The sequence below is a fragment of the Citrobacter sp. Cpo074 genome (genome assembly GCF_030332745.1).
GTDB lineage: Bacteria > Pseudomonadota > Gammaproteobacteria > Enterobacterales > Enterobacteriaceae > Citrobacter > Citrobacter portucalensis.
In genome coordinates, this window is record NZ_JAOWHG010000032.1 from 1 (window position 1) to 115,343 (window position 115,343).

Consider the following 115,343-nt stretch of genomic DNA (forward strand, 5'->3'; position numbering starts at 1 on the left):
CTGAACCTGTCCTTCAGTCCCACATAAGCCAGCAGCACCGCCGACGTCTTTTCCCCGATACCCGGGATACTTTCCAGCAGCTTCCTGCGGTGTTTCATGTCCGGGTCGTCATCCGTCAGGTCCTTTATCTGCTTTTCGATGCGTTTAATTTCGGCATGAAGCCACAGCAGATGAGCGTCGATACTCGGACGCTGTACCTCACGTGCTGTCTCAAGGCGATTCAGTTCCTGCGTACGCATATCCGTCAGTGACTGATGGCGCAGCACCAGTGCCCGTAACGCCCGTTCAACCGGATGCGGAGCTTCCCAGACTGCCGGGCGCTTCTGACGGCAAAACTCTGCCAGCATGCGGGCATCAACGGCATCGGTTTTGCTGCGCAGCCCCTCGCTCTGTGCGAAGGCTTTGCCGAGGGCAGGATTGATGATGGAGACGGTGAATCCGGCATCACTGAGATGGGCGGCCACGTCTTCCATATACGTACTGGTGGCTTCCATACAGATATGCGCCGGCGCCACGTTATGGCTGTTGAGCCAGTGGAGGAGTTCATTGTGGCCCTTCAGGGTGTTCGCAAATTTTTTACTGCGGTGACGGCCATCGGGACGCAGCACATCGACATCCAGCTTGGCTTTAGAGACGTCAATACCGATAAAATGAAGTTCCTGTTCCATAGTGAGACCAACCTTGTGAATGCGGATTACCGGGAAAACCGGTCCATGATACTGTCCGGTTTGTCACTTGTGGAGAACGGCAGTCCGCTGCATAAATCTACAATACAGGTTGTTAACCTAAGGCCGGATACGGCATGCGGACGGCATGGCAGGGAGAACTGGCCGGCCCTCTCTGCACAGAGAGGATAATACAAGGCCGGATAAGGCGCTTGCGCCGCCATCCGGCAATGCCTGATGCGCTGCGCTTATCAGGCCTACAGTGAACAATGTAGGCCGGATAAGGCGCTTGCGCCGCCATCCGGCAACGCCTGATGCGCTGCGCTTATCAGGCCTACAATGAACGATGTAGACCCGATAAAACTCTCAGCTGCGCGCTTTTAGCGCGGCAATATCCGCAGGCGTGGTGCGACAGCACCCGCCAATTAACCGTGCGCCAGCGGCCTGCCACTGCGGCATATAATCCGCCAGCTGCGCGCAATGCTCACCGTGATGATGCCAGGTTTTGCTCACCGCATCGTACTGCTCGCCCGAGTTCGGATACACCACCAGCGGCAGCGCCGTTAAGCCGTGTAAATGCTGCAACGCAGCGGTGGTGTTTTCCAGTGCAATACAGTTAATGCCTAGCGCCACCACCTGCGGATAACCCGCCAGCAACGCAACCACGTCACGCAGCGGCGTACCGTCGCTCAGGTGCTCGCTGTCGCGCAGGGTAAATGAGAACCACGCCCGCGCACGCGGATATGCGGTCAACAGCTCAGCCAACGCCTCAATCTCAGCAAAATTCGGCAGGGTTTCGCAGGCCAGCAGATCGGCCCCGGCATCCAGCAAGGCTTCCACGCGCGGGCGATGAAACGCCTGAAATGCCTCAACGCTACAATGATAATCGCCACGGTATTCAGAGCCATCCGCCAGATACGCGCCGTAAGGCCCGACGGATCCCGCCACCAGCAGCGTTCCCGCCTGCGGGTTCTCTGCCAGATACGCTTCACGGGCTTTACGCGCCAGCTCCACGCTTTTGCCAATCAGCGCTTTCGACTGCGCTTCATCCAGACCTCGCGCGGCGAAGCCCGCCGGCGTCGCCTGATAGCTGGCAGTGATCGCGCATTGCGCCCCCGCCCGGTAGTAATCAAGATGCACTTCGCGGATAAGCTCCGGGTTTTCTACCAGCACTTTGGCTGACCACAGGCTGTCGGCTAAGTTACACCCTCGCGCTTCCAGCTCCGTCGCCATCGCGCCATCCAGCAGCAGGATATCCTGTTTATCAAGGAGAGCGCGTAACGGATTATTCTGCGACATGTTCTGGCTCCTGTTTTGCGTTTCGGGGTTGAGTAAGGAAATAAGCACCATAGCACAACGCAACAAACGGTAACCCGCACCACAACGCAATTCTCTGCGCTGGATCGAATGCCAGCCCTACACAGGCCACCAGGCACAGCACAAAACCTAATACCGGCACCAGCGGATACCACGGCGCGCGATAATGTAATTCACTCAATGCCTTACCTTGTTGCAGATGACGGCGACGAAAAACAAAATGCGAGGCGCAGATACTCAGCCACACCGCCACCACCGCAAACCCGGAGATTGCCGACAGCGCAACAAATACCGTGTCCGGGGCCACCACGCTGGAAAACAGCGCCAGCACACCACCGAGCATACTGACCGACAGCGCCGTCAGTGGAACGCCGTTTTTCGTTACTCGCGCAAAACAGGCCGGTAGCGTACGTTCATTCGACAGCGACCACAGCATGCGCCCGGAGGCATATAACCCGGAGTTCGCTGCAGAAAGAATAGCCGTCAGGATCACGAAGTTAAAAATATCAGCGGCGTACGGGATCCCTACTTTCTCAAACACCAGCACAAACGGGCTTTTCTCCACGCCCGCCTGCTGCATCGGGATCAGCGCCGCCAGCACAAACACGGTGCCGATAAAGAAAATAATCAGTCGCGCGATGGTAGTACGAATCGCTACCGGGATAACTTTGCGCGGGTTTTCCGTTTCACCGGCGGCAATGCCGATAAGCTCGGTACCCGAAAAAGCAAAGTTCACTGCCACCATAGTCATCAGAATCGGTAAGCCACCGTGCGGGAACCAGCCTTCCGCCGTGATATTACTCAGCCCCGGCGCGGGCGAGCCATCCTGCATCGGAATAAAGCCGAAAATCGCCGCCCCGCCGAGGATGATAAAAGCGATGATAGTGACCACTTTGACCAGCGAGAACCAGAACTCCCCTTCGGCAAAAAAGCGCGTAGAGATAACATTCAGACCAAAAATAATCGCGCAGAACACCACGCACCAGACCCATACTGGCACCTGTGGAAACCAGTACTGCATACAGAATCCGGCGGCGGTAAAGCTCGAACCCAGCGCCACGGTCCAGGTCAGCCAATAGAGCCAGGCCACGGTATACCCGGTAGCCGGACCTAGATAGCGCGCGGCATAAACGTGAAACGCCCCGGTCTCCGGCATCGCGACCGACAGCTCGCCCAGACACTGCATAACCAGCCAGACCACCAGCGCGCCAATCAGATAGGCCAGCAGCGTTCCCGCCGCTCCAGTGGTGGAGATGATGTACCCGGTATTGAAGAATAATCCTGTGCCAATCACGCCGCCCAAGGAAAGCATAATCAGGTGACGCGTTTTCATTGTGCGCTTCAATGGCGCATTTTGTTGTGTTGTTTGCATATAACCTTCTAAACGTATGGACATCTAAACATCCAAAGAAGGTTTGTTATACCGCGTTTGTTAACAGAATGCAAAGTCAACCCTGCACCAGACGCAGATGCCCGCGCCGGGCGCTTAATAGCGGGTGGGGATTAATAATCAGATACAAAAAGGGCCGCCAGCTCATAACGCCTCCGTTGCCATGTTTTATCTAAACTTTGGCAACACAGTTGACTGACGGCGCTCACCCGGAAGTAGGAACCAAATCTCCCCACTCCCACAACCGGATGAATGCTTAAGCACCGCTGGCCGGGATCGGCATCTGCGATTTGCGGCTCATCAGAATAAATACCGCCAGGCCTGCCAGCAAAATGCCCGGCGCAGAAGCCGCCATCACCCCTACCGTTCCGGTACCGAGCGCTAACATTTTCCCTGCCAGCAGCGGACCGCTCATCGCCCCCAGACGCCCGACTGCGACGGCGGTTCCCACGCCTGTGGCGCGGATCTGCGTGCTGTAAAACAGCGGCGCCAGCGCATACAACACGCTTTGCCCGCCGGTGGCGAACATCCCCGCCACAAATCCCGCCATTAGCATGCCGCTCAATGACGACACCGTACCCAGCGCCAGCAGTGAAGCCAACATCCCGGTGTAGATCAGCAGCGACATCACCACCGGGCGCAGTTTATCCATTAACGCCCCGAGAATTAACGTGCCGCTGGCCGCGCCAATTTGCAGAGCAAACATTACGCCTGCCGCCTGCGATGGCCGAAAGCCCTGCTCCACCAGCAGCATCGGCAGCCAGTTGATCAGCATATACACCACCAGCAGGGTGAAGAAATAGCACAACCACAGCAGCAGCGTGGCACTCGCCGTCGCTGGCGCAAACAGGGCACGCAGCGGTGCGGCGGCCACTTGCGTTTGTTGGGTATAAACCTGTGATTCCGGCAGCCAGCGCATCAACAGCGGCACGAGCAGCAGCGGGATCACCCCGCCAACCCAGAACACAGTTTGCCAGGCGGAGGCCAGGCCGCTAAACCCGAGCGCTGCCGCCAGCGCCGCGCCAATCGGCACACCGCAGTACATCAGGCTCACCGCCGTACCGCGAAAACGCGGGCCCGCCGCCTCGGAGGTCAGCGCGATCAGATTCGGCAACGCCGCGCCCAGCCCGACACCGGTCATCAGACGGGCAAAAACCAGTGATGAGAAATCCCAGGAAATCGCCGTCGCCAGCGAGAACAGGCCGAACAGCGCCACAGAGGCAATGAGAATGCGCTTGCGCCCATAGCGGTCAGCCAGCATGCCGCCCACCAGCGCGCCGGGCAGCAGTCCGAGAATGCCCGCACTGAAGATCCAACCCATCTGCATTTTATCCAGCGCAAACGCGTGGGCGATACCGACGGCAGCGATACCGGCGGCCTGTAAATCCAGCCCTTCCATCAGGGCAACTAAAAAGCAAAGCCCAACGGTCAACGTCAGGCGGTAAGATGCGGGGGTACGGGTCGTCATAAGATGTCCCTCTGAGGTCACGATGCAGGTGAATCGCGGCTGATACGTTGCCAGCCGCGTAATCATTTTTTATTTGCGGTTGCGCAGGTCCAGCGCTACGTCGACGATCATATCTTCCTGGCCGCCCACCATCCGACGTTTGCCCAGTTCCACCAGAATATCTACTGCGCTCAGGTCATAACGTGCTGCCGCCACTTCGCAATGACGCAGGAAGCTGGAGTACACCCCGGCATAGCCCAGCGCCAGCGTTTCACGATCCACCCGCACCGGGCGGTCTTGTAGTGGACGCACTAAATCGTCGGCGGCGTCCATCAGTGCGTAGAGATCGGTGCCGTGCTGCCAACCAAGCTTATCCGCAGCGGCGATAAATACCTCCAATGGCGCGTTGCCCGCGCCTGCGCCCATCCCGGCCAGGCTGGCGTCGATACGGTCACACCCCTCTTCTACCGCGGCAATGGAGTTCGCCACCCCAAGACTCAGGTTGTGATGCGCATGCATTCCGGTTTCTGTTTCCGGCTTCAGCACCGCTTTCAGTGCGCGGAAGCGGGCGCGAATATCGCTCATGTTCATTGCGCCGCCGGAATCGACCACATAAATACAGGTCGCGCCGTAGTTTTCCATCAGCTTCGCCTGCTGCGCCAGGTTCTCCGGTGTGGTCATATGGCTCATCATCAGAAAACCGACGGTATCCATGCCAAGCTCACGCGCATACTGAATATGCTGGGCCGACACATCAGCTTCAGTGCAGTGGGTCGCCACGCGCACTACCCGTGCGCCGGCCTGATATGCATTTTTCAGGTCATGAATAGTGCCGATACCCGGCAGCAACAGCGTGGCAATTTTGGCATGCTTCACCACGTCCGCCGCCGCTTCAATCCACTCCAGGTCGCTGTGCGCACCAAAGCCGTAGTTGAAGCTGGAACCTTGTAAACCGTCGCCGTGGGCCACTTCAATAGAATCAACCCGTGCGTCGTCCAGCGCTTTGGCTATCTGGCGCACATTTTCCAGCGAATATTGATGACGAATAGCGTGCATACCGTCGCGCAGGGTCACGTCAGAGATATAGATTTTTTTACCGTTCATGCTGCTTCTCCTGCCTGACGAGCGAGGGACTGCGCCATCTTCTCAGCGGTCGCCAGCGCGCTGGAGGTCATAATGTCGAGGTTGCCCGCGTAGGCTGGTAAATAGTGCGCCGCGCCTTCCACTTCCAGATACACCGCGGTTTTCAGCCCAGAGAACTGGCCGATACCCGGCAGATTCACCGGTTTATCCTCCGGGATGACTTCAAACTGGACACGCTGTTTCAGGCGATAGCCCGGCACGTAGGCCTGCACCGCCACCGCCATCTCATTAATCGACGCTTCAACTTCAACCTCAGAGGCCGCTTCGCTCAGCACATACACCGTGTCACGCATCATCAGCGGCGGCTCGGCCGGGTTAAGGACAATAATGGCTTTGCCTTTTGCCGCGCCGCCGACCACTTCAATCGCCTTCGAGGTAGTTTCGGTAAACTCGTCGATATTGGCACGGGTACCCGGTCCTGCCGATTTACTGGCGATCGAGGCGATAATCTCGGCGTAATGGACTTTTGCCACGCGAGAAACTGCCGCCACCATTGGGATGGTCGCCTGTCCGCCGCAGGTCACCATATTGACGTTCTGCTGATCAACGTTGGCTGCCAGATTCACCACCGGCACGCAGTAAGGACCGATTGCCGCGGGCGTCAGGTCGATCAGGCGGATGCCAGGTTTAACGGCACGTAGCGCGGCGTCGTTCTTCACATGCGCGCCTGCACTGGTGGCGTCAAACACGATGTCGATATCGGCGAATTCCGGCATGGCGATAAGCCCTGTCACCCCTTCATGGGTGGTGGCAACGCCCATGCGTCGAGCACGCGCCAGGCCATCAGATTCTGGATCGATACCGACCATCACCGCCATTTCCAGATGCACGCCGTGACGCAGAATTTTTATCATCAAATCGGTACCGATGTTGCCGGAGCCGATAATGGCGACTTTACGCTTACTCATGACTGACTTCCTTTTGTAACCGCCGCTGAAAAGGTGGCGGCGACTGAACCAATACCGTCGATATAGGCTTCGAAACGATCGCCCGCATTCACCGCCACCATCGGGCCTAACGCTCCGGTGAGAATAATGTCTCCCGCACGCAGCGGCTCGCCGAGGCTGGCCATTTTGCGCGCCAGCCAGACGGCGGCGTTGATCGGATGTCCCAGGCATTCGCTGCCGCGTCCGCTGGAGACCTCTTCGTTGTTGCGCGTCATTTTCATCGCGCAGTTTTTCAGATCTAATCCTGCCGGACGCTGTGCCGGACCGCCGACCACATACACGCCACAGGAGGCGTTATCCGCCACGGTATCAACAAATTTGATCGACCAGTCGCGGATACGGCTGCCGACCACTTCCAGCGCGGGAAGTACCCACTCTATGGCGTTGTAAAGCTCGTCAAAAGTGGTGTCGGTATTGGGCAGATCGCGGTTCAGCACCAGCGCAATTTCGGCTTCAATACGCGGTTGCAGAACACGGGAAAACGGGATGGTTTCGTTATCGCCATAACACATATCAGCAAACAGCGTACCGAAGTCCGGTTGATCGACACCCAGCTGCTGCTGCACTTTCGGGTGCGTCAGCCCCACTTTGCGCCCGACCACGCGACGCCCGCGCGCTACGTCGTACTGTACGTTGATGCGCTGAATGGCGTAGGCCGCTTCGGCGTTATCCACACCAATCAATTCACGCAGCGGGGCGATGGCTTCCCCTTTTTCTTCAGCCTGACGTAAATCGGCGGCTAGCTGCTCAAGATTACGATTCGTCATGTCCGTTCCTTAAGGGCGTGCGAGGAAGTTCAGCACCAGTTGGTTAAAGGCATCCGCATGTTCCCACTGCGCCCAGTGCCCGCAGTCGCGGTAGATATGCAGCTCGGAACCGGCAATTCCTGAGAGCAGGCGCAGACCGGCATCCATCGGTACAAAGCGGTCATTGCGTCCCCAGACAATCAGAGTCTGAGCTTTGATTTCACCCAGACGCGGGCTGAAATCCGGGAACTGTTTCGGGTTGGCCTCCAGACTCTGGACAAAGTTTTCCAGGTGATCGCGACGCGACAGCATGTTATTCAGGCGCGCCTCAAACAACGCCTCGGTCAGGTCGCTGGTGTCGAAGACAAAGATCTCCATCATCAGCTTCAGGTTCTCGATGGTCGGCTCACGATACAGCTGATTCAGGCGCTTGATACCTTCGGTCGGCATCGGGGTAAACAGGCTCATGCCGCCCGTTCCGCCGCCCATTAATACCAGTTTGCCCACGCGCTCCGGCCAGCTCAGGGTAAACGCCACAGCACTGTGACCGCCCATCGAGTTACCCAGCAGGTGGACTGTTTGAATATCCAACTGATCGACCACGCTTTTCAGGATGCGGGCGTTGAGATCGGATCGCGAACCGCGGTTAACGATCCCATCGCTTTTGCCCCAGCCAGGACAATCCAACAGGATCACCCGGTATCCGGCCTGCACCAACGGATCGATATTACGGCTGAAGTTTGCCCAGCCCGTCGCGCCAGGACCAGAGCCATGCAACAGCACGACGGTCTCATCGCCCTGCCCACAGTCATTGAAATGCACGCGTAGGGTTTCGCCTGCTTCCTGCACCTCCAGAAAACGACTGGTAGCGGCTTCGGTTTGCGGTTGGTAAGTCATGATGTTCTCCTGCATATTCAGTTCTGTTTTAGTTCTGTGTAGTGGCGCTCAGGGAGCCGAATCCGGCGATCCACTCCGGGATCGGGCGGTAATAACGGCCTTCGCTGCGCCAGTTGCCAAAAGCAGAAATGGCGGCAAAGGCGGCAACCCAGGTTTTAACTTCGTGCGTTGATTTGCCCGCCATCGCGGACAGCTCTTCGTTACTGACCGCGTCCAGCTCCTGCAAACGCCCCTGCTCAAGCAGGGACATAAAACGGTTATCCCAGACAGGGTTAAGCGGGTGTAGCGTGTTTTGATCGACCACAAACTTCTCGGCGGCGCTGATCACCCGCTGCTGGCGCAGCTCGCGCTCGTTTTCAGGTAACTGTTTGCCGCTGCCGAGCAGGCGGTCACGCATATGGGCATCAGCCTTCGCCAGCTCCGGTACCGGCGGCTGATGCGACAGACCACCGGAGCCTAAAAACAGCACGCGCTTATTCAGCGAGCTGGCGAAACGGCCAATCGCTTCACCGAGCATGCGGGTACGCTGAAAGCCCGGTAGCGGCGTGGCGACGCCGTTAATAAACACTGGCAGCACCGGCACCTTATCCAGGCCGCCGAGCAAAAACTCCAGCGGCTGCGCGAAGCCATGATCGACCTGCATGTTGTAGGACACGGCGAGATCGATACCGCTTTTCATTACCGCGTGGGCGCAGGCTTCAGCCAGATCTGTCGGCACCGGTAATTCCCCCGCCGCACTACCAAAATCGCCGATCGCTGTAGCTCCAACGCCTAAACAGAACGGCGGCATCACGTCGTAGAAAAATCCGTTGTAGTGATCGGGGGCAAACAGCACGACCAGTTCAGGTTCGAACGCCGCAATACGTGCCCGAGCGCTGGCGATCACGCCGTTAACCTCGTCGAGCACAGCCTGTGCCGGGTCGACATAGCCCACCAGCGGCGAGTGGGAAAGACAGTGAAGATAAGCGTGCATATCAGGCAACCTTTTCAACAGGAATGTCGGCAGTAGCGCGAGTGAGCGTCATCACCGACGCCAGTTTATTCAGGGTGCTGCCCAGGGTTTGCGGAATGGCGATGGCGGCCACGAAGCGGTCCGGGCGCATTACCACCAGCGCGGCGTTGTGCTGGGCAAACCACGCGCGCAGGCGGTTTTGCGTATCGCCAATGCGGGTAACGCCGTCGTGGTTATCCTGATCGGTATGTATCTGCGTATCCGGCACGACCTGGATAAAACGCGTCCCCAGCGCCTGCCACTGTTGGATCTGCGCCTCGCTCATGCCCCATAGTGGGTTACAGCCCCAGCCAATCACCGCGAAATTCGGTCCGATGACGTTGTCGAGCAACGTCACTTCGCCCGATTCCAGCGTCACCTTCGGCTGGATAAACATCTTGCCGACCGGTGAAGTTTTCGCGTCGCCTTCACGCACCAGCGCCCCGGCGTGGTACTGCGGCATCGGCTTAAACCGCATTTCAAGGAAGTAACGTTTGACCGGCGGAATATAGTTCAACAGCCAGGAAACCCCGTCGCGTACCGCGCCGTGCCAGCGTTTGGGCGGCGCTAGTACGTTGCCAGCGGTCACGGAGAGGTCGATCATCGCTTTGGCGTGGTCGCGGCGTTCCTGCTGGTAGGTATCCAACAGCGCATCGCCGGCTTTACCGTTAATCACCAGCGCCAGTTTCCATGCCAGATTGAAAGCATCGCGCATGCCGCTGTTGTATCCCTGACCCTGCCAGACCGGCATAATGTGCGCCGCATCGCCCGCCAGCAGCACGCGGTCAATACGAAAACGTTCGGCCAGACGAGCATTATGGGTATACACGCGCTGGCGGATTAGCTCGACGTTGTCCGGGTTCGGCAGCACTTTGCTCAGCAACTGGCGCATATTCTGCGGCTCGCTAAGCTGCGCTTCGGTTTCCCCCGGCATAACCATAAACTCAAAACGGCGCACCGCGTGCGGCAGCGCGGCGGAGACATACGGGCGCACCGGATCGCAGCACAAATACACATGCGGCGTGCTGAGCGGATCGTTGGCAATATCCACCACAATCCACTGATTCGGTGCGGTTTTACCTTCAAACGGCACGTTCAGCGAGCGTCTGACGTTGCTGCCGCCGCCGTCGCAGGCCACCAGCCACTGAGCCTTCACCGTTTCACGTTGACCGTCTGGCGCTTTCAGATTTAGCGTCACTTCGCCGTTTTGCTGGCTGAAGGCCTCCAGTTCGCGGGAGAACAGGCAGCGCACGTTGGGAAAACGCGACAACCCTTCCAACATCACCGCGTCCACCTGCGGCTGAATAAAAGCATTGCGGCGCGACCAGCCAAATTCGTCGGTCATCGGCTGGATATCAGCAAAACAGCGGCCTTTCGGGGTGAGAAAGCGCATCGCGTGCCACGGCGTGGTGTGCGGCAAAACGTTCTCGACCAGCCCCACAGACTGCATAGTGCGCAGCGCTTCATCATCAATGCCGATGGCGCGAGGATAGTCGATCAGCGTGTCGAGCTTCTCCACTACCAACACCTCAATGCCCATCTGGCCAAGATAGTTGGCCATCATCAGCCCTACCGGACCAGCACCGGCAATCGCCACCTGCGCGGTATGCTGCACAGCGGGTTGGATATCCGGGTTTTTTGTTGTCATTTCAGAACCTCACGACTCGGACAAAACGCAATTGCGGACCCTGGTGAGGCGCAATCTGTTTTGTTAAAAATATGTGAATAATTTTTTGTTGTGCGGTCAGTATAGAAGCGAGTTTTTGCGCTACAATCAAAACATGCCAGGATGTGCACTAAGTGCACAACATTGTTTTACCTGTAGATTTGTCAATGAATATGAAAAATGACGAGAGCACTGAGTACAAAACCGTACGCGGATTAACGCGCGGATTAATGTTATTAAATATGTTAAACCGGCTCGATGGTGGGGCCAGTGTTGGCTTACTTGCTGAGTTAAGCGGCCTGCATCGCACCACGGTCAGACGGCTACTGGAAACCCTGCAGGATGAGGGTTACGTCCGGCGCAGCCTGTCCGATGACAGCTTTCGCTTAACCATTAAAGTCCGCCAGCTCAGCGAGGGGTTTCGTGACGAGCAGTGGATTTCTGCACTCGCCGCCCCGCTGCTGGGAGATTTGCTGCGCGAGGTCATCTGGCCGACCGACGTTTCCACGCTGGATGTGGACGCGATGGTGGTACGTGAAACCACCCACCGTTTCAGCCGTCTGTCGTTTCACCGGGCGATGGTAGGGCGTCGTTTGCCACTGCTGAAAACCGCATCCGGCCTGACCTGGCTGGCATTTTGCCCGGAGAATGAACGGCAGGAACTGATTGAAATGCTTGCCTCCCGATCGGGAGAAGAGTTCCAGCTTGCGCGCGAGCCGCTGAAGCTCAATGCCATTTTGACCCGCGCGCGAAAAGACGGTTTTGGGCAGAACTTTCGCGGTTGGGATCAGGAAGAGAAAATCGCTTCTATCGCCGTCCCCATCCGCAGCGAACAGCGGGTGATCGGCAGCCTGAATTTGGTGTATATGGCCAGCGCCATGACCATCGAACAGGCCGCGGAAAAGCATCTTCCGGCCTTACAAAAGGTGGCGAAACAGATAGAGGACGGCGTCGAATCGCAGGAGATTTTGGTTGCCGGGAGGTGAGATGGATCACAGTTATGCGGATCATCTGATTGATAGCTGGCATAACTCACTATCCGGCCGATAAAACTCTGTGACCTCTTGCCCAAAAAATATCTTCATTACATAGTGTGCATTCGTTTTCTGCCAGGAGGCTGCATGTTAAAGGTCATTGCTGAGGATTTCATCAAACCTGAGTATATTGAAACTGTTCTCCCGTTGTATCGTGAGCTAATAGCGGCAACGAAGAAAGAACCGCACTGCATTGCTTACGACCTCTATATTGATGAAAAAGATCCGGGGCATTTTATTTTTATCGAAGAATGGCCAAACCACGCGGCTCTCGATGAACATTGTGCCAGCGAGCATTTCCAGCGACTTGTACCATTAATCGATCAATACACGCGCCAGGAAGCACGTTACATACTGATGGATGACGTGGTAAATCCGGCAGTCTCGTGATAATGAAGAAAGTAGTTGGAATACTGTTAATTATGTTTTTGGCAGAATGCTCAACACCAGGAAAGACAGTCTTTTACTTCCCTGGTCGCTGAGGGCTTAAAGCCTCTTCAAAAGAGGCTTTAAGCTTTGCAACAATGCATCCCACGGATTACAAAACGGAATCATCACTGTTCCAGCTGTATTGTTATTTAGAGTTTACACTCCATTATTACTGTTCCAGATATTAAGCGCATTTTTACGAGGCCATTTTCATCGCGGCACCAATAACTGCCATACACATACTGCTCGCAAGTAAAACAATAAACCAATATATATAATTATTAAACTTTGTAAATAACCAGATAAATCTAAGCAATGACAATGCAGCAATAGAAATAGAAGACACAAACATTGTAAATATATAAATACCAGAAATTATCCATCCTGCTTCTTCGTAAATACTCTTCATTGTAAAAATAAGGATAGATAAGTAAAATGCTGATAAAGCAAGCCCGCTCAGAAAATCATAATAATCGATGTATGTGATGTTTTTATCTTTCTGCGGAAGAGCTATAAACTTTTCAAGTTTCTCATTGTCTACTCGTGACAAAAACCGATTAATTAGCGGAGTAAACATCACTAAAATCATCACCAAATGAATGAATAGTAAAGAAAGTTTAATTCTGTCATCAACCGATTCATTCTGTGGCCAGATAGATATTATTTCATAATCCATTTTTGCAAGGAGAAAAAAGCAAATGGCCGATGGTATATATTCAGAAGATATAGCTTTCCATATTTTTTTAAAAATCACTTATATTACCCCATTAGTTATACCGGTGAATCACTATTAGTTAACCGCGCTACTAATCTGCAAATAGTTGGCGATCATATTTATTTAATACGGATAATATATACCTATTCAGAAACGGATTGCTACCTACTAATTTTATCACTACATACCTGAATCACGTAAATTACACATATCAAAAAAAAACCGAAACCCGCTCCTGAAAAGAGCAGCGTTCCGGTTTTTATTCAGTCTGAAGGGTTTCAGACTTTAAGCAGTTTCACCGTCGCGTCGATGTCAATTTCATCTTCCGAGAAGATCAGCGTCGTGCCCTGGAAGGTAGTGATGGCCAGCTTTTTCAGCGTGCGCATTTCACCAGGCTTGACGTCTGATTTCGGTCGGATGCTGTTCATCAGCACGCCGACAGACAGCACAGCATTTTCTTTGTCGATACGGGTCTCTACAGGGACTTCTTCGCTGTAGACCAGGAATGACTTGATCGAGGTGAGCTTCAGACGCTCGCCTGCAATATAGATGTACTTGCTGTCTGGTATGACTTTTACCGCGTAGGCAGACAAGCCTTTGTTGTTGGTGGTGGGCTCAAAAGTCACCGCCGCGTCTTTCTTGATCAGCTCAGGATTAGCAACCTTAATCACATGAAAATAGCGGTTGTCGCCGTTTTCATCTTTGATAAATCCAAAGCCTTTATCTTTAAACCACGTTGTGATTGTTCCGTTCATTGCTGTTTCCGCCTGATTAAACCTATTACTTGTAGAGTATACCTACTCAATTTGCGCGCAGTGTAAAACACAGGCCATGTCTTTGGCTACTCGTTACCCCAACGATTGAGGAACTCCGCAATATCATCGATACGCTGAGCGTCGACACCTGCCACGGTAGCCATCTCCTGCTGCGCTTCTTCGCTGATCTCTTCGTTGTTCATCAAACGGGTGATCAGCTGCTGGAAGTAGTGCGCCAGCGCGTCACGTTCTGTGTCGCTCACCGGCTTTGCGGCCTCGGTCGCGTACTCGTCGGCGATATCATAATATTTTAGCGGAATGTCGTTGTTCATCAGTTGCTCCGGGGTAAATGCGTGTGCCAGCAGTTGCCTGCCGCGTCTGGTGTGAATGATAGCATTCTTATTTCATGGTTCGCGATCTGTTTTATTGGTCACTATGCATTACATATATCAATAATGTTTTCCGGCACAACTTCGCATTTAATAAACCTTTCCGTATTTAAATAACAGCATTCTTATTCAGCTCGATAAAAACAACTGCGTATTAAATAACGAGTCACAAAGGAAATAGTAAATTACTTTAATTCTAATTACATTATCGACATCTGTAATCTGTAGTTGGCCCAATCCCATCGCTAGTCGCCCATTTGCCCACATCCATCTTCTGGACAACACTCTACGATGACACCACTGACCCAACACGTGGAGCAAACACCATGAACATCACGCAAATCCGTAACGCTACGCAGCACATCACTTTTGGTGGCAAAACCTTTCTGATCGACCCTATGCTGGCGGCAAAAGGTACTTATCCGGGCTTTGCCGGTACGGCACGCGCCGAGATCCGCAACCCGACCGTTGATCTGCCTGTCGATATCGACACCCTGCTCAACGTTGATGCGCTGATCGTGACCCATCTGCATGAAGACCACTGGGATGAAGCCGCGGCTCGTGTCGTACCGAAAGACAAACCGATTTATGTGCAAAACGATCGCGATGCGCAGGTACTGCGGGAACAAGGTTTCACGCAACTGACCGTACTGACGCAAAACACCGCGCTTGGTGATATCACCCTGCGTAAAACCGGCGGCCAGCACGGTTCGGATCGTGCTTACGCCATCCCGCAAATGGCTGAGCGTCTGGGTGATGCCTGCGGGGTTATCTTCCAGCATCCGGCGGAAAAAACACTGTATCTGGTCGGGGACACCATCTGGCGCGACGAGGTGGAAACCAACATGCGAACTTTCCAGCCAGGCGTGGTCATTCTGAACGCAGGCTTTGCCCACGTTATCGGTTTTGGCCCAATTATCATGGGCGCGGAAGATGTGCTAAAAACCCACTTCAAGCTGCCCGAAGCACAAATTGTGGCGACCCACATGGAGGCGATTAACCACTGTCTGCTGACTCGCTCAGCCTTGAAAGAGTACGCCCGCGACAACCAGCTTGCGCAATTCGTTAACGTGCCGGAAGATGGCGAAACCCTGACGTTTTAAACTCCACAAAGGAATCCTATGCAACCGCTTAACGTCGCCATTGTTGCCGTGGAAGATTTCAGCCCGTTTCACTTCTCGGTGCCGTGCATTATTTTTAGCGACAAAGTAGCGGCGAAAAAGCGCTTTGAGGTGCAACTGTGCGCCGAACAACCGGGTATCGTTTCCTCGCAGGATGGCTTCTCCATTAACGCAGCCTACGGCTATGAAGCGGTGGAGGCCGCCGACATTGTGGTGATCCCCTGGTGGGGTACCACGGCACATCGGCCACCACAAAGCCTGCTTGATGCGCTTAATCGTGCGCGACAAAACGGCGCGCAGATTGTTGGGTTATGCCTTGGTGCGTTTGTGCTCGGCTACGCCGGTCTGCTGGATGGCAAACGGGCGGCTACGCACTGGGAGTTCGAGCAGGATTTTCAGGCCCGCTTTCCGGCAGCTCATCTGGATATCAACGCGCTGTACGTGGATGACGACGGTATTATTACCTCGGCAGGCACCGCCGCTGCGCTGGATTGCTGCCTGTACGTCATCCGCCAGCGTTTTGGCAGCACGGTGGCGAATCAGATTGCCCGACGGATGATTGTGCCGCCACATCGCGAGGGCGGCCAGGCACAGTTTATCGAGCAACCGGTGGCGAAAAATACCAAAGATCAGCGCATCAACGTCCTGCTCGACTATTTGCGCCAGCATCTCCATGAACCGCATAATCTTGACGAGCTGGCGCAACGGGTGATGATGAGCCGTCGCACCCTCACCCGTCATTTTATGAAGGCCACAGGGTCAAGCGTGGCCGAATGGTTGATTGCCGAGCGCCTGCGCCGTAGCCAGACGTTGCTGGAGTCCAGCCAGTTACCCGTTGAACGCATCGCAGAACAGGTTGGTTTTCAGTCGCCCGTCACCTGGCGCCAGCATTTTAAATCCCACTTTGGCGTTAGCCCGGCTGAATGGCGTAAAACCTTTCGCGGCGATTAGCCTCTTTTTTGCGCCAGCCAGATGGTGTGCCCGGTGCAGTGCGGATCTTCCATCACCATCTCGACCACCGCAAAACCGTGTGCTGACAGCAGTGCGCGGTATTCATCCGGCGCGAGGCTGGCGTGAAACAGCGGCTCACCTTCAAATTGCCCCATCGCGATGCCGTTGTCCGTACCGCTGGTAAACATCAGCGCGCTGCCGGGATGGCTGAGGCGGTCAAAAATCGGGAACATCTTTTGCTGGTCCTGCTGAGTTAAATGGAAAAAGCTGTCCCAGGCGATCAGACCATCGAAAGTCTCATTGAGTGCCAACTCGCGCATATCCTGTTCCAGCCAGCGCTGTGCGGGAAAAGTGTTTCGGGCCCGCGCCAGCATCGCCGGGGAACCATCAACGCCGGTAAGCTGAAAACCTTGCTGGATAAAATAACCGGCGATCGGCTGACCGTTGCCGCAGCCAATATCCACAATGCTGCCCTGCCCGCCCATCACGGAAATAAATTTATCGAGCCAGCTTTTCTCGAACAAGGTGCGCGAGCGCTGGCTGGCAAAAGCATCCGCATGGCGTCGGTAGATGGACAGAATATTATTTGCCGCAGATTCGCTCACAATGCCCTCGCTTTTTTCTTCTGTTAGGTATAACGACGATAAATCCTTCAGCACACTATCCTCAAACCCTGGAATGCGCCTCGCAGAACCCATGCGCAAATACCCCAAAACCGTCCCGCTGTGGCATCATAGCGCACAGATAACGTCATGACAGGGGTGATAAACGTGAAACCGGTAACGCTATACGATGTGGCAGACCATGCAGGCGTCTCTTACCAGACCGTCTCTCGCGTCGTGAACCAGGCCAGCCACGTTTCCGCAAAAACCCGACAGAAAGTTGAGGCCGCGATGGCGGAACTCAATTACATTCCTAACCGCGTTGCACAGCAGCTGGCTGGCAAACAGACGCCACTGATTGGCGTTGTGACGGCAAACCTAGCTCTGCATGCCCCCTCACAAATCGTTGCTGCCATAAAATCCCGCGCCGACCAGTCCGGTGCCAGCGTGGTGATCGCCATGGTCGAGCGCAGCGGCGTTGAGTCCTGTAAAGCCGCGGTCCACAATCTGCTTTCTCAACGCGTAACCGGGCTTATCATCAACTATCCGCTGGATGAAGAAGATGCCATTGCCGTGGCCGCTGCCTGCGGTACGGTGCCGGTGCTGTTTCTCGATGTCTCTGACCTGACGCCAATTAACAGCGTGATTTTCTCTCATGACGACGGCGCGCGCCTTGGCGTTGAACATCTGGTGCAGCACGGACATCAACGGATCGCCCTGCTGAGTGGGCCGCACACTTCCGTTTCGGCAAGGCTTCGGCATGCGGGCTGGCACAAGTATCTGGCACATTACCAGCTACAACCCGTTGTGGAGCTGGAAGGCGACTGGAGCGCGATGTCTGGTTTTCAGCAAACGATGCACATGCTGAATAACGGTAACCTCCCTACCGCCATGCTGGTCGCTAACGATCAAATGGCGCTGGGCGCGATGCGGGCAATCAGCGAGTTCGGTCTGCGGGTCGCCGTAGATATATCGGTAATTGGCTACGATGACACCGAAGACAGCGCCTGTTACATCCCACCGCTGACCACCATCAGGCAGGATTTTCCGTTGCTGGGTGAAACCAGCGTCGACAGGCTATTGCAACTCCCCCGTGGCGGCTCCAGCGTGGGTAACCAACTGCTTCCCGTCACCCTGGTCAAGCGCAAAACGGTTCTGCCTCCCGATACGCAAACCACCACTCCCCAGGCGCTGGCTGATTCACTGATCCAGCTGGCGCGGCAAGTTTCTCAGCTCACCCCCAAATTGTGAACGCATAACAATTGTGTGAGTCAGTTCACTTATTGAACGCCCTATCCTTTACAGCAAGGAGCGCTTGTTCGTATTTTGATTGAAATTGTGAGCGAGTAACAAATTCAAACAGGATACCGTTATGAACCTGAACACAGATTCACTCTCCGCTGTTCTGGCCCGCCGCGACTGGGAAAATCCCGGCGTCACGCAGCTCAACCGGCTGGAAGCACATCCGCCGTTCTGTAGCTGGCGCTCAGCGGATGATGCACGTACCAATCAGCGTTCGAGTCAGTTACGCTCGCTGAATGGCCAGTGGCAATTTGCCTGGTTTGCCGCGCCGGAGGCTGTCCCAGAAAGCTGGCTGACAAGCGATCTGCCACAGGCAGACATCATCAACGTCCCCTCTAACTGGCAGATTGCCGGTTATGATGCGCCAATTTATACCAACGTCACCTACCCAATCCCGGTGAATCCCCCGTACGTTCCGGCACAGAACCCGACAGGATGTTACTCGCTCACATTTAATGTTGAAGACGCGTGGTTAGAGGAAGGCCAGACGCGCATTATTTTTGACGGCGTCAATTCCGCGTTTCATCTGTGGTGCAACGGTCGCTGGGTCGGCTACGGTCAGGATAGCCGTCTGCCGTCTGAGTTTGATCTTAGCGATTATCTGCTGCGCGGCGAAAACCGTCTGGCTGTGATGGTGCTGCGCTGGAGCGACGGCAGCTATCTGGAAGACCAGGACATGTGGCGCATGAGCGGTATTTTTCGCGATGTCTCCCTGCTGCATAAGCCCACTACGCAAATCCGCGACCTGCGCATTAATACCCGTTTTAATGACGACTTCAGCCGCGCCACGCTGGAAGCGGAAGTCAGAGTGGGTGGCAACGAGAGCGAAGATTTACGCGTCACCCTGCAATTGTGGGAAGGTGAAACGCTCACCCGCGAAACGACCTCACCGCTCGGCAGTGAGATCATTGATGAGCGCGGCGCTTATCATGACCGGGTGACTCTGCGTCTGAACGTCGAAAAACCGGCGCTATGGAGTGCCGAAACGCCCAATCTGTACCGCGCCGTTGTGCAGTTACACACCGCAGGCGGAGTACTGATTGAAGCGGAAGCCTGTGACGTTGGTTTTCGTCAGGTTTGTATCGAAAACGGCCTGTTGCTGTTAAACGGCAAGCCGCTGTTGATTCGCGGTACCAACCGCCATGAGCACCATCCGGTCAACGGCCAGGTGATGGATGAGGCGACGATGGTGCAGGACATCATCCTGATGAAGCAGAATAACTTCAACGCCGTGCGCTGTTCCCATTACCCGAACCATCCGCTGTGGTACACCCTGTGCGATCGTTACGGCCTGTATGTGGTCGACGAAGCCAACATTGAAACCCACGGCATGGTGCCGATGAATCGCCTCACCGACGATCCCGCATGGTTGCCTGCCATGAGCCAGCGAGTCACGCGCATGGTGCAGCGCGATCGCAACCACCCGAGCATTATTATCTGGTCACTGGGCAATGAATCCGGCCATGGCGTCAATCACGACGCGCTCTACCGCTGGATAAAATCAGAAGACCCGTCACGTCCGGTGCAGTACGAGGGCGGTGGAGCTGATACTGCCGCCACCGACATTATTTGCCCGATGTACGCCCGCGTCGATCAGGATCAGCCCTTCCCCGCAGTACCCAAATGGTCGATTAAAAAGTGGCTGTCGATGCCCGGCGAACAGCGTCCGCTGATCCTTTGTGAATACGCCCACGCTATGGGCAACAGCTTTGGCGGCTTCGCCAAATACTGGCAAGCGTTCCGTCAGTATCCGCGCCTGCAGGGCGGATTTGTCTGGGACTGGGTGGATCAGTCGCTGACCAAATATGATGAGAACGGCAAAGCATGGTCAGCCTACGGTGGCGATTTTGGCGACACGCCTAACGATCGTCAGTTTTGCATGAACGGGCTGGTGTTCGCCGATCGCACTCCGCATCCGGCGTTATATGAGGCCAAACATGAACAGCAGTTTTTCCAGTTCACGTTACTGCCGGGCGCTGAACGCCAGATTGAAGTGACCAGCGAATATATGTTCCGCCGCAGCGATAACGAAGTTCTGCACTGGTCGATTGCCCTTGACGGCAACCCTCTGGCGGCCGGAGAAATCGTTCTGGATATCGCCCCACAGGGCCGCCAGGTGATTACCCTGCCGAACGTTCCGATGCCGGACACCGCAGGCGAACTGTGGTTGACGGTGCGCGTAGAGCAGCCTCAGGCGACCGCATGGTCAGAAGCCGGGCATATCAGCGCCTGGCAACAGTGGAAGCTGGAAGAGAAGCTCAGCCTGGTACGTCCATCACGCGTCAGCAGCGCACCACAGCTGGATGTTAGTGAGAGCAATTTTACCGTGGTGGCCAACAACACACGCTGGCAATTCGATCGTCATTCCGGCCTGCTAACACAATACTGGATTAGCGATGAAGCCCAGTTGGTAAGCCCGCTTACTGACCAGTTCACCCGCGCGCCGCTGGACAACGACATCGGCGTGAGCGAGTCAACCCGCATCGACCCTAACGCCTGGGTTGAACGCTGGAAGGCCGCCGGTCACTATCAGGCTGAAGCAACGTTACTGCACTGTGCTGCCGATACGCTGAGCAATGCGGTACTGATCACCACCGAACATGCGTGGCAGTATCAGGGCGAAACGCTGTTCGTCAGCCGAAAAAGCTACCGTATTGACGGCAATGGTGAAATGCAGGTAACGGTGGATGTCGACGTTGCCAGCAGTACGCCACATCCGGCCCGCATCGGCCTGAGATGCCAGCTGGCGCAGGTTGCGGAGCGAGTGAACTGGTTAGGTCTCGGCCCGCATGAGAACTACCCGGACCGTCTGGGCGCCGCCTGTTTCGATCGCTGGGATCTGTCGCTTGATGAGATGTACACCCCGTATGTTTTCCCGAGCGAAAACGGTCTGCGCTGCGGTACGCGCGAACTGTACTACGGTGCGCACCAGTGGCGCGGAGACTTCCTGTTCAACATCAGCCGCTTTAGCCAGCAGCAACTGATGGAAACCAGCCACCGCCATCTGCTGCAACCTGAGGCGGGCACCTGGCTCAATATTGATGGCTTCCATATGGGCGTCGGCGGCGATGATTCGTGGACTCCTTCCGTATCGCCGGAATTCCAGCTGAGCGCCGGACGCTACCACTTCCAGTTCGTCTGGGGCCAAAAATAATAATATAAGCAGGGCAGGTTGATACCTGCCCGCATTTATAGGAAGTCTGTTATGTATTATTTAAAAAACACTAACTTTTGGATGTTTGGCTTTTTCTTCTTCTTTTACTTTTTTATTATGGGTGCGTATTTCCCCTTCTTCCCTATCTGGTTACACGATGTAAACCATATCAGCAAAGGCGATACCGGCATCATCTTCGCCTGCATCTCACTGTTTTCTTTGTTATTCCAGCCAATTTTCGGGCTACTGTCCGATAAGCTCGGCCTGCGTAAACATCTGCTGTGGGTAATTACCGGCATGCTGGTAATGTTTGCCCCGTTCTTTATTTACGTATTTGGTCCATTATTGCAGGTTAATATTTTACTGGGTTCAATTGTCGGCGGGATTTACCTTGGCTTTATTTACAATGCCGGTGCCCCAGCGATTGAAGCCTACATTGAAAAAGCCAGCCGCAGAAGCAACTTTGAATTTGGTCGCGCGCGCATGTTTGGCTGCGTGGGCTGGGCGCTGTGCGCCTCGATTGCCGGAATTATGTTCACCATCAATAACCAATTCGTCTTCTGGTTAGGCTCTGGCTGTGCGGTCATTCTGGCATTACTGCTATTATTTTCAAAAACAGATGCCCCCTCTTCTGCAAAAGTCGCGGATGCGGTAGGCGCCAATAACTCGGCATTCAGCCTGAAGCTGGCGCTGGAGTTATTTAAACAGCCGAAACTTTGGTTCCTCTCCCTGTATGTGGTCGGCGTTTCCTGTACTTACGATGTGTTTGACCAGCAGTTCGCCAACTTCTTTACCTCATTCTTTGCCACCGGCGAACAGGGTACCCGCGTGTTTGGCTACGTCACGACGATGGGAGAATTACTCAACGCCTCGATCATGTTCTTTGCACCGCTGATTGTGAACCGAATTGGCGGAAAGAACGCCCTGCTGCTGGCCGGTACGATTATGTCGGTAAGGATTATTGGCTCGTCATTCGCCACCACTGCACTGGAGGTCGTTATTCTCAAAACGCTGCATATGTTTGAGATACCGTTCCTGATCGTCGGCTGCTTCAAGTACATCACCAGCCAGTTCGAAGTACGTTTCTCGGCCACGATTTATCTGGTGTGTTTCTGTTTCTTCAAACAGTTAGCCATGATTTTCATGTCAGTTCTGGCCGGGAAAATGTATGAGAGTATTGGTTTCCAGGGAGCTTATCTGGTGCTGGGGATTATTGCGCTGAGCTTCACGCTGATTTCCGTATTTACCCTTAGCGGTCCGGGGCCGTTTTCCCTGCTGCGTCGTCGCGAAAGCGTCGCGCTGTAAAAGCCTCTTTGCCGGATGCACCACTCACGTGGTTTATCCGGCCTACGATACTAAAAGGCCCGGTAAGCATTGCGCCACCGGGCATCACACGATGTTACTCTTCGATCGCCTGACGGATTTGCTGCAACGACGCGGGATCGTCAATGGTCGTTAGATCGCCAGGATCGCGGCCTTCACAGATCGCCTGGATCGTCCGTCTAAGCATTTTGCCAGAGCGCGTTTTCGGCAACTGCGACACAAACCAGACATGCGCCGGACGGCCAAAATTACCAATCTGACTGTCCACCAGCGCCATAATCGCCTTCTCTTCCGAATGTGCGATGTCGCGATCTTCAAGGCTGTCGCTCTGTTTCGGAATGACAAACGCGACCGCTACCTGCCCCTTCAGTGCGTCCTTCACGCCGACCACAGCCACTTCGGCAACGTTCGGATAGCTGGAAATACTCTCCTCTATCTCACGCGTCCCCAACCGATGCCCGGCCACGTTGATGACATCATCCGTACGACCAAGGATAAAGTAATAGCCGTCCGCATCGCGAATACCCCAGTCAAAGGTGGCGTACACCTGACGAGAAAACAGCGACCAGTAGGTATTCACAAACCGCGCGTCATCACCCCAGATAGTCTGGATACAGCCCGGCGGCAGCGGCCCTTCAATCACCAGCATGCCCTTTTCATTCGCTTCGCAGGGCTCGCCGGTCACCTCATTGAGCAACTGCACGTTATATCCGTACATCGGCACGCCTGGGCTACCCAGCCGCGACGGGCGGTCGTCCAGCCCGCGAGCGATCGCCATAATCGGCCAACCGGATTCAGTCTGCCAGTAGTTGTCGATAACCGGGACGCCCAGCGTTTCCGTTACCCAACTGGCGGTCGGTTCATCCAGCGGCTCACCCGCCAGATACAGCACCTCCAGCGAGGAGAGATCGTGATTGCGGATTTGCGCGGTCGGGAATTTCTTCAGCACGCGGATGGCGGTTGGGGCGGAGAACATCCGGCTGACCTGATACTTCTCAACAATTTTCCACCATACGCCACAGTCTGGATACGTTGGCAACCCTTCGTAAACCACTGTCGCCATCCCCGCCAGTAGTGGGGCATACACGATATACGAATGCCCAACTACCCAGCCGATATCCGACGCGCAGAAGAACACGCCGCCTGCCTTGCCGCCGAAAATAGTGTCCATCGAGGTCGCCAGCGCGACCGCGTAACCGCCAACGTCGCGCTGGACGCCTTTCGGTTTACCGGTTGTCCCGGAGGTGTAGAGAATGCAGGACGTTTCGTTCGACTCCAGCCAGGCAACCGGTACCCGCGCGCCGAGATGCTGCTGGCGCAGCGTGGCAAAGTCGAGGTCTCGCCCCTCTACCCGCGCCATTTTCGCCAGACCGCGATCGACTAATACCACATGACGCGGCTGATGCTGCGCCTGATCGATCGCATCATCGAGCAGCTTTTTATACGGCAGGACTTTACCGCCGCGCGCCCCGGCATCCGCCGACACGATAACCACCGGTCGGGCGTCGTCGATACGCGCCGCTACGCTGTGCGAGGCGAAACCACCGAACACCACCGAATGGATCGCCCCTATACGTGCGCAGGCCAGCAGCGTAATGTGCGCCTCGGCGATCATCGGCATATAAACCAGTACCCGATCGCCACGCTGTACGCCCAGCGACAACAACATCGCCGCCGCGACGTTCACTTCGTCATACAGCTGACGAAAGGTAAACGTGCGTTCTTCTTCAGTTTCTGAAGAAACGGCAATCAGCGCCAACGCGTCAGGCTGTTTCTCCAGCCAGCGGTCAATTGCGTTGTGGCACAGATTGGTCGTACCGCCGCAAAACCAGCGGGCAAACGGCGGATTACTGTGGTCCAGCACCTGCGTATACGGCTGCTGCCAGTCAATACGCTGGGCCTGCTCGGCCCAGAACGACTCCGGCTGCGTAATAGAACGTTGATAAAACTCGCTATAAGACATAATGCTCTCCTGTTGAACTTACGCCTTGCCGCACGCAGGTTTAGATTACATAAAGGTCCATATACTCATTGACCGGCATCTGCTCCAGGCGAGTTCTGTCCAGGGAGACATCCAGGATGCGCTGCTGCTGACGGGTCGGGAACTGACGCGCCAGGTTAATTTTGAACTTCTCGACCAGCTTCGGCATACCGTCGTTACGACGGCGCGCGTGGCCGATTGGGTATTCCACTACCACTTCTTCAAAGCGTGAGCCGTCGGTGAATTCAAGCGTGATGGCATTCGCGATGGCGCGTTTTTCAGGGTCGTGGTAATCCGCAGTAAAGGTCGGATCTTCGAAGCAGTTAATCTTTTCACGCAGTGCATCAATGCGTTTGTCCTGCGCCACGCCGTCTTCGTAATCTGCCGCCGTTAAGCGTCCGAACAGTAGCGGGATAGCCACCATGTACTGGATGCAGTGGTCACGATCCGCCGGGTTATTCAACGGGCCTTTTTTATCGATGATGCGGATACAGGCTTCATGCGTACGAATGGTCACTTTTTCGATATCGGCAGCGGTCTTACCTGCGGCCTGTAACTGCTCGTACAGCGTCATCGCCGCTTCTACCGCGGTCTGCGAGTGGAACTCTGCCGGGAAGGAAATTTTAAACAACACGTTTTCCATCACGTACGAACCGTACGGGCGCTGGAAGCGGAAAGATTCGCCTTTGAAAGAGACATCATAGAAGCCCCAGGTTTTCGCCGTCAGTGCAGATGGATATCCCATTTCACCGGTTTTCGCCATCAGCGCCAGACGTACAGCACGTGAGGTGGCATCGCCAGCCGCCCAGGATTTACGCGTGCCGGTATTCGGCGCATGACGATAGGTACGCAGCGACTGACCGTCGACCCACGCCAGAGAGACGGCGTTGAGAATTTCATCCCGGTTCAGGCCAAGCATCTCGGCAACCACCGCCGTGGAGGCGACTTTTACCAGCAGGACGTGATCCAGACCGACGCGGTTGAAGGAGTTTTCCAGCGCGATACAGCCCTGAATTTCATGGGCTTTAATCATTCCGGTTAACACTTTTTTCATGGTTAACGGCGCTTTACCCACCGCCACCGCATTGCGCGACAGCCAGTCAGCCGTCGCCAGAATACCGCCGAGGTTATCGGAAGGATGACCCCATTCTGCGGCCAGCCACGTGTCGTTAAAGTCCAGCCAGCGGATCATCGCACCGATGTTAAACGCCGCCTGCACCGGATCGAGCTGGAACTGGGTACCAGGTACGCGCACACCGTTCGGGACGACGGTACCCGGTACAACCGGCCCCAGCAGTTTTTTACAGGCCGGATATTCCAGCGCTTCCAGGCCACAGCCAAGGGTATCAAGCAGGCAATAATGCGCGGTGTCATACGCCACCTTCGAGGTGATCTCGTAGTTCATGACATAATCAACGATATCAACGATTTCACGGTCAAATTCAGGGCGGACGTTCGAAATATGTGCAGACATAGGGTACATTTCCTGTTTTTTTATCTTTAGAGGTTTTGCATTAGCAACGTTTTTCAATCGGGACAAATTCGCGATCTTCCGGGCCGGTATAGTTGGCGGAAGGACGGATAATTTTGTTGTCCTGGCGCTGTTCGATGATGTGCGCCGCCCAGCCGGTGACGCGGGCGATAACGAACAGCGGTGTGAACATTTCAGTGGGGACGCCCATCATGTTGTAAGAGACTGCCGAGAACCAGTCGAGGTTAGGGAACATCTTTTTCGTTTCCCACATCACCTCTTCCAGACGGTCGGCAATGTTGTACATTTTCAGCGAACCGCCCTCCTGAGAAAGCTGTTTCGCCACACGCTTGATCACCTGATGGCGCGGGTCGGCGATGGTGTAAACCGGGTGACCAAAGCCAATCACCACTTCTTTGTTTTCAACGCGTTTACGGATATCCGCTTCGGCTTCATCCGGCGTTTCGTAGCGCTGCTGAATTTCCAGCGACACTTCATTCGCGCCGCCGTGTTTCGGCCCACGCAGTGCGCCAATCGCACCGATAATCGCGGAGTACATATCAGAGCCAGTTCCCGCAATCACACGCCCCGTGAAGGTGGAAGCGTTAAATTCGTGCTCGGCGTACAGCACCAGCGAAATGTGCATCGCCTTTTCCCAGCTTTGTGATGGCTTTTCACCATGCAGCAAATGCAGGAAGTGACCGCCAATAGAATCATCATCGGTCTCCGGCTGAATACGCTCGCCGTTATGGCTGTAGTGATACCAGTACAGGAGGATAGAACTGAGCGATGCCAGCAGTTTGTCGGCAATATCGCGTGCGCCGGAGACGGTATGTCCTTCTTTTTCCGGCAGCGTACAACCCAGCGCGGAAACACCAGTGCGCATCACGTCCATCGGATGCGAGGCGGCAGGCAGCGCTTCCAGTACGGTACGCACGTTAGCGGGCAATCCGCGCAGCGCTTTCAATTTGCTTTTATAGGCGGTGAGCTCATCGCGGGTGGGTAATTTCCCGTGAATCAGCAGATGCGCAACTTCTTCAAATTCGCACTGTTGTGCCAGGTCAAGAATATCGTAGCCACGATAGTGCAGATCGTTACCGCTTTTACCCACGGTACATAAGGCAGTATTTCCGGCAGCGACGCCTGACAGCGCAACCGATTTTTTGGGTTTAATGACATGGGTACTATTTTGCAGGATCGTTGTGTCGCTCATGTTGTCCTCGTCATTATTGTAATATGTAGGGTACTAATTTATTGCCGGATGGCGGCTAGGCCTTATCCGGCCTACGACGGTTACTTTTTTGTGTACAACGCGTCGAGTTTCTCTTCGAACTGGTAGTAATTGATGCTTTCGTACAGCTCGTTGCGCGTCTGCATAATGTCGATAACGTTCTTTTGCGTACCTTCCTGACGCAGCACGTTGTAAACCTTCTCCGCCGCGCGGTTCATGGCGCGGAAAGCTGACAGCGGGTATAGCGCCATCGCAACGTTCGCGCTGCGCAGTTCATCGGTGGTAAACAGCGGTGTGGCGCCAAACTCAGTAATGTTGGCGAGAATTGGTACCTGTACCGCATCGGCAAACTGGCGGTACATCTCAAGTTCGGTAATGGCTTCCGGGAACAGCATGTCAGCGCCCGCTTCGACATACGCCTGGGCACGATCGATGGCAGCCTCTAACCCTTCCACCGCCAGCGCATCGGTCCGCGCCATAATCACAAAGTTGGGATCGGTGCGCGCATCAACGGCTGCGCGGATCCTGTCGACCATCTCTTCTTTCGAGACGATCGCCTTGTTCGGGCGATGACCGCAGCGCTTGGCGCCGATCTGATCTTCAATATGCAGCGCAGCAGCACCCGCTTTGGAAATCGACTTGACGGTACGCGCCACGTTGAATGCAGACGATCCAAAACCAATATCCGCATCCACCAGCAATGGCAGCGGGCAAACATCCGTAATGCGACGAATATCAGTCAGCACATCATCAAGGGTAGAAATGCCGAGATCCGGCAGACCCAGCGACCCCGCCGCGACACCGCCGCCGGAGAGATAAATCGCTTGATACCCGGCACGTTGAGCCAGCAGAGCGTGGTTGGCGTTGATGGTGCCAACGATTTGTAATGGGTTTTCTTTAGTGAGCGCAGCGCGAAACGCCAGCCCTGGGGAGTGTAGAGACATATCCCGTCCTCTTGTTATCAACTTGTTATCGTTCGTTGATGTTTCTAAAGCAAGGGGTATGCCAGGGAGCTTATTTTCTCTTCAATTTAATTTTTTATCTTTTAAAACAATACATTAAATCCAATACTCCTATTTTTGTTGCACAAAAGCGTGTCAGCTATCGTTTCATGAAACGTTCCTTCACGTTTCATTGCAACATTTATGAAACACAACTAAACCCTACTACTCGGTTCCTTACTTTTTTGGGTTAGTTATGGCAGATACACATCTACCGCCGCGTGTGAACGACGACAAACCGGTTATCTGGACAGTCTCAGTCACCCGCCTGTTTGAACTGTTTCGCGACATCAGTCTGGAGTTCGACCACCTGGCGACCATCACCCCCATTCAGCTTGGTTTCGAAAAAGCGGTGGCCTATATCCGTAAGAAGCTGGCCACCGAGCGTTGCGATGCCATCATTGCGGCAGGCTCCAACGGCGCATATCTGAAAAGCCGTTTGTCTATTCCGGTGATCCTGATTAAACCCAGCGGATTCGACGTGCTACAGGCACTGGCAAAAGCGGGAAAACTCACCTCGTCAATTGGCATCATTACCTATCAGGAACCCCTCCCGGCGCTTCTCGCGTTTCAAAAAACTTTCAATTTGCAGCTTGAACAGCGTAGCTATATCACCGAGGAAGATGCTCGTGGGCAAATCAACGAGCTGAAGGCTGGCGGTACACAAGCGGTAGTTGGTGCGGGGTTGATTACCGATCTGGCAGAAGAAGCAGGCATGACCGGCATCTTTATCTATTCGGCGGCCACCGTGCGCCAGGCCTTTGTCGATGCGTTGGATATGACCCGCTTGACATTACGCAGAAACGGTCAGTACGCCTCTGGCGATACGTTGCGCACTCGCTACGCGCTCGGAGATATGCGCGGTCACTCTGCGCAGATGGAACAGGTACGGCACACCATTATGCTGTACGCCCGTTCGCGTGCGCCGGTCCTCATTCAGGGCGAAACAGGAACGGGTAAAGAGCTGGCCGCACAGGCCATTCACCGTGAGTTTTTCACCCGTCAGGAGAATCGGCGCGGTAAACCCTCACCGCCGTTTGTTGCCGTCAACTGCGGGGCGATCACTGAGTCATTGCTGGAAGCGGAGCTGTTCGGCTATGAGGATGGCGCCTTTACCGGCTCTCGCCGAGGGGGACGCGCAGGCCTGTTTGAAATCGCTCACGGCGGAACCCTGTTTCTTGACGAGATAGGCGAGATGCCGCTGCCGTTACAAACCCGACTGCTACGTGTGCTGGAAGAAAAAGAGGTCACCCGGGTGGGCGGACATCAGCCGATTCCGGTCGATGTCCGGGTGATTAGCGCCACACACTGTAATCTGGAGCAGGAGATGAAACTGGGGGAATTTCGTACCGATCTGTTTTATCGCCTGAGCATTTTACGCCTCAAGCTGCCGCCGCTACGCGAGCGGTTGCCCGATATCCTGCCATTAGCGGAAGGCTTTTTAAAACAGTCGCTGGCGGAACTGGACGTGCCGTTTTCTGAGCCTGTACGCAAGGGGTTGGGATTAAGTCAGCCGACGCTGCTGAATTATGGCTGGCCGGGGAATATCCGCGAACTGCGTAATATGATGGAACGTCTGGCACTGTTTTTAAGCGTCGAGCCGCAGCCAGAGCTGAATGTGGATTTTTTACAACAGCTGTTACCGGAACTGGCCATTGTTGCAGACTCACCGCAAGCATCGTCATTGCTGACGCCACAACAGGTGTTGGCACAATTCAATGGTGATAAAACCGCGGCTGCACGCTATCTCGGAATTAGCAGAACCACGTTCTGGCGCAGATTAAAAGAAACCCCGCCGGTACAATGACCGACGGGTGTCGTATTTCTTACAGCTGCACGTTATTTTTTCTTGTAAATATTCGCTGTGCCATGGATTTTGTTATCCGTTTGGCCGGAGGTTAATACCACCACGTCAGCACCTTTCTCTTCAGCTTTCTTCAGAAGGTCTTCTTTAGCATCCGAAGTAGAGACTTCATTACTCGTTGAAATATCACCGATTTTTGTATACTGAGACTCAACCTTTTCAAACTCAACCTTCGTCATAAATTCCGCGGCGTACGCGTTGGTCACAACAAAAGCTAACGCACCAATAAGTACTTTAATTCCAGTTTTCATATAAAAGCTCCAGATTTTGTTATATATGCCATCATCGACCCCTGAACATTCGACATGCGAGTCAAGGATGATTAATAAGTAGTTCAGCCTGGCAAAAAGATCCAGAGCAGGCGGAAATATAAAGAGATTTTGCGAATCGTTGATAACAGAAAACCTGTGCCGTCGCGTTATCTGACGCGCCAGGTTTGCACAAAATAATCTATGAAGTCATTTGCAAATCTCAGCGCGTTTCACTGCGCAGTGTGAGTGAATACGCAGAATGATGAACACACTAAAATTATAGTGTTAACTGTCACTTAAGCGCTTACTAATGGAAATGTTGTCTATGGAACCTTTGCACGCCGTTGTACTCACCGTCAGCCTGTTTGTTTTAACCTTTTTTAACCCCGGCGCAAACCTGTTCGTGGTAGTACAAACTAGCCTGGCATCCGGACGACGCGCAGGTGTGATGACCGGTCTGGGTGTTGCCTTGGGTGATGCGTTTTACTCCGGCCTTGGGCTTTTTGGTATGGCAACGCTAATCACCCAGTGTGAAGAGATATTTTCATTGATTAAGATTGTCGGCGGCGCCTATCTGCTGTGGTTTGCCTGGAACAGCATCCGCCATCAGGCCACGCCGCAAATGCCCACTCTACAGCAACCGCTTTCCGCCCCCTGGTATGTGTTTTTCCGCCGTGGATTACTAACGGATTTATCAAACCCGCAAACCGTGCTGTTTTTTATTAGTATCTTCTCGGTCACCTTAAGCGCAGACACGCCTACGTGGGCCAGACTGATGGCCTGGGCAGGCATTGTGTTGTCTTCCGTTATCTGGCGTATTTTTCTCAGCCAGGCATTTTCTTTGCCTGCCGTGCGACGGGCGTATGGTCGCATCCAACGCGTTGCCAGCCGGGTGATTGGCGCAATAATAGGTGTTTTCGCGCTAAGACTTATTTATGAAGGTATTAGCCATCGATAAGAGAGTTTAACTTGACCATTGTGAGGTAATTGTCCGTAATACCGCCTGAATTTTTAATCGCAGGTTGAGTGGCAGTGAGATGGAACAGGTTGAACCGGTAAACGACACATTACTCCTTACAGAATGGCAGGCGCTGATACGACAAACATCGCCTGACGTTCACACGCTCCTCACATCGTTAAGCGATGAAGAGATCCGCCATTTAGTGACCGTTTTTTATGACTATATGCTCTCCCATGCCCAGAGCGCATTGTTCCTCAATACAGAACAGGTCAGTACCCGCCTCAGCGGCAGTATGTTTGACTGGTTACGCAGCGTGCTTGGCAGCGCGCACGAAGATCTACCGCAGCTGCTGGCCAAACAACGCAAAATTGGCGTGGTGCATGCCCGTATCGGCCTGCCCATCGATCTGGTAAACCGCGGCGCGCGTAAGCTCAAGGATGAGCTGTATCGGGTGTTGAAAACCAAAGCGGACTATTCGTCCTCTCTGCTGAGCGATGCTATCTGTTTCAGCAGTCTGGCAATGGATACCGCACTGGAGGCCATGACAGTCTCCTATTCCCCAAGCCATCAAAACTCGCTGCATACTCAGGAGCAGTATCGTCTGCAGACTATTTACGATGACGTTAACGTCGAGCGTGAGCGGCAAATCCGTTCGTTTACTGACTGGGAAAACCAGTTTATCTATAACATTGCCACCGCAATGCCTTTCGGTGAAATGGTATTTCTGGCGAACTCTGATTTTGGTATGTGGTTCTCGCATAAGGGAAAACATATTCTTGGCAACAGCAATTTGCTCAACGAAATGGAATCACTGATTGCAGAGATCGACACTCGTCTGACGACCACCCTGTCACCTCAGCATCAACCGACAGAGCCCGAACGGATGAGCTTATTACAGGATGTCCGCCAGCTATCGGCAAAAATCCATTTCCTGCTCGCTTCAATGTTTGAGGCGCTGGTTAAGCAGGAAAATGGTAAAGATTCGCTGACCCAGTTGCTTAATCGCCGCTTTATTCCGACCATCATGCGGCGTGAGATTTCGTTAGCGTTACATGCGCGTAAGCCTTTTAGCCTGGCGATGCTGGATATCGACTACTTCAAGCAAATTAACGATAACTTCGGGCATAATACCGGCGATCTGACGCTCAAAAATGTCGCAGCGGTCATTTATGATCATATCCGTAGCAGCGATTACGTGTTCCGCTACGGTGGTGAAGAATTTATGATCCTGCTCGTCGAGTCAGATGAATCGCAGGCCAGTATTATTCTGGAAACGCTGCGTATGAAAATTGCCGGGATGCGCATGGCAGCCTCTGCGACAGAAACGTTTTCTATTACCGTCAGTATCGGTATTGCCGAATATGATTATCATCCCGACTACAAACAGCTGGTTGATAAAGCCGATCGCGCACTTTATCAGGCAAAAAGTAATGGTCGCGACCGCGTTGAGGTTTATCAGGAATAACCTTCTCCGCCACAGAGAAATAAATACCCCGTTCAGGGTATTTATCTGATCGGCGATAAATACCGAGCTGTTATTTTTATTCAAGCCTATTTGCGTGATAAAAATAACAGCCACATAATAAGATGCAAATCAAATACACCAAATCTGAATGGCGCTAGCATGTCCCGGTGATGACGCCTTCTGAATGCAGAAGGGGAAATATGAGGGATAGTATAAAATCATGAACGGGAAGAAGAGAACACGCTGGCAGCGCCGTCCTGGCACGATCGGAGGCAAACTGCCGTGGAATGACTGGCGCAACGCCAGCAGCTGGCGAAAAGCCACACAGTTTCTCCTGCTGGCTATTAATATTTATATTGGCGTAACGTTCTATTACTGGGTCCGCTATTTCGAAACCGCCGGCACCAGCGTCTATATTCCAAGGCCAGGTGGTATTGAGGGATGGCTACCAATCGCGGGTTTGATGAATATCCGCTATACGTTGGAGACTGGTTTTCTTCCGCCTATCCATGCCGCCTCCATGCTGCTGTTAGTTGCGTTTATCCTGATTAGTCTGTTGTTAAAAAAAGCCTTCTGTTCGTGGTTATGCCCGGTGGGCACGCTGTCCGAACTGCTCGGCAATCTGGGGAAAAAAGTATTTGGTCGCAACTTCACGCTGCCGCGCTGGCTGGATATCCCGCTGCTCAGTCTGAAGTATTTGCTGCTGAGTTTCTTTTTGTATATCGCCCTGTCGATGCCTGCACAGGGGATTCAGTATTTTCTAATGTCGGCCTATGGCATGATTATCGACGTGAAGATGCTCGATTTCTTTCGCCATATTGGCTCCGCTACGCTCATCTTTGTTGTCGTTATCAGTGTCCTGAGCCTGTTTATTCGCAATGCCTGGTGCCGCTATCTGTGCCCTTATGGTGCGCTGCTCGGTCTGTTCTCGCTGCTCTCGCCGTTTAAAATCCGCCGTAACGCAGACAGTTGCATCGACTGCGGAAAATGCGCGAAAAACTGCCCGTCGCATATCCCGGTCGACAGACTGATTCAGGTGCGTACCGTGGAATGCACTGGCTGCATGACCTGCGTTGAATCCTGCCCGGTGGCCTCAACGCTGAGCTTCTCACTGCAAACACCACCAGGGGTGCAAGACAACGGTAAACCGTTATGGCGACAGAGGACGCTATCAGGTGTTGCCATGACGCTACTGGTGCTTGGCATTCTGTTTGCCACCATTGGTTATGCCGTTTATGCCAATGTCTGGGATACGCCAGTGCCCGATCATATGTATTTCCAGCTGATCCCGAAGGCAAAGATGATCGGCCATTAATTTTTTTATCAGTATGTTCAAAACCCTGCCAATTCTGGCAGGGTTTCCCGCCTGTCCTGCCATTTTAAGACAATTGAACTTGTGCCATCGCGCTCTCGTTTATACAACCTTAAATATCATCTGTAATAATTTTTCTATTTTGTTATGGGCGACTGGGATCAAAATAATGAACGGGATAACATCATGACTAAAATAAAACTGGCACTACTATTACCTCTGTTTATGGCAGGTTGTACGATGAATGACGGGGAATTAAGAAACGCTTACGCTCAGCATTATCAGCAACCTACCGCTTATGTAGATGCTTATAAACAGAAAATAGCCAGTATGGATATTCATGCGCTGGCCCAATATGCCGCCGCAGAAGATAAGAAAAAAATGCGCGGGCAGCCAAGACTGAAAATCGACGAATTTATTACCATTGAGAACGTGCAGGCGAAAGGAAATCGGGTGGTCTACGATTACTCACTGTCCGAAAGCTGGCTGGCGCTGTCCGCAGATAAACAGCGCGAGAAGCAGACCAATATGAATAAAGACCTGATCTACCGTACCTGCTCGCTGGAAACGGTACGTCTGGCGCAGGCAAAAGGGCTGGAAGAAGAGCATAACTATTACAGCCAGTACCCAGACAAAGTCGCCTTTACGCTGAGAACCAGCGCGCAGATTTGTCTGCAGAACGGTTTTACAAAATAACCGCAATCACAAAGCCTGATGCGCTGCGCTTATCAGGCCTACGATTTGCACGCTGCCGTAGGCCGGATAAGGCGCCAGCGCGCAGGTTTGTCTGCAAAACGGTTTTACACAATAGCCGCAATCACAAAGCCTGATGCGCTGCGCTTATCAGGCCTACGATTTGCACGCTGCCGTAGGCCGGATAAGGCGCCAGCGCGCAGGTTTGTCTGCAAAACGGTTTTAGACAATAGCCGCAATCACAAAGCCTGATGCGCTGCGCTTATCAGGCCTGCAATTTGCACGCTGCCGTAGGCCGGATAAGGCGCCAGCACACAGATTTGTCTGCAAAACGGTTTTACACAATAGCCGCAATCACAAAGCCTGATGCGCTGCGCTTATCAGGCCTACGATTTGCACGCTGCTGTAGGCCGGATAAGGCGCCAGCGCGCAGATTTGTCTGCAGAACGGTTTACACAATAACCGCAATCCACTATGCCTGATGCGCTTATCAGGCAGACAATTTGCACTCTGTTGTAGGCCGGATAAGGCGCCAGCGCCGCATCCGGCTAAAACATCAGAATTTCCAGGACACACTGCCGACAATGCTGCGCTCGGCGCCGAAGTAGCAGTATGAGAGCGAGTTACAGGCTGCAACGTAGCGCTTGTCGGTCAGGTTGTTAACGTTCAACTGCGCGCTCAACCCTTTAATGCCGATATTCGTTAAGTCGTAACCAATCACCATATCCACCAGCGTGTAGGACGGCAGGGTGTGAGTATTCAGGCGATCGCTGGTAATACCGTTAACGTAGCGCACGCCTGAACCCAACGTCAGACCGTCCAGCGGACCGCTTTTCACATCGTAGCTCAGCCAGGTACTGGCCTGGTTACGCGGGGCGTACACTGCTCGCTTGCCCTGCTCTTCCGGGCTGCTTTTCTTATAGCGAATGTCGGTATAGGTATACGCCGCCTGCAAACGGAAGCTATCCGTCAGTTGGCTAATTGCCTCCAGCTCCACCCCTTCAGATTCAATTTCCCCAATCGAGCGGTACGGATCGGTCGGCTCTTCTTTGGTGGCGATATTCGTCTGATTGATACGGAACACCGACGCGCTGAACTGGCTGTTGAGTCCTTCCGGCTCATATTTCAGCCCGGCTTCCCACTGCTTGCCTTTCATCGGATCCAGCAGATTGCCGTTCTCATCGGCAAAACTGGTTGGCGTAAAGGCAGTGGAATAACTCACGTACGGCGCAAAGCCGTTATCGAATAAATAGAGCAGCGCGGCACGGGTACTGAAGTTGTTTTTATCCAGATCGCTGCGAGTATCCTTGATTTTATCAATGTTAGAAACGCTGACCTGATCGTAGCGACCACCGAGCGTAATACGCCAGCGATCCCATGACATCTGATCCTGCAAATAGTAACCCGTCTGGCGCAGCTTGTGTTTCTCACGCGCATACATGTCGATGTAATCAGGCTTCGCGCCGTACACTGGATTAAAAGCGTCAATCGGCGGGAAAGCGCCGTAGTAACCGGTAGTATTGTTACTGCGATCCTGATAGTCGATCCCCACCAGCAGACGGTGGTTTACCTGCCAGGTATCAAAGCTGCCGTCGAGCTGGTTATCCAGCGTAATCGCCGACATTTTTTCATCGGAGCCGGAGTAACCGCGATTAAGCTCGGTTTCATTCAGCCAGCCCGCCGCATACACCTGATTCAGCTCAACGTCGGTATGCAGATAGCGCAGCTTTTGCCGCACCGACCAACCGCTATCAAACATATGCTCAATGTTGTAGCCCACCATGTTTTCACGGCGATCGTATTTGTCGTAATCATCCTCGCCTTCGTAAAAGGTGTTGGAGATCTTTTGCCCGTAATGCGGAACCACGGTGCCGTCATACGGCAGACCGGAGTGGCTACCGCCTTCCGGGTCGCGGTGCAGATAGGCCATCAGATCCAGACGCGTCTGGTCGGTGATACGCCAGGTCAGGCTGGGCATCAGCGCGTAACGCTCTTCCTTCAATGGACCAAACTGCGAGTCCGCGTAACGCGTCATCCCGCTCAGTCGCGCCGCCACGCGATCGTTATCATCCAGTGCCCCAGTGACGTCAAACGCCGCGCCGCGCTGGTTATTGTTGCCGGCAAACAGCTTCACCTCACCGCCCGCATCAAACGACGGCTTACGTGAGGTCAGCGCCACAATGCCACCCGGGGAGGAACGGCCATACAGTACGGAAGCCGGGCCACGTACGACTTCGATATCTTCGAGGAACCACGGATCGACCACCAGCGAGCTGTGTGAGTTGGTGTCACCCATCATCTTCAGACCATCGAGATAGACGTTATCCAGGCTACCGTCAGAAAAGCCACGCAGCACGATGTAGTCAAAGCGGTTGGAGGCGCCAATCTGATTGCTGTACACCCCCGGCGTATAGCTGACGGCCTGGCGCACGCTGGTTGCGCCCTGCTCTTCAAACTGTTCACGGGTAACGATCGATACCGACTGCGGCGTTTCAATATCCGGCGTGGCAAGCTTCGTGGCCCCGCTCTGCATCTGCGAGGTGACAACCACCGTATCGTTTTTTGTTGTTTCCTGCGCCAGCAGAGGAAAAGCCACGCTGCCGGTAACCCATCCCACCAGCAGCGCCAAGCGAGTCTTCGCGAACATGAATATCTCCAAAGGCATGTCTAATTGTAAGTGAGAATTATTACCTTTTTGCTGACGGAGATAGCTATGCCGGATGCCAGGTTGCCTATGCGCAGTGCCAAATTGTCAGGAAATCACGTGCGTAAAACGCAAATATGGATTAGCAAAGTTTGAGCAAATCACCGGGTGAAAAGCCGTAACGGCGGCGAAAAGCGGTAGAAAAGTTGGTGGCGTGCTGATAACCCGACATCCAGGCCGCCTGCTGTACGCTATATCCTTCCAGTAGATAGCCGCGTGCACGTTCCAGACGGCAATCGCGCAGGTAGTCGAATACCGAACAGCCATAGGCTGCGCGAAACTTACTGCGCAGGCTGCTGGGACTCATCGCTGCGCGTTGGGCCAGTTCATTAAGGGTGTAGTCATTTTCGGGACTTTGCTCCAGCAGTCGGCGAACGACCTCCAGCCGCTGCTGCTCACCGCTCGCCGCAAGACGTTTACCGCTCTCGACCTGACACACGCTGAGGCCATGACCAAACAGTTGTAATATCAGCCCTTCCAACATCAGCTGACGAGAAACATGGCTAATCGTACTCTGCTGCGCGTACTGTAGTCCGCTGAGTAAAAACCCCGGCACCTGCCAGATAAGCGTCGGCGTCTGGCATCTTTCCCACTCACGCATCAACGATTCGAGCAACCCCGTGCGACACGCGCCGTCGGGATACAAACCGAGCGATAATGTCCGCAGTTTACAATCAGCATGATGACGGGCACGCATCGTCTGGTGCTCACTCAGGCGTGAGCTAAACGCCATGCCGGAGCGCACCACGTGCTCCTGTCCGTTAAGTGTCAGGATCACGCAGCCTTCCAGTACCACCAGCATATACAAAGGGCTGTCGTGACGAGAGGTGGTTTCGTAGGGTTGCAATACCTGTACGTCGGAGTGCGTCACGCACATCCCACATGGGAGAGTCATCTCCTCAATTTCACCTTGCAGAACAGGGCTGCCAGACGGTAAATCCGGCCTTTGTGCCAACTGGGGAAAGCGGTAATCGATCCCGTAGCGCTCACCAAAATCCATAAACTCGCTGACGGAGAAAGTGCGAGCGACGCGTCCGGAGGCATTCAGGGCGGTGGTATTGTTCATGCTGTCTTCTGCACAGGAAATGGGATTAACGGTTTATAACTGAAGCAACATTACCATTACCTGCGCAATACGACAATAATAATGAGAACCATTATCAATATGATAATTAGCAGAATAAACAGCTTAATCCAGCCAGTTTAGATCTGCCGAGGAGACACACGGCGCAGCCTCTTTTAACCAGCGATACAGCAGCTCAATATTTCTGAGCCGTGTTGAAGCCTTTGGCCAGACAAAGTAATACCCCTCGCCAGTCGCCACCGCATCTTTAAACGGTAACGCCAACATCCCTGCCTGAATGGCCGCCAGGCTTAACAGCAGGTCGGCAACGGACACGCCATGACCGCTCATCGCGGCAAGACTGCCCTGCTCCAGGGTGTCGAACACTTTGCCTCGCGCAAGATTCAACGCCGGAAACTTCCCGGTGCGTTGCAGCCACCGACGCCAGTCACGGCGATCCGCTGAGGGATGAATCAGTTCACAGGCAGAAAGATCGCGCTGCGCCTGCACCAGCAGTGCGGGTGAGCACACCGGGATAAGCCACTCCTGAAACAGCAACCGGCTGTCGGTATCGTCACCAAAATGGCCATTCCCTAACAGGATCGCACAGTCATACGGTTCACGACCGAAGGATACCGAATCGGTATCCATCCAGACGCTGGAAATTTCGACAACCGGGGTCGGATGCGCTTCACGGAAATGACGCAGCACGTCCAGAAGCCAGCGCATCGTCAACGTAGACGGCGCTTTCAGCCGTAGCTCATGACTGCTGCTGCGAAAGGCATGACACGCGTGTTCCAGACTCTGAAACCCAGCCGTCAACTGCTGCGCCAGCCCTTGGCCAGAAGGCGTTATCTCGATACGCGGGCCGCTGCGGACAAATAGCTCGCAACCAAACCATGCCTCCAGCGTGCGAATATGACGGCTTACCGCGCCCGGCGTCACGTTAAGTTGAATAGCGGCTTTACTGAACGATCCCAGACGGGCTGCGGCTTCAAAAGCCCTCAGGGCATACAACGGAGGTAGCGTCATTCTCAGCTTCTATGTTGAGTTTTACTCACAGTAGAGCGCAGTTTTATTCGTTTTTCAATGCGCCACGCAGGCGGAATACTGATGGAAAATATCATCAGGATAATCAGGTATGAATTTCACTTTACTGGCTGCCTATAGCCTCAGCGTAGTAACCCTGCTGTTAACTCCGGGTCCGGTCGTGGCGCTGATTACCACCACCGCGTCGCAGCACGGCTATCGCCGGGCCTTTATCACGCTGATTGGCACTAACGGCGCTTCTTTAGTATTGATTGCTCTGGCTGCACTGATGCTAGCTGGCGTGGTTTCAATATCTGCGATATGGCTTGGCGTACTGGGTCTTGTGGGATCGTTGTATATCGGTGTGATGGCGATTAACGGCCTGCGGGCCAGGGACTCAAACCCCGGACTATGTGCGCCAAAACGCGATAACAGCGGGCTTATCCATGGATTTCTGACAGGGGTCGCTAACCCAAAGGACATTTTGTTTTTCGTAGCGTTTTTTCCCCAGTTCATTGCCATTACGCAAGATTTCACCACCAGCATTGTGACGCTAACGCTGGTATGGGTTATTTTTGATGTTACGGTGCTGTCTTTTTACATCATGGTTTTCAAACGCTGGATGCCAGAGCGGTTTGCCAGACGCAGCGTTTTTATCTCCTCCCTGTTTCTGCTCGCGGTGGCGGTGTTTGGCATTATTTATAATGTACACGCGCTACAAATGCTCTCACCCGCGATGTGATCCCCAACGAATTGTTCAGCCATACATCTCATCTTGCACCGGGAGGAATAAAATAAGAACAAATCGACATTAACATTATTAATGGATTTATAAACCAGGATTCAGAAAATATAGACGATAACATTTTCCTGGCGTTCAACTGGCACCCTTACCCATGACAACGCATCAACGGCGACAGGTGCCATTTCATTTTCTAAGCGAAGTAAAGGAGTGTTGCCATCTGGTACAACCGTGCTTTCACCGATCTCAAGAACGCCCCGAAAAGAAATGGACACATTGTCTGGCGTATCCGACAACCTTATCCATTCAGTTGTAATCACTAACTTTCGAGTAAACATTCGCTGTCCTTTGCGCGTGGTATAAATCCGATAATTTCACAGGTAGATCAATACACTCTTTGAACAAACAGAAATTTGTCCCCCATATCAGTTAAGCATTACTTAACTGAAAGAAAATTGAAGTAATAAAACTCATTCGAAATATGTTTCACAAATTCAACCGGCAGGTTATGTTTGATGAACGTTAACTTTGCAAACTCAATATCGCCGTACACTCGAATACAGAAAGGTTTGACTATCTCGCCCTGCACGCCAAAGCACTCCTGAAGCCGGGTGTCATCCATAAAAATAAAGTCACCTTTTCTGACCTTAATACTTTCATGAAGGCCTTGCCACTTCTCCGGAGTGAGCAGAAAGCTCTCCCATCCATTATTTCTCAACACTTCAATCGTGTGAGTAAATTTAAAATAGTCGTTTTGCATTGTCACATCACCACTCGATGTGGCGTACAAATATTCTATTTTAAATTTAAGTTGTGCATTGAGGCTTTTTTTCTTCCCCTCATCAATTAACCACTGAAGCTCACTGACAATGCTCTTCGAAAATATTTTTCTTTTTTTTGCAATAGCCAGCCAATGCATAATGAATAGATGCTCTGACATTTTAGAGTAGATTTTATGATCCTTTATTGCAATACCAATTGCGACTAACGCACTCCAGGTAAAGGCTTCCAGATCATCCTGATAATGATGTCGTAACGTACTAACTCTTCCAGAATCCCTTACCACTTAAACCTGCCCAAATAAATCATCATTGTTATTCCACGTCATTCTTGTATTACTCTATTAAAAAATTACTACAACTAAAATCGCCAAAATATGATCCAGATTAACTTATCTCTATGTAATAAACGTGCAAATATAATACATCATACTTATTAATCATTAATCCGGGGTGGCTCAACAATGACTAATAAGAATAATGCGATAAAGATAAAGGTTAATAATAATCACCAGTAATCAATATCACATTTTGTGATGAGACCTGTAAACAGAAAAAGCAAACTACCGGGCATTCAGCAACCCGGAAGTTTGCTTATTACAGACGAAGTTAATAGAAAATACCGATGATCAGGGTATGCGTTACAAAGCCCACAATCAACGGTACGGCGGTACGTTTAACCACATCAAATGGCGTTATTTTCGCCCCACTGGAAACGGCAATCACCACGCCGGAAACCGGTGAAATTGCCCGCCCCATATGTGATGCCTGTTGCATCGGCAGGATCATGGCAACAGCGTTAGCGCCCATACTTGCCGCGATTTGCGGGATCAGCTCAACGAAAGCAAGGAATGGCGCATTACCCGATCCCATAATAATTGCTGCCGCCAGCGTCACCAGCGCAAACACCACCGCCATAGCAAATGGAGGTAATCCCACGTGCTCCGCCATCAGGATTAATTGATCAATGGCACCAATGACTTTAATTCCGTGAGCAAAAACACCTGCCGCAACCAGTAGCCCAACCACCCCGGTAAAGGCGGTGCCCATGCCTTTAAGGAAATGGCTGAATCCTTCGCATACTGACTTTAAATCACGCACCCGCAACCACTCAATCAACATGCAGACAGCCATTGAAATGAGCACAATGGTGATAATATTCAGGTTAATACCACTGACGAACATTTCCGATGATCCCACCGCCATCAGTATCGGAAGCATCGGGAGCAGCGCATAAAAAGCCGGGGCTTTTCCTGAATCAGTCACCTCAGCGCTACCGATTTCCCGTGGAAGCGTCCCCGCTTTACGGTCGCAATGCCGCTGCCAGAAGAAATGGCAGACGCCCACGACCAGCACGGTTGCCAGCGCTGCGGGTCCCTGGTGGTAAACAACGTATTCCACCACATCCATATTGACCGCTTTAGATCCCCTGATAGCATCGATGGCCGTCGGGGTATACGCCACACCAAGCGAGGTGGCAATAACCCCAGCAGCCGAGGCCGCAGAAAGCCCTAACCCCAGCATAATGGGGAACATCGTCCCCATCAGCAACACGGCAAGCCCGGTAGCGGATGGGATGGCCAACTGCAGGAGGCTGGCGAGCAGATAGGAGAAAAATAGAAGCACATAGGGCGAACGCAGCGCGCGCAAAGGTTTCGTCACGACCCGCACAACCGCTTCATTTGCCCCGATATGATCCATGTAATGCGCAAATCCCATGAGCGCCATAATCATCAGGCCGAGATCGGCAGCACGCGTACTAAAGAGATCGCGCATCACCTCGAAAGGATCGAGAAATGAAATCCCCGTACTGGCAACGCCCTTCGGTAATACAGAACCCCATCCGGTTAACGCCGTACAAATCATCAACACCAGGCCCGCAATGAACAGCACCGGTTCAGCGCGATAACCTTTCAGTATCAGACGCGCGACCACCACGATAACCAGTAGGGCAATTAACACCTGAATCATGACTGAGCTCTCCTCTGCGCGAACTCAGCAAAGGTTTCCTCAATGACCGCTACCACCACATCGCTGGCGGCTCGCAGTGAACGCACCGGTAGATATTCATAAATTGAATGAAAGTTATGAGCACCGGTAAAAATATTCGGGCAAGGCAGTCCTTTCTGCGATAGCACTGCGCCATCATACCCACCACGCATGGCGACAGGTTGCGGGGTAATGCCACACTTCTGATACGCGCGAAACGCAATATCAATCGGGTAGTGTGCATCGCCCTGCAAGCTATTGAACACATTGGCATAGCGATCGGTTAAATGACAGACCACGCTGTTTTCTCCCCACAGCGCGCAGGTGCTGACGGCAAGCTGGCGGATATATGCCATACGCGCCTTATACCCTTCTTCGGTAAAATCCCGGATATCCAGCTTAAGTACCGTACGGGCGCTGTTACCCTGAAGCTGTTTTACCCAGTAATACCCTTCGCGCCCTTCCGTATACTCAGGCGCCTCTCCACCGGGCAGCATCGCAATAAACTTATGCGCCATCAGCAGAGAGTTCTTCAGCTTACCTTTGGCCGACATAGGGTGCGCGGACTGGCCGGTAAAGATGATTTCCGCATCACCCGCGTTCCAGTTCTCATAGACAAACTCTCCAATGCCGCAGCAGTCCAGGGTATAGCCAAAATCAGCGCCAAACGCCGCAACATCAAACGCTTTTGCTCCCCGTAATCCCTGCTCTTCATCAGGAACAAAACCGACCTTCACCGGCCCATGCTTAATCTCCGGATGCGCTACAAGGTACTCCAGGGCATTCATAATCGCGGCGATGGCGGCTTTATCATCAGCCCCTAGCAGACTGGTACCATCCGTCACCAGCAGGTCATCACCGATATAATTTTTCAGTTCCGGGAATTCACTTTCACGCAGATAAATATTCAGCTCCTGGTTCAGACACAAATCCCCACCGCTGTAGTGAAGACGTTGCGCATTTGTGTCCGCGGTCTGTTCTGCGCTGGTATCCAGATGACCAAAAAAGGAAACGACAGGGATGGTGTCATCGGTATTTCCAGGTAAGGTCGCGGTCACAATAGCAGTATCCCTGACCTCAATGTTTTCCATTCCTAATGCTTCAAGTTCTACTGCAAGTAGTTTTGCCAGTTCCATTTGACCAGGTGAAGAAGGCATTATCCCATTAGCACCATTTTCCCTTGAGGTCGTGGTATTGATTTTCGTGTAGTTAATAAAGCGTTCAACAATATCCATTCCAAGAGATCCTTTAATGTATCATTTACGAGGTACTGCAAGAGAAGACCTGCATACAGCGTGGGTTGAATAATCTGAGAACAAAATAAAATCAGCGCTCATCCCAGAACGCTGATTTTATGAGTGTTACGACAACGATTTATATAAAGGAAGATAAAAAAGGCCAGTAATTATACCAGTGATTAAAAACTCCTTTTGATTGATAAAATCATATTCCCTGTCTGTTTTTACTACATTTTCCATGGTGTTAAGCTAACAGAAGTCATAAACTGAATTCGTATGTCTAAGGGATAATAAAAATCATTTAGATTCTTGCCCCCGATACCGACACAAGACATACCATCGCTATATTTTTTTAATGAACAAATGCTGTAACAGCAACATGCAACCGTTTGCACCTCTCTACAAATAGCCACTTAACGCACTAAAATCCGTGAACAAAATCACAATTACTTCAAAAGCGAAAATTAACATAACGCTTAAAAACAGATAGTTATAAGAAAAACTATATAATACCCCTATAAATAAAGATGAAATCACACTATTCACCATGAAATAGATTCATAGCGATACTATTTCAACATTACCGTATGGTTCACAGAACAAAACCTGTCGTCATCACTAATGCAAAACAACAAGAACAATAATATTAAATTATCTATATATGACGATTATCAAAATTATACACAGGCAAAAAAAACCTCTCCCCTGAGAAGAGATTCAGGGCAGAGGTAATACGGGTGTTAAGGACATTTTTATAGTTTTGATGATAACAGAAGAGCTTCTTGCTGGATTGAGTATACACACTTCACGACGTTAAGAAAATTCCTAAAAAGAATTAAAAGAAAACACCATTAAAAATCCTTTTTATAATAAAGACATGTTTATCAAATAAAACAAAATTAGGATAGGGAAAAATTAAATATCACTAATCTATAGTATGACGCAAGTGGGGCTAACAACGCATCATTACGGCCAATACCGCTACTGACGATGTCTGAATATTCAATAAATTTAATATATCCATACACTGCTCAGCTAACGAGAGTTAAAAAATTATAAAATAAGCTAAACGCAATTTTTCGTCATAGATCACATTTTCCCGACAGAACGATTCCCCTACTCGCCCAGGCTGGTATGATTCAGCAGGTAAATACCTATCAACTCAACCCGAGGCTTTGATGCTGGAGAATGTAATCATCAGATAATCAGCTTACCGACCTTTTCAGGCCGGACTGGTTATCAATGCGCCGAAATCGAATGCGGACACCGCTGTGTGTTTGCACGTTTTGCACATGATGATTAAACAGGTTTTCCAGTATGAATTTATCCCGTCAGGAACAACGTACCTTACACGTTCTCGCCAAAGGTGGCCGTATTGCTCACGTCCGAGATGCATCTGGTCGCGTCATTTCCGTCGAATGCTATAGCCGCGAAGGGTTACTGCTCTGCGACTGCACGCTCGACGTATTCAAAAAACTCAGAACGAAAAAGCTGATCAAATCCGTTAATGGTCAGCCCTACCGCATCAATACCACCGGCCTGAACAACGTTCGCGCCCAACTGGATAATCGCTAAGGAGAGAGAGATGGATATCCCGAAGATTTTTACGATCAGCGAAAGCGCACATCGCATTCATAATCCGTTCACCGCGCAAAAATATGCGACGTTAGGTCAGGTTTTACGGATGCCCCCAGGAACCCGCATCCTGGATCTCGGCAGCGGCTCGGGCGAGATGTTGTGCACCTGGGCACGCGATCATGGAATTTCCGGCGTTGGTATCGATATGAGCCAGTTATTCAGTGAGCAAGCCACCCTGCGGGCAAGTGAATTGGGCGTCACTGAGCACGTGCGTTTTATTCATGCCGATGCAACAGGTTATATCGCCGAAGAAAAATTCGATATTGCCGCCTGCGTTGGTGCAACCTGGATTGCCGGCGGCGTTGCCGGAACGATCAAACAGCTGGAACAAAGTCTCAAACCAGGCGGGATCCTGCTCATCGGCGAACCGTACTGGCGTCAGATGCCCGCAACGGAGGAGATCGCTATGGCTTGCGGCGCGACTTCAGTAGCCGATTTTCTTTCTCTACCAGAACTTGTTTCGTCTTTCGACCTGCTCGGTTATGACGTGGTTGAAATGGTACTGGCTGACCAGGAAGGTTGGGACAGATACGAGGCGGCAAAATGGTTGACGATGCGCCGGTGGCTGGAGGCAAATCCGGACGATGAGTTTGCCGCCGAAGTCAGAGAGCAACTGAGAAGTTCACCAGCCCGCCACGTTGCATTTACCCGGGAATATATCGGGTGGGGCGTGTTCGCACTCATGCAGAGGTAATAAATGCAGTCGGTATAGCCTGGCAGGTTATACCGACTTTTTCATCGCATCATCGCTTACTTCATTAATACTTCAACAAATTTAGCTAACCATTGCGGATGCGCGGGCCATGCTGGTGCCGTCACCAGATTGCCATCAACGTGGGCCTGATCAATGCCAATATCGGCATAATGTCCACCGCTCAGACGAACCTCGGGCGCACAGGCCGGATAAGCGCTACAGGTCCGGTTTTCTAACACCCCCGCCGCCGCTAACAGTTGGGGCCCATGACAAACTGCGGCGATAGGCTTACCGGCAGTGTTGAAATCTTGCACCAGCTTAATGACATCTGGATTCAGTCGAAGATATTCCGGAGCACGCCCGCCGGGGATCAACAGTGCGTCGTAATCGGCGGCCCGCGCCTCGGCAAAATTCGCATTTAACGTAAAACGATGCCCCGGCTTTTCACTGTATGTCTGCGCCCCATCAAAATCGTGAATGGCGGTTTGAACGTAGTCACCCTGACTTTTATCCGGACAGACGGCATCCACACGATGCCCAAGCATTTGCAAAGCCTGAAAAGGCACCATCGTTTCATAATCTTCGACATAATCTCCGACCAGCATCAGTATCTTCTTCATTCACATCCCCCACTCACGGTTATTAATGATGAGAAATAACGGCCATCTTTACTATAGTCCACACGGTTCATGGCATTAATAAATACAACAGAACAATCGGCCAGATCACAATCCACGGCAAGGCCCGTCAGACGAGGGCCTCAGAGCCAACGGCGTGCCATATGTTCATGCTGATAAATATAAATTATATATAAATATATAGTTGAGAAATTTTAATAGTCGCCAGTTTCACTCATTATATAAAACTAAGAGATTGCAACGCATATCTCCTGTGCTATATTTCGCGTGAAATTTACCCGCGATTGCTTTATTTATTATTTAATATTTAAAATACGCAGAATATTTATTATCTATTATTATTTCATTCACCTGATATCAGGTAAAAATACGCAAAGGTTAATCCTATGATGACAAGACGTTCATTCGTCAGACAAGGCCTGGTGACTTCAACGAGTATGCTACTCGCCGGTATGACGGGCTTCAGCTTTAGCCAATTTGCCCGCGCGACAGAGAACCGCCGCTGGCAAATGCCTGATGAAGGCGCACCGCATGCGGCAACCTGGATGGCGTTTGGTGCCAGTGCGGAGATCTGGGAGCCTCATCTGCTACCGGTGGTGCAGGAAAACCTGGCGTTAGTTGCCAAAACCATCGCCGCATTTGAACCCGTGAATATGTTAGTACGCGAAGAAGACAGCGAGCTCGCCGCGCGTCTGTGCGGGCCGTCAGTCAATCTTCTGGTTCACCCAATAGACGATCTGTGGATCCGCGACACCGGGCCGGTGTTTGCGAAAAGCGCCAGCGGCGCGCTCGGCGGAGTGGGATTTAATTTCAACGGCTGGGGCAATAAGCAAGAGCACGAACGAGATGCCGATGTGGCTGAATTTGTTACTGATTACATTCATGCCGAGTTTCTTCGCTCGGTGCTGACTCTGGAAGGTGGCGGTATTGAGGTAGATGGTGAAGGCACGGCGATTATTACCGAGAGCTGCGTGCTTAACTCCAACCGTAATCCTGGCGTCAACAAAGCCGAATGCGAAGAAGAACTTAAGCGACTGCTAGGTCTGGAGAAAATCATCTGGTTGCCGGGTATTGCCGGCAAGGATATTACCGACGGCCATACAGATTTTTACGCCCGATTCACGCATCCGGGTACGGTGGTGGCGGGTCTTGAGCAGGATCCGTCATCCTTTGATTACGCGATCACCCGACGTCATCTGGACATATTACGGGCCGCCACGGATGCCAAAGGCCGACGGTTGGAGGTAGTCACGCTGGAAGGACCTTCTACCATCCGCCAGACTTATGCGAGCGATGATTTCGCCGCGGGGTATATCAATTTTTATCTGTGTAATGATGCCGTCATTGCACCGCAATTTGGCGATAAGCGCACCGATCGTAGTACCCATACTATTTTGCAGGATCTGTTTGCCGATCGTGAAATTATTCAGTTGAATATCGACGGTATCGCTGCCGGTGGCGGCGGTATTCACTGCGCGACACAGCAGCAGCCTCGTTAATGATTAACAATTGAGTGTGTTGTGGGAAGGTGGGGAAACTCACTTTCCTGGCAATAAAAGAATGATTCCCTTAGAAAGATGCCTCCGTAGGTTAAATTTTAATAAACAAAGCACCTAATTAACATTTATGAAATAAATACCATTAAAAGATAACACTTTAATAGCTTTCATCGATCTTTCATGGTATTTATGATCTGCTAAACCTATCGATAAAATCTATCAAAAGATTTATATTGATCGTTATTATCGATCGTATATTCTGTCTTAAATAATGACTTCTGACGCAACTTTTATTATCAGTACAGCCACAAAGATTGTTCTCCCCTGTGTTGTGAAACACAGTGAAATTATCGAGGGTCACATTTAAAAAATCCATATAACATATTTTAGAATAGTTTTCAATTAGCGAAAACATCCAAAAATACACATTTCAAACCTCTAGTCTAACCTGTTTTAAGTAGATGACTTAAATCGAGAACGGTGATAACTCACTGAGAATTGCGAATGATGATATTGCTAAGAAAAACGGAAAGTATAAATTTCATTAATACATTTAGAGACTATTTTTGTGTCGGCATCGCGTTTTTTGCATTACAGCTGGTCGCAGGTCATCTCAGTAAGCAAGAGGATGTTGCGGGTATAACACTGCATTTTTACGATCTCACTTTACCTCTCATTTCTGCACTGCTGGTTTTATACCGGCAAAAGGCGCTGCCAATTTTGGCTGCCTTTTTCTTGTATGCGCTTTACTCTTACTCTTTATCTTCGGTATTCACACTAACGGCTCAGCTACTGGCTGCTCTCATTAGCCAGACACTCTACTTTTTCTCGACAGGCAAACGAGGCGCGGTTAGCTTTGGTCGTAGCCAGCTTACAACCCTGCGTATTGTCTGGCTCGTGTGTTGCAACGCCTTACTATTCATCTCAATTGATCACTGGTTCCAATCGAACACAGCCTCTGCACCGATCGCAAACCTTTTTACACTACAAACATTAATTAACTTACAGTGGCTGATGAACTCTTGCCTGACTGGCATCCCTTTTTGTTATCTGTTGCTTAGAAGCGTTCAAAATCCTGCATGGTGCATTCTATACATTAGACAAGTAAAGGCGCTGATAAAATCCGGCCCTCCTATTCTGTATCAAGTATTATGGCTGGTGTTGTTACTCTGCATTATGTCCGCTTTGATCGTCATCAGAGAGGATATTCTTATATTTACAGACTATTCATTACTGTGGTTACTTCCAGTAATGCTATGGGGAGTGATCTGTATTGGCCATGCTTTTATATCTCCTGTATGGGTAACAATGCTTATCCTGTTGGGATATTATATAAACAGTTATATTCCACCTGCTAACTATAATAATTATTTACATAGTCTCGTGATTTCCTCCACGATAGTGTTTGTCTTTTCTATTACGATTGTTGTTACCGGTGTACTTGTGGTTCATAACCGAAAATATCTCCGCCGCCTCAAACAACTTTTTAGATCAGAGCCTAACACCGGACTGCCTAACTTTCAGGCCCTGCAAATGGACATCCGTAAACACGCAACAGAGTGCTTGTGTTACATCCGTTGTACAGAGTTGAATACGCTGGAGCAAACTCACGGAATAGAATTCCGTTTTGAATTTGTAAAAGCGCTAAGTGCATATGTACGTAAATTGATTAAGGGTACAGGTGACATTTATTACGCACCAGGTCATGGAATAATTCTTCGCCTTAATGCTGTCCCTGATATTCCTGATCTCTACAAGGACCTAAACTCTTTTCGTTTTATCTGGAAGGACTACCAATTAGGGCTATCTTGTGGTGTGGCATATACCACCGAGAAAAACCTGATTAAAAATTTATCTCAAGCAATTAAGCATCTTAATACCCAAAGCTACATCTCGTTAATGCAGGGGCAACCGTTGTTACTCAGCCCGCAAGTGCCAGGTGATAAAATTGTCAGCCAGGCTGTCATTCGTCATATGTTGCAAAAGGCAATTGACAGAAAGTCGTTTGAGCTTATGGCTCAACCCATCGTATCAACGATGCTGGTTGTTCAGCCGATCGTTTCAACCACGGGACTGACACGTTATCACGAGATACTTATTCGGATAAAAATGGTTGATGGTAAGTTAATCTTTCCAGACACCATTCTACCGGTTGCTCGCGAGGCAGGATTACTTCCTGCGCTGGATATCACTGTTATAGAGCAAACATTTCGTTTTATACAGTCACGGCAGAAATCTGACCCTAACAGTCACTTCTCCATTAATCTGACGCCTGACTCGCTTAATAAAATTGATTTTCTTGATAATGTTTTTACATTGTTTAGAAAATACTCAATAGCACCTGAACGTATAATATTTGAAGTCATTGAATCAGATATTATTGACAACGCTAATGTCACTGATGTTCTGAGAGCACTACGTAAAGCCGGCTCTAAAATTGCTATTGATGATTTTGGCACAGGAGCATCAAGCTATTCACGACTACGAACGTTAGACGCAGATATTCTGAAAATTGATGGTTCCTTCATCCGTAACATACTGACCGATGAATTTAGTCGATGCGCCGTCAGATCCTTCTGCGAAGTAGCAAAACTCAAAAACATGGAAGTAGTCGCTGAGTTTGTTGAAAATGAGGAAATTGAAAAGATGCTAATTACGATGGGTATTGGTTGGTTACAGGGATACCATATAGGGAAACCCGTTCCTATTGAGTTGGCTGAATTATAATTCAGTAATTATAATAATAATTATATTCCTACATTGATTTACTTACCGGCTCCCGTGCCGGTTTTTTTATTCCCTAAAACAAGTGGGACTTTAATTAAAGCAGGTATGCCGCGACCGTTTGCCGCGACATACCGTGTTTCATTTTTAACTCAACTCAGCCGAATGCTACGGCCTATTCAGCTTCCATCACTCCCAGGCGCGCTCAGATTTCGCGGCGTCAAACTGCGGCGGCGGTTTGCGAAAACGTCCGGTCAGCCAGGCAAGATACACCAGCCCAACGCCGGCCCATACCAGACCCAGCGTCAGCGATGTCACCTCAAGATTCACCCACAGTACGGCAACCGTGGCGGCACCGACCATTGGCAATACCAGATAGTGCAGCTTCTCCTGCCAGGTATGCTTGCGTCCTTCACGACGCCAGAAGTGGTTAAACACGGAGAGATTAACGAACGTAAAGGCCACCAGCGCACCAAAGTTAATCAACGCCGTGGCAGTCACCAGGTCAAAAAACAGGGCCGACAGCGCCACAATCCCGACCATGATGACGTTCAACGCGGGAGTACGCCATTTGGGATGGACATAACCAAAGTACTTCTCCGGGAAGACGTTATCGCGGCCCATCACGTACAGCAGACGCGAAACGCTGGCATGCGACGCCAGACCAGAAGCCAGCGTATTCACAAAGGTGGTACACAGGAAAATAGACTGGAACAGCTTGCCGCCGACATACAGCGCAATCTCCGGTAGCGCCGCATCCGGGTCTTTGAATCGGCTAATGTCCGGGAAGAACAGTTGCATAAAGAACGAGGCAGCAATGAAGATCAGCCCACCGTACAGCGCGGTAAGAAAAATAGCTTTCGGGATGGTGCGTGCAGCATCCGGCGTCTCTTCAGATAGGGTCGTCACCGCGTCAAAGCCGAGAAACGAGAAGCAGACAATGGTCGCCCCGGTGATAATCGGGATCAAATGCGCATTCTGGCTGATAAACGGTTGCAGCGACCAGACGGTCCCAACCCCTTCCCCTTTGTGCAGCCCCTGCACCACGAGGAAAATGAACACCACGATGATCGCCACCTGCACCAGTACAAACAGCGCATTGAAGTTCGCTACCAGATTAACGCTTTTCAGATTGGCCGCGGTGAGGATCGCGACGAACATCACCACCCAAATCCATGGCGCAACCCCCGGGAACAGCGCGGAAAGGTAAATTTTCGCCAATAGTACGTTAATCATCGGCAGGAAAAGGTAGTCAAGCAGTGACGACCAGCCGACCATAAACCCGACATGCGGGTTGATCGCTTTTTGCGCATAGGTATAGGCCGAACCGGCCTGTGGAAACTGGCGCACCAGCTTTCCATAACTGATGGCGGTAAACAGTACTCCCGCCAGGGCCAGCAGGTAGGAGGCCGGAACATGGCCATTGCTGATACCCGAAACAATGCCAAAGGTGTCAAACACCGTCATCGGCGTGAGATAGGCAAGCCCCATCACCACCACCTGCCACAGCTTGAGGGATTTACGCAGCTGTGCTTTGCCCGGCTGGGCAGAATGATCCGCAGAAGAGTTAGTCGACATAGTTTTCCTCCCCGCTACGAGTCCAGATCTGCGTTCGAAACGTGGGTACAGCAGACCTGGGTCGTGTCGGGGAGGAATGGCATAAAAAAGGCGTCAATGAGGTACGGCACAGATGCGGTCCGTATTTACTGCGGGAGCCATGAATACTCACGCGGGGCGGGTTTTTAAACATTGGCATCATCACATTTCCTCGTCACAAACTCTGTCGGTTATCTGAAGACCCGTTGTCGCCCGCGCTCCATTACGCGACATCCGGGAAATGGCAGGTATTCCTGCAATTTTTACGGGCTGGCTCCGCTCAGCCCGCATGATGCGACTTCTTTTTCAATGACCTGTACAACGGTCAGGCGTTTTTCAGCATCCACTCAATTTCAGTGTCGGTAATCAGACGTTCAAACTGGATAAGCTCATCGTTTTTACAGGCGTGATACACATGGCTAAACCGCTCACCCAATAGTTCACGCAGACTGTCATTTTGCATAAACTCCCACAGTGCATCGCTCTGGCGAATCGGGAACGGCAGCCCTTCCTGCTCCAGACCGTTACCCTCAACTTCTTCTTGTAACGGCAGTTCGTTATCCAGACCGTGAAGGATCCCCGCCAGAATGGTCGACATCACCAGATACGGGTTGGCATCAGCCCCCGCTACGCGATATTCAACCCGATGGTTATCACGGTCGCCGCAGGGAATCCGCAGCGCTACCGTACGATTGTTGTGCCCCCAGGACGCCTGGGTCGGAACATACATCCCCGGCTGGAAGCGGCGATAGGAGTTCACATTCGGCGCCAGAAGCGCCATTGACGCGGGCATCAGATCAATCATTCCAGCGAGCGCACGCTTTAATAACGCGGAGTCATCGCCATTCGCATCAGCCAGCACGTTCTCACCTTTGTTATTCATGACGCTGATGTGGATATGCATCCCGCTACCGGCATGCTCCTCATAAGGCTTTGCCATAAACGTGGCATGCATCTTATGTTTCTCTGCCACCAGCCGTACCAGACGTTTCAACGCCAGCGCGTCATCGCAGGCGTCGAGCACGTTGTCGGTATGGTAGAGGTTGATTTCAAACTGCCCTGGGGAGGCTTCAGCCACCGCGCCGTCAGCCGGGATCAGCTGTAAACGGGCCAGTTCATCGATATCGTTCAGCACATCTGCAAAGTGGTTCAGGTTATCAACCGAATAAACCTGACTTTGGGTATTACGATCGTCCGTTCCCGGCGCGCATGGCGGCTGCAGATAACCTTCGGGATCGCGCTTACGATCGAGTAAATAGAACTCCAGCTCTACCGCTACGACGGGGAACAGACCGCGCTGGCGAAGTTTCTGCCAGAGTCGGTTTAGTACGTTCCGCGGCTCAACGTCAAAGGGAGCGCCATCTTCATCCAGCATCGTCAGCATCATCTGCGCAATAAATTCCGGATCGGCAGCCGAAGGGGTTAACGTACCTGCCACGGGTACACAGGTCCGATCGGGTTCGCCAAGCTCCTGGCCTAATCCCGCCTCTTCGACCACATTGCCCAGAATATCCATCGCGAAAACGGATGCCGGGAAATAGCAGCCTTTCTCTAACTTATGCAATCCCGCAACGGGAAGGCGCTTACCGCGAAAACAGCCATTAAGGTCGGTTAACAACACATCCACATACTGCGTATTAGGATAGCGTTCCAGATACTGCTTAACTTCGCGCGCAAACGCGCTACTTCGTCTCTCTTCAGAATGCTGAACAAAATTCTCAACTTCTACGATATTGGTTTCCATGATTCACCGCCGTTGGCCTGGTAAGCTGTTCTGTGATTTGACTGTTAAATATAATGTCCACCCTTCGACTCTGGATGCAAACAAATTGTTTGTCAAATGTTAAATTAAGTTTGCTAGAAGGTTATTCCGCTGCTAGATTGAGAAAATAATGAACGGAATGGCACAACAAGGAACCGTTTGGCAATAATTTATTCCAAAACGTGAGGTCGATCATGGGCAATATATTTGACAAGCCAGTTATTGGTGTAGTGATGTGTAGGAACAGGCTTAAGGGTCACCAGACCCAGACTCTGCAAGAAAAGTACCTGAATGCGGTATTAAATGCCGGTGGATTACCGATAGCGCTTCCCCATACGCTTGCGGAACCCGAATTGTTGAACGCGCTGTTACCGAAACTGGACGGTATCTTCCTGCCAGGAAGCCCAAGCAATGTGCAGCCGCACCTCTATGGTGAAAATGGCGATGAGTCTGACGCCGATCCCGGGCGTGATCTTCTGAGCATGGCGCTAATTACCGCCGGGCTCGAAAGGCGCATTCCCATTTTCGCCATCTGCCGGGGCTTGCAGGAATTAGTTGTCGCCACTGGCGGGACTCTGTATCGTCGCCTGTGCGATCATCCACAGTTCCTGGAACATCGTGAAGATGCGGAACTCCCGGTGGAGCAGCAATATGCACCATCTCATGAAGTCCAGGTTCAACAGGGAGGATTGCTATCTCAGTTAATACCAGGTTGCAGCACGTTTTGGGTTAACTCCTTGCATGGTCAGGGCGCAAAAACCCTTGGCCCGCAACTGCGCGTGGAAGCACGCTCGCAGGATGGATTAGTGGAAGCTGCCAGCGTCCATGACCATCCTTTCGCGCTCGGCGTGCAGTGGCACCCGGAATGGAACAGTAGCGAATACGCCCTGTCGCGTTTGTTACTTGAAGGTTTTATCACCGCTTGTCAGAACCACCTCGCTGAAAAACAGCGACTCTGACCACTACAGTTAAGGAAATGCAATTATGAGCGATGACGGCCTGGCGCCGGGTAAACGTTTGTCAGAGATCCGCCAGCAATTGGGTCTTTCGCAGCGTCGTGCCGCCGAACTGTCTGGGTTAACGCATAGCGCCATCAGCACCATAGAGCAGGATAAAGTCAGTCCTGCCATCAGTACGCTGCAAAAGCTATTGAAAGTATATGGGCTGTCGCTCTCCGAGTTCTTCGCGGAACCGGAAAAGCCTGACGAACCGCAGGTGGTTATCAATCAGGATGATTTGATTGAGATCGGGAGTCAGGGAGTATCCATGAAGCTGGTACACAACGGAAATCCGAATCGTACGCTGGCAATGATGTTTGAAACCTATCAGCCAGGCACGACAACCGGGGAGAGAATTAAACACCAGGGTGAAGAGATTGGCACAATACTGGAAGGTGAAGTGATACTGACCATCAACGGTCAAACGTATCCTCTTGTTGCAGGACAAAGCTATGCCATTAACACCGGCATACCACACAGTTTCAGCAACACCTCGGCAGGGATCTGCCGCATCATCAGTGCCCACACTCCCACCACTTTCTAATAAGTAGCGGCCTGAGTTTCTCAGGCCTTCTTAAATAACGCGCATTAACAGGGTACATCCCTGGGGCATCGTGCAGCCTGATTTTGCCTGAAAAAGATCAGCAACGAACTTTATCTTATTGATATAAAAGGAGTAGCTATGAACTTTCAGAATCTTAAATATTGGCGTGAGAAAGCCAGCCATTATTCACCAGAGACCCGTTTATTTATTAACGGCGAATATTGTGCCGCCGCTGATAACGAAACCTTTATTACGCTGGATCCGGCAGGACAACGTCCTCTGGCTAAAGTCGCCCGCGGTAAAAAAGCGGATGTGGACCGCGCGGTCACCGCAGCCCGTACCGTCTTTGAACGCGGAGACTGGTCGCAAGCATCACCCGCAGAGCGCAAAGCGGTACTGCACAAACTCGCCGATTTAATGGAGCAGCATCACGAGGAGCTGGCGCTACTGGAAACGCTCGATACCGGTAAACCGATTCGCCATAGCCTGCGTGATGATATTCCCGGCGCGGCACGCGCCATCCGCTGGTATGCCGAAGCTATAGATAAAGTCTATGGCGAAGTTGCCACCACCTCGGTGAACGATCTGGCACTGATTGTGCGCGAACCGGTAGGCGTGATTGCCGCCATTGTACCGTGGAATTTTCCTCTGCTGCTGGCCTGCTGGAAACTCGGCCCGGCACTGGCTGCGGGTAACAGCGTGATCCTCAAGCCTTCCGAAAAATCACCGCTGACCGCCATTCGTCTGGCTGCGCTGGCTAAAAAAGCAGGTTTGCCAGATGGCGTTCTCAGCGTTGTTAGCGGGTATGGTCACGAAGCGGGTCAGGCATTGTCACAGCACCCGGATGTTGATGTGATCACCTTTACCGGCTCGACCCGTACCGGCAAGCAACTGCTCAAAGATGCTGGCGACAGCAACATGAAACGCGTCTGGCTGGAAGCCGGAGGTAAAAGCGCCAACATCGTGTTTGCCGACTGTCCGGATCTGCCGAAAGCCGCCGCTAATGCAGCGGCAGGTATCTTCTATAACCAGGGCCAGGTTTGTATCGCCGGTACGCGTCTGCTGCTGGAAGAGAGCATTGCCGACGAGTTCATCGCCCTGCTGAAAGAGCAGGCGAAAAACTGGCAGCCCGGCAACCCGCTGGATCCGGAAACCACGATGGGCACGCTTATCGACAATGCGCATGCCGACACCGTGCACGGTTTTATTCGCGACGGTGAAGCGCAAGGCACGCTGGCGCTGGATGGCCGCAGCCACGTACATCCGGCCGCTATCGGTCCGACGATTTTTGTCGATACCGCACCGCAGGCCCACGTCAGCCGCGATGAAATCTTCGGCCCGGTACTGGTCATCACCCGTTTTAGCAGTGAAGCCGAAGCCCTGGCGCTGGCCAACGACAGTGACTACGGCCTCGGCGCCGCGGTCTGGACCCGCGATTTGTCGCGTGCCCATCGTATGAGCCGTCGCCTGAAAGCCGGCTCAGTCTTCGTGAATAACTACAACGACGGTGATATGACCGTGCCGTTCGGCGGTTATAAGCAAAGCGGTAACGGACGCGATAAATCCCTGCATGCGCTGGAAAAATTTAGCGAACTGAAAACCATCTGGATCTCCCTGGAGTCTTAATCATGTCTGAACATACCAGCAGTTATTACGCCGCAAGCGCCAATCAGTACGAACCGTTTCCGACCCTTAGCGAATCGGTTAGCTGTGATGTTTGCGTCGTGGGCGGTGGTTATACCGGACTCTCCTCCGCCCTGCATTTAGCGGAAATGGGTTACGACGTGGTGCTACTGGAATCCGCGCGTATTGGTTTCGGGGCCAGCGGACGTAACGGCGGTCAGTTGGTGAACTCCTACAGTCGCGATATCGACGTCATCGAACGTACCTATGGCCCGGACGCCGCTAAAATGCTCGGTGGAATGATGTTTGAAGGCGGCAATATCATCCGCGAACGCATCAAGCGTTATCAGATCGAATGCGACTATCGTCCCGGCGGGCTGTTTGTAGCGCTGAACCACAAACAGATGGAAACGCTGGAAGAGCAGAAGTCGAACTGGGAACGCTACGGCAACACGCAGCTTGAACTGTTAGACAGCAGTGAAATTCGTCGCGAAGTCAGCAGCGATCGTTATGTCGGCGCGCTGCTCGACCACAGCGGTGGTCATATTCACCCGCTGAACCTGGCGATTGGCGAAGCTAACGCCATTCGTCTGAACGGCGGACGCGTCTACGAACAGTCGCCAGTCACCCGTATTCAGCACACCAGCCCGGCGGTGGTCAGCACTGAAAAAGGCCAGGTGACGGCCCGCTTTGTGATCGTCGCGGGCAACGCCTATCTCGGTGACAAACTGGAACCTGCGCTGGCAAAAAGCAGCATGCCGTGCGGCACGCAGGTGTTAACCACCGAACCGCTGTCGGCGGAGATGGCGCGCTCGCTGATCCCGAAAAACTACTGTGTGGAAGATTGTAACTACCTGCTCGATTACTACCGTCTGACCGGGGATAACCGCCTGCTGTACGGCGGTGGTGTGGTCTACGGCGCTCGCGATCCGGACGATATTGAGCGTCTGGTAATGCCGAAACTGCTGAAGACCTTCCCGCAATTGCAGGGGGTAAAAATTGATTACCGCTGGACCGGTAATTTCCTGTTAACGCTGTCTCGTATGCCGCAGTTCGGCCGTCTTGATACCAACATTTACTATATGCAGGGCTACAGCGGCCACGGCGTGACCTGTACTCACCTGGCAGGACGCCTGATTTCCGAACTGCTGCGCGGGGATGCCGAGCGCTTTGACGCGTTCGCCAACCTGCCGCACTACCCGTTCCCGGGAGGCCGCAGCCTGCGCATTCCGTTTACCGCCATGGGGGCGGCATATTACAGCTTACGCGATCGCCTTGGGGTTTAAGTTCTTCCGCGATAAACCCGACGCACAGGGCGATCCCCCCTGTGCGTTTTTTTATTCCTGGAAAGCGAAAAACAGATAACAGGTACGAAAATATCGCAATAGGACATAACCACACTCTTTGCATTGTTTCTCCCTTCCGATCGGATACGCTTTTTTAGATATCGCTGGCGGCATGCGCCAGAACTCAACGGGGGAAGAAACGCGTGTTATGAATACGAATAACGAGGAGACCTTTTATCAGGCGATGCGCCGCAAAGGCGTAAGCAGACGCAGTTTTCTCAAATATTGTAGCCTCGCGGCTACATCGCTGGGGTTGGGAGCCGGAATGACGCCCAGAATTGCCTGGGCGCTGGAGAACAAACCCCGGATCCCGGTAGTCTGGATCCACGGGCTGGAATGCACCTGCTGCACCGAATCATTTATCCGCTCCTCTCACCCACTTGCCAAAGACGTCATCCTCTCCCTGATTTCCCTCGATTACGACGACACGCTGATGGCCGCCGCCGGAACGCAGGCCGAAGAGGTATTTGAAGACATTTTGCGCCAGTACCATGGCCGCTACATTCTGGCCGTCGAAGGCAACCCTCCGCTGGGCGAGCAAGGGATGTTTTGCATCAGCAGCGGGCGCCCTTTTATTGAAAAGTTAAAACGAGCCGCAGCAGGAGCCAGCGCGATTATCGCCTGGGGAACCTGCGCCTCCTGGGGATGCGTGCAGGCTGCCCGGCCTAATCCTACCCAGGCTACGCCGATCGATAAGGTGATCACCGATAAGCCGATCGTGAAAGTGCCCGGCTGCCCGCCGATTCCGGATGTCATGAGCGCCATCATTACCTACATGGTGACATTTGATCGTTTGCCTGAACTCGATCGTCTGGGTCGTCCGCTGATGTTCTATGGTCAGCGTATTCACGATAAATGCTACCGCCGCGCCCACTTTGACGCCGGGGAGTTCGTTGAGAGTTGGGACGATGACGCCGCCCGCAAAGGCTATTGCCTGTACAAAATGGGCTGCAAAGGGCCAACCACCTATAACGCCTGTTCCACCACCCGCTGGAATGGTGGCGTTTCTTTCCCCATCCAGTCCGGCCACGGTTGTCTGGGATGTTCGGAAAACGGCTTCTGGGATCGCGGTTCGTTCTACAGCCGCGTGGTTGATATTCCACAAATGGGGACGCATTCAACCGCCGATACCGTGGGCCTCACCGCGCTAGGCGTCGTGGCGGCCGGTGTCGGTGTTCACGCAGTCGCCAGCGCCGTCAATCAACACAACCGCCACAAACAGCAACTAGCCGACGCCGGACAACAGTCTCCAGACAATAAGGATAAACAGGCATGAGCAATTCGTATCAAACCCAGGGATATACGGTCAATAATGCCGGTCGCCGCCTGGTTGTCGACCCCATCACGCGCATTGAAGGCCATATGCGTTGTGAAGTGAACATTAATGAGCAGAACATCATCACCAACGCAGTTTCCTGCGGCACTATGTTCCGCGGGCTGGAGATCATTCTACAGGGGCGCGACCCGCGCGATGCCTGGGCGTTTGTCGAACGGATTTGCGGGGTGTGCACCGGCGTACATGCGCTCGCTTCGGTCTATGCCATTGAAGATGCGATTGGCATCAAGGTGCCCGACAACGCCAACATCATTCGCAACATTATGCTGGCGACACTGTGGTGCCACGACCATCTGGTGCACTTTTACCAGCTAGCCGGAATGGACTGGATTGACGTGCTGAATGCCCTGAAAGCAGACCCGCGCGCCACATCGCAGCTGGCACAAAGCCTTTCAGCCTGGCCGATGTCTTCTCCTGGCTACTTTTTTGACGTTCAAAATCGCCTGAAGAAATTTGTCGAAGGTGGTCAACTGGGGATTTTCCGCAATGGTTATTGGGGACATCCGCAGTACAAGCTGTCGCCAGAGGCCAACCTGATGGGCTTTGCCCACTATCTGGAAGCGCTCGATTTTCAGCGCGAGATCATCAAAATCCATACGGTGTTTGGCGGTAAAAATCCGCATCCGAACTGGATTGTCGGCGGGATGCCGTGCGCTATCAATATCGATCAGAGCGGCGCGGTAGGCGCAGTCGATATGGAACGCCTGAACCTGGTGCAGTCAATCATCACCCGTACCGCTGATTTCATCAACAACGTCATGGTGCCTGACGCACTGGCTATCGGCCAGTTCAATAAACCCTGGAGCCAGATTGGCACCGGGCTTTCTGATAAGTGCGTCTTAAGCTACGGCGCGTTCCCGGATATCGCCAATGACTTCAGCGCGAAGAGCCTGTTGATGCCTGGCGGCGCGGTGATTAATGGTGATTTTAACAACGTCATGCCGGTGGACCTGGACGATCAGCAGCAAATTCAGGAGTTTGTCGATCATGCCTGGTATCGTTATCCGGACGATCAATTAGGTCGCCACCCGTTCGAAGGGATTACTGAACCCTGGTACAACCCGGGCGATGTCAAAGGCAGCGATACCGATATCAAGCAGCTCAACGAACAGGAACGCTATTCGTGGATTAAAGCCCCGCGCTGGCGGGGACACGCTATGGAAGTTGGGCCGTTGGCGCGTACGCTGATTGCCTATCACAAAGGGGATGCCGCCACGATTGAATCCGTGGATCGCATGATGTCCGCCCTCAAGCTGCCGCTGTCGGGTATGCAATCAACGCTGGGACGTATTCTGTGCCGCGCGCACGAAGCGCAGTGGGCCGTGAGCAAGCTGCAATATTTCTTCGACAAGCTGATGACCAACCTGAAAAACGGCAATCTGGCTACCGCAAATACCGAAAAGTGGGAGCCTGAAAGCTGGCCGCAGCACTGTCGCGGGATCGGTTTTACCGAAGCGCCGCGCGGAGCATTAGGCCACTGGGCATCGATTCGCGACCAGAAGATCGACCTGTATCAATGCGTGGTGCCGACCACCTGGAATGCCAGCCCGCGCGATCCAAAGGGACAAATTGGCGCTTACGAGGCGGCGCTGATGGGCACCCAAATGGCGATACCGGATCAACCGTTGGAGATCCTGCGCACCTTGCACAGCTTCGACCCCTGCCTGGCATGTTCAACCCACGTACTCGGCGACGACGGCAGTGAACTTATCGCCGTCCAGGTTCGCTAAGCGTTAAGGAACGGAACGATGACTGGAAAAACATCCCTACGCGTCAGGGAGGCGCGTGATACCGCCACCAGCCACTATGTGTTTGAAGCGCCAGTACGCTTGTGGCACTGGCTGACGGTGGGCTGCATGTTGGTGTTGATGGTGACCGGATACTTCATTGGCCGACCGCTGCCGTCGGTCAGCGGTGAGGCCACTTATCTGTTCTACATGGGCGACATCCGGCTGGTGCATTTCGCCGCCGCCATGGTGTTCACGGTGATACTGTTGATGCGCATTTACTGGGCCTTCGTCGGTAACCGCTATTCACGCGAACTGTTTATCGTGCCGATCTGGCGGCGCAGTTGGTGGCAGGGTGCGTATTCTGTGGTGCGTTGGTATCTGTTTCTGGAAAAAAAACCGGGAGATGATATCGGTCATAACCCCATCGCGCAGGCGGCGATGTGCGGTTATTTCCTGCTTTCCGTTTTTATGATCCTCACCGGTTTTGCCTTATACAGCGAACATAGCCAGTACGCCATTTTTATCCCTTTCCGCTATGTGACGGAGTTTTTCTACTGGACCGGCGGGAACTCTCTCGATATCCACAGCTGGCATCGGTTAGGGATGTGGTTCATCGCCGCCTTCATCGTAGGCCATGTGTATATGGCGATTCGTGAGGACATCATGTCTGACGAGACCGTCATCTCAACCATGATTAACGGCTTTCGTAGTCATAAGTTTCCTAAGGGTCAGCACGATAAGGAGGCGTCATGAGCGAACCTAACGTCATCGTGATGGGCTTAGGCAACCTGCTGTGGGCAGATGAAGGGTTTGGTATTCGCCTCGCTGAGCGCCTGTACGCTCATTATCACTGGCCTGAATCGGTAGAGATTGTTGACGGCGGCACGCAGGGACTGAATCTGCTGGGCTACGTTGAGCAGGCCAGCCATTTGCTGCTGCTTGACGCCATCGACTACGGGCTCGCACCAGGCACCCTGCAAACTTACGCCGGAGACAAAGTCCCGAGTTACCTCAGCGCCAAAAAAATGAGTCTGCATCAGAACAGCTTCTCTGAAGTGCTGGCTCTGGCGGATATTCGCGGCCATCTCCCCGCGCACATCGCTCTGGTGGGACTACAGCCGGTACAGCTGGACGACTATGGCGGCAGCCTGACCGACATCGCGCGCGCTCAGCTCCCGGCGGCAGAACAGGCCGCGCTTACGCAACTGGCCGCGTGGGGCATTGCGCCACAGATAAGCGATGAAACGCGTTGCCTGAACTATGACTGCCTGTCGATGGAAAACTATGAAGGCGTGCGTATTCGCCAGTATCGCGTAACGCTGGAGAGATAATTAACATGTTGAATGACCAACCGTTTTCTGCGCTATGGCAGCGAATGCTGGCTAAGGGCTGGCAACCGCTGAGCGCATCTGAACTGGATGACTGGATAACCCGCGTGCGTAATGGCGTGGTCCTGCTCAGTAGCGATCCTCGCCGTACACCGGAAGTCAGCGATAACCCGGTCATGATTGCCGAGTTGCTCCGCGAGTTTCCCCAGTTTGACTGGCACATCGCCATGGCGGATCTTGAACACAGCGAGGCGATCGGCGATCGCTTTGGCGTGTTCCGTTTTCCGGCTACCCTGGTGTTTACCCAAGGTGAGCTGCGCGGCATTCTCAGCGGTATCCACCCGTGGGCCGACCTGCTCAACCTGATGCGTCCCCTCGTTGAAGAACGTATACCGCCGGAGTCTGCATGATGAGCGATTCCTTTTTTCATCTGCTGGGGCCAGGAACGCAGCCGGGTGATGACAGCTTCAGCATGAACCCCTTGCCCCTCACCTGCCAGGTCAACAGCGACCCCAGCATGGCAACACTGGAAAACTGTCCGCACAGCCCGGCGGTGATGGCATTGTTAGCCGATGTGCGCCACCAGCTCACCCAGAGAATTCCCGCCAAACAGGATGTGCTGGGATGGGATTTATCCTCGCTCAATGCAGACGATCTCACCTTTCTGAATACGCTACTCGGCGAAGGCGAAGTTTCCGTGCGCATTCAGCATGCTGACGGCAGGGCGAGCGAGATTCAGGAGTCGATTTTCTGCGGTATCTGGCGGGTGCGTTGTCAGAATGACAAGGGGCAATGGCAGGAACATCTGGAAGCAGGTAGCGCGCCACGGGCGCTGTGGCAGGCGGCAACAATCAATACGCTGCCGGACGATAGCCTGCTGCCTCCGCCTATAGATGGGTTGATGAATGGCCTGACGCTGGCCCAGGAACTGCTGGCGCACGTGCGCGATCCGGCAGCGCAACCCCATAGCATTAACCTCACCCAACTGCCAATTAGCAACGCGGATCGCCTGTTCCTCGCCCGCCTGTGCGGCAAAGGGCACATTCAAATCCGCACCATCGGCTACGGCGAGAGCCAAATCGACGCCACGGCGTTGCGCCATGTCTGGCATGTGCGCTGTCTGGATACCCTGAAAGGGCTTCTGCTTGAGAGTTATGAGATCTGTCCGTTGCCGGAACTGGTGTTGGCCGCACCGGAAGATCTGCTCGACTCGCTCGAGCGCCTGGATGAAGTCTGCGGCTGGCTGGCATCCGGCCCGCCTGCCTGATCCCCTTCTTTAGATCTGCGTACTTTTCTACTGCGGATCTGACGTTTTCTTCCTTACCTATTCACTCTCTAATGCCTGATGGAGTTCGCATGTGGGACGTCATTGACCTATCGCGCTGGCAGTTTGCGCTGACCGCGCTGTACCATTTTCTGTTTGTTCCCCTGACGCTGGGGCTGATTTTTTTGCTGGCCATCATGGAAACCCTGTTCGTGGTGACCGGCAAAACAGTCTACCGCGACATGACGCGTTTCTGGGGAAAGCTATTCGGTATTAACTTTGCGCTCGGCGTGGCAACCGGCCTGACCATGGAGTTTCAGTTCGGGACTAACTGGTCGCTCTATTCCAACTATGTGGGTGATATTTTCGGTGCCCCGCTGGCGATGGAAGCCTTGATGGCCTTCTTTCTTGAATCCACCTTCGTGGGGCTGTTCTTCTTTGGCTGGCAGCGCTTAAACAAGTATCAGCATTTACTGGTGACCTGGCTGGTTGCGTTTGGCTCTAACATCTCGGCCCTGTGGATCCTCAACGCCAACGGCTGGATGCAATATCCAACTGGCGCTCACTTTAATATTGATACCCTGCGCATGGAGATGAGCAGCTTTAGCGAGCTGGTCTTTAACCCCGTCAGCCAGGTGAAATTTGTGCATACCGTGATGTCCGGTTATGTCACCGGCGCCATGTTTGTGATGTCTATTAGCGCCTGGTATTTGCTGCGTGGTCGCAATCGCGAGTTCGCCCGGCGCTCCTTCGCGGTGGGTTCCGTCTTTGGCACGCTGGCTATCCTCGGCACGCTACAACTGGGTGATAGCTCAGCCTATGAGGTCGCCCAGATCCAGCCGGTAAAACTGGCGGCAATGGAGGGCGAATGGCAAACCGAACCGGCCCCCGCGCCCTTTCATGTCATCGCCTGGCCGCAGCAGGAGCAAGAGCGTAACGCCTTTGCCGTGAAAATACCGGCCCTGCTGGGTATTCTGGCGACCCACTCTTTGGATACGCCGGTTCCGGGGCTGAAAAACCTGATGGCGGACGCGCTCCCACGCCTGCAGCGGGGCCGTGAGGCGTGGTTACTGATGCAGGAAATTGCCAAAGGTAACCGCACGCCTCAGGTACTGAACGCTTTTCACGCTGTGGAGAAAGATCTGGGTTACGGCATCCTGCTGGCGAACTACGCGCCTGACATGAACCACGTTACGCCAGCGCAATATCAGGCCGCGCAACGCGGCGCCATTCCGCAAGTGGCCCCCGTGTTCTGGAGCTTTCGCATCATGATTGCTTGCGGTTCGCTGCTGCTACTGGTGATGGCGATTGCGTTGATACAGACCTTACGCTGGCGTATCGACCAGCATCGCTGGGTACTGCGCATGACGCTGTGGAGCCTGCCGCTCCCGTGGATTGCCATCGAAGCTGGCTGGTTTATGACGGAGTTTGGCCGCCAGCCGTGGGCGATTCAGGATATTTTGCCGACATGGTACGCCCACTCCGCGCTGAGCGCAGGCCAACTGGCCTTCTCGATGGGGCTAATTCTCACGCTTTACACCCTGTTTTTAATTGCTGAGGTCTACCTGATGCAGAAATACGCGCGCCTTGGTCCAGATGCAATGCATAACCAGCAACCAACGCAACAACAGGGATAAAGGAGACAATCATGTTGGATTATGAAACGTTGCGGCTCATTTGGTGGCTGCTGATTGGCATCATTCTGGTGGCCTTTATGGTCACTGACGGGTTTGATATGGGGGTCGGCTGCCTGTTACCGCTGATCGCGCGAAACGATGATGAGCGACGGGTGTTAATCAATAGCGTCGGGGCGCACTGGGAAGGTAACCAGGTGTGGCTCATTCTGGCGGGTGGTGCATTATTCGCGGCCTGGCCGCGGGTCTATGCCGCCGCATTTTCGGGGTTTTATGTGGCAATGATCCTGGTGCTGTGTGCTCTTTTCTTTCGCCCGTTGGCCTTTGATTATCGCGGCAAAATAGCCAATGCACGCTGGCGTGCTATGTGGGACACCGGGTTGGTTATCGGGAGCCTGGTCCCTCCTGTTATCTTCGGCGTCGCGTTCGGCAACCTGTTCCTGGGCGTGCCTTTTATCTTCACACCACAGCTTCATGTGCAATACCTGGGCACTTTCTGGCAGTTACTCTCACCCTTTGCGCTGCTGTGCGGCGCATTAAGCCTGATGCTGGTTATTCTGCAAGGAGGCGTGTGGCTCCAGTTGAAGACCGACGGCATTCTTCACCAACGCGCGCTCTCTGCTACCCGTCGTAGCGCAATGCTGGTCGTGCTCTGCTTTCTGTTAGCCGGTTACTGGCTATGGACGGGGATCGACGGCTATGTGCTACTTAGCCAGGATCCGAATGGTCCTTCCAACCCGCTGTTAAAAATGGTAACGACCTCACCGGGCGCGTGGATGGCGCACTTTTATCAGTCACCACTGCTGTTAATTATTCCGCTGCTTGGCATGATTTTCCCGATGCTCGCGATCTATGCCTGCGGGCAACGTCGGGCCGTATGGGGATTTCTGTGCGCTTCACTGACCCAGGCCTGCGTGATCTTCACCGCCGGAATCACCCTGTTTCCGTTTGTGATGCCTTCAAGCGCGTATCCGCTCTCCAGTCTGACGGTGTGGGACAGCACTTCCAGCCAGATGACGCTCAGTATCATGCTGGTTATTGTGCTGATTTTTCTACCGATCGTTCTGCTTTATACCGTGTGGAGTTATTACAAAATGCTGGGACGAATCAATGTAGAAACGATCCGCCGCCACAATCACGAACTTTACTAGGGAGGACCGTACGATGTGGTATCTGTTTTGGTTTGTCGGCATTCTGCTGATGTGCGCACTCTCCACGCTGGCACTGGTCTGGCTGGAGTCGCGGCAGAAATAATACTGCGCGTGCGCTACGCTTTCTGGCTCTCCGGTTTATTCGGGGAGCTTTTTTATCCCCTTTCCATCAGCTCGCCAAGGCGCCGAATCTGCCGTCCCTGGCTATCGAAATTACGCTCATCGAGCCACAGATCGTAGGCAGGTCGAAGTATCGGGTACTCACCGTCAATGATTGAGTACCATGCGGTATCTCGATTACGACCCCGGGTAACGATAGCCTGCCGAAATATACCTTCAAAACTGAAGCCAAAGCGCTCCGCCGCCCCACGGGAAGGCGCATTGAAGGCATCACATTTCCATTCAAAACGGCGATAGCCCAGATCCTCAAAAACGTACTTTAAAAGCAATGATATGACTTCCGTTGAAATTCGCGTGCGTTTCATGCGTACGGAGTAAGAAACATGCCCTACCTCAATCACACCATTTGCGGGATCAATCCGCATAAGAGCAAACGTACCAACAGGTTTCATACTGGTTAAATCGATCACGGCAAAATGCATCGGATCTGTCTGTTCTTCCATGTGTTTTAAATAAACCAGGAAGGCATCAAAAGTTTCAAAAGGTCCGACCGCCAGATATGTCCAGTCACGACAATCGCTTGCTTCGCAGTACGCTTCATACAACTCTTTTGCATGGCGTTCAGTGTTAATGCGCTCAAGCTTACAATAGCGACCTGTAATTTGCTGAGCCTGTGGAAAGGGTGCGCCTTTCCAGTCAGACAAAGTCATACCTACGGGTTGTTGGAATTGATTAAAGACGCCCGGCATATCTGTACCTCTTACAAAACAGAACTAAACCAGCGCAGGGTATGATCAAACTGAGCGGCCCAAAAGAACCACAATGCGTGTTTTTAACGGATCCACACTATTTAATTGTACAAAAAACAGACGCTATATTTTTGCCTGTAGCGAAAGAAACGTATTTACTGCATTAATGCTAAGAGCGGAATAAATTATAATTTAAATAACCTGAGCCAAACGGCGAATCCCATCAACAATTGCCTCTACCGGATGATTTGCAAAACCAATCAAAATCCCCTGTCGTGAGATATCGCTCTGGTAATAACGACTTAGTGATAGTATTCCCATCCCTAGTAATCTGGCTTGCTCCTCAACTTCATTTCCGGTTAATCCGTTTTGTAGCCAGCACACAATATGGACGCCAGAGTCAGAAGGCTGCACAATCATTTTATCAGCCAGGTATTCTTGAATAGCATTGACCAGCGCAGTTCTTCTTTCATAGCATGCCTTACGAATTCGGCGCACATGACTGGCATAGTGACCATCCTCAATAAAATTCGCCATCACAGCCTGTTCAAGATAACTGGTGCCAAGATCGGAAAAATATTTCGTCACCATAATCTGTTCTTGTAAACCCGGCGGGACAACTAAAAAACCTAAACGGAATTCCGGGTACATCATTTTAGAAAATGTTCCGGCGTAGATTACGCGTTGATTCTGATCTAATCCTTGCAGAGCTTGTAAAGAACGGTCGGCATAACGGAACTCGCTATTATAGTCATCTTCAAATATCCATGCCTGATTCAACTTCGCCCATTCCAGCAACTCAAAACGCCGGGATAAACTTAACGTTCCACTTAATGGATATTGATCCGACGGGACGACATAGGCCAGCTTAGCGTCAGGAAAATGATCAATACCATAGCGGACGTTCATTCCCTCGCTATCTACCGGTACGGGCCTCACCATCGCGCCAACTGACATGAAGGCTCCGCGGGCGCCTTTGTAACCCGGGTCGTCCAGCCAAACGTCACTTCCTGCCGACAGCAATGCTCGTGCAGTAATGTTCAATGCCTGTTGAATACCATTTACGATGATTATCTGTTCTTCGTTACAGTTCACTCCACGCGTTGTTTTAATGTAGCGGCAAACCGCTTTTCTCAATGGAAAGTACCCGCAAGGATGAGTGTGAGCGCCCAGTTGATGCCGGGATTGTCTCCAGACACGTTGCAGTAGCTTTCCCCATAACGCATGCGGGAAGAGATCCGTACACCCGACACCAACCGCAAATAGGCGGTTCATGCCGCGCCCTTCATACTCATTTGACCACAAATCGCGAACAGGATTATTTCGGCTGTGAACCTGTTCATCAGGCGAGACGACGTCCCCCGACGCTATCTTTGGATAGCTATTGCTGATACTCCGATCCGGAATATTATGTGAGACATATGTTCCAGACCCTTTACGGGTCAGGATATACCCTTCATCTAATAGCCTGTCATAACCGGCGATCGCTGAGTTTCGTGAAATTGACATCATCTCGGACAATGCCCTGGTTGACGGCATTTTTGTTCCTGGCGGCAATCGCCCTTCGAGGATGTGATCGCGGAGGATGTGGTAAACCTGCTCCTTAACCGCGCCTTTTCCTAAAACAAATCCTTGAAATAAAGGCGCATTGTTTTTCTTCATTGTATTAACCTTTATACTAAAAGTGGATCCTATCAATATATCGAAAGTGTCTCTTTACGAGAATTTATAAAGTTCTTAGTATCATCATACTAACACATTACTCGTATAAAATATCAGGATATATATGACTAACATGAATACCGTTACTATTGAAAGTGCAGAACAAAAAGACTACGCCTGCTGGCTTCCTTTATGGATAAACTATCAAACATTTTATCGCACTAAAATTTCAGATGAAGTAACAAAATTAACGTGGGAGCGTTTCCTTACCCCGAGCGAACCTGTTTATTGTGCTGTTGCCAAATATGATGGAAAAATAGTGGGACTGGTGCATTATCTCTTTCACCGTTCAACATGGGCAGAATCTAACTATTGCTATCTCGAAGATTTATTTGTTAGCGAAGAGGTACGTGGCCAACATATCGGTAAACAGCTTATCGAGTATGTCCAACAACAAGCCAAAAAACACCACGCGTCAAGATTATACTGGCATACGCATGAAACCAATCTCCGTGGACAACGTCTGTATGACTGGGTGGCCCAAAAGAGCGGGATGATCGAATATCGTATGTAAGGATAATAATACTCAGGATAGTATTTAATTATTCAGTACTAAAAATAAGCCTCTGAGTAGATATACTCAGAGGATGTCTCGGTGACAAATCCCCCCAATCTGAATAAGATAAGGAAAAAAACCAGCGATAAGCAAATTCTTAAGAATCAAAAAGGTAAAGAGCCAGCATGGCAACGATTAAGGATGTTGCAGAGTTAGCGGGAGTGTCCACCGCAACAGTTTCACGTGTTATTAATCAAACCGCATGGGTTGAACCCGTGACGCGTGAGCGTGTTGAAAAAGCCATGCGCGAACTGAACTATCATCGCAATGCCGCCGCTATTGCATTAGCGAAACGCAGCGGTGACATGCTCGGGTTATTGACCGGCAACCTTGCCGATCCCTTTTTTGCCAGGCTTGCCCGAGGCGTGGAAGAAGTATCACGCCAGCAGCAATTTCGGCTGATGGTATGCAGCGGTGGCCACGATGAAGGAATGGAAAAATCGGGACTCGATTTCCTGATAAACCAGGGCTGCGAAGCTATTGTGGTCCATGCCAGTAGGCTGTCGGAAAAGGAACTGTTGCGATATGCCGCTCATTTTCCTGCCATGGTGGTCGTGAACCGCTATATTGCCGGGATGGCCAATCGCTGCGTGTGGCTGGAAAATAGTCAAGCAGCTAAAACAGCCACGCTACATCTCCTGGAACAGGGGCACCGTTGTATTGCCTGCGTGACAAGTGATTTACCGATTATCGATCGCCGTGAGCGGCTGGAAGGCTATCGCCAGGCGCTGGCCGAATATGGCATTACGCCAGATAAAAACTGGGTGATTAGCGTGCCCTTTAATGAAGAAGGTGGCGAACGCGCTGCACATCAGCTGCTTAATTGCGGCATTCCTTTCACCGCAGCGGTGACGTTTAATGATGTAATGGCCGCCGGGATTATGCGCATCCTCCATCAGCAGGGAATTACACTTCCGCAGCAGCTTTCGATCGTTGGATTTGATGATGTGGTGATGGCCCGCTATCTCTATCCCGCACTCACAACAATGCATTATCCCGTTGAGCGCATGGCTCGCTGCGCTTCGCAGCTGGCGATACAGCTTTTTAAGGGCGCAACTCAGCGTCCCAGCGTGAATAGTTTCACTGCGGATTTAGTGATCCGCGATTCTGTTCTTCCCCCCTCTCTCTGAAATCAATGCGTAAATCGTCAAGCCCCTGAATTGTGATCGACTTCAAGTTTAACGTCTTCATGTAATCGCTTACATGAGGGCCAATGAGCGATCACAGTCAGGCAAAAGGGTGTTCTCTACTCTTGAGCGACCTTACAGACTGGAGATTCATGAATGAATGCCTCTCAAAATCAGAAAAAAACACTCTCATTTGGACTGGCAGTGATCCCTATTTTAGCCATGCTACTGCTGTTAATTATTGGCTACGGCATCATGGGGCTACGTATTGAGCCTTTATTGCTATGTTCTGCTGCAGTCGCCGCGGGTATGGCCTGGTGGCAAGGGTATTGCTGGGAAGACATCATTAATTCGGTGGTTGATAAACTCGCCAAAGCAATGCCGGTTATCATGATTCTTATCTGTGTCGGCGGCCTGATTGGTACATGGATGTTCAGCGGCACCATCCCTTACATGGTGTACTGGGGACTTAAACTGATCAGCCCCGAATACATTCTCATAGCCGCCTTCTTCTTGACCAGCGTCGTATCGGTGTGTACCGGAACCTCCTGGGGTTCCGCCGGAACGGTTGGCGTAGCATTGATGGGCGTTGCCGCCGGACTGGATGTTTCGATGGCAGCAGCGGCAGGTGCCGTTGTTTCTGGCGCTTACTTCGGTGACAAGATATCGCCGCTGTCAGACTCCACCAACTTTGCGGCCATTGTTGCAGATACCACCCTTTTCGAGCATATCCAGCACTTATTGTGGACCACTATTCCCAGCTTTCTGCTTGCCGCCGTGGTTTATCTTATTGCCGGCCACAGCAATATGCTCGGCGAGGTCGCCACGCCACAACGGGTTACCGACATTGTCAACGCTCTGGAGTCGCTATACCACTTCAATATCATTCTGATTTTGCCGCCGGTTATTGTGTTGTGGGGCGCAATTCGTAAAAAGCCGGTCATTCCTTTAATGCTGAGTGCATGCGTATTAGCCCTGATTCTGGGCGTTGTCATGCAAGGACTCAGCATCAAGCAGGGACTGGATGCCTTTATAGATGGATTCAACATTACTATGTTCCCGCAAGGGAGTGAGGGCATTATTGCTGATGTTCCGCGCCTGCTGAACCGCGGCGGAATGTTCTCAATGATGAGCACTATCCTTCTGGTATTTTGCGCATTCTCTTTTGCCGGTGCCTTAACGTTAACCGGCGCGCTCAACATTATCATTAACCGCTTACTGACGGTCATTCACAGTGTCGGTCAGTTAATTGCGGCAACCATTGGTACCACCCTTCTGGTGACCGGAGCAACAAGCGACGGCAAGCTGGCTCTTCTGGTTCCAGCTGAACTGTTTAAAGACGCATATCGTCGTATGGGACTGGATACCAAAAATCTGTCCCGCACCATTGAAGACGCTGGCACCGTTATTGAGCCGTTGTTGCCGTGGACCGCTGCCGGAGTTTATATGGCCACGACATTAGGAGTGAGCACGCTGGATTTATTGCCATGGGCGATTCAGTGCTATGCCGCAATCTTCTTCGCCTTGATTTACGGTTTCACGGGAATCGGTATTGCGAAGGCACCATCAGTGGCAGAAACAGAAAAAAATATCACGGCAACAGAATAGGGAGAGCATGTAATGGATTTTAATAAGATTATCGATCGTCACGATACCGCCTCGCTGAAATGGGACTTTATGGCGCGATATTTCGGCGAGGATACACATCAACTGTTGCCAATGTGGGTGTCTGATTTTGACTTTACTTGCCCGCCCGCTGTTCAGGAAGCTTTAACTCATCGCGTCGGGCACGGTATTTTTGGTTACAGCGAACGACCACAAAGCTACTTTGATTCATTAATCTCATGGTTCTCAACCCGGCATCAGCTGGAAATCAAGCAAGAGTGGATCTGCAGTATTGAAGGTGTTGTTCCGGGATTATCGCTACTCGTACAAATGCTGAGTCAACCCGGTGAAGGCGTGGTCGTTCAGGGACCTTATTATGGCTCATTCGCTAAAATTATCTCTCTGAACGGCAGACAGCTGCTGGAAAATCCGTTGTATGAGGACCCGGCTACCGGTTATCAAATGGATTTTGCTCACCTGGAAATGTTATTCCGGACTGAACGTCCACCATTAATGATTTTATGTAATCCGCATAACCCAACCGGTCGTTGTTGGTCTGCACAAGAGCTGGAACAGCTACTTACGCTATGCGAGACCTATGATGTGACGTTGCTGTCTGATGAGATATGGGCAGATTTATTGCTTCCTGGAGAACAATTTACTTCAGTTCTGCATCTGGGTGAACGCTGGCATTCGCGTGTAATTTCAGCCACTTCAGCCAGTAAAACGTTTGGTTTGTCGACATTGCGTATTGCTAATTTTCTGATACCGGCACCGGCATTGCGTGAACACTTTTTACGCCGTCTGGATGCGCATGGACTGGATGTATTCAATGCGCTATCCGTCGAGGCGAGTACGGCTGCATGGCAACATGGTGCACCATGGTTAGACGATTTACTTGGCTATCTGGCTGAAAATCGACGCTGGTTTATTCAACAAATTGATGAATATCTCCCATGGGCTCGGGTTGTTCCTTCCCAGGCAACGTATCTACTGTGGATAGATTGCAAAGCGCTTGGACTGGATGATGAGCAGCTCAAATGGGTAATGCTTGATGTTGCCGGTATTGCGCCTTCAATGGGAAATGGCTTTGGTCCTGCTGGAAATGGTTTTATCCGCCTGAACATGGGATGTCCACGCGCCTACCTCGAAAAAGCGGTAGAGGGGTTAAAGCGTATTGCATTTACATCCTGCTGAATCTGCTCAGTAAACGAATCGGCCCTGGCACAGGGCCGCTCGATATTATCAGCCATTTCGACGAGGCCTGATTAACGGCCTCTGAACTACCAACCAAGAATGGCGATACGGAGAACGTGGTGCAGGTTACCCGAAAAATAAGATGTGCGCTGAAAACCGCAGTAAACGGGCTTTTAGTTGATTTCGGTAGACTTGGGAAGAGTTTGAAATGGTGCGATAATAGGAACATAACACACCGCGAATAACCATTGATAAATATATTTTTTTTCTTGTTTCATCTTTATAAGTGCCCCCTTTTGTGCCCCCATCTTGTTTTTCATGCGACTCGATGAGCCTTTCATCGAGTCGCTAATCCCACTAATATCTTCACAGACCGTACAAATTTTCTCAGCTATTGAAGTACACCTCACTGCCGCGATCGGCCAAGAACAATATTACTTACTTCCCGATAAGGACAACTGTTCGTTAATCCACATGCTCTCCTGGCATGAAGGATATCTGTCACGGTCAAATATGGCACTTGTCCCTGTGAGCTAAATCCTCTGCGGTCGATACGGATCAATTCGTACTTCTCCACCAAAAAATTAACGGCATCGACAAGCGTGATACCAGCTTCGATATGTCTTTTAATAACAGCCTCATCGCTGAACGGCGTGTCATTTAAGGTCAGGCCATAGTGCTGCTCAAGTAGTCGAGCAAGCAGCATTTGCCAGACAACCACGGGTGATAAGCATGTCTGAACAGCCCGCTGGTTTATTGCAGGTAAAGTATTCATGAGTTGTTCTCGTAAAAGTGAGTTCTAAAGTTAATTAGCGTTGAGTAGGATAAATGGAGATATAGACGTGACCACAGGAACCCAGCGTATCAGCTTCGCAGGTCAGCCCCTTTGCATAGAGGGTGACGCAATGCTGGTGTCGGGGATTCAGTTCGCCGCTGGTAAGCATGAGCTCCGCCTGCTTCAGCAGAACAGGAAATGCCTAGTCAAGACGGAGCAAATCTGCTTTATTGAATAGGCCTATTATGCTGGCGCGGTCAGACAGGTAATATAGGCGGTTACCTTCCTGGACCAGACGCGCACCAAAACAAGGAATGACATTACGATTCAGCCCCCACCAGGGCTCAGCGGTATCATCATTCACTGTGAGTGTCTTACTCGACATCTGAAGCTCCTTTAATAAGGTTAATTGAGAGTGACGCTGCGCAGAGAGACATACGGTCCGTTCCGGTCCTTGCGTCGCTCGGCAAAGACAGCCAGAACACCCTTGATATCCGGAACTTCACGACCGTAGTAATGGCAGACGCTCCCGGACCAGCAATATTTCCCGGTACAGAATTGAAACAATCGGGATTCAGGATGCAGACGATAAATTGCCATCGCCTGACGCTTACTGATGATTTTCATTAGCCCTTCCTCTTCTTATAGCCATCCATGCTCAGCAAACGACAACGCTTCACCATCACCAATGATGAAATGATCCAGTAGCCGGACATCGACCAGCCCCAGAGCCTCTATAACCCTGGACGTAATGGCTCTGTCAGCTTTACTGGCATCGGTAATGCCAGATGGGTGGTTATGGGAGATGATTACCGCAGCTGCATTATGACGCAGTGCAGATTTCACAATTTCGCGAGGATGAATTTCGGTATGGTTAATCGTACCGAGGAAGAGCGTTTCATGCTCCAGCAGACGATGTTGATTATCGAGATAGATAACAACAAAGACTTCGCGCTCCTGCTTTGCCAAATAGAGCTGTAACCAGTTTTTCGCGAAACTAGCGGCAAGGAACGACTCACTGGGCTGCCGCTGATATTTCTCCAGTAATCGCAGGGCACGACGGATGGTACGTTGTTCATTCATCGGGAAGACCGAAGGTAAAATCAGTTCGGACATGGCGGCTCCTTAAAAGAAAAAGCCCCGTAACAACCAGCTACAGGGCTATAAACAAACACGGAGATATCGTTCATGAGGCGAGATGCAGCATATTTTCTGCCATCACCCACAGAGCTCGATTCAGCTTCACATCACCATCAATACCTTTAATTGCACGTGTATGTGAGCGTCCTCCTTTTGCATTGTGACCGTTCAAACCACCTTTTATTAGGTTCTCCTGAATACGCTGATAAGTTGTCCAGAGATCTCCGGACTCATCCTGCCAGCGACGAGGGGCCAATAGCTGTGATTCCGTCACGGGCTGATGCTCCTCGCCAAAGCGATATGTCAGTGCAGCTTTTGCCAATGCCTGTTGTGCTGGTGGCGGAAGCATTAGTGACTGCATGGCGTCGCGTTTTTCCTCCACCCTGTCAAACACCCCAAGCACCTCGTAAGCCCCTTCGATAACCTTTTCCACCACGTTGCCCTTATGGGGCACTCGCACCTCTCCAAAGCTCTCGCCGCAAATCAGTCCGTTCTGACAGACCGCTCGGAACAGTCCCGGCAGCATCTGGTAGGAACTAGAACCGTCATGGCTGTTAAGCAGGATAATTTCCGGCACCTGTTTACCGGTAATCTGCCCTTCGCGGCGCAGACGTAGCATATGTTTGGTGTGTTCCCGCTTGTCGGGGTTACGCACACGGGTCTGGCAGGCAAAGAACGGCTGAAAACCTTCGCGCTGCAGGTTATCCAACAGAGTGATGGTCGGGATGCAGGTATAGCGCTCGCTGCGCGATTCATGCTTTTCCTCACTAAACACGCTGGGAACATAGTGAGCAAGTTCATCACGGGTTAAGGGACGGTCACGGCGAACTAGGTTCACCGCACCAAAGCGGGATGCTAATCGCATAATCCACTCCTTTGTGTGTTTATCGGTATAAAAAGAAAAGGCCACGCTCCCGAAGGAACTTGGCCTTTAACATTAAAAATGGCGTGGCGGATAAGACGTTATTGCCCCATGTATTCAACCCTGGCACCGGTGGCCTTACCATCAGCACCAACGGTCACCACCACCTTATCGTAGGTACGATATCCGGCATTGTAGACCTCATAAACCACAGTATTTCCCTCCACTTTGTAGCTGCCAAAATCAGCGGCCTCAGCCGTGTCACGGTCATACTCTTTCGTGTACGCTTCTTTGGCCGCTTTCATGACTGAGCCTTTGTTAATCTCCGGCGCTCGACTCCCGGTACTGGCAGCAAGGGCAGATACGTATTTCGGGCAGACCGCCATCATGTCCCCACGGGTGAATGTCAGTTGCGCACCAAAGACCTGAAGGGTCGATGTTTCCTGACCTGCAATCGAAGCAATTGCCTTTCTGGCGGCTGCAGGTGCCTGCCCACCTTCAACCTCAACAGCCTTAAATCCTGTTTGCTGGTTGCACAACTGAGATGTGGGTACCAGATTGCCGTTTACACTGATGCGACTCCCCATCAGCTCCTGCGGGCCATTGGGGCAGCCCTGCAACTGACCAAAGATGCCAATGGTGTTGTTTTTCAGCATCACCAGTGCCTGACCATTATCGGTCAGCGTCTGGCACCAGCCGTTTTTCACAGCCCAGTTACCCGCCTGAGCAGAAACCGAAATGGCTGACAAAACAAGTGCAATCACGGTCTGAATTTTCATATGTCACCTTATTAATGAATCAGAAGCGGCAACGGAGGACGCGGTACACAGAACCTGATGCATCTTTGTATCCGGACCATCACGTCAACGTCCCTGTTCGTCGTGCTCATGAACACTTTTGAGAAAGAAATATCCCTTTGCTTTGATAGGTAAAAGCGATCAATAGGGGGCTTATACATCGATTTTTTAATAGATAAAAACGATCGATATTCTATTATCGATCGTTTTTACAGATCAATATACTGTTTTTTGAATGTGGTTATTGAGGGGTAAAGCGGCGGATTTCAGCCAAATACTCGGTCCCATAATGTTGAGGCAAGTTGCACTAATTTTTGTCGGAGGCTCCTTAACAGAGCAGTCCAGACAGAAGGCAGGTGGTTAGGATTAATCACCGTGTCAAAAGCCTTACCCGCTGCCTCACCAAACTGCTGCCGTACAGCGGCGTCAGTATCCGGGGTTTGATGCTCTGGTTTCAGCTGGCAATACACGGCACTGCTGGCCTGTACGGGCAAGGCATGCACAATCAACTCCACCAGGGCGGGCAGGTTATAGCAGGTATGTGCAGAGACAGCCATGACCGGGAAAGAGGACGGCAATTGACCGGCTACCTGCGCACTGACTGAAGCCAATGAAAGGCATTGTTCAGAAGAAGGTGATGCCTGCCAGGGCTCACCATCCCTGAGGGGTGGAATGCGGTCGGCCTGAGTCAGTACAAACAGGAAACGTGAAGGGTCGGCACCGGATTCCATCAGTGCCCTGTATGCCGTGATATCCGTTGCCCGGGCACGGTCATCGGCACGCAGTACCCAGATAATCAAATCCAGCTCTCCCAGCAACGCCTTATAGAGCGCCAGATATTCCTCGTCGTATTCCGGTGTCTCACCCACACCCGGTAAATCCACCAGTGTCATGCTGCGCTCACCAACGGTGAGTAACAGACGCTGGGGTTCGCGGGTGCAGCCTAGCAAATCACTGGTCAGACAAACGGGTTGCTGAAAAAGCGCGTTGCATAATGAACTCTTGCCCGCACCACTTTTGCCCATGATGCCTATCACGGGTTCATAGTTAATCGCCTCCTGGAGGCGGGACAGAATACGTTCAGTAGCCTGCCGGGGTAAGAGATTGAGGCAGGTACGCACCGCATCACTGGTATCCTGCGGATCGGGGATTTGAGGCATGATTTACTCCTGTGGAAAAATAGCGCCGAAAAATGGTTAACCGTCTGTTCAAAGGAGTAATATAGGTTTAAATTTTTCTGGAATGAGGGAATATGAAATGGCTAAATGTGTACGAAAAAACTGCAAGCGTTTAGTGTCCCCATTACCTGAAGCAAAACGTAAAAGGCTCTGTAAAAAACATTATTTGCGCTTCTGCGAGCTGAGTGAACGCAAGAAAAAAGACCTTGTTTATCAGATTAATAAATATATCCCTCGTAAAATAAAACGATTAAAGAAGGGGCGAATTTACTATTGCGCATTCAATAGCAGGAGGGGATATGTCAGAAAGATATCTTCAATTGAAGATGCTGGATTAATAAGACAGGCCAGAGAGAAGCTTGTATTAATACGAAAAACACCGGCCTGGAGAAACACAGAAAGCTATGTACGCCGTATAAGAATCGGGTCAGAGCTCCCTGTCTCATTAAATGAAGTAACGGAACTGTATAGTATCTACTCCTGGATTGATTTTTGTAAAAACAGCACGCTTTATGCAAAAAATCATCTTGGTGGCGGCGAAGGAAATTTAAAATTGCAACTTTATAAACTTCATTTCCCAAGTAAGACAGAAGATTCCTCATCCCAACAAAACATTATTATACCTATTACTTTAAAAAACAAAGTAATTAATCAACTCGCAAAAAACCGCAACATCAGGGGTACTGCTAACATAAAAAAACCACTCAGCCTGTACAAATCTTTAATTGCGTTAGAGGATGAGCGGTCTGTGGCATTAAAATTACTCCAATTAACAATTGAGACACCTTTACACCCTCACCAATATAGTAACAACCTACTATATCTTAGCCCTGGTGATGCTCCTCCATTATTTGGCCTCTTATTAAATGAACTGAAAAGATTGAATGTCATTGGTGTGAATGATTCGATGTTAAAACTCGCTAAAAAATATAAAAATGAATCCTTTACGTTAGAGTTGATAGCAATTTATATTATTTTTAACATAGCAAGAAATGGCACCCCTGAGGTTTATTCATTTTTATCAAACTTATTTGATAAAAATGGTTATTTGTACAGGTCCGTAATGATTACCTTCATGATGCTTGAGTTGGATTTGGATTCTTATTCTGAATTAGTAGGGTTTTACAACTCTTTCTTTAGTACGGATGTAATCAAAATCAAAGATAATATATTGCTATGGGCGTCAGGCAAGAAAGAAATACTCCCTTTTGAATACCGACCTGGAATTTAAGAATTAAAGGTATCTAACACCAATAAATCTGATGTCGATTGTCATTCTCATTTGTAAGTTTCGTTTTTTAAGCATGCGCGAAAAAAACGATCATGGCGGTGAAAGCCTCGTTAGCGCTATGACATAGCTTGCTATGCGCTAAACGCGCAGAGCTGTGAATCTCAACCTTGAGAGGTACTTCTGGAAAATCAACATAGCTTTACACAGTCTAAAATTTGCTTGCAGGCGGCTCGACAGAACTCTCTTAAGTACACCCTAAAAAGGGGGCTCATACTGAGCATAAAAGATATTAACTGTATTTTTTTACTGTTGAGTACCATGGTGTGAGGTGAATATCCAAGGTACCACTGGGTACCACGCATCGCCTCCCGAACTCACACTAAATTGCGGGAGCTTTTCCATGACAAACAAAACTCATCCGATATCATCCAGCACCCAGACAACCACATCTTTACTGAATGATCAGCTCGTTGATATGACGTTCATCACCGCCTATACAAACATGACAGACAAATGGTTCTACCGATTAATTTCAGAGAATGCGTTCCCTGCACCAATTAAGCTGGGTCGCAGTTCACGCTGGCTAAAAAGCGAAGTGGAAAAATGGATGCTGGATAGAATACAAGCATCTCGAGGTTAGAACCTTTAATGCTGGTGTTTTACACAGGAAGGCTACGTAATTTAATATAGGTTTTTTAATATAATTACACTCACTCTCATTTGTTCTTATATTCATCGCTTACTGTCAATGTCTCTTTTAAACACCCTCGCAAATACTATTGCAACAACCAACCTCATCTTTAAAGTAATAATTAATTTAAGTATCAGCTCAGCATTGCCTTAAAGAAAAGTCTTGCATGAAACATCACTAACTTAGTGCTTGCACTGACTTCTCTCATCATCAGCAGTGGAATAATCATGCTCAAAAATTCAGATAGAAATTTTAATGAAGACTGGTTCCTGGCTTCAGTTCTCAATGCACACATCGATGAAATGATAAACAGATACTCATGCCTTTTGGCATTACGCATGGATTTTTTCTACAAAAAGAAAAGTGCCAGGTATTCACACTTAAATCACCAAACACTTGAACATGACTTGCGTGTACTAATGGAGAAAATGACAAAAGAGAAAGGTGTGGTGGGCTATTTCTGGGTTGTCGAATGGACTGAACGACATAGATACCATGCGCATGTCGTATTCTGGCTGGACAGACAAAAAACACAGCATTCTTATCCCTTTGCCCTTACAGCAAATACAATTTGGGAGGAAATAACGCACCGGGACGGCGTATCGCACCGATGTGAATATCGGCCGCAGTATTCTAGAAATATCAATATACCTGTTCGGTATAACGATCCGGAAAGTATTAACAATATCCGTCATGTTCTGAGCTATCTGGCTAAGGAAGAACAAAAAGAAGGTTTGTGTGCATACGGCTGTAATGACGTTCCTCCACGCTCAGCGGCAGGGCGTCCACGTAAGCCAGGCCCCTGATCCTACGGCTACGCAACTGGCTCGGCATCCTGTACAAACCCCGTTATTACGGCGATAAATAATGTCCTCGCAGTCGTGACTGAACCTGCCCCTGGAAGCCTGACGTTCCGACCTTTACTGAATCAACAATTCACAACTCCATTTATACCCGACAGGTAAACTGTCGGGTATTTCTCATACCTGTCAAACAAGGGAAATCAAAAAATGAAACAGCCATAGAACACAATCGCGGTAAAAGTGGCGGAATATCGTTTACACATCACCCGGCTAAGGGTCTGCCGGGATAGCCTGGCTGGATGTTGCAGTGATGCCGAGCGGCGTGGCTGGCGTTTGAGAGCACTTGAGCAGTTAAGTACAGCCTCATCGCTCTACTGCCAAAGGGCTAACTCTGCCGATACCAGCAGTGGAACAGCCCTTCAACTCTGGCTAAACATAGTAACCACTGGAACCTCCGTTGCAGATTAAGTCGTTTCTCCAGCTCGACTCTCAGACATGTTTACTATGGTTTCCTGGGAAAATAAGTTATTATTTCTATAATTCTGGAAATATAGAAATATGAACCTTATGAATCTTTCAAAAGCAGCAGACACCCTGAAAGAGCTGGGTCATTCTACACGACTAAGCGTGTACAGGGAGCTGGTTAAAGCCGGACATAAAGGGTTACCGGTTGGTGAACTGCAGAAGCGGCTCGAAATCCCAGCTTCTACACTGAGCCATCATCTTTCCTCGTTGATATCAGTTTCTCTGATACGGCAGGAACGTCAGGGCAGAACGCTTTTTTGCCACGCTCGATATGAAAACCTTGAGGCTCTGATTGCCTTCCTGACAGAAGAATGCTGCTCAGGGACTAACGACTGCCTCCCCCTGCCCCAGAAGACGGAGAAGTAAAATGACAGGTGATCTTAAGAATGTTGATGCGGGTTTGTTCGACACCTCAATCACAGAAGCAAGATTCGGTGTTCCTGCCGTTCCTCATCCGCCGCGAATCCTCATGCTATACGGCTCTGTACGTGAACGCTCTTACAGCCGATTGGCAACGGAAGAAGCGGCAAGATTGCTGACAGCCATGGGCGCAGAGGTTCGGATCTTCAATCCCTCAGGCTTGCCTCTTCCTGATGATGCGCCTGACTCGCATCCTAAAGTCATGGAACTGCGCGAGCTGGTTCGTTGGTCCGAAGGGATGGTGTGGTGTTCCCCTGAACGCCATGGTGCGATGACCGGCATCATGAAAGCCCAGATTGATTGGATACCGTTATCAGAAGGCGCTGTTCGCCCTTCGCAGGGTAAGACACTGGCCGTTATGCAGGTCTGCGGTGGCTCTCAGTCTTTCAATGCCGTAAACCAGATGCGAATTCTTGGCCGCTGGATGCGGATGATCACCATCCCGAATCAGTCCTCCGTGGCAAAAGCCTGGCAGGAATTTGATGAAGATGGACGAATGAAACCGTCGTCTTATTACGACAGGATCGTGGATGTGATGGAAGAACTGGTGAAATTTACTCTGCTGACCCGAGGTAACTCAGCCTATCTCGTTGATCGCTACAGCGAACGAAAAGAGTCTGCAGAAGAACTTTCACGGCGGGTTAATCAGAGCAAAATTTGAGGGCTGGTATGAGTGATGTAACGGCATTCAACAACTGCATGAGCGTGTTCTGGCGTCAACATGAAGCCGAACTCTCCCGCTTTCTGACATCGAAGACAGGTGATAGCGAAAAAGCAGCAGACCTTCTGCAAGAGCTATTCCTGCGTGCCCGCGCTCATTCAGACAGTTTCTGCGAAATGGAGAATCCGCGAGCCTGGCTGTATCGGGCGGCGAGGAATCTGCTGATTGATGAGTACCGCACCACCAGGGAATTCGTTGAGCTGGAAGATGATGCCCCATTAACTGATGCATCCCCTGATGCAATCTCAACGCTGGATATTTGCCTGCCTGAAACATTGCAGGCATTACCTGAAGATGAGCGGTGGTTGATTGAAGAATCCGACCTTAACCGGCGTCCCCAGCAGTCCCTGGCCGATGAACTGGGAATCACGCTTACGGCGTTTAAATCCCGTTTGCTACGGGCCAGAAAGCACCTGAAAGAAACGATGACAGAACTTTGTCAGATTGAGGCGGATGACACGTCTCCCGTCTGCTGCCACAAAAAAATGAATTAATCGCGCATCTTTTTCCCACCACCTTCGTTTACCTCAGTGTAAAGCCAAATGACTAAACACTGAGGTAAACAATCCATGTCAAAAATAGAGATCTTTGAAGCAGCAGGCTGCTGTGCAACCAGCAGCGTAGTGGTCAGTGACGAAGCCATCAAATGGAACGCCAGCGCCGAATGGGCGAAAAAAAATGGCGTTGATATTCAGCGCTACAGCCTTGCGAAGAACCCGCAACAGTTCCTGAATACGCCTGTCATTAAAGAGTTTCTGAACACATCAGGGATGGAGTCCCTTCCTGTCACCTTGCTCGACGGCAAACTCGTGATGGCAGGCAAACTGCCAACTCGTGAAGATATCGCCCGTTGGGCAGGTATTCCGCTTACTCAGGACTGGAGTGAAGACAGCGCACAACCACGCTGCTGCAGCATTCCACGTATGCCTTAATTCCAGAGGAGCTATCACAGATGAATATGCCATTTTTAAAAGACATTCCCCCGTTCATCTTCTTCACCGGTAAGGGTGGCGTGGGTAAAACATCTCTGGCCTGCGCTACTGCGGTCTGGCTGGCCGATCAGGGAAAGAGAACGCTTCTGGTGAGTACTGATCCGGCATCCAATGTCGGTCAGGTATTTAGCCAAACAATCGGCCACCGAATTACAGATATCAGTACCGTAGAAAATCTTGCAGCGATGGAAGTTGATCCGATGGCTGCGGCGCAAGCCTATCGTGACCGAGTGCTCGACCCGGTTCGTGGGCTGATGCCAACTGAGGTGGTCAGCAGCATTGAAGAACAGCTCTCCGGTTCATGCACCACGGAAATCGCGGCATTTGATGAGTTTACTGGTCTTCTTACCAACCATGAGTTGCGGGAAAAGTATGACCATATCGTATTTGATACTGCGCCAACCGGTCATACCATCCGTATGCTTGAGTTGCCGGGGGCCTGGAGCGGTTATCTCGAAGCGAACCCTGATGCCGCCGCTAACCTCGGGCCGCTGGTGGGGCTGGAGAAACAACAACACCAGTACTCAGACGCGGTTAAGGCGCTCTCTGATGCTGCACTTACACGTCTGGTTCTGGTTGCCCGCGCCCAGACTTCAACACTGAAAGAAGTCTCTCATACGCACGATGAGCTGTATGCAATTGGTTTGCAGCATCAACACCTTGCCATTAATGGTGTGCTGCCGCCGTTTGCAGGTGAAAATGATCCGCTGGCGCAAAGTATTCTGGCTCGAGAAGAAAAAGCATTACAGGCAATGCCAGAGAACCTGGCGAACCTTCCCCGCTCGCAGCTGTATCTGAAGCCATTTAATCTGGTCGGTCTGGAAGCCCTGCGTCAGTTATTTACGGAGAACAAAGCCTCGCTGCCGCTCCCTGCTACCACGCTGAATACTTTGGATTTACCGAAACTTTCCTCACTGGTAGATGAACTCAGCCAAACAGGCAAAGGGCTGGTCATGACGATGGGTAAAGGCGGAGTGGGTAAAACGACCGTAGCGGCATCGGTAGCGGTATCGCTGGCTAAGCGTGGTCACAAGGTCCACCTGACCACATCCGATCCGGCGGCACATCTGTCTTACACCCTGGATGGCTCGCTGCCAAATCTTCAGGTTAGCCGTATCGACCCGAAGGTGGAGACAGAGCGCTATCGCCGCTTTGTGCTGGAAAATCAGGGCAAAGGATTAGACGCTGAGGGACTAGCAGTGCTGGAGGAAGATCTCCGCTCGCCATGTACTGAAGAGATCGCCGTCTTCCAGGCATTCTCGCGGATCATCAAAGAGGCTGACGACCATTTTGTCATTATGGACACAGCGCCAACGGGCCACACGCTTCTGCTACTTGATGCAACAGGAGCCTATCACCGGGAAATGGTGCGTCAGATGGGGCAAACACATGACCATGTGATGACGCCAATGATGCAATTGCAGGACCCGGAGAAGACAAAGGTGATTATCGTGACGCTTGCCGAAACGACACCAGTACTGGAAGCGGCGAACCTACAGCAGGATTTACGTCGCGCTGGCATCGAGCCATGGGCATGGGTTGTGAATAACAGCCTGGCGGCAGCTGAACCATCTTCACCTTTCCTGAAGACCAGGGCTAGCCGCGAGCTGCCTCTCATCTCTGATGTGGGAGAGCAGTATGCAAAGCGTATTGCATTAACAGCGCTACAGAGCCAAGAGCCGGTTGGTATTAACCTTCTGGAAGAAATGGCGAAGTAACAATGAAGGGGGCAGTTGCCCCCTTCATCTTTATTTCAGTCTTTTACCTGCTTCATTAACGACTTTTTCACCATCTTCTTTGGCGAAAGCCCCTTTCTGAGATTCTGGCAGGATATCCAGAACGACTTCAGAAGGACGGCAAAGTTTAGTTCCCAGTGGCGTCACTACAATCGGACGGTTAATCAGGATCGGATGTTGCAACATAAAGTCGATTAGCTGGTCGTCAGTAAATTTATCATCTGCAAGACCCAGTTCCTCATACGGTTCGACGTTCTTACGCAGCAAAGCCCGGACGGAAATGCCCATATCTGCAATGAGTTTGACCAGCTCATCGCGTGAAGGTGGAGTCTCAAGGTAAAGAATAACGGTCGGTTCAGTACCGCTGTTGCGGATCATCTCCAGCGTATTACGCGACGTGCCGCAGGCTGGGTTGTGATAAATGGTGATGTTGCTCATGTCAGTATCTCATTACGAAGTGAAAGAGAGACGTAGCGCCAGCGCGGCCAGCGTTACAAACAGCACAGGCAGAGTCATGACGATCCCGGTGCGGAAATAGTATCCCCAGGTGATGGTCATATTCTTCTGTGAAAGGACATGCAGCCAGAGCAGCGTTGCCAGGCTACCAATAGGTGTAATTTTCGGGCCCAGATCGCAGCCAATCACGTTGGCGTAGATCATCGCTTCTTTGATAACGCCTGTTGCGGTGCTGCCATCAATAGAGAGAGCGCCAACCAGCACGGTAGGCATGTTGTTCATGATGGAAGACAGGAAAGCCGTCAGGAAGCCAGTACCAAGCGTCGCAGCCCAGAGTCCTTTATCCGCCAGTACGTTCAGCACACCTGAAAGGTATTCGGTTAGCCCAGCGTTGCGCAGACCGTAGACCACTAGGTACATCCCCAATGAGAAGATGACGATCTGCCATGGCGCACCGCGAAGCACTTTGCCAGTGTTAATGGCATGGCCTCGTTTCGCCACCGCAAACAGAATGACAGCTCCTACAGCAGCAATCGCGCTGACCGGGATACCCAACGGCTCAAGGACGAAAAAGCCAACCAGAAGAAGGATCAACACTATCCATCCGGTTCTGAAGGTTGCCAGATCTTTAATCGCTTTTGCAGGTGCTTTCAGGAGAGCCAGGTCGTAAGTCGGCGGAATATCTTTGCGGAAGAACAGATGCAGCATCACCAGCGTGGCGATAATAGCGGCAATATCCACCGGCACCATTACCGACGCATACTCAGTGAAGCCCAGCCCAAAGAAGTCTGCAGAAACGATGTTAACCAGGTTGGACACGATAAGCGGCAGGCTGGCTGTATCGGCAATAAACCCGGCAGCCATGACGAATGCCAGTGTCGTGCCTTTGCTGAACCCTAATGCCAGTAGCATGGCGATGACTATCGGCGTCAGAATAAGTGCCGCACCATCGTTGGCAAACAGTGCCGCCACCGCTGCACCGAGCAGAACGATATACGTAAAGAGCAAACGGCCACGACCGTTACCCCAGCGCGAAACATGCAATGCCGCCCATTCGAAAAAGCCTGATTCATCAAGCAGCAGGCTGATAATAATCACGGCAATAAAGGTCGCCGTCGCGTTCCAGACGATATTCCACACCACCGGAATATCGCCCACATGCACAACGCCAGATATCAGAGCCAGTCCCGCGCCCAGCATTGCACTCCAGCCGATCCCTAATCCCTTTGGTTGCCAGATAACCAAAACAATGGTCAGGACAAAAATAGCGCCTGCCAGTAACATAAAACCTCCTGACAGGGCGACTTTGCCGCCCTGTATATGCAAAAAAATTAACTCATCAACTCTCTGAGCTTTTTAATACCGGCGGGCTCTGACGCCAGCACCGGAACAAGCGCTATGCGCTCAGCGTGCTGATTCTTAACAGCCTCAATCTGAGGCCGTTCCTGCCGGGCGCGCTGGCAAAGCAACGGAGAACGCGTATCCGCAATGGAAAGGCTGTTATTGATAATCCAGCCCCACGGATGAATTCCCGCTCTTTCAAGATCAGCCTGCAGGTTTGCCGCTTCCAGCACCGGTGTGGTTTCAGGAAGCGTAACCAGCAGAACTTTGGTTCGTTCCGGGTCCTGAAGCTGCATCATGGGGGTAGTAAAATGACCTTTACTCCCCATTTTTTTGGCAATCTCTCGGTGGTAAGCCCCGGTCGCATCCAGCAGCAACAGCGTGTGTCCGGTAGGGGCGGTATCCATAACAACAAAGCGCTTACCCGCTTCACGAATCACGCGGGAGAAGGCCTGAAACACGGCAATTTCTTCAGTACAGGGAGAGCGTAAATCCTCTTCCAGTAGCCGTTTCCCTGCTTCGTCCAGATCTCTTCCCTTCGTCTCAAGAACATGCTGGCGATAGCGTTCGGTTTCATCGTGAGGGTTGATGCGGCTGACCTGCAGGTTTTTGAGGCTACCGTTCAGCGTTGTACTCAGGTGCGCAGCAGGATCAGAGGTGGTGAGATGGACATCAAATCCCATATCCGCCAGCCTGACAGCGATGGCAGCAGCCATCGTGGTTTTACCCACACCACCTTTGCCCATCAGCATAATCAGGCCGTGTTCGCTGCGAGCGATATCATCGACCAGGCCAGAGAGCGATAAGTTTTCAGGCGTGTACAGGATGTTCGTTACCGGGAGCGGTAATGCCTCAGAACGGGTATCCAGCAGTCCCTTCAATGCTGAAACACCAACCATATTGACTGGCTGTAGTAATAGGGTATCTGTCGGTAGCTCAGATAAACCGGCAGGAAGATTTGCCAGTGCCTCCTGCTCACGTTGCCATATAGCAGCGGCCAGGGCGTCATATTCAGTTTCGGCTTTAGGCAGCACACCATTAATCACCAGATACTGGTTTTTCAGGCCAATTGCAGCCAGTTCTTCATGGGTGCGGGCGACTTCCTGCAGCGTAGATTTCTGCAGTCGTGCAACCAGAACCAGGCGGGTACGTTCAGGATCGGATAACGCCTCTACTGCATGAGCATACTGCTCACGCTGCTTTTCCAGCCCGGCCATTGGGCCAAGACAGGAAGCACCATCTGGATTACTTTCAATGAAGCTACTCCAGGCACCGGGAAGCTGGAGAAGGCGAATCGTGTGGCCCGTCGGCGCTGTATCAAAAATGATGTGATCGAAGCGGGTCAGCAGGGAAGCGTCTGTCAATAAGCCAGTGAACTCATCAAACGCCGCAATCTCAGTGGTACAGGCTCCTGAAAGCTGCTCGCTGATACTGTTAACAACGTCATCAGGCAAAAGACCTTTGATAGGATCAACGATTCTGGAGCGGTATTGTTTGGCGGCTTCCTGCGGGTCGATTTCCAGAGCGGAAAGTCCAGGAACTGCTGCCACAGGGTGAATGGTATTACCGATAGCCTGATCGAACACCTGACCGACATTGGAGGCTGGGTCAGTACTGACCAGCAAAACCCGCTTACCCTGTTCAGCAAGGCGGATAGCCGTCGCGCAGGAAATAGAAGTTTTTCCTACACCACCCTTGCCGGTAAAAAACAGGTAAGGCGGGATATTCTGTAAGAATTTCATATGTCCTCCTGACATATTCAGCAACAGGAAGTATTACCACCACAGCAGCTGGTGGGAGCTAACCCTACCTTCTCCAGCGGAATACCGAACCAGCGAGCCAGCTCAGCGCGTTTTGGGTATCGCCCTGCCATCACCGTTTCACCGTCCAATAGCAGTAACGGAAGACCTTCTGCTCCAGATGCTTCGAGGAATGCTTTCGCTTTCTCATTCTGAACAAAGCTCATGGGCTGCTGCGCCAGGTTGTAACGTTCAACCTGTACACCACGTCCTTTCAGCCACTGCACATCAGCAGAAAAATCAACCAGAACCTGATCGACATCTGAGCCACATACGCCGGTACTGCAGCACATTGCCGGGTCAAACACCGTTAACGTCTTCATTCTGAATACCTCACATTTGGAAAAACATATATGTTCAGGCAAATTTTTTAGATGCAAACAGCCTTACCGCTACCAGAGCAGTTTGCCGATGCCAGCTTACGGGCGATGGCCTGTACGTCGTCCTGTTGGCTTAACCAGGCCTGCTCAATCACCTGAGCAGCCCAGAATGGAATATGCGGGGATAAGCGATAATGAACCCATTTCCCCTGCTTGCGATCCAGCAATAGACCGCTTTCCCGGAGCATTGCCAGATGGCGGGAGATCTTGGGCTGCGACTGATCCAGCGCTGTACAGAGATCGCACACGCACAGCTCTCCCATCTCTCTGAGCAGCAGTACGATCCCTAGACGGGTTTCATCGGAGAGGTTTTTGAAGAGTTGTAAGGATGTTAGTGACATCTGGCCTCCTGTCCTATTGAAGTTAGGATACTCCCATAAGGACCAAAATCAATATTCACATTCGAAAAAACATATGTGTTATTTAGAAGGATTTTTTTTGCTAACGATCAATAATTACGGCTAACACACTAAAATCTAGTGAATTAAAGTGTTATACAGTTCCTAGAATACACACTTCATTGTTGGTTTAGCTGGCTTATGCGCCAAGGAATAGAATGTGATAAAAAAGATTAAAATCTCTGGTTACAGAATCTACAAACAATTGATTTTAGAGCCAAATTCAAAGCTCAACCTGATAGTTGGGGGGAATGAGGTTGGAAAATCAACCCTAATGGAAGCAATAGCCTTAGCGCTAACAGGCAGAATCAACGGAAAAGGAGCTAATGATGAATTAAATCCGTATTGGTTTAATACAGAGCTAGTCGCTGATTTTGTTGAAAGAAGACAAAGAGGTGAAAACATTAGTCTACCTGAGATTAAAATTGAGCTCTTTTTTGATAATACGCCAGAATTACAAAATATATGTGGAGCTATTAATAGCGACCATCCAACAAATGCATGCCCTGGTGTATTATTCCATGTACTGCCCAATAGTGAATATAATGAGGAGATAGAGCAATGGCTTATAAGCCCTACTAAAATATTACCTGTAGAATTCTACCGTATAGAATGGCGTTCTTTTGCTGATGAGAAACTTCTCAATAGGCCTCGGCAATTAACAACTGCCATCATAGATTCTAAAACTGTTAGGTCCTCCACATCAATCGACTATCATTTAAGGCAAATAATTAATGATCATCTTGCTCCAATAGAAAGGGCAAAAATATCCTTATCGTACAGACAAGTTAAAGCATCTATGGCCGGAGGTGTACTTGGTGATATCAATGAAAGAATAAGCAAATTAAATGCCTCATTACATGATAAAACCATCATTTTAGATATGGATCAAAGTAGTCGAACCTCTTGGGAAGGCGTTGTATCCCCTCATGTCAATGAGGTCCCTTTTTCTATGTCTGGGCAAGGTCAACAAGCTGCCATCAAAATTTCTCTGTCTATGGGACGTCACGCTGAAAAGACAAAATTTGTGATGATAGAAGAACCAGAGAACCATCTTTCACATACCAGTTTATCAACACTACTTTCTCGAATCGAAAAGTTATCTAGTACTAGTCAGCAATTGTTCATTACAACGCATAGTACTTTCGTATTGAATAGACTCGGACTAGATTCGTTAATTTTAATTGGTAATGAATCTGTAAGCAGAATCAATGGCCTATCTCCAGATACTGTTTCTTATTTCCAGAAACTGCCTGGTTACGACACACTCAGAATGGTCTTGGCAAAAAAAGTGGTATTGGTCGAAGGCCCATCTGACGAAATAATTTTCGAACGTTTCTTCAAAGATACATACCAGCTGCGCCCTATGGAGGTCGGTATTGATGTTATAAGCATGAGGGGACTATCACTAGCAAAATGTTTGGAGTTATGTGCCGCTCTCGATAGGCCTGTTGCCTCTCTCCGAGATAACGATGGAATTTCACCAGAAGATCTTGCGCTCCCAGTTCAAGGATGGCTGAAAAAAAACAGAAGAGAGCTATTTATTGGAAGTGTAGTTACAGGGACAACATTAGAACCACAACTAATTCACCACAATGGTGAAAAGTTACTTCGTGAAGTATTAAACATAGAAGATAGAGCAGATCTTTTAACATGGATGAGTAGAGAAAAAACAGAAGGGGCCTTGAGAATTTCAGTCTCAAAAAAGGCACTCACACCACCTAAATACATGAGCGATGCGATAAGGTTTATTTATGAACAATGAGTTAATCTTGGCTGTAGCAGGTTCAAGAAAAACACAAGGAATCATTGATCATTGCGCGAGAATAGATGGTCAAAAAAGAGTATTAGTTTTAACATTTACTCAATTCAACCAAAATGAAATTCGCAATCGGTTATCTCATTGTGCAGGAAACAGCTCACATATTGAAGTGCTTGGGTGGTACACTTTTTTAATCCGACATTTTGCCAAACCGTTCCTCCCCTATAAATTCCCTGGACAAAGAATTTTGGGATTTAACTTTGATGGAAGGCCATACATGATGGCAAAGGGTATCAACAGATTTTTAGATAAAAACAACCATGCTTACGCTTGTGAGCTAGCTCGACTAAGTGCAGAACTGATTAATGCAAGCCAAGGGGCATTAATTTTTAGACTTGAATCTATGTATGATGAAATACTTATTGATGAAGTTCAGGATTTGAGCGGCTACGATTTAGACATATTAGATTCTTTGTTAGCAACGGCTATCAATTTGAAAATGGTTGGAGACATGCGGCAAGCTGTTCTTTCAACCAATCCAAGAGGAAGCAAGCATAAAAAATATCAAAATACTAATATGCTTTCTTGGTTTTTGGAAAGAGAAGAGAAAGGAATAATAAAGATAATTGAACGTTTTACAACCTGGAGATGTCATCATTTAATATCTGATTACGCCGATACTATTTTTTCACCTGAATGGGGTTTTCCTAAAACAAAATCTGAAAATCACACTGTTACATGTCATGATGGGGTTTTTCTTGTAATGAAGGAGCATGTTGAAGATTACATCAAAACATTTAAACCACAATGCTTGAGAAACTCAAAAAGCAGCGGTAAGGCCTATAATTTCGATTTTATTAATTTCAAAGCATCTAAAGGTTCAACTTTCGAACGAATCCTAATAATTCCGACCTCAGGAATTGAGACTTTTATTCAGAAAAACGAGTATCTTGAAAGTACTGCCGCCGCAACATTTTATGTTGCAGTTACGAGAGCTCAGCAAAGCGTAGCAATAGTCGTGGGGAAACCTGGGCAATCAAACTTACCAATATGGAAACCATAAAATGGACGTTTACTCATCATTTTCTAATGTTATAAACTTTAAGCGCTCAAACATTTCCATTCCAGGAATATATAAAAGATATGCTATTTTATTTGATAAAATAATATTCAATAGATACGGATGCCCAATAGGAAACCATAACTTATTCGCAAGTCTAACTGAATATACATCAACTTTTGCAAGTGATGAAAAAGATTTAAAAAAGAAACTAAATCTTTCCAAAAATAAAAAATTCCAAGATTTATTTATCGATTTATGGGATTTATTCGAAAACCCAGAAAGCTTAAATAATGAAGCCAGGAACTATGTTTCAGAACATCAAAGTGAGACCATATCTAAATTCTCATGGGGACGAGCCCTCATAGACAAAGAGATGGGAATTCATAACCATAATAGTGAATATAAGGCAGCAAGCATAGTTTGGGGAGATATTAGCTCCGATCTTGGATTTAATTTCCTATTGAAAAACAACCATAAAAACCTTCATATTAACTTTGCCCCCGTGGTTGCCTCAGCGGTTAACTCAGCCCAACAAACATCCAACATACAAAACCTTTTCGCAACTGACCTAATCATCCCAAACTTTGAAGAACTAACCTGGGATCAAATTTTAGAATTAAGAGAAGATAAATATATTAAAGCATTTAGAAAAAAATATTTCTCCATCGAGACGAATGACAAAAATATAGATTTAGAACTTAATTCTGATTTAGATGAAGCCTTATGGGATTTAGCCTCACAAATAAGACCTAACATCACAAAATCCATTATGGAAGCAGTATTAAGCAACCTACCACTCCCTTCAATTGCAAATCCATTTGGAATTTATTATGGAGCAAGAGACACATTGAGAAACATTGAAAATAAAAATAACCACTCCTGGGTGTATTTCATTCAATCGGCAAAAAAAAACAATGTCATTAAATAATTCAATTCGCTATTGTTAAATATCTTTTAAGCAATAGCGATTTGTACACATTTCCAACCCAAATATGTAAACACTACTCTTTTGGAATCATTTTTAATATATCCATTCTAGATTCCTTTAATACACCACCAAGAAAACTACTTTTTGAGGCAAAATAACCTGTTGCACCGCCTATATTGTCAATCTGTTTTAATAGCCGCTGCCTTGTAGCATATGCGGGTTTCACTCTATTATAAACATCTTCCCACCAAACAACCCCATACTTAGCAATTATCTTTCTTTTTATTCGTTTAAAATACTCTCGACTATCCTGACCATTATAAGATGCTAGTTGACTAGCCCAGATCATTTTTTTATGTAGAGACAGTGGTTCAAAATCTCTTCTAATTAGTTCTTCTTGTATGTCTGGATGTAAAAGCAAAGTGCCATCGCCTATTTTACGCTTAATCCATAATTTGATGGCTAGTTTATAAATAATTTTTTTATATTCCTTATCAACTATTGATAGCTCTGAACACTTTGACCAATCTTCAAGGTTATCTTGCAAACTTAATTCTTCAATCATATAGTTATATTGGTGAACATCTTCATTCCTAATAGTCATATCTTTATCCTGATTTCAGACAAGCCATAATTATCAAATCCTATCATTCCATGCACCTTAACCTATAAAAGCATCATACCAAAATTAAACCCAATGCCAAACTATTGAAGAGGAGAATAAAAACCAACTGACGACATTATTTTTGTAAACCTCATGTACACCAGATTAGCTGTAGCTGAACTATTTGGTGTACTTAAGTGAAATTAAGTATCTAAGCAACAAAAAATCCTCTGGCGCTTCAAAATCTAAATATCCATCTTCTCTCATATAGCACTGAGCAATTCTAGGGTGTCCAAACGCCTCGGGGGGTAATGGGTTCTTTGCAAAAGGATTATGAAGCACATACAAACCATCCAAAAGGTGTTCTTTATAGTCACATTTTTGTGCTGTATGGACATTTGGATAAATAGAGTCTGGATTAGGGGTGAATATCTGAAAAACAGTTGGAGCAGATGGGTTATCAGCCAGCGCTCTTAATTTACCCCAAGTTGCTAAGCTACTATAAATGACTGCACTGACATCTGAAAAATCAGGAGTGCAAAATAGTCCCATGTCAATCTCAGTACGTCCATTCTTTAGAGCAGTATCAACATTATATGAAATAACCTGTTCTGCGTTTGATGCCATCGTTGCTTCTTCATCATGATACAGGCCATACATCGCTGCAAGAATCGGTCTGCTAGCAGAAAAATGAGAGAAAGGTCTGTCGAATGAAGCAATTGCTATGACGAATGGTTTATTCCTGCATTGCTCAAGTTTTGAGTAGCGCTCTCTTAGCTTATTTACTTTCCCCATGAAACTATTGGTTATACGGATCGCTGCTTGAGAGTTGAATTCATTAAATCCCCCCAATTTTGTTTTATTATCAAAGCTGTGAGCAGGTGGTTGTCCTATAGCAGGTAATGCAATTGTAGCTTCAATGCAAAACTCGTGCTCTCTGACTATTACAAAATCAGGAGCATCAAATGAGAAGTCACAAATATGCCCAATTTCTTTCATATACGCATGTATATATAGTTCCCATAGGCATGGTTCGAAGGTCGTCTGAAATTCTTTAACGAATTTACCATCTCTGTCCTTTAACCCTTGGGCCCATTCATTTAAAACATCACGCTCAGCCCAGTATTCATCTTCTTTAATAATTTTATATATTGGGTGTTGTTTATCTAATGAAACCACATCGGTAAATAAGTCCATTTTTAATTCCTCAGATGGTAAGCCGTGAGTATTCTACAGGAGTAGCTCTAGGAAAATAGCTTTTCAAATCAAAATTTTTCTATATTGCAGGAATAAATTCATTACCCAAAAAACATCCGGATTCATGTAAATCGGAATCCGAATGAGTGGATAAAATAGATAGACTGTGTTACACCATCCTCACTACATCAAGCCTGTTTTAGTACTACACGGAACTTCACATATTGCAATAAAGAAGATAATCTCTCCAAAAGCTTAACGCGAGCTAATATCAAAAAAACACTGTCAGTACCTCCATTTTGAAGATACCAAACTTAAGATTGTGATCCTTTCTTTCCGCTTAAACAGTTGTATTGAAAGAAGCAATTATGAGTCCAGATAATCCAATACTACCAATGTAATCCGCATACCACTGCATCATCTCCCTACGCCCTTCCAGATACAACGCATGGTTGTACGTCCCACGAATCGCATTCTTATCGACATGCGCAAGCTGGGTTTCAATCCATGCCGTATTAAACCCTTCCTCATGCAAAATTGTACTCATCGTGTGCCTAAAACCATGCCCTGTTACCTTCCCCGTATATCCAATCCGCTTGAACACCTGATTTATACTCGCTTCGCTCATCGTTTTGCGGGGATCATTTCGCCCTGGGAATACCAGTGGATATTGCCCAGTCATCACTTTGAGCTGCTGTACGATTTCCAGCGCTTGGGTAGAAAGGGGGACAAGATGGGGCCGTTTCATCTTCATACGCTCGGCTGGTATTTCCCACACCGCTTTTTCAAGATCAAACTCACTCCAGAAAGCACCTCGGAGTTCGCCAGTGCGAACTCCCGTGATGATCAGCAGACGTGCCGCAAGAACAACTAACGGGCTCCCTGTGTAGCCTGCGAGAGCTTTAAAGAAGTCTGGTAACTCCTCAACAGTAAGGAAGGGATAATGCTTCGATTCATGCCCTGACATCGCGCTGGTTAGATCCGCTGCAGGGTTGTATTCCGCACGACCGGTAACGATGGCGTAACGAAAGACTTCACTGCAGCGCTGGCGAACCTTCTTGGCCTTCTCTGTCGCGCCACGGCTTTCCATTCGACGCAGCACATTAAGCAGAACCAGAGGTTTGATTTCATTCACCGGCAGTTGGCCGATATAAGGGAAAATATCTTTATTGAAGGCCTCCAGAATGTCAGAAGCATACCCTTCTGACCATCTACTCACCTTCGTACCGTGCCACTCAAGTGCCACAGACTGGAACGTATTATTGAGTTGCACATCGCGAACCAGCTTTTCTTCTTTTTTAGCAAACGATGGATCGATACCTTCGGCCAGTTTTTTCTTGGCTTCATCACGTAGTGCCCTCGCTTGTGCAAGGGACACTGCTGGATAAACACCAAAAGCCATACGCTTCTCTTTTCCATTGAAGCGATATTTCATTCGCCAGTATCGAGAACCAGAGGGTACGACTTCAAGATACAAACCAGCACCATCTGCCAGCTTGTAGGCTTTCTCTCTGGGTTTAGCAGCATCTACCTGTCGGGCATTAAGCTTCATTGGGGGCATCTCCCTGGACCGAACACAGAATGCCCCCACTTATGCCCCCAACTGTGACTTGATTTCGGTTGAGTACAGTTGATAACAGGAGATAAGATACGGGCCAGAAACCACAGTATACGGGCTTTTAGTTGATTTCGGTAGACTTGGGAAGAGCTTGAAATGGTGCCGATAATAGGAGTCGAACCTACGACCTTCGCATTACGAATGCGCTGCTCTACCAACTGAGCTATATCGGCCCTGATAAGGACATGCCCACGAATGTGAACACGGGGTAGAAGGTTAAAACTAACCGGGCGATGCGTCAATGGCCTTGCGAATCAAACGCCTATTTTTGCATCATCCGGATTCAATTACGCACGAATCGTGTCGTCACAGGTGTCCTGGTACGCGGCAAGGGAATTCTATAACCAGCGGCGAACACGCTGCTCATAGCGTATCCATTCCGGCCCGAAATGTTTTCGCAGTTGTTCCTCTTCAAAATCAATATGTAATCTGGCAACCACCAGTATAAACAGCGGTGCAGCCAATATTCCAATCAGGCTACCAACGTAGAGAGAAAAAGCTAACTGGAGTCCACTCATTCCAAGATAGATTGGATTGCGGCTCCAGGCATAACATCCGCCAGTAACAAGCGTGGTCGATTTCTCTGCATGCAGTGGGTTTAGCGTCGTACGTTTCTTCCGCATCTGCCACGCGGTATGCAGTATCATCGCCAGACTGACGCTAGCCAACAATGCACTTATTACGATAGTCACCGCGCCAAATGTGAAACGCGGGATCGCCGTAAACGCATCCGCGATGAGGAATAATACCAGGATGAGTGGTGGTGGAAGCCAGACTCTTAATTTTGTCAGGAAATGACGCATGGCTACGGGCAAACCTCAGTACCTGTTTGATTAACGCCGATATCACTATAAATACCCCGTTTAAGATACATAAACAAACGGTGCACACCTCACTATAGGACTTTTTACTTAACCAGGCAGACAGGCAGCGATGCAAAGACGCCCATACCAGAGGCGTCTGCCCCTGGTGTTCAGGAAAAAATCATGCTGCAGGCCATGTCAGCTCAGAGCACATACCCGTTTAAAGGTTTTACCCTTCATATGTAAAAACCGTGTGAAAAATGAATTACGTAGATAAAGGTGAATCCGACGCTGATTCAAACAAATCTACAGACTGCTGGTAATACCGGATAAAATCATTAAATGTCACTGGCGGTAGAAACTGATACCCCTGCAGATAGTCAACATTATTTTTTCCCAGCCATTGTTGCTGATAGTCATTTTCAACGCCCTCGGCCACCGTACGTAACCCCAGAAGTCCTGAAAGGTGAGTAATTGACTCGAGCATAGGGATATATTGATCAACCTCTTTAATTTCCTTAATGAAGCTTTTATCAATTTTGATTACATCCAGGTCTAACTCATTGAGATAGCAGAGATTAGCGTATCCAGTACCAAAATCATCCAAAGCGAACAAAACACCTTTATTTCGTAACGAACGAATAAGTTCTTTGATTGCAGGAGTGATCGTGAACGTCTGGTTCTCTGTTATCTCTATCATCAATTTTATCGGCAGACCTTGCGTTATCTCCATAAAATTAAGGCATTCCCAATAGAATACAGGATTATTTAAACCTGACGGACTGACATTAAAAGAAACGAACAGTGTTTTATTAATGCTCGCGCCTCCAGAGACCAGATTGCGCGCAACAGCGGTCATTAAATAGCTAGTTAACTCATTGATTAATCCACTTTTTTCAGCCAATGGAATAAACTCTCGCTGAGAAATAGCATAGTTATGTCCCTGTGGCCAACGAGCCAAGACCTCAACACCACAAACATCGCCCCTGATATTCACGATGGGTTGAAAATAAGGAATGATCTCCTCATTCCTTATTGCCATACTCAGTCTACTAGTATCCGAAACATCATATGCGTCAGTGTAAACTGTATCCCCACTCACATTATTATTGATTATAGAACCTTCATTTAATAAATTATTTCGGGTTAAAAAGATAACAGTTTCATTAAAATTGGAAAAGCCGAGGCGAGCAGTAATTTTATCCCGATATCGATACACTGACTTAATTGTTAGCGAATTAGCAATACAGAAATCATGCAGTTTTTCTTTTGTGAATGATGAATACAGCATTTCTTCTTCAAATTCAGTCAAGTTAAAAGTAAACATCGGTGAGTCTTTATTGACTTCCACAATTTTGTTAGGTGCCAATAAACTCTCTTTTAATTGAGCGATCAACTGCTCCGACAATTCCCCCCCATTGATAAAGGAATAGTCTTCATATCCCCGATTAACAGGCAGGGTTTCGCACATCCGCAGAACAATACAGTGTATGTTGATGAACTGTGTACTGTTTCTCTGAAGCCATTTTTTGACCAATAATAATGGCAACCGGTTATCGATCACCAGCAAGCAGGACGGATATTGCGACATAACTGACTGCGTGCCAGAAATAAATGTCCGTGCATCGATCAATACCAGATTTGGTAACCATGCTTTTATTCCTGAAAAAAGGAAAGTATCATAACTGAGCAGAAAAATTTTTTTCGTATTCATAGTTATCACCAACTTAAATTTATGGCATAGCAGGTCCCTCGCTCTATTCACGAGAGAATATACAACACCTTCGACCTCCAATAATCATAAGGCGATTCGTGATATAACTTTATCCATAAGCCATATCACGTAAATTCAGAATTTATAATCACAGTTATCCATATGAGTATTCTCATCACACCGTAAGTTCCATTTAAAAATTGAAAAAGAAAAAACTCCATTTCTTAATCAGTACAAATCCCTTTACTCACTTTCACTTCATTGCAAAACAAAAAGCTATAAATACAAAATTTACAAAACATATAACTACAGTGACCAACAGAATAACATATTACCGTAGTTTATGCTGACCGACAAACTAAGAGAGGATGTCGTAGATCTTGTATTCATAAACATTTCCGGCAATATGCACGACATATTGTTTCATCGACTCTAAATTTATTGCTACATTTTCGATAGCGAGTGACAGTATAGGTTCAATATATAATCAGGGCATATTGGTTCAGACCCAACCCCCTTAATGATTAATTTTTGAGCAACTCTGACCCACGGGTAGGTATTTCTGCAACGCTACGATAAATTTCCGGTTTTTTGTTTTCAACTCACTACTATGCCAGGTTTCCCCCGGTAACACATAACGCATGGTGGCTTCATCATCAGTTGAGTGACACCCCTGGTGTACGATAATTTTGAAAAAAGTATTCCCTGTGTTTTTCAACGTCCCGTTTATCTCATCAATGGTGTAGGCCAGGTTCATTTTCCTCGGACGAACGACCAATATGGTATCCATAGCGATCACCGGAAGAGCCTGTCCGCCTTTCCCTTGATTACGCTCGGTAAACAGCGTTATCGGCATTTCACGAAACAGTATTCGGTAATAGCGTTCTTTATCATCCTGCGGGCCACGATAGAAAATCTTAAAAAACTCACTTGCCTGCGGTGCCAGTGAAAAACGGAGCGGAGTAAACAAAAGTTCGCCTTCGGCAATAGCACTTCTGTTTTCACCTCCCGGTCCCGGTTTATCTATTTTAACTGCGCTAATACTGTACACGTTCTGTTTCTGGCTATCGTTATAGATTCGTTTACTGATAAATGATTTATCCGATGGCATCTCATAAATAGTCGACTCCAGGTAGACGGCCTGTGCGGAGAACACCGTCAGCCCGGAAAGCAAGGCCAATATCCATCTTAGCGCCAAACGACAGTGGCTCATGGCGTCACTCCCACCCAATTCGCCGTCACTTTTATCTCTCCGCTGGCACTGACAACACCTTCCCAATCCGCACCGGAAACGGTCAACATCGAACGCGAATCATTCATTGGGAAAAGCAATTTTAAATCAGTCGCAAAGTAGCTTCCATCATCTGTATTATTTGCGTCCCAGGGCGTCTGTTGCCATTGTGCATCTCTCATGCTGATTGCCGCTTCACTACAGCTATTTCGTTTCTGTACCACGCCACCCGACTGACTGTTGTACTGAAGAAAGGCGGGAATTGGGACAGATAACCCACCTTGCGTAGAAGTGAACAGGCAATAAGGCACATTGTTTATCGTCGTACTTTCCCCAATAACTTGTGCGGTAATGCTATCAGCCTGACGAGGTCCCGAGACCGTCACGGTGTAATCCATTTCAATCGGAGCGGTCTCGCCAATTGTGCCGCTGCCGCTTGCCGAGGTGCTGTTATCCGATGAGATAATACTGATCCCATATTCCTTTGGCACAATATTGAGCTGTAGCGAAGGAGTAAACTGGTAATATCCCGACTCTGGCGTCACGCTATTTGTAAAAGCAAATGTAAATGGTTGGCTGTTGGTGATACTGACGCCACGATCCACCATATTTTTCAGGAATGTTTTCGACAGAAAAACATAGACATACTCACCACTATTACTAAAAATATTATAATAAACCGACGTCGAGCTAAAGTTAGTCCAGGTTTGACCATCACCAGAATATTTTATTGTGGCAGCCGCAGGCGTAAAACCGAGCAAACCGCTATCCGCGTACATACGAATACGTAGTGAAGCCGTCAGATTGCTGGTTTGATTTAAATTATATGAAATCATCTTACAGATAACACCATCTTCACGACTGACCACACCCAGCTCACAATAACCACTGTCTTTAGTGATGCTCGGGGTGCCATCACTGGCAACCCATAACTCCTGAAATGCATTGGTAGAAACCAAAGATAAATGACCTATTTTATTTAATGTATAAGGTCTGATATACCAATTACCGCTGCTCTGGTCTTTACAACGCTGTCCAGCCGCATAATCATAGTCAATCGTGGTTCGACAAAAATTAAGGTTATATGTCTCTGCGCTTCCGACCGACATATTGCGAAAGTATTCATACGCCGAGTCTGTCAGCGATGCAAAACCATAATATCCACCGGCTATCCCGGATCCGGTTGCTTTGGTGTGATAAAAACCAAATTGATCGGTTAGCTCGGCAGCAATATAGCCAGATGCAGGGCAATTAGCACCAGTGGTGCAACGAATACCCCGGAATGGTTCACTGATTGGCGAATTATCAATCCACATATCTTTATAATATGAGGTATTGGCTACCCAACCAACGATACCCATATATCCCAGGCTATCCTGGTCGTTTCCATATTTTACCCAGGTGTTCGACCCACTAATGCGAGGATCGAGAGAGGACGGGGTAATAAAGTATTCGTTATCAACATTGTTTTCTATAAACAAATAGTTGTTGTTGACCGCCGCCTGAGTGGAAGCCGAGAGCGCCCAGGCGGATGGAGATAACGCGGCAAAGACACAGCCGAGAATAAGGGAAAGAGATTTATTCATTATTAATACCTTATCGTTGTGCCATCGTGGTTTGCGTTGCACATTTCACATCGCCAACCCACGCCGCGCCGCGTGCTTTTTCCAGATCCAGATCGGCTTCACATACCCTGCCATTGGCAGAAATTAACGTAATAACCGGATACTTTTTATCAATATCGATAGCAAACTCACCTTTTGCATCCGTACGTGTTTTACCGATGTGGTTATGAATATCGGTATTTGCAGCCAACTGTCCATCGGGATAACGAATGCGACCGAATACGGTGACCATGCTTTTCACTTCAGGGTTGATAACGCCAACGTTGCCCGGATAAAGCGTCAGTTCCTGTTTTCGCCCTGAAACAATATCGAAGCTGTCTTCAGAATTTTTATCATTAAGGATCTCCAGCTTGTACTGAGCATAAGGCGGCAACGCAATAAAATTTGATTTACCGCTGAGAAGATAATTGCGGTTATTAATCTTCGCAGCCAGTTTCCCCTCGCCGGTCAAATCTGTTTTCACAATGATGCCAGACCGCTGCCGCTCTTTACTCAGGCCAAAATCTTTACCTGCCCACGCCAGAGAACCCTGGGAAGAGAAGTTCATATTGGTGGAGTTGTCAGCAGAACGCGTTACCGATACGGTGCCGGCGTTATATTTCGTGTCATAACTCAAATTGCCGTTTACCGAATAATTATTGTCGTAATACTGTTCGCCACTCAGACGCGTTGATGCCGACAATCCGACCGATTTAATCGGGCCCTCAGCATACTGCTTGCGCGCGCTGAGATTACCCTGAGTACTGCCATAGCGATCCCGGGAGACGCCCATGCTCAACCAGGATGCCAACGGCAACGATAAATCCAGGCTGACATAACGTTCCTGTCGCCCATCGTCATTTCGGTTGTTGTAGTAATAACGCTGAATTCCTGCACGTAACCCAATCGTGGCATACCTTCCCGAATAGAGAGTCGTGTTGTAATCCAGATTACGGTATTTATTGCCTGAGTAACGATTCTCCGTCTGACTAACAGTGAGTGAACCACCATGAGGAATAAACTTTCCGAGGTTAAGAGTTCCGCCAATGGAATAGTTATCACGCTCCTGCATAGGCAAGCGATCGCCAATTTTACTGTCTTCACGAGATGCCCAAAGGGAACCATATCCCTCAGGGACATTGAGATTAATGTTACTGATGTTTCGCCATGATGAATCGTTCGCTACCAACATCTGATTGCCAATACTGACGTATTCATTCACATTCAGCGTGACATCCGTTTCATTAACCGCATTGTTGTCAAAACCGTAGATCGTTGATTTCAGGCCCAGCCCCGACAATATCGCCATCGTCACCGATACGGCCCCCCCGGCAATCCAGGTCTGCTCACTACCCAAATCCTGATAGTGGTTACGCTTATAGCTCACCCGATCATAATCCAGCGAACCACCAAAAAACTGCCATGAGAGCTGATGAACTCCGGCAGCTTGTTGGCGAGCAAAGATCTTATTAACCCGGCTGACACGACTATTAATTGTCCGCCCATTGACCACGATATCTACCGTGACGTCGTAAACACCATACGGAAAGCGACTGGTATCAATTTCATAGCTGCCCATATTAAAGTTCTGCACGCTGAGCAAACGTCCATCGCGGAAGACATGAACCTCACCAGCGGCTGGCAAAAATACGGTAATCGGCGTGAGTGAAAGCGCGGTATTCTCAACAACCGTACTTCCTTTGTTCCCGTAGCTCACACCGTAAATTTTCCCACCATTCAGCGCATTCAGGCTGGCAATAGACTGGACATTCCATGTATCAAGCATCCCCAGCGCCAGTCGATACCCTTCATAATCGCGCTCATACATCGCACGATAAAGTTTACTGGTACCATTGCTGTCACCAATGCCGTAAAACGAACCGTTAACATTAATGTGGTGCTCCCGCAGCGATGTTGTATTGTCCATCGTCAGATAGCTGCGGGTACTGCTGCCATTTCGGTAATCGTTATAGTAGGTACCAAAGTTGTAGTTCAGGACGTTAGACAGAGTTTCAACGCTGGAAGGTCCAAGCAAGCTACTGCGCGCGACAATCGCTTCAGTTAACGCATCTTTGCTGACAATCATCTCCAGGTGAAATGATGAGACATTAAGTTGCAGTCGAGCATCATCTGACAGTTCAATATTCGTATTATCGTGAAACTTTACATCACGGATTTTTTCCACTAACGCGCGGGTTTTCTCGGATAACACAGCATTATTGGGCAATTCAGCAAGAGTCAGTGCTTTAACTGTAATATTGCCATCAACAAGCGAAATCACCGCATCGGCAATTTTTTGCTGACTTTTCTCATCAGTCTCGTTGTAACGTATATATACCGGCACCGTCATTCCCTGCTCCAGTGAACGAGCGAAAGCGCTGGGAATAACGTAATTACCCACTTTTACTGGGGCTGCATTTGAAGTTCCTGGTGTCAGCGCAAGAAAAAGACAAATGCTACCGCCAACAATATATGTTGTTGTCATATGCATCCTTACAATCCGGTATTTTTATTTTTCCCGTACAGATGGCTGCTATTGACCATCACTTCACTGTAATAAACTGCTTACCGTGCCAGATCCCAATGCGTGAGCGGCTATTACTAATGTCGGTGAACTGCAGTTTTATTTTTGTACCTGGCATAATGTAATAACGTTCACGACAGCCCCACCCCTGATCGCGAGCATTATCTTTGCAAGCCCCATAGGCGATTACTCGAAATGAAACATTGCCAGTATTGCTAATAACATCACCATTACGATTATATTCAAAACGCTCTTTTCGCGGCGCAACAACCAAAATCGTGCCAATTTCTGCTGACGCTGTCGCAACAGCCAATTTATTGGCCCTGGTTTCCGCGCTCTCGGTGACCGGCTCATCTATCCATTGCAGACGATAATAACGCTCGACATCATCAGCTGGCCCTTTATAAAAGAAGCGAAAAACATCCTTTGCCTGACCAGGCAGAATTAGATTGGCAGGCGTAGAGAGTAATTCCCCGGAATTAACGGGTTTTATTTCGACTCCGCCCGCTAAAGGTGATGACAGTTTTTTTACCGATACGCTGACATAACGAGCCGAATCTGTCGTATTAGTAATTTCTTTCGATAATGAACTCTCAGAAGAAGTCATTATCGACGTGATATCACCAACGTTAATTGCCCAGCTGGAAAAAGAGATTACCAACCCTACCAACATTGCTGCCGGTAAATATTTATTCATGACACCATTCCTGATAAATTCGGGAGAATTTCTCCTCCCGAAATTTTATTTCTTAGGCGGACGGAGTCGTCCAGGTTGCATTGAACTGTACTTTTACATCACCAGTCCAATAGCCGTCTGGCAGTGCAGAGTAATCCGTTACCGGCGTGCTACCATCAGAAGTCGCAGACGCAATGGTGAATTTGAAGTTGGATTGATCGCTGACGCGGTCAGCACCGTTGTAAGCGCCATCAGCCATCAGGCTTTCAAGACCAGAAGTCGAGCTGGAATTTACCAGGACAGTATCTGATGAATTAGTCAACGCGGTGCCATTCCATGCCACCCCTACGTTCAGGGTAGACGCATCGCCACTGGCGTTGGTCAGAGTATTGCTAATAATCTGAGCGGTCAGTTCAAAATCAGTTGCCGTTTCCTGGCCCTGAATAGTCACATCAAACGCGCCATCCTGGGAGTTGAAGCCATTCAGACCTTCCGCATACTGGAAAGTCAAAGAGTTCAGCGGAGTGACGACCAACATGCTGGTGGTATCTTTTGTTGCCGTCGCGTCCCACGAGGCCGTTGCAGAAGCAGTGACATCTGCCATTGCATTTGCCGCAACAAATACAGACGCCAGAGAGGTCACTAATAATAATTTTTTCATTTTTATCTTCTCCTAAGAACAAACTCACCACCGAGTCTTATTATTAAGTCACTCCAGCGGTTCCATTAATTGCGAGCCAGAATTGCCGCGCCCAAAAATTATCATTTGAATTAAGTAACATCTCAACAAACCCTGAAACGCAAAAATTACAAAAAGACTAAGAATTTTCCCACTAAAACGATAATATAAGAAGTTTCCTAAGTTTAATTTACTTAAATAACACCATGACTCAGAACTATCACCCAAATAAATAGTACAAATCAAACAATTCATCTTTTTTATGTTTTTGATAAATATCAAAAAGATCATACAAATACCACGAGAGCAAAACCCTTACAAAACATAAAGATAATTAACACCTCCATAGTTTCTCTATAATGCTTATTATTTGTTGCAATTATGCTAAATTTTTAACGCCGCAAGAAAATTCTCATGATATATCCATTTGCGAGGGAATATTCTTATAAAAAAATCATTCACCTACAGAAACTACATTCTAATTGATAATTATTTGACAAAATTAAAACCAGGAATTTTCCATATAAAATGAATATTCCTGGCTTATCAGGAGAGATAATGATTATCGTTAAATAGAAAATTAGATAAAACGTTTTAAACCAAGATAACTATTAATTGTTACGGTACGTACCCTATGTAAGGTAATCAAATTCTGCTGTTCAAGTGACTTTAATGAGCGGCTAACGGTTTCAATTTTAAGATCGAGATAACTGGCAATTTCCTCCCGAGAAAATGACAAGCGAAGCGTCGTTTCTGGCCTGCCGATGCGCAAATGCATCTCGTAAAATTCCACCAGGAAAGCCGCGATCCTGGCCTCAGCATGTTTATTCGCATAGCGCCGCAGTTTTTCAACAATGAATCCATTATCCCTGCAGAGAAACTTGATGACTGCGGCAGCAACCGAAGGCTCCTTCTCTGCTACCTTGAACAACCGCGCAATATCAATGTGGCAAACTTCCGCAGCCGTTGCCGCCTGGATAGTTGTCAGGTACTTCCCCCCTTCGACAGCATCCAGCGCCATGATATCTCCCGGAACATAAAAGCGGCTGATAAAAACGTTATCGCCACATTCCACGCTGGACTTGCAGTACCCCTCATGGATAACAAAAAGCATATCCGCGGTTTCATCCTGCCGAGCGAGTATCTCCCCAGCTTTAAACCGCCTTCTTTTGTCTATTAATTTGTATTGATTATCACGGTCAATCGCCGCTCCCTTTGGGCACAGCGAACAATGACGGGGAGGAAACGGGTTGCCAAGCGGCACAACAGGAATGCTAAGTTTGTGAATATCCGATTTCACGCAACAACTCCTCATAAAAATGAGATTGATTCTAATAGATCGGGCCATGGGAACAATACGTGAAACGAAGACCAGGAAAATTCATGCAGGCAGGGAAAATTCTGTGATACGCCGCCTTTCTGGCGCTGGTGAGAGCATAGGTCAAAAACAGACTGATGCGGATGATGTTAAAACGCAGGATAGAAAAATAAATGCGGCAGCGAAGTGAAGGTTAGAATTAAGCGGGAGATGCCTTAATAGCTTTAAAATTAAGAGCGCTATTATGGCATCGCCCGTTTTCAATTACGCCCGGATCGTGTCGTCACCGAAGCCAATCCACTTATATGTGGTCAGTGCTTCCAGCCCCATTGGGCCACGCGCGTGCAGTTTTTGCGTGCTCACCGCCACTTCCGCACCCAATCCGAACTGGCCGCCATCGGTAAAACGAGTAGAGGCGTTTACATACACGGCAGAAGAGTCCACTTCATTCACGAAACGGTTGGCGTTGCTGAGCGTGCGCGTCAGTATGGCGTCCGAGTGCTGGGTACCGTGTTCGCGAATATGGGCGATAGCACCATCCATATTTTCGACCACCACAACGTTCAGATCCAGAGACAGAAACTCGTTATCCAGCTCTTCCGGTTTTAGTGGCACCAGTTTGGCAGGGCCATGCAGAACCTGCATCACGATTTCATCACCGTGCAGCGTAACACCGCTATCCGCCATCTTTTGGCTTAACGCAGGCAGGAAACGCTCAGCAATATCCTGATGCACCAGCAGAGTTTCTACAGTGTTACAGGTGCTTGGACGCTGGGTTTTGGCGTTAACGATAATCTTCAGGGCCGGGGCGATCTCCGCGGTATCATCAACATAAATATGGCATACGCCAATACCGCCGGTGATGACCGGGATCGTCGACTGCTCACGGCACAGCTTATGCAGACCCGCGCCACCGCGAGGGATCAGCATATCGATGTACTTATCCATCCGCAGCATTTCAGCGACCAACGCGCGGTCCGGGTTATCAATTGACTGAACGGCAGCCGCGGGTAAACCGCAGGCTTCCAGCGCCTTTTGGATAACAGCCACGGTCGCGGCGTTGGTCCGGTAGGTCTCTTTCCCACCGCGCAGAATCACCGCATTGCCGGTTTTCAGGCACAGGGAGGCAACGTCAACGGTGACGTTTGGACGCGCTTCATAAATCACGCCAATCACGCCCAGCGGGACGCGACGACGCTCCAGACGCAGACCGCTATCCAGCAGGCCGCCGTCAATCACCTGCCCTACCGGGTCGGCGAGATTACAGACCTGGCGTACATCGTCAGCAATCGCTTTCAGACGCGCCGGCGTCAGCGCCAGGCGGTCAAGCATCGCTTCGCTCAGGCCGTTGGCTCGCGCCTGCTCAACATCTTGTACGTTCGCGCTGAGGATGTTTTCCGTTTGCGCTTCCAGCTCATCAGCAATGGTTTCCAGTACGCGATTTTTTTCGCGACTGGAGAGCAGCGCCAGCTTGTATGACGCGGCTTTGGCAGCAATGCCCATTTGTTCCAGCATATGCCTGTTCCTTAACGGGTGATCATGTCGTCGCGATGGACAGCAACCGGACCGTATTCATAGCCCAGGATGGTGTCGATCTGTTGTGAGTGATGTCCGGCAATACGGCGCAGCGCGTCGCTGTTATAGCGGGTGACGCCATGGGCAATATCGCGCCCTTCGAGATTGCAGATGCGGATCACTTCACCACGAGAAAAGTTACCTGTCACGCTTTTAATGCCTTTTGGCAGTAATGAGCTGCCGCGTTCCAGAATTGCTGCGGTCGCGCCCTCATCGACGGTAATCTCCCCGGCAGGCGGCGCGCCAAAGATCCAGCGTTTACGGTTCTCCAGCGGAGAGGCCTGAGCATGAAAACGCGTCCCAACGGAAACGCCTTCCATCACGTCGCCAATCACGCCCGGCTTGCTGCCTGCGGCAATAACGGTGTCGATCCCGGCGCGGCACGCGACATCGGCTGCCTGCAGTTTTGTGCCCATGCCGCCGGTTCCCAGACCCGAGACGCTGTCGCCGGCAATGGCGCGCAACGCATCGTCAATACCGTGAACGTCTTTAATCAGCTCCGCCTGCGGATTGGTACGCGGATCGGCGGTGAACAGTCCCTGCTGATCGGTCAGCAGCAGCAGCTTATCGGCTCCGGCCAGAATCGCCGCCAGCGCGGAGAGGTTGTCGTTATCGCCGACTTTAATCTCAGCGGTCGCTACGGCGTCATTCTCATTAATGACAGGAACAATGTTGTTATCCAGCAGCGCGCGGAGCGTATCGCGGGCGTTGAGGAAGCGCTCTCTGTCTTCCATATCCGCACGCGTCAGCAGCATCTGGCCGATATGAATACCGTAAATCGAGAAAAGCTGTTCCCACAGTTGAATCAGTCGGCTCTGCCCTACCGCCGCCAACAGCTGTTTCGAGGCTATCGTTGCCGGGAGCTCCGGGTAACCAAGATGCTCACGTCCGGCGGCAATCGCACCAGAGGTAACGATAACAATACGATGCCCTGCGGCATGGAGCTGCGCGCACTGGCGAACCAGCTCTACGATATGGGCGCGGTTCAGGCGGCGCGATCCGCCCGTTAACACACTGGTGCCAAGTTTTACCACCAGCGTCTGGCTGTCACTCATGATTCTCTGCCATTCAAAATTGGGGAAAATGATATCAAACGAACGTTTTAGCAGGACTGGCCCCGGTTGCCAACAACCAGCGCACAAAGCATGAAATTTTATTGCGCAGGATCAGCAAGCGTAGCGGCAGATTTTGACGCGTTTATTACAGAAACAAAAAAACATCCTTTTTTAAAAATATTCTTACTTTGTCATAAAACGTTCATTGCCAGACGTTAAAAACCCTCCTGTCTTTTAACGGGGATCACACCCAGTGAATATTAGCGCGTACTTTTAATCAGGAATGAAAATGAAAAAGAGCACTCTGGCATTAGTGGTGATGGGAATTGTTGCGTCGGCATCCGTACAGGCAGCGGAAGTGTATAACAAGAACGGTAATAAGCTGGATTTGTACGGCAAAGTAAAAGCCATGCATTACATGACGGATTATGACAGCAAAGATGGTGACCAAAGCTATATCCGTTTAGGTTTTAAAGGTGAAACGCAAATTAACGATCAACTAACCGGTTATGGTCGTTGGGAAGCAGAGTTTGCCGGCAATAAAGCTGAAAGCGACTCTAACCAACAAAAAACACGTCTGGCCTTCGCCGGTGTGAAATTAAAAGATTTTGGCTCGTTTGATTATGGTCGTAACCTGGGCGCGCTGTATGATGTGGAAGCCTGGACCGATATGTTCCCGGAATTTGGTGGCGACTCCTCCGCACAGACCGATAACTTTATGACCAAACGCGCCAGCGGTCTGGCAACTTACCGTAACACCGACTTCTTCGGCGTCGTGGATGGCCTGGATCTGACCCTGCAATACCAGGGTAAAAACCAGGATCGCGATGTGAAAAAACAGAACGGCGACGGTTTTGGTACTTCTGTTACCTATGACTTTGGCGGCAGCGATTTCGCGGTGAGCGGCGCTTATACCAACTCCGATCGTACCAACCAGCAAAATCTGCAAACTCGCGGTACGGGTGATAAAGCTGAAGCCTGGGCAACCGGCTTAAAATATGATGCTAACGATATTTATATTGCGACGTTCTATTCTGAAACACGCAACATGACGCCAATTTCCGGCGGCTTTGCCAATAAAACACAGAACTTCGAAGCGGTTGTTCAGTACCAGTTTGACTTTGGTCTGCGTCCGTCACTGGGTTATGTGCTTTCTAAAGGGAAAGATATTGAAGGCGTCGGCAATGAAGATCTGGTGAATTATATCGACGTGGGCGCAACGTACTATTTCAACAAAAATATGTCCGCGTTTGTTGATTATAAAATCAACCAGTTGGATAGCGATAATAAACTGGGCATCAACGATGATGACATCGTTGCTGTCGGTATGGTCTACCAGTTCTAATTATACCCGTCATATTTCAAGCTGCATGTGCGTTGGCTTTCCTCGCTCACCCCAGTCACGTACTTATGTACGCTCCTGGGGATTCGCTGCGTCGCCGCCTTCCTGCAACTCGAATTATTTAGGGTATAGCATAAAAAAATGCCGGATGGGGTTGCGCCGCCATCCGGCATTTTACTGTTCATTATGCCGTTAACTTAACCGGTTCATCCTTAAAGTCGTCAGCAGGTTCCAGCGCCAGATTCAGCGTCGTCAACAAGCCACGTAATTTTTCATGGAATTCACGTAAGGTGTATTCCAGTCGCTCTACCACTTCAGTCTCTTTCACCGGCACCGCCGTCCAGTTACCGTCTTTATCAAACAAACCAAACTGATAGCTGTATGTGAAACGTTTTTCCTGCGCCTCCAGTTCCATCCACCAGCCCCAGAACTCGCGTTTCTCAGGGGCGGGTTTCACGTTGACGCAAACAGCCAGACAATCGAAAAAAAATCGATTATCTTCGCACTGCCCTTCCCGGATATACGGGCCAAGCGCGGTGAATTTCTTGATCAATCTACTTTTCGGATGCCCACTCGGTAACGTCATTACGATCTCCTTAGGTGAAGCACCTGTTTTACCAAATCGCTAAAATTTAGCAAACTTTTAACACAATCTCTGATTGATCCAACCGGTTATTTCCTGCAGCCCTTTGTCAAAATTGCGATACACCGGGTTGAAGGGGATCTCCAGTAGCTTACCGTCTGAAGATGAAGATGTGATTAAACGTGACTCTTCTTCCGGGCTAAACGGGTCGTTCTTCCAGAAGCCCGAAAGCATTGGCGTCGGGCAGCGTCGACCCAGCAGGCCCTGCACTTTTAATGAATAGCGATTAAGCTCAACGCGCAGCGCTTCATCGGAGGCGTCATGCATCCCCAGGCGGCTAGCCAGTACATCAAGGTACATTTCCGGGACGCTCGCCTGACGCTGCGGGTCGCTAAGCAGCGCATGAACCACTGGCCCCAGACAGGCCACCGCCTTCAGACGCGATGATTCCAGATACGCCAGACGTACCGCTACGTTAGCGCCAAAGCGGAAACCGAAGGCCGCCACGCGGGTGTGATCCACCCAGGGAACATTAGGCAGCGCTTTTAATACATGCTGATGCAGCAGGCTGGAATCCTGAGTCAGTTTCCATTTTGACGAGAACCCAACCGACGGCATATCCAGCGTCAGCATGGCTATACCCCGTGGGGCAAAATAGCGCTCATACAGGGTGTAGTAATCCGTTTGCATGGAATCGAGACCACCACACATCAGCACCGTCGGGAACGGACCGTCACCTTTTGGCATATGTAAGAAGCCTGTGATCGGCGCACCGCCAGCGACGGGAAACTCCATCTCACGCAGCGTGCCCGGCAATCGCTGTGCGGCCTCTTCATAGGCGCGATTCGCCAAAGCCTGTGCCTGCTCTGCCAGCTCATCGCCTTTCAGGTGTGGGTAAGCGGCAATGTTGTACAACGTAGACGCATGCAGCCAGTGGTGTCCGCTCACCTGCGGATCCTCTTCCATAGACGCTTTCTGTTGCCAGTCCATCGCCTGCTTCGCCCACTCATAGATCCAGTTCCCACCGCGATAGCCGATAACCGTATCGTAGAGTTCTTTATCTGTACGCTCGGCTTCGCTCATCACGATACGTGCCTGCACCTCAAGGATTTCGCGCGGGTCGACGCCGCGCCAGATCCACATCAGGCGATTCACCATGCGATACCAGTGCGGAATGGTTTTGCCATCCAGGGCAGATTGTACGGACGGCTGCGCGCCGTGATTAAAACGACGAACCAGTGTTGACGTTTCAGGGTGTTTGAAGCGGGGTTTAAACAGGACTTCGCTGAGGTTAGCCTGTGACATGATTGCAGCCTCCATGAGTACTCACTAAGGCATAGTGTAACCTGACACAGCACAAAAAGAACAACGCCCGGCAGTTGCCAGGCGTTGAAAACTTTTTAGATTAGCGACCAGAGATCGGCGGGACGAACACTACGCCCATATCCCACGGCTGCTCAATCCAGGTATCCTGAGGGATATC

At 50.2% G+C, this 115,343-nt stretch carries 104 protein-coding genes, 1 tRNA gene and 1 pseudogene (1 of these 106 running past the window's edge); 46 read left to right on the top strand and 60 right to left on the bottom strand.

All coding sequences use genetic code 11. The features are described from left to right. The 10 genes from OGX83_RS13490 to OGX83_RS13535 all read right to left on the bottom strand — a co-directional run. On the bottom strand, window positions 1-668 hold a 668-nt coding region (locus OGX83_RS13490), incomplete at its 3' end, for an IS110 family RNA-guided transposase (protein ID WP_286587435.1). 363 nt (window positions 669-1,031) lie between these two features. Then, window positions 1,032-1,964 carry a homocysteine S-methyltransferase gene (gene mmuM, locus OGX83_RS13495; RefSeq protein WP_032942494.1) on the bottom strand — a complete coding sequence of 311 codons (933 nt, stop codon included), beginning with the start codon at window positions 1,962-1,964 and terminating at the stop codon, window positions 1,032-1,034. Beyond that, window positions 1,951-3,354 (bottom strand): S-methylmethionine permease, encoded by a 1,404-nt coding sequence (mmuP, locus tag OGX83_RS13500; protein ID WP_001373486.1) that lies wholly within the window; start codon window positions 3,352-3,354, stop codon window positions 1,951-1,953. Before mmuP ends, mmuM begins: the two co-directional genes overlap by 14 nt. A gap of 274 nt (window positions 3,355-3,628) precedes the next feature. Next, entirely contained in the window at window positions 3,629-4,840 is a 1,212-nt protein-coding gene (gene mhpT, locus OGX83_RS13505; protein ID WP_020996588.1) for a 3-(3-hydroxy-phenyl)propionate transporter MhpT, read from the bottom strand. A gap of 69 nt (window positions 4,841-4,909) precedes the next feature. Then, entirely contained in the window at window positions 4,910-5,923 is a 1,014-nt protein-coding gene (gene mhpE / locus OGX83_RS13510; RefSeq protein WP_060682685.1) for a 4-hydroxy-2-oxovalerate aldolase, read from the bottom strand. Next, the gene (gene mhpF, locus OGX83_RS13515) at window positions 5,920-6,870 is read right to left on the bottom strand and encodes an acetaldehyde dehydrogenase (RefSeq protein WP_048214820.1); all 951 of its coding nucleotides are present in this window, start codon (window positions 6,868-6,870) and stop codon (window positions 5,920-5,922) included. The genes mhpE and mhpF overlap by 4 nt, the downstream gene beginning before the upstream one ends. Beyond that, on the bottom strand, window positions 6,867-7,676 hold the full coding sequence (mhpD, locus tag OGX83_RS13520; protein ID WP_008783878.1) for a 2-keto-4-pentenoate hydratase: 810 nt from the start codon (window positions 7,674-7,676) through the stop codon (window positions 6,867-6,869). Before mhpD ends, mhpF begins: the two co-directional genes overlap by 4 nt. 9 nt (window positions 7,677-7,685) lie before the next feature. Next, a complete protein-coding gene (mhpC, locus tag OGX83_RS13525; RefSeq protein ID WP_149384038.1) occupies window positions 7,686-8,552 on the bottom strand; it encodes a 2-hydroxy-6-oxonona-2,4-dienedioate hydrolase in 867 nt (288 codons plus the stop codon). 28 nt (window positions 8,553-8,580) lie between these two features. After that, on the bottom strand, window positions 8,581-9,525 hold the full coding sequence (gene mhpB, locus OGX83_RS13530; RefSeq protein ID WP_032942486.1) for a 2,3-dihydroxyphenylpropionate/2,3-dihydroxicinnamic acid 1,2-dioxygenase: 945 nt from the start codon (window positions 9,523-9,525) through the stop codon (window positions 8,581-8,583). A 1-nt stretch (window position 9,526) separates the two neighbouring features. Next, window positions 9,527-11,191, bottom strand: coding sequence for a bifunctional 3-(3-hydroxy-phenyl)propionate/3-hydroxycinnamic acid hydroxylase (locus OGX83_RS13535; protein WP_060682689.1), 1,665 nt, complete (start codon window positions 11,189-11,191; stop codon window positions 9,527-9,529). A 191-nt stretch (window positions 11,192-11,382) separates the two neighbouring features. Between OGX83_RS13535 and OGX83_RS13540 the strand changes: the two genes are divergently transcribed. Then, on the top strand, window positions 11,383-12,195 hold the full coding sequence (locus OGX83_RS13540; protein ID WP_286588335.1) for a DNA-binding transcriptional regulator: 813 nt from the start codon (window positions 11,383-11,385) through the stop codon (window positions 12,193-12,195). A gap of 135 nt (window positions 12,196-12,330) precedes the next feature. Continuing rightward, window positions 12,331-12,633: a putative quinol monooxygenase gene (locus tag OGX83_RS13545; protein ID WP_008783873.1), complete on the top strand. Its 303-nt coding sequence runs from the start codon at window positions 12,331-12,333 to the stop codon at window positions 12,631-12,633. 235 nt (window positions 12,634-12,868) lie between these two features. Here the strand turns inward: OGX83_RS13545 and OGX83_RS13550 are convergent, their stop codons facing one another. The 3 genes from OGX83_RS13550 to OGX83_RS13560 form a co-directional block, all read right to left on the bottom strand. Then, the gene (locus OGX83_RS13550; protein ID WP_223849069.1) at window positions 12,869-13,426 is read right to left on the bottom strand and encodes a hypothetical protein; all 558 of its coding nucleotides are present in this window, start codon (window positions 13,424-13,426) and stop codon (window positions 12,869-12,871) included. Window positions 13,427-13,665: 239 nt separating this feature from the next. Then, on the bottom strand, window positions 13,666-14,142 hold the full coding sequence (locus OGX83_RS13555; RefSeq protein ID WP_003830914.1) for a cold-shock protein: 477 nt from the start codon (window positions 14,140-14,142) through the stop codon (window positions 13,666-13,668). 86 nt (window positions 14,143-14,228) lie between these two features. Beyond that, window positions 14,229-14,474 (bottom strand): YmjA family protein, encoded by a 246-nt coding sequence (locus OGX83_RS13560; RefSeq protein ID WP_003021350.1) that lies wholly within the window; start codon window positions 14,472-14,474, stop codon window positions 14,229-14,231. 383 nt (window positions 14,475-14,857) lie between these two features. On the opposite strand from OGX83_RS13560, the gene OGX83_RS13565 reads away from it, so the two are divergent. Next, window positions 14,858-15,634 (top strand): MBL fold metallo-hydrolase, encoded by a 777-nt coding sequence (locus tag OGX83_RS13565; protein ID WP_286588254.1) that lies wholly within the window; start codon window positions 14,858-14,860, stop codon window positions 15,632-15,634. A gap of 18 nt (window positions 15,635-15,652) precedes the next feature. Further along, the gene (locus OGX83_RS13570) at window positions 15,653-16,603 is read left to right on the top strand and encodes a GlxA family transcriptional regulator (protein WP_063941275.1); all 951 of its coding nucleotides are present in this window, start codon (window positions 15,653-15,655) and stop codon (window positions 16,601-16,603) included. Here the strand turns inward: OGX83_RS13570 and OGX83_RS13575 are convergent. Then, window positions 16,600-17,262: a class I SAM-dependent DNA methyltransferase gene (locus tag OGX83_RS13575; protein ID WP_267456848.1), complete on the bottom strand. Its 663-nt coding sequence runs from the start codon at window positions 17,260-17,262 to the stop codon at window positions 16,600-16,602. The two genes, OGX83_RS13570 and OGX83_RS13575, sit on opposite strands and share 4 nt — an antisense overlap. A 111-nt stretch (window positions 17,263-17,373) precedes the next feature. On the opposite strand from OGX83_RS13575, the gene OGX83_RS13580 reads away from it, so the two are divergent. The 3 genes from OGX83_RS13580 to OGX83_RS13590 all read left to right on the top strand — a co-directional run bounded on the left by OGX83_RS13580 (window position 17,374) and on the right by OGX83_RS13590 (window position 22,966). Beyond that, complete coding sequence (locus OGX83_RS13580; RefSeq protein WP_020996590.1) at window positions 17,374-18,456, top strand: LacI family DNA-binding transcriptional regulator; 1,083 nt, start codon at window positions 17,374-17,376, stop codon at window positions 18,454-18,456. A gap of 121 nt (window positions 18,457-18,577) precedes the next feature. Continuing rightward, window positions 18,578-21,661 carry a beta-galactosidase gene (locus OGX83_RS13585; protein WP_286588259.1) on the top strand — a complete coding sequence of 1,028 codons (3,084 nt, stop codon included), beginning with the start codon at window positions 18,578-18,580 and terminating at the stop codon, window positions 21,659-21,661. A 51-nt stretch (window positions 21,662-21,712) separates the two neighbouring features. Further along, window positions 21,713-22,966 (top strand): MFS transporter, encoded by a 1,254-nt coding sequence (locus OGX83_RS13590; protein ID WP_153686868.1) that lies wholly within the window; start codon window positions 21,713-21,715, stop codon window positions 22,964-22,966. A gap of 94 nt (window positions 22,967-23,060) precedes the next feature. Here OGX83_RS13590 and prpE read toward each other — a convergent pair whose 3' ends face one another. The 4 genes from prpE to prpB form a co-directional block, all read right to left on the bottom strand. Then, the gene (prpE, locus tag OGX83_RS13595) at window positions 23,061-24,947 is read right to left on the bottom strand and encodes a propionate--CoA ligase (protein ID WP_057067078.1); all 1,887 of its coding nucleotides are present in this window, start codon (window positions 24,945-24,947) and stop codon (window positions 23,061-23,063) included. Between the two features lie 40 nt (window positions 24,948-24,987). Continuing rightward, the gene (locus OGX83_RS13600; protein ID WP_032942477.1) at window positions 24,988-26,439 is read right to left on the bottom strand and encodes a bifunctional 2-methylcitrate dehydratase/aconitate hydratase; all 1,452 of its coding nucleotides are present in this window, start codon (window positions 26,437-26,439) and stop codon (window positions 24,988-24,990) included. A gap of 40 nt (window positions 26,440-26,479) precedes the next feature. Then, the gene (prpC, locus tag OGX83_RS13605) at window positions 26,480-27,649 is read right to left on the bottom strand and encodes a bifunctional 2-methylcitrate synthase/citrate synthase (RefSeq protein ID WP_032942476.1); all 1,170 of its coding nucleotides are present in this window, start codon (window positions 27,647-27,649) and stop codon (window positions 26,480-26,482) included. Between the two features lie 80 nt (window positions 27,650-27,729). Beyond that, complete coding sequence (gene prpB, locus OGX83_RS13610; protein WP_048226370.1) at window positions 27,730-28,611, bottom strand: methylisocitrate lyase; 882 nt, start codon at window positions 28,609-28,611, stop codon at window positions 27,730-27,732. 253 nt (window positions 28,612-28,864) lie between these two features. Here prpB and prpR point away from each other — a divergent pair, with 253 nt between their 5' ends. Further along, window positions 28,865-30,475, top strand: coding sequence for a propionate catabolism operon regulatory protein PrpR (prpR, locus tag OGX83_RS13615; protein WP_267458789.1), 1,611 nt, complete (start codon window positions 28,865-28,867; stop codon window positions 30,473-30,475). A gap of 32 nt (window positions 30,476-30,507) precedes the next feature. On the opposite strand, the gene yahO is transcribed toward prpR, so the two are convergent. Continuing rightward, on the bottom strand, window positions 30,508-30,783 hold the full coding sequence (gene yahO / locus OGX83_RS13620) for a DUF1471 family periplasmic protein YahO (protein ID WP_032942474.1): 276 nt from the start codon (window positions 30,781-30,783) through the stop codon (window positions 30,508-30,510). Between the two features lie 325 nt (window positions 30,784-31,108). Here yahO and OGX83_RS13625 point away from each other — a divergent pair, with 325 nt between their 5' ends. The 4 genes from OGX83_RS13625 to OGX83_RS13640 all read left to right on the top strand — a co-directional run bounded on the left by OGX83_RS13625 (window position 31,109) and on the right by OGX83_RS13640 (window position 35,217). Then, a complete protein-coding gene (locus OGX83_RS13625) occupies window positions 31,109-31,741 on the top strand; it encodes a LysE family transporter (protein WP_003830900.1) in 633 nt (210 codons plus the stop codon). A 79-nt stretch (window positions 31,742-31,820) separates the two neighbouring features. Continuing rightward, window positions 31,821-33,209, top strand: a complete 1,389-nt coding sequence (locus OGX83_RS13630) for a diguanylate cyclase (protein WP_286588263.1) — start codon at window positions 31,821-31,823, stop codon at window positions 33,207-33,209. Between the two features lie 220 nt (window positions 33,210-33,429). Next, a complete protein-coding gene (locus OGX83_RS13635) occupies window positions 33,430-34,524 on the top strand; it encodes a 4Fe-4S binding protein (RefSeq protein ID WP_153686864.1) in 1,095 nt (364 codons plus the stop codon). Window positions 34,525-34,707: 183 nt separating this feature from the next. Next, window positions 34,708-35,217, top strand: coding sequence for a hypothetical protein (locus tag OGX83_RS13640; protein WP_262411185.1), 510 nt, complete (start codon window positions 34,708-34,710; stop codon window positions 35,215-35,217). A 553-nt stretch (window positions 35,218-35,770) separates the two neighbouring features. Here the strand turns inward: OGX83_RS13640 and foxA are convergent. The 3 genes from foxA to OGX83_RS13655 form a co-directional block, all read right to left on the bottom strand. Then, window positions 35,771-37,879 (bottom strand): ferrioxamine B receptor FoxA, encoded by a 2,109-nt coding sequence (foxA, locus tag OGX83_RS13645; protein ID WP_100247269.1) that lies wholly within the window; start codon window positions 37,877-37,879, stop codon window positions 35,771-35,773. A gap of 121 nt (window positions 37,880-38,000) precedes the next feature. Continuing rightward, window positions 38,001-38,984: a helix-turn-helix transcriptional regulator gene (locus OGX83_RS13650; protein ID WP_071444609.1), complete on the bottom strand. Its 984-nt coding sequence runs from the start codon at window positions 38,982-38,984 to the stop codon at window positions 38,001-38,003. A gap of 123 nt (window positions 38,985-39,107) precedes the next feature. Beyond that, window positions 39,108-40,013 (bottom strand): LysR substrate-binding domain-containing protein, encoded by a 906-nt coding sequence (locus tag OGX83_RS13655; protein ID WP_286588267.1) that lies wholly within the window; start codon window positions 40,011-40,013, stop codon window positions 39,108-39,110. 109 nt (window positions 40,014-40,122) lie between these two features. On the opposite strand from OGX83_RS13655, the gene OGX83_RS13660 reads away from it, so the two are divergent. Beyond that, complete coding sequence (locus tag OGX83_RS13660) at window positions 40,123-40,752, top strand: LysE family translocator (protein ID WP_048236017.1); 630 nt, start codon at window positions 40,123-40,125, stop codon at window positions 40,750-40,752. A 101-nt stretch (window positions 40,753-40,853) separates the two neighbouring features. Here the strand turns inward: OGX83_RS13660 and OGX83_RS13665 are convergent, their stop codons facing one another. From OGX83_RS13665 to pepT, 4 genes are all read right to left on the bottom strand, one after another. Further along, the gene (locus tag OGX83_RS13665; RefSeq protein ID WP_020996594.1) at window positions 40,854-41,090 is read right to left on the bottom strand and encodes a hypothetical protein; all 237 of its coding nucleotides are present in this window, start codon (window positions 41,088-41,090) and stop codon (window positions 40,854-40,856) included. A gap of 98 nt (window positions 41,091-41,188) precedes the next feature. Beyond that, the gene (locus OGX83_RS13670; protein ID WP_048226383.1) at window positions 41,189-41,818 is read right to left on the bottom strand and encodes a DUF2913 family protein; all 630 of its coding nucleotides are present in this window, start codon (window positions 41,816-41,818) and stop codon (window positions 41,189-41,191) included. Between the two features lie 322 nt (window positions 41,819-42,140). Beyond that, entirely contained in the window at window positions 42,141-43,502 is a 1,362-nt protein-coding gene (gene dcuC / locus OGX83_RS13675; protein WP_003830889.1) for a C4-dicarboxylate transporter DcuC, read from the bottom strand. Beyond that, on the bottom strand, window positions 43,499-44,755 hold the full coding sequence (gene pepT / locus OGX83_RS13680) for a peptidase T (protein ID WP_118262433.1): 1,257 nt from the start codon (window positions 44,753-44,755) through the stop codon (window positions 43,499-43,501). The genes dcuC and pepT overlap by 4 nt, the downstream gene beginning before the upstream one ends. 1,320 nt (window positions 44,756-46,075) lie before the next feature. Between pepT and OGX83_RS13685 the strand changes: the two genes are divergently transcribed. Beyond that, window positions 46,076-46,333: a YjhX family toxin gene (locus OGX83_RS13685; protein WP_008783846.1), complete on the top strand. Its 258-nt coding sequence runs from the start codon at window positions 46,076-46,078 to the stop codon at window positions 46,331-46,333. A gap of 10 nt (window positions 46,334-46,343) precedes the next feature. Beyond that, window positions 46,344-47,090, top strand: coding sequence for an SAM-dependent methyltransferase (locus tag OGX83_RS13690; RefSeq protein WP_286588271.1), 747 nt, complete (start codon window positions 46,344-46,346; stop codon window positions 47,088-47,090). Between the two features lie 56 nt (window positions 47,091-47,146). Here OGX83_RS13690 and OGX83_RS13695 read toward each other — a convergent pair whose 3' ends face one another. Beyond that, complete coding sequence (locus OGX83_RS13695) at window positions 47,147-47,710, bottom strand: DJ-1/PfpI family protein (protein WP_003830885.1); 564 nt, start codon at window positions 47,708-47,710, stop codon at window positions 47,147-47,149. 404 nt (window positions 47,711-48,114) lie between these two features. Between OGX83_RS13695 and OGX83_RS13700 the strand changes: the two genes are divergently transcribed. Together OGX83_RS13700 and OGX83_RS13705 are read left to right on the top strand one after the other, a co-directional pair. Then, the gene (locus tag OGX83_RS13700; protein WP_286588273.1) at window positions 48,115-49,227 is read left to right on the top strand and encodes an agmatine deiminase family protein; all 1,113 of its coding nucleotides are present in this window, start codon (window positions 48,115-48,117) and stop codon (window positions 49,225-49,227) included. Between the two features lie 504 nt (window positions 49,228-49,731). Next, window positions 49,732-51,954 (top strand): EAL domain-containing protein, encoded by a 2,223-nt coding sequence (locus tag OGX83_RS13705; RefSeq protein WP_235125129.1) that lies wholly within the window; start codon window positions 49,732-49,734, stop codon window positions 51,952-51,954. Between the two features lie 186 nt (window positions 51,955-52,140). On the opposite strand, the gene OGX83_RS13710 is transcribed toward OGX83_RS13705, so the two are convergent. Further along, window positions 52,141-53,529 (bottom strand): APC family permease, encoded by a 1,389-nt coding sequence (locus OGX83_RS13710; protein ID WP_048236023.1) that lies wholly within the window; start codon window positions 53,527-53,529, stop codon window positions 52,141-52,143. 343 nt (window positions 53,530-53,872) lie between these two features. After that, window positions 53,873-55,291, bottom strand: a complete 1,419-nt coding sequence (locus OGX83_RS13715) for a glutamine synthetase family protein (RefSeq protein ID WP_003830879.1) — start codon at window positions 55,289-55,291, stop codon at window positions 53,873-53,875. Between the two features lie 212 nt (window positions 55,292-55,503). On the opposite strand from OGX83_RS13715, the gene puuD reads away from it, so the two are divergent. The 13 genes from puuD to cbdX all read left to right on the top strand — a co-directional run bounded on the left by puuD (window position 55,504) and on the right by cbdX (window position 68,366). Then, window positions 55,504-56,268: a gamma-glutamyl-gamma-aminobutyrate hydrolase gene (gene puuD / locus OGX83_RS13720; protein ID WP_208744651.1), complete on the top strand. Its 765-nt coding sequence runs from the start codon at window positions 55,504-55,506 to the stop codon at window positions 56,266-56,268. Window positions 56,269-56,293: 25 nt separating this feature from the next. Next, window positions 56,294-56,851 (top strand): HTH-type transcriptional regulator PuuR, encoded by a 558-nt coding sequence (gene puuR / locus OGX83_RS13725; protein ID WP_003830877.1) that lies wholly within the window; start codon window positions 56,294-56,296, stop codon window positions 56,849-56,851. Between the two features lie 138 nt (window positions 56,852-56,989). Then, window positions 56,990-58,477 (top strand): aldehyde dehydrogenase PuuC, encoded by a 1,488-nt coding sequence (gene puuC / locus OGX83_RS13730; RefSeq protein ID WP_103285713.1) that lies wholly within the window; start codon window positions 56,990-56,992, stop codon window positions 58,475-58,477. A gap of 2 nt (window positions 58,478-58,479) precedes the next feature. Continuing rightward, on the top strand, window positions 58,480-59,760 hold the full coding sequence (locus OGX83_RS13735) for an NAD(P)/FAD-dependent oxidoreductase (protein ID WP_286588278.1): 1,281 nt from the start codon (window positions 58,480-58,482) through the stop codon (window positions 59,758-59,760). Between the two features lie 208 nt (window positions 59,761-59,968). Beyond that, complete coding sequence (gene hyaA / locus OGX83_RS13740; RefSeq protein WP_153753693.1) at window positions 59,969-61,096, top strand: hydrogenase 1 small subunit; 1,128 nt, start codon at window positions 59,969-59,971, stop codon at window positions 61,094-61,096. After that, window positions 61,093-62,886, top strand: coding sequence for a Ni/Fe-hydrogenase large subunit (hyaB, locus tag OGX83_RS13745; protein ID WP_032942453.1), 1,794 nt, complete (start codon window positions 61,093-61,095; stop codon window positions 62,884-62,886). The genes hyaA and hyaB overlap by 4 nt, the downstream gene beginning before the upstream one ends. 18 nt (window positions 62,887-62,904) lie before the next feature. After that, window positions 62,905-63,639: a Ni/Fe-hydrogenase b-type cytochrome subunit gene (gene hyaC / locus OGX83_RS13750; protein WP_286588281.1), complete on the top strand. Its 735-nt coding sequence runs from the start codon at window positions 62,905-62,907 to the stop codon at window positions 63,637-63,639. Further along, entirely contained in the window at window positions 63,636-64,217 is a 582-nt protein-coding gene (gene hyaD, locus OGX83_RS13755) for a hydrogenase 1 maturation protease (RefSeq protein ID WP_048214857.1), read from the top strand. The genes hyaC and hyaD overlap by 4 nt, the downstream gene beginning before the upstream one ends. 5 nt (window positions 64,218-64,222) lie before the next feature. Further along, a complete protein-coding gene (gene hyaE, locus OGX83_RS13760) occupies window positions 64,223-64,624 on the top strand; it encodes a hydrogenase-1 operon protein HyaE (protein WP_048236031.1) in 402 nt (133 codons plus the stop codon). Continuing rightward, entirely contained in the window at window positions 64,624-65,481 is an 858-nt protein-coding gene (locus OGX83_RS13765; RefSeq protein ID WP_286588337.1) for a hydrogenase expression/formation protein, read from the top strand. The genes hyaE and OGX83_RS13765 overlap by 1 nt, the downstream gene beginning before the upstream one ends. A gap of 89 nt (window positions 65,482-65,570) precedes the next feature. After that, entirely contained in the window at window positions 65,571-67,115 is a 1,545-nt protein-coding gene (appC, locus tag OGX83_RS13770) for a cytochrome bd-II oxidase subunit 1 (RefSeq protein ID WP_286574210.1), read from the top strand. An 11-nt stretch (window positions 67,116-67,126) separates the two neighbouring features. Continuing rightward, window positions 67,127-68,263 carry a cytochrome d ubiquinol oxidase subunit II gene (gene appB, locus OGX83_RS13775; RefSeq protein WP_008783832.1) on the top strand — a complete coding sequence of 379 codons (1,137 nt, stop codon included), beginning with the start codon at window positions 67,127-67,129 and terminating at the stop codon, window positions 68,261-68,263. Window positions 68,264-68,276: 13 nt separating this feature from the next. Continuing rightward, complete coding sequence (cbdX, locus tag OGX83_RS13780; protein WP_003830863.1) at window positions 68,277-68,366, top strand: cytochrome bd-II oxidase subunit CbdX; 90 nt, start codon at window positions 68,277-68,279, stop codon at window positions 68,364-68,366. A gap of 52 nt (window positions 68,367-68,418) precedes the next feature. Here cbdX and OGX83_RS13785 read toward each other — a convergent pair whose 3' ends face one another. Continuing rightward, window positions 68,419-69,132: a GNAT family N-acetyltransferase gene (locus tag OGX83_RS13785; protein WP_234096103.1), complete on the bottom strand. Its 714-nt coding sequence runs from the start codon at window positions 69,130-69,132 to the stop codon at window positions 68,419-68,421. A 192-nt stretch (window positions 69,133-69,324) separates the two neighbouring features. After that, window positions 69,325-70,794, bottom strand: a complete 1,470-nt coding sequence (pdxR, locus tag OGX83_RS13790; RefSeq protein WP_286588286.1) for a MocR-like pyridoxine biosynthesis transcription factor PdxR — start codon at window positions 70,792-70,794, stop codon at window positions 69,325-69,327. Between the two features lie 124 nt (window positions 70,795-70,918). Here pdxR and OGX83_RS13795 point away from each other — a divergent pair, with 124 nt between their 5' ends. The 4 genes from OGX83_RS13795 (at window position 70,919) to OGX83_RS13810 (ending at window position 75,339) form a co-directional block, all read left to right on the top strand. Then, window positions 70,919-71,368, top strand: a complete 450-nt coding sequence (locus OGX83_RS13795; protein WP_191238834.1) for a GNAT family N-acetyltransferase — start codon at window positions 70,919-70,921, stop codon at window positions 71,366-71,368. A gap of 167 nt (window positions 71,369-71,535) precedes the next feature. After that, on the top strand, window positions 71,536-72,540 hold the full coding sequence (locus OGX83_RS13800; protein ID WP_008783828.1) for a LacI family DNA-binding transcriptional regulator: 1,005 nt from the start codon (window positions 71,536-71,538) through the stop codon (window positions 72,538-72,540). A gap of 153 nt (window positions 72,541-72,693) precedes the next feature. Further along, entirely contained in the window at window positions 72,694-74,145 is a 1,452-nt protein-coding gene (nhaC, locus tag OGX83_RS13805; RefSeq protein ID WP_008783827.1) for a Na+/H+ antiporter NhaC, read from the top strand. A 12-nt stretch (window positions 74,146-74,157) separates the two neighbouring features. After that, complete coding sequence (locus tag OGX83_RS13810) at window positions 74,158-75,339, top strand: MalY/PatB family protein (RefSeq protein ID WP_265640158.1); 1,182 nt, start codon at window positions 74,158-74,160, stop codon at window positions 75,337-75,339. A 406-nt stretch (window positions 75,340-75,745) separates the two neighbouring features. On the opposite strand, the gene OGX83_RS13815 is transcribed toward OGX83_RS13810, so the two are convergent. The 7 genes and pseudogenes from OGX83_RS13815 to OGX83_RS13845 form a co-directional block, all read right to left on the bottom strand. Beyond that, window positions 75,746-76,114, bottom strand: a complete 369-nt coding sequence (locus OGX83_RS13815) for a TA system toxin CbtA family protein (protein ID WP_085551900.1) — start codon at window positions 76,112-76,114, stop codon at window positions 75,746-75,748. 34 nt (window positions 76,115-76,148) lie between these two features. Further along, a pseudogene (locus OGX83_RS13820) lies at window positions 76,149-76,499 on the bottom strand (type IV toxin-antitoxin system YeeU family antitoxin). Between the two features lie 20 nt (window positions 76,500-76,519). Then, on the bottom strand, window positions 76,520-76,741 hold the full coding sequence (locus OGX83_RS13825; RefSeq protein WP_004129348.1) for a DUF987 domain-containing protein: 222 nt from the start codon (window positions 76,739-76,741) through the stop codon (window positions 76,520-76,522). A gap of 15 nt (window positions 76,742-76,756) precedes the next feature. Next, window positions 76,757-77,230 carry a RadC family protein gene (gene radC, locus OGX83_RS13830; protein WP_284887245.1) on the bottom strand — a complete coding sequence of 158 codons (474 nt, stop codon included), beginning with the start codon at window positions 77,228-77,230 and terminating at the stop codon, window positions 76,757-76,759. Window positions 77,231-77,300: 70 nt separating this feature from the next. Further along, window positions 77,301-78,122 (bottom strand): DUF932 domain-containing protein, encoded by an 822-nt coding sequence (locus tag OGX83_RS13835; protein WP_045334523.1) that lies wholly within the window; start codon window positions 78,120-78,122, stop codon window positions 77,301-77,303. Between the two features lie 95 nt (window positions 78,123-78,217). Continuing rightward, a complete protein-coding gene (locus OGX83_RS13840) occupies window positions 78,218-78,895 on the bottom strand; it encodes a hypothetical protein (RefSeq protein WP_267452454.1) in 678 nt (225 codons plus the stop codon). A gap of 284 nt (window positions 78,896-79,179) precedes the next feature. Beyond that, window positions 79,180-80,073 (bottom strand): GTPase family protein, encoded by an 894-nt coding sequence (locus OGX83_RS13845; protein ID WP_286588295.1) that lies wholly within the window; start codon window positions 80,071-80,073, stop codon window positions 79,180-79,182. A gap of 97 nt (window positions 80,074-80,170) precedes the next feature. Between OGX83_RS13845 and OGX83_RS13850 the strand changes: the two genes are divergently transcribed. From OGX83_RS13850 to arsA (OGX83_RS13885), 8 genes are all read left to right on the top strand, one after another. Beyond that, window positions 80,171-81,322 carry a hypothetical protein gene (locus tag OGX83_RS13850; protein ID WP_286588296.1) on the top strand — a complete coding sequence of 384 codons (1,152 nt, stop codon included), beginning with the start codon at window positions 80,171-80,173 and terminating at the stop codon, window positions 81,320-81,322. Between the two features lie 400 nt (window positions 81,323-81,722). Then, window positions 81,723-81,962: a helix-turn-helix transcriptional regulator gene (locus OGX83_RS13855; RefSeq protein WP_004129359.1), complete on the top strand. Its 240-nt coding sequence runs from the start codon at window positions 81,723-81,725 to the stop codon at window positions 81,960-81,962. Between the two features lie 278 nt (window positions 81,963-82,240). Next, a complete protein-coding gene (locus OGX83_RS13860; RefSeq protein WP_284887243.1) occupies window positions 82,241-82,819 on the top strand; it encodes a rolling circle replication-associated protein in 579 nt (192 codons plus the stop codon). Window positions 82,820-83,383: 564 nt separating this feature from the next. Further along, entirely contained in the window at window positions 83,384-83,707 is a 324-nt protein-coding gene (locus OGX83_RS13865) for an ArsR/SmtB family transcription factor (protein ID WP_286588340.1), read from the top strand. 1 nt (window position 83,708) lies between these two features. Continuing rightward, a complete protein-coding gene (arsH, locus tag OGX83_RS13870) occupies window positions 83,709-84,422 on the top strand; it encodes an arsenical resistance protein ArsH (protein WP_008783811.1) in 714 nt (237 codons plus the stop codon). Between the two features lie 8 nt (window positions 84,423-84,430). Beyond that, window positions 84,431-84,976, top strand: coding sequence for a sigma-70 family RNA polymerase sigma factor (locus OGX83_RS13875; RefSeq protein WP_008783810.1), 546 nt, complete (start codon window positions 84,431-84,433; stop codon window positions 84,974-84,976). Window positions 84,977-85,051: 75 nt separating this feature from the next. Next, window positions 85,052-85,414, top strand: a complete 363-nt coding sequence (locus OGX83_RS13880; RefSeq protein ID WP_008783809.1) for an arsenic metallochaperone ArsD family protein — start codon at window positions 85,052-85,054, stop codon at window positions 85,412-85,414. 20 nt (window positions 85,415-85,434) lie between these two features. Then, window positions 85,435-87,192, top strand: coding sequence for an arsenical pump-driving ATPase (gene arsA / locus OGX83_RS13885; RefSeq protein WP_008783808.1), 1,758 nt, complete (start codon window positions 85,435-85,437; stop codon window positions 87,190-87,192). 30 nt (window positions 87,193-87,222) lie between these two features. On the opposite strand, the gene arsC is transcribed toward arsA (OGX83_RS13885), so the two are convergent. From arsC to arsR, 5 genes are read right to left on the bottom strand one after another with little or no spacing between them, the layout of a single operon-like run. After that, on the bottom strand, window positions 87,223-87,648 hold the full coding sequence (gene arsC / locus OGX83_RS13890) for a glutaredoxin-dependent arsenate reductase (protein WP_008783807.1): 426 nt from the start codon (window positions 87,646-87,648) through the stop codon (window positions 87,223-87,225). A gap of 12 nt (window positions 87,649-87,660) precedes the next feature. Next, complete coding sequence (arsB, locus tag OGX83_RS13895; RefSeq protein ID WP_008783806.1) at window positions 87,661-88,950, bottom strand: arsenite efflux transporter membrane subunit ArsB; 1,290 nt, start codon at window positions 88,948-88,950, stop codon at window positions 87,661-87,663. Window positions 88,951-88,997: 47 nt separating this feature from the next. Then, window positions 88,998-90,749, bottom strand: a complete 1,752-nt coding sequence (gene arsA / locus OGX83_RS13900; RefSeq protein ID WP_008783805.1) for an arsenite efflux transporter ATPase subunit ArsA — start codon at window positions 90,747-90,749, stop codon at window positions 88,998-89,000. Window positions 90,750-90,766: 17 nt separating this feature from the next. After that, window positions 90,767-91,129 (bottom strand): arsenite efflux transporter metallochaperone ArsD, encoded by a 363-nt coding sequence (gene arsD, locus OGX83_RS13905; protein WP_000855179.1) that lies wholly within the window; start codon window positions 91,127-91,129, stop codon window positions 90,767-90,769. A 47-nt stretch (window positions 91,130-91,176) separates the two neighbouring features. Then, window positions 91,177-91,527 carry an As(III)-sensing metalloregulatory transcriptional repressor ArsR gene (arsR, locus tag OGX83_RS13910; protein ID WP_008783804.1) on the bottom strand — a complete coding sequence of 117 codons (351 nt, stop codon included), beginning with the start codon at window positions 91,525-91,527 and terminating at the stop codon, window positions 91,177-91,179. A gap of 217 nt (window positions 91,528-91,744) precedes the next feature. Between arsR and OGX83_RS13915 the strand changes: the two genes are divergently transcribed. Genes OGX83_RS13915 through OGX83_RS13925 form a run of 3 tightly spaced genes read left to right on the top strand, consistent with a single transcriptional unit; the run spans window position 91,745 to window position 95,337 of the window. Continuing rightward, entirely contained in the window at window positions 91,745-93,349 is a 1,605-nt protein-coding gene (locus tag OGX83_RS13915; protein ID WP_008783803.1) for an ATP-dependent nuclease, read from the top strand. Beyond that, window positions 93,339-94,409 carry a UvrD-helicase domain-containing protein gene (locus tag OGX83_RS13920; RefSeq protein WP_008783802.1) on the top strand — a complete coding sequence of 357 codons (1,071 nt, stop codon included), beginning with the start codon at window positions 93,339-93,341 and terminating at the stop codon, window positions 94,407-94,409. The genes OGX83_RS13915 and OGX83_RS13920 overlap by 11 nt, the downstream gene beginning before the upstream one ends. A 1-nt stretch (window position 94,410) precedes the next feature. Then, on the top strand, window positions 94,411-95,337 hold the full coding sequence (locus OGX83_RS13925) for a hypothetical protein (protein ID WP_286588303.1): 927 nt from the start codon (window positions 94,411-94,413) through the stop codon (window positions 95,335-95,337). Between the two features lie 73 nt (window positions 95,338-95,410). On the opposite strand, the gene OGX83_RS13930 is transcribed toward OGX83_RS13925, so the two are convergent. From OGX83_RS13930 to proB, 14 genes are all read right to left on the bottom strand, one after another. Next, window positions 95,411-95,941: a hypothetical protein gene (locus tag OGX83_RS13930; RefSeq protein WP_020996603.1), complete on the bottom strand. Its 531-nt coding sequence runs from the start codon at window positions 95,939-95,941 to the stop codon at window positions 95,411-95,413. Between the two features lie 180 nt (window positions 95,942-96,121). Continuing rightward, entirely contained in the window at window positions 96,122-97,138 is a 1,017-nt protein-coding gene (locus tag OGX83_RS13935; RefSeq protein ID WP_008783800.1) for a hypothetical protein, read from the bottom strand. A 340-nt stretch (window positions 97,139-97,478) separates the two neighbouring features. After that, window positions 97,479-98,690 (bottom strand): tyrosine-type recombinase/integrase, encoded by a 1,212-nt coding sequence (locus OGX83_RS13940; protein WP_008783799.1) that lies wholly within the window; start codon window positions 98,688-98,690, stop codon window positions 97,479-97,481. 163 nt (window positions 98,691-98,853) lie between these two features. Then, window positions 98,854-98,929: transfer RNA gene (locus OGX83_RS13945), tRNA-Thr, on the bottom strand. Window positions 98,930-99,094: 165 nt separating this feature from the next. Then, window positions 99,095-99,559, bottom strand: a complete 465-nt coding sequence (locus OGX83_RS13950; RefSeq protein WP_125363554.1) for a methyltransferase family protein — start codon at window positions 99,557-99,559, stop codon at window positions 99,095-99,097. A gap of 265 nt (window positions 99,560-99,824) precedes the next feature. Continuing rightward, a complete protein-coding gene (locus OGX83_RS13955) occupies window positions 99,825-101,273 on the bottom strand; it encodes an EAL domain-containing protein (protein ID WP_286588307.1) in 1,449 nt (482 codons plus the stop codon). A gap of 517 nt (window positions 101,274-101,790) precedes the next feature. After that, window positions 101,791-102,486 carry a fimbrial biogenesis chaperone gene (locus OGX83_RS13960; RefSeq protein ID WP_235125217.1) on the bottom strand — a complete coding sequence of 232 codons (696 nt, stop codon included), beginning with the start codon at window positions 102,484-102,486 and terminating at the stop codon, window positions 101,791-101,793. Next, a complete protein-coding gene (locus OGX83_RS13965) occupies window positions 102,483-104,090 on the bottom strand; it encodes a fimbrial adhesin EcpD family protein (protein ID WP_071444634.1) in 1,608 nt (535 codons plus the stop codon). The genes OGX83_RS13960 and OGX83_RS13965 overlap by 4 nt, the downstream gene beginning before the upstream one ends. A gap of 10 nt (window positions 104,091-104,100) precedes the next feature. After that, window positions 104,101-106,593, bottom strand: coding sequence for a CS1-pili formation C-terminal domain-containing protein (locus OGX83_RS13970; protein ID WP_286588310.1), 2,493 nt, complete (start codon window positions 106,591-106,593; stop codon window positions 104,101-104,103). Between the two features lie 58 nt (window positions 106,594-106,651). Then, the gene (locus tag OGX83_RS13975) at window positions 106,652-107,329 is read right to left on the bottom strand and encodes an EcpB family pilus assembly chaperone (protein WP_286588312.1); all 678 of its coding nucleotides are present in this window, start codon (window positions 107,327-107,329) and stop codon (window positions 106,652-106,654) included. Between the two features lie 52 nt (window positions 107,330-107,381). Beyond that, a complete protein-coding gene (ecpA, locus tag OGX83_RS13980; protein ID WP_003830835.1) occupies window positions 107,382-107,969 on the bottom strand; it encodes a common pilus major fimbrillin subunit EcpA in 588 nt (195 codons plus the stop codon). A gap of 598 nt (window positions 107,970-108,567) precedes the next feature. Further along, window positions 108,568-109,287, bottom strand: coding sequence for a Crp/Fnr family transcriptional regulator (locus OGX83_RS13985; RefSeq protein ID WP_286588314.1), 720 nt, complete (start codon window positions 109,285-109,287; stop codon window positions 108,568-108,570). Window positions 109,288-109,569: 282 nt separating this feature from the next. Continuing rightward, window positions 109,570-110,820 (bottom strand): glutamate-5-semialdehyde dehydrogenase, encoded by a 1,251-nt coding sequence (gene proA, locus OGX83_RS13990; RefSeq protein ID WP_286588318.1) that lies wholly within the window; start codon window positions 110,818-110,820, stop codon window positions 109,570-109,572. A gap of 11 nt (window positions 110,821-110,831) precedes the next feature. Continuing rightward, window positions 110,832-111,935 carry a glutamate 5-kinase gene (gene proB, locus OGX83_RS13995; RefSeq protein ID WP_286588320.1) on the bottom strand — a complete coding sequence of 368 codons (1,104 nt, stop codon included), beginning with the start codon at window positions 111,933-111,935 and terminating at the stop codon, window positions 110,832-110,834. Window positions 111,936-112,224: 289 nt separating this feature from the next. Between proB and phoE the strand changes: the two genes are divergently transcribed. Further along, complete coding sequence (gene phoE / locus OGX83_RS14000; RefSeq protein ID WP_003830831.1) at window positions 112,225-113,280, top strand: phosphoporin PhoE; 1,056 nt, start codon at window positions 112,225-112,227, stop codon at window positions 113,278-113,280. 181 nt (window positions 113,281-113,461) lie between these two features. Here the strand turns inward: phoE and crl are convergent, their stop codons facing one another. The 3 genes from crl to gpt all read right to left on the bottom strand — a co-directional run. Further along, window positions 113,462-113,863 carry a sigma factor-binding protein Crl gene (crl, locus tag OGX83_RS14005; RefSeq protein WP_008783790.1) on the bottom strand — a complete coding sequence of 134 codons (402 nt, stop codon included), beginning with the start codon at window positions 113,861-113,863 and terminating at the stop codon, window positions 113,462-113,464. Between the two features lie 57 nt (window positions 113,864-113,920). After that, complete coding sequence (frsA, locus tag OGX83_RS14010) at window positions 113,921-115,165, bottom strand: esterase FrsA (RefSeq protein ID WP_286588322.1); 1,245 nt, start codon at window positions 115,163-115,165, stop codon at window positions 113,921-113,923. Window positions 115,166-115,265: 100 nt separating this feature from the next. Further along, on the bottom strand, window positions 115,266-115,343 hold the final stretch of the coding sequence (gene gpt, locus OGX83_RS14015; protein ID WP_003031380.1) for a xanthine phosphoribosyltransferase. Its footprint extends 381 nt past the window's final position; only the last 78 of its 459 coding nucleotides appear in the window; the start codon falls outside the window, past its right edge; the stop codon is at window positions 115,266-115,268.

Coding starts and splice junctions, on each gene's coding strand:
- mmuM (WP_032942494.1), bottom strand. CDS start 1,964: ATGTCGCAGAATAATCCGTTACGCGCTCTCCTTGATAAACAGGATATC.
- mmuP (WP_001373486.1), bottom strand. CDS start 3,354: ATGCAAACAACACAACAAAATGCGCCATTGAAGCGCACAATGAAAACG.
- mhpT (WP_020996588.1), bottom strand. CDS start 4,840: ATGACGACCCGTACCCCCGCATCTTACCGCCTGACGTTGACCGTTGGG.
- mhpE (WP_060682685.1), bottom strand. CDS start 5,923: ATGAACGGTAAAAAAATCTATATCTCTGACGTGACCCTGCGCGACGGT.
- mhpF (WP_048214820.1), bottom strand. CDS start 6,870: ATGAGTAAGCGTAAAGTCGCCATTATCGGCTCCGGCAACATCGGTACC.
- mhpD (WP_008783878.1), bottom strand. CDS start 7,676: ATGACGAATCGTAATCTTGAGCAGCTAGCCGCCGATTTACGTCAGGCT.
- mhpC (WP_149384038.1), bottom strand. CDS start 8,552: ATGACTTACCAACCGCAAACCGAAGCCGCTACCAGTCGTTTTCTGGAG.
- mhpB (WP_032942486.1), bottom strand. CDS start 9,525: ATGCACGCTTATCTTCACTGTCTTTCCCACTCGCCGCTGGTGGGCTAT.
- OGX83_RS13535 (WP_060682689.1), bottom strand. CDS start 11,191: ATGACAACAAAAAACCCGGATATCCAACCCGCTGTGCAGCATACCGCG.
- OGX83_RS13540 (WP_286588335.1), top strand. CDS start 11,383: ATGAAAAATGACGAGAGCACTGAGTACAAAACCGTACGCGGATTAACG.
- OGX83_RS13545 (WP_008783873.1), top strand. CDS start 12,331: ATGTTAAAGGTCATTGCTGAGGATTTCATCAAACCTGAGTATATTGAA.
- OGX83_RS13555 (WP_003830914.1), bottom strand. CDS start 14,142: ATGAACGGAACAATCACAACGTGGTTTAAAGATAAAGGCTTTGGATTT.
- OGX83_RS13560 (WP_003021350.1), bottom strand. CDS start 14,474: ATGAACAACGACATTCCGCTAAAATATTATGATATCGCCGACGAGTAC.
- OGX83_RS13565 (WP_286588254.1), top strand. CDS start 14,858: ATGAACATCACGCAAATCCGTAACGCTACGCAGCACATCACTTTTGGT.
- OGX83_RS13570 (WP_063941275.1), top strand. CDS start 15,653: ATGCAACCGCTTAACGTCGCCATTGTTGCCGTGGAAGATTTCAGCCCG.
- OGX83_RS13585 (WP_286588259.1), top strand. CDS start 18,578: ATGAACCTGAACACAGATTCACTCTCCGCTGTTCTGGCCCGCCGCGAC.
- OGX83_RS13590 (WP_153686868.1), top strand. CDS start 21,713: ATGTATTATTTAAAAAACACTAACTTTTGGATGTTTGGCTTTTTCTTC.
- prpE (WP_057067078.1), bottom strand. CDS start 24,947: ATGTCTTATAGCGAGTTTTATCAACGTTCTATTACGCAGCCGGAGTCG.
- OGX83_RS13600 (WP_032942477.1), bottom strand. CDS start 26,439: ATGTCTGCACATATTTCGAACGTCCGCCCTGAATTTGACCGTGAAATC.
- prpC (WP_032942476.1), bottom strand. CDS start 27,649: ATGAGCGACACAACGATCCTGCAAAATAGTACCCATGTCATTAAACCC.
- prpB (WP_048226370.1), bottom strand. CDS start 28,611: ATGTCTCTACACTCCCCAGGGCTGGCGTTTCGCGCTGCGCTCACTAAA.
- prpR (WP_267458789.1), top strand. CDS start 28,865: ATGGCAGATACACATCTACCGCCGCGTGTGAACGACGACAAACCGGTT.
- yahO (WP_032942474.1), bottom strand. CDS start 30,783: ATGAAAACTGGAATTAAAGTACTTATTGGTGCGTTAGCTTTTGTTGTG.
- OGX83_RS13625 (WP_003830900.1), top strand. CDS start 31,109: ATGGAACCTTTGCACGCCGTTGTACTCACCGTCAGCCTGTTTGTTTTA.
- OGX83_RS13630 (WP_286588263.1), top strand. CDS start 31,821: ATGGAACAGGTTGAACCGGTAAACGACACATTACTCCTTACAGAATGG.
- OGX83_RS13635 (WP_153686864.1), top strand. CDS start 33,430: ATGAACGGGAAGAAGAGAACACGCTGGCAGCGCCGTCCTGGCACGATC.
- OGX83_RS13640 (WP_262411185.1), top strand. CDS start 34,708: ATGACTAAAATAAAACTGGCACTACTATTACCTCTGTTTATGGCAGGT.
- foxA (WP_100247269.1), bottom strand. CDS start 37,879: ATGCCTTTGGAGATATTCATGTTCGCGAAGACTCGCTTGGCGCTGCTG.
- OGX83_RS13650 (WP_071444609.1), bottom strand. CDS start 38,984: ATGAACAATACCACCGCCCTGAATGCCTCCGGACGCGTCGCTCGCACT.
- OGX83_RS13655 (WP_286588267.1), bottom strand. CDS start 40,013: ATGACGCTACCTCCGTTGTATGCCCTGAGGGCTTTTGAAGCCGCAGCC.
- OGX83_RS13660 (WP_048236017.1), top strand. CDS start 40,123: ATGAATTTCACTTTACTGGCTGCCTATAGCCTCAGCGTAGTAACCCTG.
- OGX83_RS13665 (WP_020996594.1), bottom strand. CDS start 41,090: ATGTTTACTCGAAAGTTAGTGATTACAACTGAATGGATAAGGTTGTCG.
- dcuC (WP_003830889.1), bottom strand. CDS start 43,502: ATGATTCAGGTGTTAATTGCCCTACTGGTTATCGTGGTGGTCGCGCGT.
- pepT (WP_118262433.1), bottom strand. CDS start 44,755: ATGGATATTGTTGAACGCTTTATTAACTACACGAAAATCAATACCACG.
- OGX83_RS13685 (WP_008783846.1), top strand. CDS start 46,076: ATGAATTTATCCCGTCAGGAACAACGTACCTTACACGTTCTCGCCAAA.
- OGX83_RS13690 (WP_286588271.1), top strand. CDS start 46,344: ATGGATATCCCGAAGATTTTTACGATCAGCGAAAGCGCACATCGCATT.
- OGX83_RS13695 (WP_003830885.1), bottom strand. CDS start 47,710: ATGAAGAAGATACTGATGCTGGTCGGAGATTATGTCGAAGATTATGAA.
- OGX83_RS13700 (WP_286588273.1), top strand. CDS start 48,115: ATGATGACAAGACGTTCATTCGTCAGACAAGGCCTGGTGACTTCAACG.
- OGX83_RS13705 (WP_235125129.1), top strand. CDS start 49,732: ATGATGATATTGCTAAGAAAAACGGAAAGTATAAATTTCATTAATACA.
- OGX83_RS13710 (WP_048236023.1), bottom strand. CDS start 53,529: ATGTCGACTAACTCTTCTGCGGATCATTCTGCCCAGCCGGGCAAAGCA.
- OGX83_RS13715 (WP_003830879.1), bottom strand. CDS start 55,291: ATGGAAACCAATATCGTAGAAGTTGAGAATTTTGTTCAGCATTCTGAA.
- puuD (WP_208744651.1), top strand. CDS start 55,504: ATGGGCAATATATTTGACAAGCCAGTTATTGGTGTAGTGATGTGTAGG.
- puuR (WP_003830877.1), top strand. CDS start 56,294: ATGAGCGATGACGGCCTGGCGCCGGGTAAACGTTTGTCAGAGATCCGC.
- puuC (WP_103285713.1), top strand. CDS start 56,990: ATGAACTTTCAGAATCTTAAATATTGGCGTGAGAAAGCCAGCCATTAT.
- OGX83_RS13735 (WP_286588278.1), top strand. CDS start 58,480: ATGTCTGAACATACCAGCAGTTATTACGCCGCAAGCGCCAATCAGTAC.
- hyaA (WP_153753693.1), top strand. CDS start 59,969: ATGAATACGAATAACGAGGAGACCTTTTATCAGGCGATGCGCCGCAAA.
- hyaB (WP_032942453.1), top strand. CDS start 61,093: ATGAGCAATTCGTATCAAACCCAGGGATATACGGTCAATAATGCCGGT.
- hyaC (WP_286588281.1), top strand. CDS start 62,905: ATGACTGGAAAAACATCCCTACGCGTCAGGGAGGCGCGTGATACCGCC.
- hyaD (WP_048214857.1), top strand. CDS start 63,636: ATGAGCGAACCTAACGTCATCGTGATGGGCTTAGGCAACCTGCTGTGG.
- hyaE (WP_048236031.1), top strand. CDS start 64,223: ATGTTGAATGACCAACCGTTTTCTGCGCTATGGCAGCGAATGCTGGCT.
- OGX83_RS13765 (WP_286588337.1), top strand. CDS start 64,624: ATGAGCGATTCCTTTTTTCATCTGCTGGGGCCAGGAACGCAGCCGGGT.
- appC (WP_286574210.1), top strand. CDS start 65,571: ATGTGGGACGTCATTGACCTATCGCGCTGGCAGTTTGCGCTGACCGCG.
- appB (WP_008783832.1), top strand. CDS start 67,127: ATGTTGGATTATGAAACGTTGCGGCTCATTTGGTGGCTGCTGATTGGC.
- cbdX (WP_003830863.1), top strand. CDS start 68,277: ATGTGGTATCTGTTTTGGTTTGTCGGCATTCTGCTGATGTGCGCACTC.
- OGX83_RS13785 (WP_234096103.1), bottom strand. CDS start 69,132: ATGCCGGGCGTCTTTAATCAATTCCAACAACCCGTAGGTATGACTTTG.
- pdxR (WP_286588286.1), bottom strand. CDS start 70,794: ATGAAGAAAAACAATGCGCCTTTATTTCAAGGATTTGTTTTAGGAAAA.
- OGX83_RS13795 (WP_191238834.1), top strand. CDS start 70,919: ATGACTAACATGAATACCGTTACTATTGAAAGTGCAGAACAAAAAGAC.
- OGX83_RS13800 (WP_008783828.1), top strand. CDS start 71,536: ATGGCAACGATTAAGGATGTTGCAGAGTTAGCGGGAGTGTCCACCGCA.
- nhaC (WP_008783827.1), top strand. CDS start 72,694: ATGAATGCCTCTCAAAATCAGAAAAAAACACTCTCATTTGGACTGGCA.
- OGX83_RS13810 (WP_265640158.1), top strand. CDS start 74,158: ATGGATTTTAATAAGATTATCGATCGTCACGATACCGCCTCGCTGAAA.
- OGX83_RS13815 (WP_085551900.1), bottom strand. CDS start 76,114: ATGAATACTTTACCTGCAATAAACCAGCGGGCTGTTCAGACATGCTTA.
- OGX83_RS13825 (WP_004129348.1), bottom strand. CDS start 76,741: ATGAAAATCATCAGTAAGCGTCAGGCGATGGCAATTTATCGTCTGCAT.
- radC (WP_284887245.1), bottom strand. CDS start 77,230: ATGTCCGAACTGATTTTACCTTCGGTCTTCCCGATGAATGAACAACGT.
- OGX83_RS13840 (WP_267452454.1), bottom strand. CDS start 78,895: ATGAAAATTCAGACCGTGATTGCACTTGTTTTGTCAGCCATTTCGGTT.
- OGX83_RS13845 (WP_286588295.1), bottom strand. CDS start 80,073: ATGCCTCAAATCCCCGATCCGCAGGATACCAGTGATGCGGTGCGTACC.
- OGX83_RS13850 (WP_286588296.1), top strand. CDS start 80,171: ATGGCTAAATGTGTACGAAAAAACTGCAAGCGTTTAGTGTCCCCATTA.
- OGX83_RS13855 (WP_004129359.1), top strand. CDS start 81,723: ATGACAAACAAAACTCATCCGATATCATCCAGCACCCAGACAACCACA.
- OGX83_RS13860 (WP_284887243.1), top strand. CDS start 82,241: ATGCTCAAAAATTCAGATAGAAATTTTAATGAAGACTGGTTCCTGGCT.
- OGX83_RS13865 (WP_286588340.1), top strand. CDS start 83,384: ATGAATCTTTCAAAAGCAGCAGACACCCTGAAAGAGCTGGGTCATTCT.
- arsH (WP_008783811.1), top strand. CDS start 83,709: ATGACAGGTGATCTTAAGAATGTTGATGCGGGTTTGTTCGACACCTCA.
- OGX83_RS13875 (WP_008783810.1), top strand. CDS start 84,431: ATGAGTGATGTAACGGCATTCAACAACTGCATGAGCGTGTTCTGGCGT.
- OGX83_RS13880 (WP_008783809.1), top strand. CDS start 85,052: ATGTCAAAAATAGAGATCTTTGAAGCAGCAGGCTGCTGTGCAACCAGC.
- arsA (WP_008783808.1), top strand. CDS start 85,435: ATGAATATGCCATTTTTAAAAGACATTCCCCCGTTCATCTTCTTCACC.
- arsC (WP_008783807.1), bottom strand. CDS start 87,648: ATGAGCAACATCACCATTTATCACAACCCAGCCTGCGGCACGTCGCGT.
- arsB (WP_008783806.1), bottom strand. CDS start 88,950: ATGTTACTGGCAGGCGCTATTTTTGTCCTGACCATTGTTTTGGTTATC.
- arsA (WP_008783805.1), bottom strand. CDS start 90,749: ATGAAATTCTTACAGAATATCCCGCCTTACCTGTTTTTTACCGGCAAG.
- arsD (WP_000855179.1), bottom strand. CDS start 91,129: ATGAAGACGTTAACGGTGTTTGACCCGGCAATGTGCTGCAGTACCGGC.
- arsR (WP_008783804.1), bottom strand. CDS start 91,527: ATGTCACTAACATCCTTACAACTCTTCAAAAACCTCTCCGATGAAACC.
- OGX83_RS13920 (WP_008783802.1), top strand. CDS start 93,339: ATGAACAATGAGTTAATCTTGGCTGTAGCAGGTTCAAGAAAAACACAA.
- OGX83_RS13925 (WP_286588303.1), top strand. CDS start 94,411: ATGGACGTTTACTCATCATTTTCTAATGTTATAAACTTTAAGCGCTCA.
- OGX83_RS13930 (WP_020996603.1), bottom strand. CDS start 95,941: ATGACTATTAGGAATGAAGATGTTCACCAATATAACTATATGATTGAA.
- OGX83_RS13935 (WP_008783800.1), bottom strand. CDS start 97,138: ATGGACTTATTTACCGATGTGGTTTCATTAGATAAACAACACCCAATA.
- OGX83_RS13940 (WP_008783799.1), bottom strand. CDS start 98,690: ATGAAGCTTAATGCCCGACAGGTAGATGCTGCTAAACCCAGAGAGAAA.
- OGX83_RS13950 (WP_125363554.1), bottom strand. CDS start 99,559: ATGCGTCATTTCCTGACAAAATTAAGAGTCTGGCTTCCACCACCACTC.
- OGX83_RS13955 (WP_286588307.1), bottom strand. CDS start 101,273: ATGAATACGAAAAAAATTTTTCTGCTCAGTTATGATACTTTCCTTTTT.
- OGX83_RS13960 (WP_235125217.1), bottom strand. CDS start 102,486: ATGAGCCACTGTCGTTTGGCGCTAAGATGGATATTGGCCTTGCTTTCC.
- OGX83_RS13965 (WP_071444634.1), bottom strand. CDS start 104,090: ATGAATAAATCTCTTTCCCTTATTCTCGGCTGTGTCTTTGCCGCGTTA.
- OGX83_RS13970 (WP_286588310.1), bottom strand. CDS start 106,593: ATGACAACAACATATATTGTTGGCGGTAGCATTTGTCTTTTTCTTGCG.
- OGX83_RS13975 (WP_286588312.1), bottom strand. CDS start 107,329: ATGAATAAATATTTACCGGCAGCAATGTTGGTAGGGTTGGTAATCTCT.
- ecpA (WP_003830835.1), bottom strand. CDS start 107,969: ATGAAAAAATTATTATTAGTGACCTCTCTGGCGTCTGTATTTGTTGCG.
- proA (WP_286588318.1), bottom strand. CDS start 110,820: ATGCTGGAACAAATGGGCATTGCTGCCAAAGCCGCGTCATACAAGCTG.
- proB (WP_286588320.1), bottom strand. CDS start 111,935: ATGAGTGACAGCCAGACGCTGGTGGTAAAACTTGGCACCAGTGTGTTA.
- phoE (WP_003830831.1), top strand. CDS start 112,225: ATGAAAAAGAGCACTCTGGCATTAGTGGTGATGGGAATTGTTGCGTCG.
- crl (WP_008783790.1), bottom strand. CDS start 113,863: ATGACGTTACCGAGTGGGCATCCGAAAAGTAGATTGATCAAGAAATTC.
- frsA (WP_286588322.1), bottom strand. CDS start 115,165: ATGTCACAGGCTAACCTCAGCGAAGTCCTGTTTAAACCCCGCTTCAAA.